General features: G+C 63.0%; 97 protein-coding genes, 3 tRNA genes and 1 riboswitch (2 of these 101 only partly in view). Of the genes, 59 read left to right on the forward strand and 41 right to left on the reverse strand.

What is annotated here, in order from left to right; genetic code table 11:
- Window positions 1-300, reverse strand: partial view of an MFS transporter gene (locus J0W34_RS09260; RefSeq protein WP_230971472.1) — the start only. The gene continues 918 nt to the left of window position 1, outside the view; only the first 300 of its 1,218 coding nucleotides appear in the window; it begins with the start codon at window positions 298-300; the stop codon falls past the left edge of the window.
- Window positions 301-399: 99 nt separating this feature from the next.
- Here J0W34_RS09260 and J0W34_RS09265 point away from each other — a divergent pair, with 99 nt between their 5' ends.
- On the forward strand, window positions 400-1,290 hold the full coding sequence (locus tag J0W34_RS09265) for a LysR family transcriptional regulator (protein ID WP_230971473.1): 891 nt from the start codon (window positions 400-402) through the stop codon (window positions 1,288-1,290).
- Window positions 1,291-1,512: 222 nt separating this feature from the next.
- On the opposite strand, the gene J0W34_RS09270 is transcribed toward J0W34_RS09265, so the two are convergent.
- Both J0W34_RS09270 and J0W34_RS09275 read right to left on the reverse strand, forming a co-directional pair.
- Window positions 1,513-2,067: a cache domain-containing protein gene (locus J0W34_RS09270; protein ID WP_230971474.1), complete on the reverse strand. Its 555-nt coding sequence runs from the start codon at window positions 2,065-2,067 to the stop codon at window positions 1,513-1,515.
- Between the two features lie 21 nt (window positions 2,068-2,088).
- Window positions 2,089-2,805 carry an acetate uptake transporter gene (locus J0W34_RS09275; protein WP_407941157.1) on the reverse strand — a complete coding sequence of 239 codons (717 nt, stop codon included), beginning with the start codon at window positions 2,803-2,805 and terminating at the stop codon, window positions 2,089-2,091.
- A gap of 450 nt (window positions 2,806-3,255) precedes the next feature.
- Between J0W34_RS09275 and J0W34_RS09280 the strand changes: the two genes are divergently transcribed.
- Window positions 3,256-5,268, forward strand: coding sequence for a PEP-CTERM sorting domain-containing protein (locus J0W34_RS09280; RefSeq protein WP_227814799.1), 2,013 nt, complete (start codon window positions 3,256-3,258; stop codon window positions 5,266-5,268).
- Window positions 5,269-5,377: 109 nt separating this feature from the next.
- On the opposite strand, the gene gcvP is transcribed toward J0W34_RS09280, so the two are convergent.
- The 3 genes from gcvP to gcvT form a co-directional block, all read right to left on the reverse strand.
- Window positions 5,378-8,266, reverse strand: coding sequence for an aminomethyl-transferring glycine dehydrogenase (gene gcvP / locus J0W34_RS09285; RefSeq protein WP_230971475.1), 2,889 nt, complete (start codon window positions 8,264-8,266; stop codon window positions 5,378-5,380).
- A 229-nt stretch (window positions 8,267-8,495) separates the two neighbouring features.
- On the reverse strand, window positions 8,496-8,879 hold the full coding sequence (gene gcvH / locus J0W34_RS09290) for a glycine cleavage system protein GcvH (RefSeq protein WP_227814797.1): 384 nt from the start codon (window positions 8,877-8,879) through the stop codon (window positions 8,496-8,498).
- 48 nt (window positions 8,880-8,927) lie between these two features.
- On the reverse strand, window positions 8,928-10,010 hold the full coding sequence (gene gcvT, locus J0W34_RS09295) for a glycine cleavage system aminomethyltransferase GcvT (protein ID WP_230971476.1): 1,083 nt from the start codon (window positions 10,008-10,010) through the stop codon (window positions 8,928-8,930).
- A gap of 193 nt (window positions 10,011-10,203) precedes the next feature.
- Window positions 10,204-10,288: riboswitch (glycine riboswitch) on the reverse strand.
- 96 nt (window positions 10,289-10,384) lie between these two features.
- Between gcvT and J0W34_RS09300 the strand changes: the two genes are divergently transcribed.
- The 15 genes from J0W34_RS09300 to pnp all read left to right on the forward strand — a co-directional run bounded on the left by J0W34_RS09300 (window position 10,385) and on the right by pnp (window position 26,325).
- Complete coding sequence (locus J0W34_RS09300; RefSeq protein WP_230971477.1) at window positions 10,385-11,275, forward strand: alpha/beta fold hydrolase; 891 nt, start codon at window positions 10,385-10,387, stop codon at window positions 11,273-11,275.
- Complete coding sequence (locus tag J0W34_RS09305) at window positions 11,262-12,110, forward strand: 3',5'-nucleoside bisphosphate phosphatase (RefSeq protein ID WP_230971478.1); 849 nt, start codon at window positions 11,262-11,264, stop codon at window positions 12,108-12,110. Before J0W34_RS09300 ends, J0W34_RS09305 begins: the two co-directional genes overlap by 14 nt.
- 18 nt (window positions 12,111-12,128) lie before the next feature.
- Complete coding sequence (locus J0W34_RS09310; protein WP_227814793.1) at window positions 12,129-12,758, forward strand: L-threonylcarbamoyladenylate synthase; 630 nt, start codon at window positions 12,129-12,131, stop codon at window positions 12,756-12,758.
- 55 nt (window positions 12,759-12,813) lie between these two features.
- Window positions 12,814-13,461, forward strand: a complete 648-nt coding sequence (locus J0W34_RS09315; RefSeq protein WP_230971479.1) for a site-2 protease family protein — start codon at window positions 12,814-12,816, stop codon at window positions 13,459-13,461.
- A gap of 9 nt (window positions 13,462-13,470) precedes the next feature.
- Window positions 13,471-14,673 carry a tryptophan--tRNA ligase gene (locus J0W34_RS09320; protein WP_230971480.1) on the forward strand — a complete coding sequence of 401 codons (1,203 nt, stop codon included), beginning with the start codon at window positions 13,471-13,473 and terminating at the stop codon, window positions 14,671-14,673.
- A 22-nt stretch (window positions 14,674-14,695) separates the two neighbouring features.
- The gene (locus J0W34_RS09325) at window positions 14,696-15,550 is read left to right on the forward strand and encodes a segregation and condensation protein A (RefSeq protein ID WP_227814790.1); all 855 of its coding nucleotides are present in this window, start codon (window positions 14,696-14,698) and stop codon (window positions 15,548-15,550) included.
- Window positions 15,528-16,151 (forward strand): SMC-Scp complex subunit ScpB, encoded by a 624-nt coding sequence (scpB, locus tag J0W34_RS09330; protein ID WP_230971481.1) that lies wholly within the window; start codon window positions 15,528-15,530, stop codon window positions 16,149-16,151. Before J0W34_RS09325 ends, scpB begins: the two co-directional genes overlap by 23 nt.
- The gene (locus J0W34_RS09335; protein ID WP_407941158.1) at window positions 16,066-17,448 is read left to right on the forward strand and encodes a pseudouridine synthase; all 1,383 of its coding nucleotides are present in this window, start codon (window positions 16,066-16,068) and stop codon (window positions 17,446-17,448) included. Before scpB ends, J0W34_RS09335 begins: the two co-directional genes overlap by 86 nt.
- Before the next feature lie 139 nt (window positions 17,449-17,587).
- Window positions 17,588-18,022, forward strand: coding sequence for a ribosome maturation factor RimP (rimP, locus tag J0W34_RS09340; protein ID WP_227814787.1), 435 nt, complete (start codon window positions 17,588-17,590; stop codon window positions 18,020-18,022).
- A gap of 25 nt (window positions 18,023-18,047) precedes the next feature.
- Window positions 18,048-19,520 carry a transcription termination factor NusA gene (gene nusA / locus J0W34_RS09345; RefSeq protein ID WP_227814786.1) on the forward strand — a complete coding sequence of 491 codons (1,473 nt, stop codon included), beginning with the start codon at window positions 18,048-18,050 and terminating at the stop codon, window positions 19,518-19,520.
- 13 nt (window positions 19,521-19,533) lie between these two features.
- Window positions 19,534-22,359: a translation initiation factor IF-2 gene (gene infB / locus J0W34_RS09350; protein WP_227814785.1), complete on the forward strand. Its 2,826-nt coding sequence runs from the start codon at window positions 19,534-19,536 to the stop codon at window positions 22,357-22,359.
- Between the two features lie 9 nt (window positions 22,360-22,368).
- Window positions 22,369-22,758: a 30S ribosome-binding factor RbfA gene (rbfA, locus tag J0W34_RS09355; protein ID WP_227814784.1), complete on the forward strand. Its 390-nt coding sequence runs from the start codon at window positions 22,369-22,371 to the stop codon at window positions 22,756-22,758.
- Window positions 22,742-23,659: a tRNA pseudouridine(55) synthase TruB gene (gene truB, locus J0W34_RS09360; RefSeq protein ID WP_227814783.1), complete on the forward strand. Its 918-nt coding sequence runs from the start codon at window positions 22,742-22,744 to the stop codon at window positions 23,657-23,659. The genes rbfA and truB overlap by 17 nt, the downstream gene beginning before the upstream one ends.
- A 100-nt stretch (window positions 23,660-23,759) precedes the next feature.
- Window positions 23,760-24,029 (forward strand): 30S ribosomal protein S15, encoded by a 270-nt coding sequence (gene rpsO / locus J0W34_RS09365; protein WP_227814782.1) that lies wholly within the window; start codon window positions 23,760-23,762, stop codon window positions 24,027-24,029.
- A gap of 190 nt (window positions 24,030-24,219) precedes the next feature.
- Window positions 24,220-26,325: a polyribonucleotide nucleotidyltransferase gene (pnp, locus tag J0W34_RS09370; protein WP_230971482.1), complete on the forward strand. Its 2,106-nt coding sequence runs from the start codon at window positions 24,220-24,222 to the stop codon at window positions 26,323-26,325.
- A gap of 91 nt (window positions 26,326-26,416) precedes the next feature.
- Here pnp and dksA read toward each other — a convergent pair whose 3' ends face one another.
- Entirely contained in the window at window positions 26,417-26,842 is a 426-nt protein-coding gene (gene dksA / locus J0W34_RS09375) for an RNA polymerase-binding protein DksA (protein WP_227814780.1), read from the reverse strand.
- 141 nt (window positions 26,843-26,983) lie between these two features.
- Between dksA and J0W34_RS09380 the strand changes: the two genes are divergently transcribed.
- The 3 genes from J0W34_RS09380 to J0W34_RS09390 all read left to right on the forward strand — a co-directional run bounded on the left by J0W34_RS09380 (window position 26,984) and on the right by J0W34_RS09390 (window position 27,280).
- A tRNA-Pro gene (locus J0W34_RS09380) sits at window positions 26,984-27,060 on the forward strand.
- A 26-nt stretch (window positions 27,061-27,086) separates the two neighbouring features.
- Window positions 27,087-27,163 (forward strand) — tRNA-Arg (locus J0W34_RS09385).
- A 41-nt stretch (window positions 27,164-27,204) separates the two neighbouring features.
- A tRNA-His gene (locus tag J0W34_RS09390) sits at window positions 27,205-27,280 on the forward strand.
- A 61-nt stretch (window positions 27,281-27,341) separates the two neighbouring features.
- On the opposite strand, the gene J0W34_RS09395 is transcribed toward J0W34_RS09390, so the two are convergent.
- From J0W34_RS09395 to J0W34_RS09500, 22 genes are all read right to left on the reverse strand, one after another.
- On the reverse strand, window positions 27,342-27,941 hold the full coding sequence (locus J0W34_RS09395; protein WP_230971483.1) for a 2-hydroxychromene-2-carboxylate isomerase: 600 nt from the start codon (window positions 27,939-27,941) through the stop codon (window positions 27,342-27,344).
- Between the two features lie 69 nt (window positions 27,942-28,010).
- On the reverse strand, window positions 28,011-28,514 hold the full coding sequence (locus tag J0W34_RS09400; protein WP_230971484.1) for a hypothetical protein: 504 nt from the start codon (window positions 28,512-28,514) through the stop codon (window positions 28,011-28,013).
- Window positions 28,515-28,525: 11 nt separating this feature from the next.
- The gene (locus J0W34_RS09405; protein WP_230971485.1) at window positions 28,526-31,684 is read right to left on the reverse strand and encodes a DUF6519 domain-containing protein; all 3,159 of its coding nucleotides are present in this window, start codon (window positions 31,682-31,684) and stop codon (window positions 28,526-28,528) included.
- A gap of 12 nt (window positions 31,685-31,696) precedes the next feature.
- A complete protein-coding gene (locus J0W34_RS09410; RefSeq protein WP_230971486.1) occupies window positions 31,697-33,802 on the reverse strand; it encodes a hypothetical protein in 2,106 nt (701 codons plus the stop codon).
- Window positions 33,799-38,256 (reverse strand): putative baseplate assembly protein, encoded by a 4,458-nt coding sequence (locus J0W34_RS09415; protein WP_230971487.1) that lies wholly within the window; start codon window positions 38,254-38,256, stop codon window positions 33,799-33,801. The genes J0W34_RS09410 and J0W34_RS09415 overlap by 4 nt, the downstream gene beginning before the upstream one ends.
- Window position 38,257: 1 nt before the next feature.
- On the reverse strand, window positions 38,258-40,873 hold the full coding sequence (locus J0W34_RS09420; protein ID WP_230971488.1) for a putative baseplate assembly protein: 2,616 nt from the start codon (window positions 40,871-40,873) through the stop codon (window positions 38,258-38,260).
- Window positions 40,870-41,238: a GPW/gp25 family protein gene (locus J0W34_RS09425; protein ID WP_227814773.1), complete on the reverse strand. Its 369-nt coding sequence runs from the start codon at window positions 41,236-41,238 to the stop codon at window positions 40,870-40,872. Before J0W34_RS09425 ends, J0W34_RS09420 begins: the two co-directional genes overlap by 4 nt.
- 2 nt (window positions 41,239-41,240) lie before the next feature.
- On the reverse strand, window positions 41,241-41,561 hold the full coding sequence (locus J0W34_RS09430; RefSeq protein WP_227814772.1) for a hypothetical protein: 321 nt from the start codon (window positions 41,559-41,561) through the stop codon (window positions 41,241-41,243).
- 10 nt (window positions 41,562-41,571) lie between these two features.
- Window positions 41,572-42,084, reverse strand: a complete 513-nt coding sequence (locus tag J0W34_RS09435; RefSeq protein WP_227814771.1) for a phage baseplate assembly protein V — start codon at window positions 42,082-42,084, stop codon at window positions 41,572-41,574.
- Entirely contained in the window at window positions 42,081-43,217 is a 1,137-nt protein-coding gene (locus tag J0W34_RS09440) for a hypothetical protein (RefSeq protein WP_230971489.1), read from the reverse strand. The genes J0W34_RS09435 and J0W34_RS09440 overlap by 4 nt, the downstream gene beginning before the upstream one ends.
- Entirely contained in the window at window positions 43,210-43,572 is a 363-nt protein-coding gene (locus J0W34_RS09445; protein ID WP_230971490.1) for a LysM domain-containing protein, read from the reverse strand. Before J0W34_RS09445 ends, J0W34_RS09440 begins: the two co-directional genes overlap by 8 nt.
- Before the next feature lie 3 nt (window positions 43,573-43,575).
- Window positions 43,576-43,968: a hypothetical protein gene (locus J0W34_RS09450; RefSeq protein ID WP_230971491.1), complete on the reverse strand. Its 393-nt coding sequence runs from the start codon at window positions 43,966-43,968 to the stop codon at window positions 43,576-43,578.
- Window positions 43,969-44,014: 46 nt separating this feature from the next.
- Complete coding sequence (locus J0W34_RS09455; RefSeq protein WP_230971492.1) at window positions 44,015-44,662, reverse strand: hypothetical protein; 648 nt, start codon at window positions 44,660-44,662, stop codon at window positions 44,015-44,017.
- A gap of 96 nt (window positions 44,663-44,758) precedes the next feature.
- A complete protein-coding gene (locus J0W34_RS09460) occupies window positions 44,759-46,717 on the reverse strand; it encodes an eCIS core domain-containing protein (RefSeq protein ID WP_230971493.1) in 1,959 nt (652 codons plus the stop codon).
- Window positions 46,710-46,958, reverse strand: a complete 249-nt coding sequence (locus J0W34_RS09465; RefSeq protein WP_230971494.1) for a hypothetical protein — start codon at window positions 46,956-46,958, stop codon at window positions 46,710-46,712. The genes J0W34_RS09460 and J0W34_RS09465 overlap by 8 nt, the downstream gene beginning before the upstream one ends.
- A complete protein-coding gene (locus J0W34_RS09470) occupies window positions 46,955-48,859 on the reverse strand; it encodes an ATP-binding protein (RefSeq protein ID WP_230971495.1) in 1,905 nt (634 codons plus the stop codon). The genes J0W34_RS09465 and J0W34_RS09470 overlap by 4 nt, the downstream gene beginning before the upstream one ends.
- Entirely contained in the window at window positions 48,856-50,166 is a 1,311-nt protein-coding gene (locus tag J0W34_RS09475) for a DUF4255 domain-containing protein (RefSeq protein WP_230971496.1), read from the reverse strand. Before J0W34_RS09475 ends, J0W34_RS09470 begins: the two co-directional genes overlap by 4 nt.
- The gene (locus tag J0W34_RS09480; protein ID WP_230971497.1) at window positions 50,163-50,930 is read right to left on the reverse strand and encodes a hypothetical protein; all 768 of its coding nucleotides are present in this window, start codon (window positions 50,928-50,930) and stop codon (window positions 50,163-50,165) included. Before J0W34_RS09480 ends, J0W34_RS09475 begins: the two co-directional genes overlap by 4 nt.
- Window positions 50,927-51,637: a hypothetical protein gene (locus J0W34_RS09485; protein WP_230971498.1), complete on the reverse strand. Its 711-nt coding sequence runs from the start codon at window positions 51,635-51,637 to the stop codon at window positions 50,927-50,929. The genes J0W34_RS09480 and J0W34_RS09485 overlap by 4 nt, the downstream gene beginning before the upstream one ends.
- A 5-nt stretch (window positions 51,638-51,642) precedes the next feature.
- Window positions 51,643-52,167 carry a phage tail protein gene (locus J0W34_RS09490; protein WP_230971499.1) on the reverse strand — a complete coding sequence of 175 codons (525 nt, stop codon included), beginning with the start codon at window positions 52,165-52,167 and terminating at the stop codon, window positions 51,643-51,645.
- A gap of 115 nt (window positions 52,168-52,282) precedes the next feature.
- Window positions 52,283-53,842 (reverse strand): phage tail sheath family protein, encoded by a 1,560-nt coding sequence (locus tag J0W34_RS09495; protein WP_230971500.1) that lies wholly within the window; start codon window positions 53,840-53,842, stop codon window positions 52,283-52,285.
- Between the two features lie 574 nt (window positions 53,843-54,416).
- Window positions 54,417-56,090, reverse strand: coding sequence for a sigma-54-dependent Fis family transcriptional regulator (locus tag J0W34_RS09500; RefSeq protein ID WP_230971501.1), 1,674 nt, complete (start codon window positions 56,088-56,090; stop codon window positions 54,417-54,419).
- A gap of 199 nt (window positions 56,091-56,289) precedes the next feature.
- On the opposite strand from J0W34_RS09500, the gene J0W34_RS09505 reads away from it, so the two are divergent.
- From J0W34_RS09505 to J0W34_RS09545, 9 genes are all read left to right on the forward strand, one after another.
- Window positions 56,290-56,673, forward strand: a complete 384-nt coding sequence (locus tag J0W34_RS09505) for a 2Fe-2S iron-sulfur cluster binding domain-containing protein (RefSeq protein WP_227814757.1) — start codon at window positions 56,290-56,292, stop codon at window positions 56,671-56,673.
- 301 nt (window positions 56,674-56,974) lie between these two features.
- A complete protein-coding gene (locus tag J0W34_RS09510) occupies window positions 56,975-57,244 on the forward strand; it encodes a phenol hydroxylase subunit (RefSeq protein ID WP_227814756.1) in 270 nt (89 codons plus the stop codon).
- Between the two features lie 47 nt (window positions 57,245-57,291).
- Entirely contained in the window at window positions 57,292-58,284 is a 993-nt protein-coding gene (locus J0W34_RS09515) for a ferritin family protein (RefSeq protein WP_227814755.1), read from the forward strand.
- Between the two features lie 13 nt (window positions 58,285-58,297).
- Window positions 58,298-58,567: an MmoB/DmpM family protein gene (locus J0W34_RS09520; protein ID WP_227814754.1), complete on the forward strand. Its 270-nt coding sequence runs from the start codon at window positions 58,298-58,300 to the stop codon at window positions 58,565-58,567.
- Window positions 58,568-58,592: 25 nt separating this feature from the next.
- The gene (locus J0W34_RS09525) at window positions 58,593-60,149 is read left to right on the forward strand and encodes an aromatic/alkene/methane monooxygenase hydroxylase/oxygenase subunit alpha (protein ID WP_227814753.1); all 1,557 of its coding nucleotides are present in this window, start codon (window positions 58,593-58,595) and stop codon (window positions 60,147-60,149) included.
- 57 nt (window positions 60,150-60,206) lie between these two features.
- Window positions 60,207-60,566, forward strand: a complete 360-nt coding sequence (locus J0W34_RS09530) for a phenol hydroxylase subunit P4 (protein ID WP_230971502.1) — start codon at window positions 60,207-60,209, stop codon at window positions 60,564-60,566.
- 72 nt (window positions 60,567-60,638) lie between these two features.
- Window positions 60,639-61,694 (forward strand): NADH:ubiquinone reductase (Na(+)-transporting) subunit F, encoded by a 1,056-nt coding sequence (locus J0W34_RS09535; protein WP_230971503.1) that lies wholly within the window; start codon window positions 60,639-60,641, stop codon window positions 61,692-61,694.
- A 118-nt stretch (window positions 61,695-61,812) separates the two neighbouring features.
- The gene (locus J0W34_RS09540) at window positions 61,813-62,739 is read left to right on the forward strand and encodes a catechol 2,3-dioxygenase (protein ID WP_230971504.1); all 927 of its coding nucleotides are present in this window, start codon (window positions 61,813-61,815) and stop codon (window positions 62,737-62,739) included.
- 181 nt (window positions 62,740-62,920) lie between these two features.
- Window positions 62,921-63,847 (forward strand): catechol 2,3-dioxygenase, encoded by a 927-nt coding sequence (locus tag J0W34_RS09545; RefSeq protein WP_230971505.1) that lies wholly within the window; start codon window positions 62,921-62,923, stop codon window positions 63,845-63,847.
- Between the two features lie 1,553 nt (window positions 63,848-65,400).
- Here J0W34_RS09545 and J0W34_RS09550 read toward each other — a convergent pair.
- The 3 genes from J0W34_RS09550 to J0W34_RS09560 all read right to left on the reverse strand — a co-directional run bounded on the left by J0W34_RS09550 (window position 65,401) and on the right by J0W34_RS09560 (window position 67,339).
- Window positions 65,401-65,817 (reverse strand): ester cyclase, encoded by a 417-nt coding sequence (locus tag J0W34_RS09550; protein ID WP_230971506.1) that lies wholly within the window; start codon window positions 65,815-65,817, stop codon window positions 65,401-65,403.
- A gap of 209 nt (window positions 65,818-66,026) precedes the next feature.
- The gene (locus J0W34_RS09555) at window positions 66,027-66,572 is read right to left on the reverse strand and encodes an antibiotic biosynthesis monooxygenase (RefSeq protein WP_230971507.1); all 546 of its coding nucleotides are present in this window, start codon (window positions 66,570-66,572) and stop codon (window positions 66,027-66,029) included.
- The gene (locus J0W34_RS09560) at window positions 66,569-67,339 is read right to left on the reverse strand and encodes a GntR family transcriptional regulator (protein WP_227814746.1); all 771 of its coding nucleotides are present in this window, start codon (window positions 67,337-67,339) and stop codon (window positions 66,569-66,571) included. Before J0W34_RS09560 ends, J0W34_RS09555 begins: the two co-directional genes overlap by 4 nt.
- Window positions 67,340-67,498: 159 nt before the next feature.
- Here J0W34_RS09560 and J0W34_RS09565 point away from each other — a divergent pair, with 159 nt between their 5' ends.
- From J0W34_RS09565 to J0W34_RS09640, 16 genes are all read left to right on the forward strand, one after another.
- The gene (locus J0W34_RS09565) at window positions 67,499-67,951 is read left to right on the forward strand and encodes a GlcG/HbpS family heme-binding protein (protein WP_227814745.1); all 453 of its coding nucleotides are present in this window, start codon (window positions 67,499-67,501) and stop codon (window positions 67,949-67,951) included.
- Between the two features lie 23 nt (window positions 67,952-67,974).
- Complete coding sequence (locus J0W34_RS09570) at window positions 67,975-69,429, forward strand: 2-hydroxymuconic semialdehyde dehydrogenase (protein ID WP_227814744.1); 1,455 nt, start codon at window positions 67,975-67,977, stop codon at window positions 69,427-69,429.
- 8 nt (window positions 69,430-69,437) lie between these two features.
- Window positions 69,438-70,271, forward strand: a complete 834-nt coding sequence (locus J0W34_RS09575) for an alpha/beta fold hydrolase (protein WP_230971508.1) — start codon at window positions 69,438-69,440, stop codon at window positions 70,269-70,271.
- Between the two features lie 9 nt (window positions 70,272-70,280).
- Complete coding sequence (dmpE, locus tag J0W34_RS09580; RefSeq protein ID WP_230971509.1) at window positions 70,281-71,063, forward strand: 2-oxopent-4-enoate hydratase; 783 nt, start codon at window positions 70,281-70,283, stop codon at window positions 71,061-71,063.
- Window positions 71,064-71,074: 11 nt separating this feature from the next.
- On the forward strand, window positions 71,075-71,674 hold the full coding sequence (locus J0W34_RS09585) for a carboxymuconolactone decarboxylase family protein (RefSeq protein ID WP_230971510.1): 600 nt from the start codon (window positions 71,075-71,077) through the stop codon (window positions 71,672-71,674).
- A 114-nt stretch (window positions 71,675-71,788) separates the two neighbouring features.
- Window positions 71,789-72,697, forward strand: coding sequence for an acetaldehyde dehydrogenase (acetylating) (locus J0W34_RS09590; protein ID WP_227814740.1), 909 nt, complete (start codon window positions 71,789-71,791; stop codon window positions 72,695-72,697).
- Window positions 72,698-72,708: 11 nt separating this feature from the next.
- Window positions 72,709-73,743, forward strand: a complete 1,035-nt coding sequence (dmpG, locus tag J0W34_RS09595; RefSeq protein ID WP_230971511.1) for a 4-hydroxy-2-oxovalerate aldolase — start codon at window positions 72,709-72,711, stop codon at window positions 73,741-73,743.
- On the forward strand, window positions 73,740-74,531 hold the full coding sequence (dmpH, locus tag J0W34_RS09600) for a 2-oxo-3-hexenedioate decarboxylase (RefSeq protein WP_227814738.1): 792 nt from the start codon (window positions 73,740-73,742) through the stop codon (window positions 74,529-74,531). Before dmpG ends, dmpH begins: the two co-directional genes overlap by 4 nt.
- Before the next feature lie 16 nt (window positions 74,532-74,547).
- Window positions 74,548-74,739 carry a 4-oxalocrotonate tautomerase gene (locus tag J0W34_RS09605; protein ID WP_230971512.1) on the forward strand — a complete coding sequence of 64 codons (192 nt, stop codon included), beginning with the start codon at window positions 74,548-74,550 and terminating at the stop codon, window positions 74,737-74,739.
- A gap of 114 nt (window positions 74,740-74,853) precedes the next feature.
- Window positions 74,854-75,816 (forward strand): WD40/YVTN/BNR-like repeat-containing protein, encoded by a 963-nt coding sequence (locus J0W34_RS09610; protein ID WP_230971513.1) that lies wholly within the window; start codon window positions 74,854-74,856, stop codon window positions 75,814-75,816.
- A 10-nt stretch (window positions 75,817-75,826) separates the two neighbouring features.
- On the forward strand, window positions 75,827-78,214 hold the full coding sequence (locus tag J0W34_RS09615; protein ID WP_230971514.1) for an efflux RND transporter permease subunit: 2,388 nt from the start codon (window positions 75,827-75,829) through the stop codon (window positions 78,212-78,214).
- A 67-nt stretch (window positions 78,215-78,281) separates the two neighbouring features.
- Window positions 78,282-80,276 (forward strand): DUF1302 family protein, encoded by a 1,995-nt coding sequence (locus J0W34_RS09620; protein ID WP_230971515.1) that lies wholly within the window; start codon window positions 78,282-78,284, stop codon window positions 80,274-80,276.
- Window positions 80,277-80,358: 82 nt separating this feature from the next.
- The gene (locus J0W34_RS09625; protein ID WP_230971516.1) at window positions 80,359-81,669 is read left to right on the forward strand and encodes a DUF1329 domain-containing protein; all 1,311 of its coding nucleotides are present in this window, start codon (window positions 80,359-80,361) and stop codon (window positions 81,667-81,669) included.
- 492 nt (window positions 81,670-82,161) lie between these two features.
- Complete coding sequence (locus J0W34_RS09630) at window positions 82,162-84,150, forward strand: DUF1302 family protein (RefSeq protein ID WP_230971517.1); 1,989 nt, start codon at window positions 82,162-82,164, stop codon at window positions 84,148-84,150.
- A 275-nt stretch (window positions 84,151-84,425) separates the two neighbouring features.
- Entirely contained in the window at window positions 84,426-85,505 is a 1,080-nt protein-coding gene (locus J0W34_RS09635; protein WP_230971518.1) for an aromatic ring-hydroxylating dioxygenase subunit alpha, read from the forward strand.
- A 75-nt stretch (window positions 85,506-85,580) separates the two neighbouring features.
- On the forward strand, window positions 85,581-86,549 hold the full coding sequence (locus tag J0W34_RS09640) for a PDR/VanB family oxidoreductase (RefSeq protein ID WP_230971519.1): 969 nt from the start codon (window positions 85,581-85,583) through the stop codon (window positions 86,547-86,549).
- Here the strand turns inward: J0W34_RS09640 and J0W34_RS09645 are convergent, their stop codons facing one another.
- The 3 genes from J0W34_RS09645 to J0W34_RS09655 form a co-directional block, all read right to left on the reverse strand.
- Entirely contained in the window at window positions 86,550-89,384 is a 2,835-nt protein-coding gene (locus tag J0W34_RS09645) for a LuxR C-terminal-related transcriptional regulator (RefSeq protein ID WP_230971520.1), read from the reverse strand.
- Window positions 89,385-89,564: 180 nt separating this feature from the next.
- The gene (locus J0W34_RS09650; protein ID WP_230971521.1) at window positions 89,565-90,899 is read right to left on the reverse strand and encodes a DUF1329 domain-containing protein; all 1,335 of its coding nucleotides are present in this window, start codon (window positions 90,897-90,899) and stop codon (window positions 89,565-89,567) included.
- Window positions 90,900-91,238: 339 nt separating this feature from the next.
- A complete protein-coding gene (locus J0W34_RS09655; protein WP_230971522.1) occupies window positions 91,239-92,945 on the reverse strand; it encodes a sigma-54-dependent Fis family transcriptional regulator in 1,707 nt (568 codons plus the stop codon).
- Window positions 92,946-93,166: 221 nt separating this feature from the next.
- Here J0W34_RS09655 and J0W34_RS09660 point away from each other — a divergent pair, with 221 nt between their 5' ends.
- The 3 genes from J0W34_RS09660 (at window position 93,167) to J0W34_RS09670 (ending at window position 98,105) form a co-directional block, all read left to right on the forward strand.
- On the forward strand, window positions 93,167-94,156 hold the full coding sequence (locus J0W34_RS09660; protein WP_230971523.1) for a PDR/VanB family oxidoreductase: 990 nt from the start codon (window positions 93,167-93,169) through the stop codon (window positions 94,154-94,156).
- A gap of 50 nt (window positions 94,157-94,206) precedes the next feature.
- Window positions 94,207-95,277: an aromatic ring-hydroxylating dioxygenase subunit alpha gene (locus J0W34_RS09665; protein ID WP_230971524.1), complete on the forward strand. Its 1,071-nt coding sequence runs from the start codon at window positions 94,207-94,209 to the stop codon at window positions 95,275-95,277.
- 1,694 nt (window positions 95,278-96,971) lie between these two features.
- Window positions 96,972-98,105 carry a methyltransferase gene (locus J0W34_RS09670; RefSeq protein ID WP_230971525.1) on the forward strand — a complete coding sequence of 378 codons (1,134 nt, stop codon included), beginning with the start codon at window positions 96,972-96,974 and terminating at the stop codon, window positions 98,103-98,105.
- 16 nt (window positions 98,106-98,121) lie between these two features.
- On the opposite strand, the gene J0W34_RS09675 is transcribed toward J0W34_RS09670, so the two are convergent.
- Together J0W34_RS09675 and J0W34_RS09680 are read right to left on the reverse strand one after the other, a co-directional pair.
- Entirely contained in the window at window positions 98,122-98,835 is a 714-nt protein-coding gene (locus J0W34_RS09675) for a response regulator (protein ID WP_230971526.1), read from the reverse strand.
- A complete protein-coding gene (locus tag J0W34_RS09680) occupies window positions 98,832-100,910 on the reverse strand; it encodes a PAS-domain containing protein (RefSeq protein WP_230971527.1) in 2,079 nt (692 codons plus the stop codon). Before J0W34_RS09680 ends, J0W34_RS09675 begins: the two co-directional genes overlap by 4 nt.
- Before the next feature lie 215 nt (window positions 100,911-101,125).
- Here J0W34_RS09680 and J0W34_RS09685 point away from each other — a divergent pair, with 215 nt between their 5' ends.
- The 7 genes from J0W34_RS09685 (at window position 101,126) to moaE (ending at window position 107,002) form a co-directional block, all read left to right on the forward strand.
- Window positions 101,126-102,766, forward strand: coding sequence for an acyl-CoA synthetase (locus J0W34_RS09685; RefSeq protein WP_230971528.1), 1,641 nt, complete (start codon window positions 101,126-101,128; stop codon window positions 102,764-102,766).
- A gap of 58 nt (window positions 102,767-102,824) precedes the next feature.
- Window positions 102,825-102,959 carry a hypothetical protein gene (locus J0W34_RS22220; RefSeq protein ID WP_265332577.1) on the forward strand — a complete coding sequence of 45 codons (135 nt, stop codon included), beginning with the start codon at window positions 102,825-102,827 and terminating at the stop codon, window positions 102,957-102,959.
- A gap of 43 nt (window positions 102,960-103,002) precedes the next feature.
- Window positions 103,003-104,436, forward strand: coding sequence for a solute carrier family 23 protein (locus tag J0W34_RS09690; protein WP_227814727.1), 1,434 nt, complete (start codon window positions 103,003-103,005; stop codon window positions 104,434-104,436).
- 135 nt (window positions 104,437-104,571) lie between these two features.
- The gene (gene mobB / locus J0W34_RS09695) at window positions 104,572-105,075 is read left to right on the forward strand and encodes a molybdopterin-guanine dinucleotide biosynthesis protein B (RefSeq protein ID WP_227814726.1); all 504 of its coding nucleotides are present in this window, start codon (window positions 104,572-104,574) and stop codon (window positions 105,073-105,075) included.
- Window positions 105,072-106,271: a molybdopterin molybdotransferase MoeA gene (locus J0W34_RS09700; protein WP_230971529.1), complete on the forward strand. Its 1,200-nt coding sequence runs from the start codon at window positions 105,072-105,074 to the stop codon at window positions 106,269-106,271. Before mobB ends, J0W34_RS09700 begins: the two co-directional genes overlap by 4 nt.
- Window positions 106,272-106,280: 9 nt before the next feature.
- Window positions 106,281-106,535, forward strand: coding sequence for a molybdopterin converting factor subunit 1 (moaD, locus tag J0W34_RS09705; RefSeq protein WP_227814724.1), 255 nt, complete (start codon window positions 106,281-106,283; stop codon window positions 106,533-106,535).
- Window positions 106,536-106,537: 2 nt separating this feature from the next.
- Entirely contained in the window at window positions 106,538-107,002 is a 465-nt protein-coding gene (gene moaE / locus J0W34_RS09710; protein WP_230971530.1) for a molybdopterin synthase catalytic subunit MoaE, read from the forward strand.
- 78 nt (window positions 107,003-107,080) lie between these two features.
- On the opposite strand, the gene J0W34_RS09715 is transcribed toward moaE, so the two are convergent.
- A complete protein-coding gene (locus tag J0W34_RS09715) occupies window positions 107,081-107,608 on the reverse strand; it encodes a phasin family protein (protein WP_227814722.1) in 528 nt (175 codons plus the stop codon).
- 276 nt (window positions 107,609-107,884) lie between these two features.
- On the opposite strand from J0W34_RS09715, the gene clpB reads away from it, so the two are divergent.
- Complete coding sequence (gene clpB / locus J0W34_RS09720; protein WP_227814721.1) at window positions 107,885-110,479, forward strand: ATP-dependent chaperone ClpB; 2,595 nt, start codon at window positions 107,885-107,887, stop codon at window positions 110,477-110,479.
- 59 nt (window positions 110,480-110,538) lie between these two features.
- Here the strand turns inward: clpB and J0W34_RS09725 are convergent, their stop codons facing one another.
- Both J0W34_RS09725 and J0W34_RS09730 read right to left on the reverse strand, forming a co-directional pair.
- Window positions 110,539-111,834 carry an N-acyl amino acid synthase FeeM domain-containing protein gene (locus tag J0W34_RS09725; protein WP_227814720.1) on the reverse strand — a complete coding sequence of 432 codons (1,296 nt, stop codon included), beginning with the start codon at window positions 111,832-111,834 and terminating at the stop codon, window positions 110,539-110,541.
- Between the two features lie 236 nt (window positions 111,835-112,070).
- Window positions 112,071-112,886 (reverse strand): substrate-binding periplasmic protein, encoded by an 816-nt coding sequence (locus tag J0W34_RS09730; protein WP_230971531.1) that lies wholly within the window; start codon window positions 112,884-112,886, stop codon window positions 112,071-112,073.
- A 308-nt stretch (window positions 112,887-113,194) separates the two neighbouring features.
- Here J0W34_RS09730 and J0W34_RS09735 point away from each other — a divergent pair, with 308 nt between their 5' ends.
- From J0W34_RS09735 to J0W34_RS09745, 3 genes are all read left to right on the forward strand, one after another.
- Entirely contained in the window at window positions 113,195-113,632 is a 438-nt protein-coding gene (locus J0W34_RS09735) for a GFA family protein (protein WP_230971532.1), read from the forward strand.
- 138 nt (window positions 113,633-113,770) lie between these two features.
- Window positions 113,771-114,247, forward strand: a complete 477-nt coding sequence (locus J0W34_RS09740; RefSeq protein WP_230971533.1) for a GNAT family N-acetyltransferase — start codon at window positions 113,771-113,773, stop codon at window positions 114,245-114,247.
- Window positions 114,248-114,251: 4 nt separating this feature from the next.
- Window positions 114,252-114,884 (forward strand): MarC family protein, encoded by a 633-nt coding sequence (locus tag J0W34_RS09745; protein ID WP_230971534.1) that lies wholly within the window; start codon window positions 114,252-114,254, stop codon window positions 114,882-114,884.
- A gap of 19 nt (window positions 114,885-114,903) precedes the next feature.
- Here J0W34_RS09745 and J0W34_RS09750 read toward each other — a convergent pair whose 3' ends face one another.
- A protein-coding gene (locus J0W34_RS09750; protein ID WP_227814715.1) for an EAL domain-containing protein crosses the window boundary here: on the reverse strand, window positions 114,904-115,343 show its end. The gene runs 2,887 nt beyond the window's last position; the window shows 440 of its 3,327 coding nt (coding positions 2,888-3,327); its start codon lies beyond the right edge, outside the window; its stop codon occupies window positions 114,904-114,906.

Genomic DNA, 115,343 nt, shown 5'->3' on the forward strand with positions numbered 1-115,343 from the left:
GGTCGCACTCAAGAGCAATCCTGCGCTGGCCAGCAGCATGAGACCGACGATCAGGCTTCGTCTTTCACGCAGATCCGCCAGCGGGACCAGCAACAGCAAGCCGGCGCCGTAGCTCAGTTGTGCGGTGGTCACGATGCCCGCTACGGCCGTATCGGCGGCTTCGAAGCTTGTTGCGATGGTGGGTAGCAGCGGCTGGGCGTAGTAGTTGCTCGCGACGGACAGGCCGGTGGCCACGGCCATGAGCCATAGCAGGCCTCTGGGGAGCGCGGTGGCCGAGTCAGATGGACGATTGGTGTTCATGGGTTGGGCGTTGGGGTGAAGAGCTCGCAGTCTTGCGCAATCCGATCAATGACTCCAATGTATTGTTGTCATCAAATACATCGCGATATGAGATTGATCATGAATCTGAGGCAGATCGAGTTCGCGCTGGCCGTGGCGGAAGAATCCAGCTTTACGCGCGCCGCGCGCCGGTGCCACACGGTGCAGTCTGCTTTGAGTCATCAGGTGGCGCGCCTTGAGGAAGAGCTGGGGGCTGCCTTGTTCGAGCGCACGTCGCGTCGTGTCCGCCTGACGCCGGCAGGCGAGGCCTTTGTACGACAGGCCTACACCACGCTCGAAGCGGCCCGCCGCATTACGGAGGAGGTCGCAGCCGCGACCGGGCAGGTGCGCGGGCACCTGTCGATCGGTGCGATCAGTGCGCTCGGTCACCTCGACATCGTGGCGTTGATCGCGGCTTTCCATGCCCGTTACCCCGAGGTGGAGATTCGCTTGGTTCAGCGCGGGAGCGAAGAGCTTCTGGAGCAGTTGCACCTGGAGCGTCTGGACCTTGCCTTTGTCGGCTTGTGGCAGGGCGAGCGGCTCGATGGCGTGACGCACCTGCGACTTGCTCAGGAGAGCTTGCTTGCGCTGCTGCCGCCGGGGCACCCGCTGAGCGAACGCAAGCGACTGACCCTTGAGAGTCTGTCCAACATGTCATTGGTGGATTTTCCGCGCGACAGCAGCGCCCGGCGTCAGACGGACAAGGCGTTTGCGGCCGTGGGCGTGGCGCGCCAAGTCCGCTTCGAGGTCAATCACCTGGAGCTGATCGCCCAGTTTGTGGCACGTGGATTGGCGGCCGCACTGGTGCCCGAATCCGTGGCAGCGAATCTGCGTGGTGTTGTCCCGGTGCCCGTGCGGGACGCACCCAAGCGCGTCCTGTATGCCGCGTGGCCGAAGGCGCCTTCTCCGGCGGCAAAGGCGTTCATTGCGCTGTTGCGGGAACACCTCCCGCTGGGCGCCGACGACACTTGAGGCCGGTGGCGTCTTTGCCGCGGGGCGAGCATGGCGACCCGGCGCAATCGTCCAGAGGCACACAGGCACAAGACAGGTTCCGATTCCCGTCCGCGTTGCCAATGCGGTTTGCGCCCGGGGCGCGTTGTGTGCCCAGGCAGGGGCAGAGTCCTGCCGTCCGCCTTTGACGTGAAAGGCGGCCTCTGACCCCCTGGGTTTGCGTATCGATGGGCCCGGCGGCGCTCAGGGCGTGTAGTTACCCGGGTCGGCCATCTTCGCCGTCATCTTGTCGAGGGCCTCGACCGTCAGCGCGTCGTCATACACCCCGGCGGCGATCTGGATGCCGGTGGAGAAGGCCAGATCAGCCGTTGCGGCGTAGCTGATCTTGCGCGACACCTTGCCGGCCCCGGGTTTGGTCCACATGTAGTCGACCCAGCCGCCGTGCTTGTTCTCGGCGGCCTCGCACAGTGCCTTGAACAGGTATTTGCCGTTGTTGTCGGTGATCTGCAGGATCGGCCGGCCGACCAGGTCCGGGCGCATGGGGTGGGCCACCATCCGGTCCAGCCGGCAGTCGAAGGCGAACACATAGCTGTCCTTCCAAACCCACGGGCCGTCGGCGTTGTTCAGCGCCGCGATGCCCGACACGCCCTTGGTCTGCAGGAACTTCGCCGCCCCCCAGACCTTGGTGATCACTTCTTCGGGGGTGGCGGTGCCGTCGTCCGCCAGTGCCACTGTGTGGGTGACGGTGGCGGTAAGCGCTGCCAGCGGCAGCATTGAAACCTTGCGAATCGTATTCATGATGATCTCCTCTTTCGACCCTCAGGCCTTGATCCAGGGGCGCCCCACGGGCAGCACGTCGCGGCCGAACACGTCGGCGAAAATCAGGTGGGCCATGATGTACCAGGCCGCCAGCGCGGTCACCATCAGCTCGTAGCCGGCCACCACGGTCAGCTCCGGGTAGCCGAAGTGCGCCAGGTCGAGCAGAACGAAACCGATCAGCAGCAGGGTGAAGGTGGTTGCCAGCGCGCCGTGGATGCGCATCGAGCCAATCCACAGAATCGCCGTGAACAGCGTCCACGCCACCAGGAACCAGCCGATGTCGGTCTTGCTGGAGACATAGATGTTGAAATGGTTGCCCATCAGCAGCAGCGCGAGCGAGATCCAGAACGCGCCGTAGGCCGTGAAGGCGCAATAGCCGAAGTTGTTGCCGGTGGATTTCTCCTGAAGGCCGGCGATCATCTGCGCCAGACCGCCGAAGATCAGGCCCAGCCAGATCACCGGGCCGATGCCCATCCAGCCCACGTTGTGGAACTGCAGGACCAGAGTCGTGAGACCGAAACCGGCCAGGCCGACGACGGCCGGGTTGCCCTGTTTCTGTTCTTGCATGCTGCTCTCCCTCGAATTGTGTGTGACATATGACGTTGTTGTGTTCGAGGGCGCAGCGCCGGTGTCTGTGACGCGGGTTTTTGCCTCCCGGCGCCCGGGAACGCGGGGATCATAGGGGCTCCGGATAAATGCGTTTCGAATATAGATCAATCAATCGCGTGCGAAATGTGCTTGTGCAATGACTGGATCGAGGTGCGGATTCGACCTGAACGCGACACGCCTGAACCCGGTCGACATACGCTACCGATGCTCAGGGCGAACTCGCGTGTTTCTGTGTTCCATGATCCAAGCGTTGTCGGCAACCGCGGAGATGCTCGATCTCCCTGAACTGGGCCGAGCCGCGCTGGAATGAGTGATTCTGTCGGGTTGGCTGTCAGTCGCGTTCCGATCTTGTGCCCGCTGCTTGTTCAAGCGCTTAAAAGTTCGCTGCGCTCGTTGCAAGCGGGGCAGATGCGTGGGCTTGGTGACGAAATTTTTTACATCTTTGAAGGACGTGGAATATCTTAATGGGGTAAGTCGTTGTCTTTGCTGATGAATTGTATTGGCATAATTAATGCTTGTTGGCTCCGGATTCTGATCGATTCCATTTGGGAGAAATGAATGCCATCGCGCATAAAGGTGATTTGCCTACTGGTCTGCACTATTGAGGTTTTCGGTGGTGTCAGTCTGTCGCAGCCTGTACAAGCGGCGACGCTCGAGGTGACTGGTGTCGATGGTGTCGATGGCGTCAATGGATCGGGCGGTACGGCGGGCGGCGATGCGAATGCGGACATGCCCCTGAACAACGACAACACTAATTTCGTGAAAGCTACTGGAGGCAGTGGCGGTTGGGCGGGGGATCGAAATGGCGGTATCAGCTACAGCAACGGCGTGACCAACGTGGTGGGCGATAGCGGAAGGGGAGGTTCCGCCTACGTGTCAGCCGATTCGGTTGTGCTGTCGGGTACCGCCACATCGTCCGCTCTGGCTAACGGTGGTTCCGGTGGCGTTGCCGCCGGTACCGGACATGTCGCTGGTAGCGGTGGTGACGCTACGGCGCTGATTAAAGGTGCCGCGGGTGGTAATGGCCAATTCTTTGGAATCGGTGCTCGTGCCAAGGGAGGCTACGGTGGTACTTCCATGTTGGGCATTGCCGGCGATGGCGGAAATGCAACTGCGTCGGCCGTAGGTAACTTCATTGGGTTCAATGTTGGTACCGTCACGAGTGAGGCTATCGGTGGAATTGGAGGCTCTGCTTACGGGGCGGGGCAACGTGGCGCCAACGGTGGCGTTGCAAGCCTCGGAGTGACCCGGGGAGTGATCGGCAATGGCGAACTGAGGGTTAGTGCATCGATTGTCGGCGGGACTGGGGGGAGCGGGTACTACGGTGCCGGCGGCGGTCGAGGCGCAGATGCCGAACTTGTGAATGCGGCGACCGGAGCATCTGGAAGGACATTAAGTCTTTCTCAGTTCGCCATGGCCGGCCATGGTGGTTATTCCGAAAGCGGTGTAGCGGGGAATGGTGGAAACGCCGTTTCGAGTCTCTCCATTGTGGGAGCCTCATACGGAGAGACGCAGGTTTCTGGCACTGGTACAGCATTCGCTGGCGGTGGAGGGACGACCGACTCCGGGGTGGCGGGGCGCGCTGGCGGCGCTTTCGCGACCGTCCATGCCGAGAGTCAGGCGAACGGCTCGAGCGCAAATGCGATCGCTGACGCAATTTCTCCCCGATTGCGCACGGCGGATGCCGGCGTGGCCGAATCGAACGCGTATGCAAGGTCGCGGGGTATCGGGTCTGCCCAGGCCTCTGCATACGCCGGCGGTGCGAGTGGCTATGCGCGTGCTACCAGCACGGCGTCGCACTCCGTCGCACTCTTGCCGTCGCAACGGGTTGATACTGTGGTCACCGCGAATGCCACGTCCGTTCTCGGCAAGAACACGGCCGACGCACAAGTACGGACCCAGCGAGTCGGCAGTGAAACAATCGCGGCGTTCTCTAATGTGAGTTATAAGGGACTGCCCGATCTGGCGGGTGGTAGCAACGGAATCGAATCATTTTCGTATGCCTACGGCTCGCTGGGCGCCAGTGCGACAGACGATCTGATCCGGGGCCATAGTGCGGTTGAAAGCGCGTTTGAAGCAAACTCAGCCGTCAGCCTGATGGGATTCGGGATTTTGGGTGCGAATTACAGCGAATTTGCTATTGGCGGCCGCCGATATAGTCAGGACGCGCAGTTTCACTATTCATTTATTCAGCCGACAGATATCGTCATAGGCCTACTGGATTTCACGGGCTATGACGACACAAGTGCGATGGCGCTGGACTTTCAGGTGACCAGCGGGAATGGCACTTTATATTCGGCAAGCTTTGCCTCGTTTGCCGAGGCCCAGATGTTTTTTTCGAACAACGCGTTGAATCTCGGAATGTTCCAGAACGACGTGGATCTGACGGTGTCCTTCGATTTGACCGCGGACCGCCAGCAGGGTGCCGCGTTCAGCTATATGCTTGCATTCGGCGACTCTGTGTTGGCGCCGGTACCGGAGCCCAGCATGGTTCTCATGTTTCTTTCCGGGCTCGGCCTGATCGGGCTGCATTTTCGTGCTCGGAAAAACGGGAAGTTCGCAGGTGGATAGGGCGTAGCGGTTTGCAGAAAAAGAGGGCTTCGCAGCCTGTCATACAGCGCCAGAAGAATAAATCACGCCCCGTACCCGGGGCGTGTTTGCTTCTGAGACGAAGTTATGATCAGTCCTCGTAAGCCTCCATCGGCACACAAGCGCAGAACAGATTCCGGTCGCCATACACGTCGTCAATGCGATTGACGCTCGGCCAGAATTTGTTGTCCGCCACCCAGGGCAGGGGGAAGACGCCTTCCTGGCGGGTGTAGGGGCGGTCCCAGTCGCCGATGATGTCGGCCTGGCTGTGCGGGGCGTGTTTGAGGGGGTTGTTTTCGGCGTCCCAGTCGCCGGATTCGATTCGGGCGATTTCCTGGCGGATGCTGATGAGGGCGTCCACAAAGCGGTCCAGCTCGCCGCGTGGCTCACTCTCGGTGGGCTCGATCATGATGGTGCCGGCCACGGGGAAGCTCATGGTGGGGGCGTGGAAGCCGTAGTCCATCAGGCGCTTGGCGATGTCGACCTCGGTGATGCCGCAGGCGGCCTTGATGGGGCGGATGTCGATGATGCACTCGTGGGCCACGCGGCCGTGCTCGCCGGTGTAGAGCACCGGGTAGTGGCCTTCGAGGCGCTTGGCGATGTAGTTGGCGTTGAGGATGGCCACTTCGGTGGCGGTCTTGAGGCCGCGGGCGCCCATCATGGTGATGTACATCCAGCTGATGGGCAGGATGCTGGCCGAACCCCAAGGGGCGGCGGAGACGGCGCCCTGGCCGGCGTGGGGGCCTTGCATGGGTTGCACCACGTGGTTGGCCATGAACGGGGCCAGGTGGGCAGCCAGACCGATGGGGCCCATGCCCGGGCCGCCGCCGCCGTGCGGGATGCAGAAGGTCTTGTGCAGGTTCATGTGGCTCACGTCGGCGCCGATGGCGGCCGGTGAGGTGAGGCCCACCTGAGCGTTGAGGTTGGCGCCGTCCATGTACACCTGGCCGCCGTGGGCGTGGATGGTGTCGCAGATCTCGCGGATGGCGGATTCGAACACGCCGTGGGTGCTCGGGTAGGTGATCATCAGGCAGGCGAGGCTGGCGGCGTGCTGCTCGGCCTTGGCTTTCAGATCGGCCACGTCCACGTTGCCGTTCTCGTCGCAATCGACCACCACCACCTTCATGTTGCACATCTGCGCGGTGGCGGGGTTGGTGCCGTGGGCACTCTTGGGGATGAGGCAGATGTTGCGCGCCTGATCGCCGCGGCTGTCGTGGTAGCGGCGGATGGCCAGCAGGCCGGCGTATTCGCCCTGAGCGCCCGAGTTGGGCTGCATGCTGATGGCCGGGAAGCCGGTAACCGCGCGCAGGTAGTCTTCCAGCCCTTCGATCATCTCCACATAGCCTTGCGCCTGGTCGATGGGGCAGAAGGGGTGCATGTTGCCGAACTGCGCCCAGGTGACCGGAATCATCTCGGCGGTGGCGTTGAGCTTCATGGTGCACGAGCCGAGCGAGATCATCGAGTGGTCGAGCGCCAGGTCCTTGTTCTGCAGGCGCTTGAGGTAGCGCAGCATCTCGTGTTCGGTGTGATGCTGGTTGAACACTGGGTGGGTGAGGATGGCGTCGGTGCGTTGCAGGGCGGCCGGCAGCATCTCGTTGCGGGCGGCCGCGTCGGCGTCCAGCGCGTCGATGTCCGGCAACTGGCCGGTGAGAATGCCGAGCAGGGCGAGCACATCGTCGCGGGTGTGGGTCTCGTCAAAGGCGATACCGATGCCGGTGTTGCCGCAGCGGCGCAGGTTGTAGCCCGCGGCCAGCGCGCCGGCCATGAGGTCGTCGGTCTGGTCGCCGGTGTCGAGCACCAGGGTGTCGAAGGCGGTGGCATTGACCACCGACATGCCGGCGGCTTCCAGCCCGGCGGCGGTGATGGCCGTGAGCCGGTGGATGCGCCCGGCAATGGTCTTGAGCCCTTCGGGGCCGTGATACACCGCGTACATGCCTGCCATGTTGGCCAGCAGCACCTGCGAGGTGCAGATGTTGGAGTTGGCCTTCTCGCGGCGGATGTGCTGTTCGCGGGTCTGCAGGGCCATGCGCAGGGCGGTCTTGCCACGGGCGTCGATGGACACGCCGATGATGCGGCCCGGCACGGCGCGCTTGTGGGCGTCTTTCGTGGCGAAGAAGGCGGCATGCGGTCCGCCGAAGCCCATGGGCACGCCAAAGCGCTGGGCCGAGCCGAGGGCGATGTCTGCGCCCATGGCGCCGGGGCTCTTGACCAGCACCTGGGCCATCAGGTCGCAGGCCACGGCGACGACCGCGCCGGTGTTCTTCAGCGCGGTGATGGCGTCGGTGAGGTCGCGCACGGTGCCGTCCTGCGTCGGGTTCTGCAGCAGGGCGCCGAACACCTCATGCTGGGCAGCCTCTTCGGCGGCGCCGAACACCAGCTCGAAACCGAACAGGGCGGCACGGGTGCGCACCACGTCGATGGTCTGCGGCCAGCAGCCTTCATCCATGAAGAAGGTGTTGCTCTTGGCCTTGCTTACCCGGCGGGCCATGGTCATGGCCTCGGCGGCGGCGGTGGCTTCGTCCAGCAAAGAGGCGTTGGCCAGCTCCATGCCGGTGAGATCGATGACCATCTGCTGGTAGTTGAGCAGCGCCTCCAGACGTCCCTGGGCGATCTCCGCCTGGTAGGGCGTGTAGGCGGTGTACCAGCCCGGGTTTTCCAGCACGTTGCGCAGGATGACGCTGGGCACGTGGGTGCCGTAGTAGCCCATGCCGATCATGGACGACTTGATCACGTTCTTGTCCGCAATGGCCTTGAGCCTGGCCAGGGCTTCGTGCTCGGGCATGGGCTCGTCCAGCGGCAGCGGTTCGCTCAGACGGATGGCCGGCGGCACGGTCTGCTCGATGAGCACATCGAGGCTGCTGACGCCGAGCGCGCTCAGCATGGCGGCCATGTCATCGGCGTCGGGGCCGATGTGGCGGCCGATGAAGGCGTCGCGTTGTTCGAGATCTGAAAGCGGAGCTGAGAACGGGGTGCTGGACATGGGCTTCTCTGGGTGTGTTCGTAGCGTGTTGGGCGTCGTGCGTTGGTCGGGCTTCCGGGGGATGAATCCGTCCTGCGTCAGGCCGGTGCTGCAGGTCCCTCCCCCTTCAAGGGGGAGGTCAGGAGGGGGATGGGTTTTGGGTGCTCGTGTGGCGGCATCTGTTCAACCCCATCCCCACCCCAGCCCTCCCCTTGAAGGGGAGGGTGCTATGCCGCCGGGGCGTTCCGGATCAGTCGGCAGCCGCAACCGCTTCGTAGCCGGCGGCGTCGAGCAGGCCGTCCACGTCGCCGATGTCGTTCGGCTTGATCTTGAAGAGCCAGTTGCCGTAGGCGTCTTCGTTGACCGATTCGGGGGCGTCACTGGCCGCTTCGTTGTTGGCAATGATCTCGCCGGCCACCGGGGCGTAGATGTCGGAGGCGGCTTTCACCGACTCGACCACGGCGCACTCTTCACCGGCATTCACGGCACGGCCTGCTTCGGGCAGCTCCAGGAAGACGATGTCGCCCAGCGCTTCCTGTGCGTGGTCGGTAATGCCGATGGTCAGGGTGCCGTCGCTCTCGACGCGGACCCATTCGTGAGACTTGGTGTACTTGAGATCTGCGGGGGTGGTCATGCCGGTTTCTCCAGAAGGGATTTGGGTGTGGATGATCGAATCAGTGAATCAGACAAGCGCCTGGCCGTTGCGGGCGAAAGGCAGTTTGACGGCCACCGCCTTGAGGCGCTTGCCGCGGATGTCCACTTCCACCGCGTCGCCGGGGGCCACGTCGAGGGGCACGCGGGCAAAGGCAATGGATTTTTGCAGGGTGGGGGAAAAGGTGCCGCTGGTGGTCTCGCCTTCGCCGTGTTCGGTGAACACCTGCTGGTGAGCGCGCAGCACGCCTTTGTCCTGCAGGATGAGGCCGATGAGGCGGGCAGTGGGCGGATTGGCTTCCAGCGCGTCGCGGCCGACGAAGTTGCGGGTCTCGTCCTTCATGTCCACCGTCCAGCTCAGGCCGGCATTGAGCGGCGAGACGTTGTCGTCCATGTCCTGGCCGTAGAGGTTCATGCCGGCTTCCAGGCGAAGGGTGTCGCGGGCGCCAAGGCCACAGGGGCGCACACCGGCGGCCATGAGGTCGGTCCACAGGGCGGCGGCGTCCTGGGCGGGCAGGGTGATCTCGAAGCCGTCTTCGCCGGTATAGCCGGTACGGGCGATCATCATCGGCCCGATTTCGATCGCATTGAAGGGCTTGAGCGTGGCGCTGGCGGACTCGCTGCCCGGAATGGCGGCCCAAGTGCGGGCGCGGGCGTTGGGGCCCTGCACGGCAATCATGGCCATGTCGCGGCGCGGCTCGAGGGTGACGTTGGCGCCCTGGGCTGCGATCTGCTTGCGCATCCAGGCCACGTCCTTGTCGGCCGTACCGGCATTGACCACGATGCGGTACTTGTCGTCGGCAAAGTAATAGACGATGAGATCGTCGATCACGCCGCCTTTTTCGTTGAGCATGCAGCTGTACAACGCCTTGCCCGGGGTCTTGATCTTGGCCACGTCGTTGGCCAGCAGTTTGCGCAGGTAGTCGGTGGCGCCGGCGCCGGTGAGGTCGAGCGCAAGCATGTGCGAGACGTCGAACATGCCGGCATCGGTGCGCACGGCGTGGTGCTCTTCAATCTGGGAGCCGTAGTTGACCGGCATGTCCCAGCCGGCGAAATCGACCATGCGGGCGCCGGCTTCGACGTGGGCGGCGTGCAAGGGGGTCTGATGGGGCATGAGGAGTCCTCTCGACGACTGAAATTCAGTTTAGGCAAAGGTTGTGACAACAAAAAAGGGACGACGCTCAACCTGACCGGTCAAAGCTCGTCCCCATCTGTCCCTTGTACCTGAGAGATTCCATGCATGGCACGGGTGCCCCTTCGGTGGACGCCAGTGCGCTCCCGCGCCTGCATCGCTCTCCAGATTTGCACTTCGTCGGCGGTCCTTTTGCCTGAGCGGTTCCGGGGGTTACGCCTTCGGCGACTCACGAGTGCGTTCTCTCCCGCGCGACGGCGCAACCCTACCACCGGCCCGCAGGCGAGGCAAGCGCAAGTGAAACCCTTTTGCTGCGACGCACACTAACTGGTAGTTGCCCTTGCTATGATCGAGCCATGAAGACACCCCACACCCAGACCCTAGACGTTCGTGGCCTGCGTTACCACTGCACCTGCTGGGGCCGTGAAGACGCCCCCTTGCTGTTGCTTCTGCATGGCTGGGGCGACGCGGGCGGCAGCTTCCAGTGGGTGGCCGAGCACCTGAGGCGTGACTGGTATGTGGTGGCACCCGACTGGCGCGGCTTCGGCAAGACCGAGCGGGCGCCCGGGGGGTACTGGTTTCCCGACTATTTCGCCGATCTTGAGTGGATCATCGATCAGCTCGCGCCGGGGCGGAGCGTGCCGCTGGTGGGGCACAGCCTGGGCGGCAACATCGCGCTCATGTACGCGGGCATTCGGCCGGGGCGCATCACCTCGGTCGTGGGGATCGACAGTTTCGGGCTGGCCGATCGCGCGCCGGAAGAAGCCCCGGGGCGCTACCAGAAGTGGCTGCAGGAGCTGGAGCATCCGCAATACGTGCGCGACTACGAGAGTTTCGACGCACTGGCGCTGCGCCTGCAAAAGCAGAACCCGCGCCTGAGCGACGAGAAGGCGGCTTACCTGGCGACCGTGCTGGGGCGCGAGAATGAAGACGGCCGCGTGGAACTGGCCGCCGACCCGCGCCATCGCCGGGTCAATCCGGTGCTGTATCGCCGTGCCGAGGCGGAGGCCTGCTGGCGGCGCATCAAGGCGCCGGTGCTGTGGATCGAACCGGAGGACTTGCGGCTTCGCGAGCAACTGGGGCTGACCCCCGAAGTGATCGAGCGCAACAAGGCATGTTTCGCCCATCTGCGCGAGGTCTTTGTGCCCAATACCGGGCACAACATGCATCACGACGCGCCGGCGGAAGTGGCCAGGGCCATTGACGATTTCGCCATTGCAGGGGAGGCGCTCAATGGGGCCGCGTAACCCCGATCTGCATGCCCACTCCACCTGTTCGGACGGTTTGCTTTCGCCCGCCGAAGTGGTTGAACGCGCGGCGCGCAACGGGGTGGATCTGCTCGCGCTGACTGACCACGACGAAATCAAGGGTCTGGCCGAAGCGGCCGCGGCCTCGCAGGCGGCAGGCATCGGCTTCGTGCCGGGGGTGGAAGTGTCGGTCACCTGGCAGGGCGAGACCTTGCATATTGTCGGTCTTGGCGTGGATGCCGGCAGCGATGCGCTCAAGGCAGGGCTTGCAAAGGTGCGCAGTGGCCGCGATGCGCGGGCGCAGAAGATGAGCGATGCGCTGGCCGACATCGGCATTCATGGCGTGCTCGACGGGGCGCTCAAGTACGTGGGCAATCCGGCGCTGGTGAGCCGGTCGCACTTTGCGCGCTATCTGGTCGAGATCGGCATTGCGCCGCATACGGATGCGGTGTTCAAGCACTATCTGGCCAAGGGCAAGCCCGGTTACATCGAGACGCAGTGGGCGCATCTGGCCGAGGCGATCGAGTGGATTCGTGCCTCGGGCGGGCTGCCGGTGGTGGCGCATCCGGGGCGCTACAAGATCTCCGATGCGCAATACGACACGCTGTTTTCGAGCTTCAGGGATCTGGGGGGCGTGGGCGTTGAAGTGGTTTCGGGTTCCCAATCACCCTCCAAAACGGGTAAATTCGCCCGCTATGCACGGCGGTACGGCCTGCTGGCCTCGCGCGCGTCTGATTTTCATGGCGACGCGGGCAAGCGGGTAGACCTTGGAGGCTGCGAGCCGCTGCCCGATGGGCTGACCCCGATCTGGTCCCGCCTGACCGATTACTACTGAGACGATCCACACACTGCCATGGCCCAGTTTTTCTCCGTCCACCCCGAGCATCCGCAGCCGCGCCTCATGCGCCAGGCGGCGGAAATCATGCGTGACGGGGGGCTTGTGGCGTTTCCAACCGATTCGGCGTACGCGTTGGGTGGGCATCTGGGTGACGCCAAGTTGCTTGAGCGCATCCGTCGCATTCGCGGCGTGGGTGATCGTCACCACTTCACGCTGATGGTGCGCGATCTGTCCGAGATTTCCGCCTACGCGCGAGTGGACAATACGCAGTTTCGATTGCTCAAGGCGGCCACGCCCGGTCCCTACACCTTCATTCTTGAAGGCACGCGCGAGCTGCCACGCCGATTGCTGCACCCCAAGCGCAAGACCATTGGCCTGCGCGTGCCGGAGCATCCGGTGGTGGCGCTGCTGCTCGAGGAGCTGAACGAGCCCATCCTGACCTCGACTCTGATCCTGCCTGATGAGGACTTGCCCATGATCGACGCCGAGGACATTCGCGATGTGTTGGGGAAGCAGTTGGATCTGGTCATTGAAGGGGGCGCCTGTCCGGGCGAGGCCACCACGGTGATCGACCTGACCGGGGGCTCGCCGGAACTGGTGCGTGCGGGGAAGGGCGATCTGGCGTTGTTCGGGCTGGAGGAATGACCCGGGGCGCCAGCGCCTGCTCTGCTAGAATGCCGGCTTCTCAAGCCGAGGTTTCATGGAAGATCTGATCTCCAAGGTGGCAATCTGGGTGCTGCCCGTGCTGTTAGCCATTACGCTGCATGAGGCGGCGCACGGCTATGTGGCCCGCATGTTTGGCGATCGAACTGCAGAGCGCTTGGGGCGGATCAGTCTAAATCCCATCAAGCACATCGACCCGATCGGCACCTTGCTGGTGCCGGCGGTTTTGTGGGTGGGCTCCTCGGGCAGTTTCACCTTCGGGTGGGCCAAGCCGGTTCCGGTGGCTTTCGGCAATCTACGCGATCCGAAGCGGGACATGCTATGGGTGGCTGCTGCTGGCCCGATGGCCAATCTCGTCATGGCCGTGGGCTGGGCGGCGCTTACGAAGGTCGTGTTCATGATGCCGCCCAATGGGTACAGCGAAGCGCTGACCGCAATGGCGTTTGCGGGAATCACGATCAACTTGCTGTTGCTGGTGCTTAATCTGCTGCCAGTGCCGCCTCTCGATGGCGGGCGCATGCTGGTGAGCGTGCTGCCCGATCCGCTGGCGGGGCGGTTTGCAAAAATCGAACGGTACGGGTTGCTGATCCTCGTAGCATTGCTGGTCACGCATGTGCTCGACCACATTCTTGTCCCGCTGATCAGCAATTTAAGTTACTTTCTTGCACTTATTTTTGGATTCTGAGTCGTCAAAATGTACGCAGAACGCGTTCTCTCCGGCATGCGACCCACCGGTCGCCTCCATCTGGGCCACTACCATGGCGTATTGAAAAACTGGGTCAAGCTGCAGGCGGAATATCCCTGTCTGTTCTTTGTGGCCGACTGGCACGCCCTGACCACCAATTACGACAGCCCGCTGGTGATCGAAGAGAGTGTGTGGGACATGGTGATCGACTGGCTCGCCGCCGGCGTCGATCCCACACAGGCGACCATTTTCATTCAGTCGCGTGTGCCCGAGCATGCAGAGCTGCACCTGCTGTTGTCGATGATGTGCCCGCTGGGCTGGCTGGAGCGTGTGCCCACCTACAAGGATCAACAGGAAAAGCTCACCGACAAGGATCTGTCGACCTACGGCTTCCTGGGCTATCCGCTGCTGCAGTCGGCCGACATTCTCATCTACCGTGCCGACAAGGTGCCGGTGGGTGAAGACCAGGTGCCGCACGTGGAACTGACCCGTGAAGTGGCGCGGCGCTTCAATCACCTTTATGGGCGCGAAGTTGGCTTCGAGGAAAAGGCCGTCGACGCTGTCAAGAAGCTCGGCCGCAAGCGCGCCAAGTTGTATGAAGAGCTGCGCACCCGCTACCAGCAGAACGGTGAAGAGGCCGCGCTGGAGCAGGGCAAGGCCCTGATTGACGACTCGCAGAGCCTGTCGCATGGCGATCGCGAGCGCCTGTTCGGCTTCTTGGAAGGCAGTGGCAAGGTGATTCTGGCCGAGCCGGGTGCATTGCTGACCGAGGCATCGCGTATGCCCGGGCTCGATGGGCAGAAGATGTCCAAGAGTTATGGCAACACCATCTTCCTGCGCGAGGACAGCGAGTCGGTCGCCAAGAAGATTCGCACGATGCAGACCGATCCTGCGCGCGTCCGCCTGACCGATCCGGGTGATCCGGACAAGTGCCCGGTATGGCAATTCCACGCCATCTACTCGACCGAAGAGACCCGCCAGTGGGCCGACAAGGGCTGCCGTAGCGCGGGCATCGGGTGTCTGGAGTGCAAACAGCCGGTGCTGGACGCGATCCAGAAAGAACAGGATCGCATGCGCGAGCGTGCTCAGCCCTACCTGGACGACCCGAGCCTCGTGCGCAGCATCGTGGCCGATGGCTGCGAGCGGGCGCGCAAACTGGCGCAGGAAACCATGCGCGACGTTCGCGACGCCATGGGTCTGGACTACACCTGACCCTGCTCGACCTCTGACCCGGATGAGCGAGACGGCAGCCGAGTCGCCCAATCAGGATTTGCCGCTCGCCCCGGTGGAAACACCGGAGCAACTGGCGGCGGTGGCGCGCCTGTATGGCGAGCCCATGCTCGCTTTTCCGACCGACCTGTATATTCCGCCCGACGCGCTCGAGGTGATCCTCGACGCGTTCGAGGGGCCACTGGATCTGTTGCTGTACCTGATCCGCAAGGCCAACGTGAATATCCTCGACATCCCCATGGGGCCGCTCACGGCGCAGTACCTGGAATATGTCGAAGCGATGCGCGAGCACAATCTCGAGCTGGCGGCAGAATATCTGCTCATGGCCGCCATGCTCATCGAGATCAAGTCGCGCATGCTGCTGCCCCGTCCGCCGCGGGAAATCGAGATCGAGGAAGATCCGCGTGCAGAACTGGTGCGCCGCCTGTTAGACTACGAGCAAATGAAGCTGGCTGCGGCCAAGCTTGACGCCATCCCCCGCGTCGATCGTGATTTCGAATGGGTCGGGGTGTTTGTGGCAGAGAAGGTCATTGAGCGACAGCCCGAGGTGAGTCTGCATGACCTTCAGTTGGCCTGGTTGAGGCTTGTTCGCCAGGCAAGATTGACTCAGCATCATCAGATCAAGAAAGAAGCACTCTCGGTGCGCGAGCACATGAGCCGCATTCTGCGCAGTCTGCAGGGCGGCTCTTATGTGGTGTTCGACACCCTGTTCGACGCCTCTGAAGGGGCGCCGCATCTTGTGGTCAGTTTTCTGGCCGTGCTTGAACTGGTGAAGGAAAAGCTGGTGCACGTGACCCAGAACACGGCATTTGCGCCCATTTACGTCAAGCTGAACGATGCAGGAACCGAGCACGCCTGAGGCGTACAAGCAGATACTGGAGGCCGCCTTGCTCAGCGCAAGCGTCCCGCGTCCCGTGTCTGTCCTGAGGCGCCTCTTTATCGAGGATCCCGGACCGGATATGGTTCGCAAGCTGCTCGACGAACTGCGTGAGGCCTGGCAGGGGCGAAGTGTTGAACTGGTGCAGACGGCCGGTGGCTGGCGGTTTCAGACCCGTCCGGACATGCAGGTATTTCTCGACCGCCTGAAGGACGAGAAACCCCCGAAATATTCACGTGCCGTATTGGAAACGCTGGCGATCATTGCGTATCGCCAGCCCGTAACGCGTGGTGACATTGAAGAGATCCGTGGGGTCACGGTCTCGACCAATGTCATCAAGACGCTGGAGAGTCGTGGCTGGGTCGATGTTGTCGGCCACCGCGACACGCCGGGAAGACCGGCTTTGTTGGCGACGACCCGGGGTTTTCTCGAAGACCTGGGGTTGCGCAGTCTCACCGAGCTGCCGCCACTGACCGAAATTGAAAGGATCATGGACCTTGTCGAACTCCCAGAATCCGACCGAGACGACGGAAGCGACGCCGAAGCCGCGTCGACCGAGACGAACCAAGCCGAAAGCGACTGAAGGCGCCTCCGCGCCGGAGGCCGCTGCATCTGCGAAATCCGAAAGCCCGGCGGCGACGGAGGGTGAGGCGCCCAAGCGGCGTCGCAGCAGCCCGCGCCGAAAGAACGGCAAAGCCGCCGAGCCGGGTGCCGGCCCGAGTGGAGAGCAGGAGGCAGCCCCGGCGCCGGCTCAGGGCGGTGAATCTGCCGGTGAGGGCAAGGGGCGTCGTGGCCGCAACCAGCGCAAGGCCAAAGGCCGGGGGCAGGATCAGTCCCAAGGGCAGGGGCGTCAGCGCGGTGACCGACAGCCGAGGGACAATGGAAATGCCATGCCGGGCGACGGCCGTGGCGGGCAGAAGGGGCGCCGTGGCCAGCGCAACGGTGCGCCGAATGGCGGTCAGGACGCCCAGTCCGGCAATGGCAAGCCGAGAGGTGCCCGTAAAGAGGGCGGGCGCAAGGATGGCGCGACACGCAATGGCAGCCAGAAAGGTGGTGGTCAGCGTAATGTGCCGGATGCATTCGCCGTGCCCGAGCGCCTTAACAAGGCACTGTCGGCCATCGGTGTGGCATCGCGCCGCGATATCGAAGACATGATTATCGCCGGGCGTATCTCGGTCAACGAGATGCCGGCCGGTATTGGACAGAAAGTGACGCCGAATGACCGGGTTCGGGTCAACGGCAAGCTGGTTCAGTTGCGCTTCGAAAAGAAAGTGCCGCGCGTGATCATTTATCACAAGCCCGAGGGCGAAATCGTCTCACGTGACGACCCCGAAGGGCGGGACTCGGTCTTTGACGGTTTGCCCAAGTTGCGTCATGGTCGCTGGATTTCAGTGGGTCGCCTTGACTACAACACCTCGGGGCTGCTGCTCTTTACCGATGATGGCGCGCTGGCCAACCGTTTGATGCATCCACGCTACGAAATGGAGCGTGAGTATGCGGTGCGTATCCTGGGTGAGCTGACCGACGAGCAGATCAAGCTGCTGACAAGCGGTGTCGAACTCTCGGATGGTGTCGCCAAGTTCATGAGCCTTGAAGATCGTGGTGGCGAGGGTGCCAACCATTGGTATCACGTGGTTCTGGCCGAAGGGCGAAACCGGGAGGTGCGCCGTATGTTCGAGGCCATGGAGCTGACCGTGAGCCGGCTGATGCGGGTCCGCTACGGACCGGTGCTGATGCCCAGCCGCCTCAAGCGCGGACAATACGAAGACCTGGACGAGGTACTTGTATGTCAGCTGGCGGGTATTGAGCCAACGGCGAATGCCGCAACGCCGCAGCGCCGCAAGCAGCCGCGCACCAAAGTGAGGAAATCACGTCGATGAATTGATTGGCGTGGTCGAAATAGTTATAATTGAACGGTTTTTGGTGGCCCTGCCGAATGGGCGGGGTGCCAAACACCGATTTCCAGTCGAAATTATGGGGATGGGCTTATGCCCATTTTTTTATTTTTGGGCGTAAAAAATGGATCTTCACGGTCTGGTTGAGCAAGTGGTGAGTGGTCTCGGGTTTGAGTTGGTGGACTTCGAGACTTCTCCGAGAACGCGTCTGATGCGCGTGTTCATCGATATTGAACGCGGTATCACCGTTGACGACTGTGCCGCTGTCAGCAACCAGCTTACCCGTGTCTTCGAGGTCGAGAATGTCGATTACGACCGCCTCGAGGTCTCTTCGCCAGGGCTTGATCGTCCACTCAAGAAAGCGGCCGATTTTGAGCGATTTGCCGGCGAGATGATCCAGTTGCGCACCCATCTGCCCATGAACGAAGGAAATCAACGGAATTTTTCAGGGGTGCTGAAAGGCTTCGTGGATGGAAAGGTGGTGCTGTCGCAGTCCGACGGTGACATTGAGATTCCGCTCGAGGAAGTTGAAAAAGCACGTCTCGTCCCCCAATTTTGAGCTTCGGTCTGGAGGTCTGAAACACATGAGCCGCGAAATTCTGCTGCTTGTCGACGCGTTGGCGCGTGAGAAAAACGTTGAAAAGGATATCGTTTTTGCCGCGCTCGAATCCGCGCTCGCCTCGGCGACCAAGAAGCGTATCCACGACGATGCTGACGTCCGCGTGTCCATCGACCGCGAAACCGGCGACTACGAATCCTTCCGTCGCTGGGTGGTGATGGAAGATGCCGAGGTCGAAAACGATGAGGCCGAAATGGGCATCATCGACGCTCGCGAAGAAGTGCCCGACATCGAACTGGGCGAATACATTGAAGAGGCACTCGAGCCGATCGACTTTGGCCGTATCGGTGCTCAGGCCGCCAAGCAGGTGATCCTGCAGAAGATTCGTGATGCCGAGCGCGAGCAGGTCTTGAACGACTTCCTCGAACGTAAGGAATTCCTCGTTTCCGGCAGCATCAAACGCATGGAGCGTGGCAACGCGATCATCGAAGTGGGTCGTCTCGAAGCCGTGCTGCCGCGTGATCAGATGATCCAGAAGGAAAACCTGCGCGTGGGTGACCGCGTGAAGGCCTACCTGCTGCGCATCGATCGCAACGCGCGCGGTCCGCAGCTGATCCTGTCGCGCACGGCGCCCGAGTTTCTCACCAAGCTGTTCGAGCTTGAAGTGCCGGAGATCGAAGACGGTCTGCTGGAGATCAAGGCATGCGCCCGCGACCCTGGCCTGCGCGCCAAGATCGCCGTGCAGGCGCATGACCAGCGGATCGACCCGATCGGTACCTGCGTGGGCCTGCGCGGCTCTCGCGTCACCGCAGTGCGGAACGAGATCAGTGGTGAGCAGATCGACATCATCGTCTGGTCGCCGGATCCGGCGGAGTTTGTGGTCGCTGCGCTGCAGCCGGCCGAGGTGACCTCGATCGTCGTCGATGAAGAAACCCACGCCATGGATGTGGTGGTGGACGAAAACAATCTGGCCATCGCCATCGGGCGTAGTGGTCAGAACGTGAAGCTCGCATCGGAATTGACCGGCTGGTCGATCAACCTGATGAGCGAGCAGGAGTCGGCCGAACAGGCCGAGCAGGAGCGCGGTGAGCTGCGCAACCTGTTCATGGCGAGGCTGGACGTGGATGAGGAAGTCGCTGACATCCTGATCGACGAAGGTTTCACCTCAATGGAAGAAATTGCATACGTCCCGTTGTCTGAAATGCTTGAGATCGAAGCGTTCGACGAAGAGACGGTTGAAGAATTGCGTAATCGTGCGCGCAACGTGCTGCTGACCGAAGCCATCGTGACGGAAGAGCAGCTTGAGAAGGTGTCTGACGATCTGATCAACCTGGAAGGGATGGAGAAGGAACTGGCGGCTACGCTGGCGACCCACGGCATCCATACCCGGGACGATCTGGCTGACCTCGCCACCGACGAACTGGTCGAAATGACCGGTCTCGACGAAGCCAAGGCGGTCGAACTGATCACCGAGGCTCGCGCGCACTGGTTCGAGTAACAGGGGGGATTTAATGGAACAAATGAGCGTTACCCAATTTGCCGGCGAGCTGAAGATGCCGGCAGCCGCCCTGCTCGATCAGTTGAAGAAGGCCGGTGTGGATATCAGCGGTACGGATGACACGCTGACCGAACAGGACAAGGCCAAACTTCTCGAGTACCTGCGCCGCGCGCACGGTGATGAAAAGCCCAAGTCCAAGATCACGCTGACGCGCAAGCAAAACAGCGAAATCAAGGCGACGGACTCGTCCGGTCGTGCACGCACTGTGCAAGTTCAGGTCAAGAAAAAGCGTGTCTTCGTCAAGCGCGATGAACTGATCGCGGACGCGGAAGCTGCCAGGGAAAACGAACAGCTCGAAGAGTCTCAGGTCGAAGAACTCGCCGTGGTCGATGCGCCTGAAGTCGAGGCGCCGGCTGTGGTTGAGGCCGCGCCCGAGCCGGTCATGGAAGCAGCGGCCGAGCCTGAGCCGCAACCCGAGCCTGAAGTTGAAGCTGTTGTCGAGCCGGAGCCTGAACCCGTACCGGAGCCGGTCGTTGCCGAAGCGCCGCAGACCGAGGACGACGCAGCTGCCAGCGACGAAGGTGATTCGGCTGAGGCCGTCCAGCAGGAAGGCGATGCAACCGATGCGGCTGTTGCCGCGCCGACCAAGAAGCGTGTGCGTCGCGTTCAGATCAAGGAACTGCTGAACGAAGAAGAAATTCAGGCGCGCGAGAACGAATCTCGCCGTCATGCCGAGCTTGTGGCTCGACAGGCTGCTGACCGCAAGGCACGCGAAGAGCGCGAAGCGGCAGCGAAGGCTGCTGCAGAGCGGGCCAAGGCGGAAGCAGAGAAAGCCAAGGCTGAGGGTGCCGATGCCGGCAAGGCAGGCAAGGGCGCCGGAACGCTGCACAAGCCGAAGAAAGATGAGGTGCGCAAGGACGATCGTCGCACCGACGACGGCAGCAAGCGTCGCACCTTGAAGACGCGCGGTGGTGATACCGGCGACTGGCGCAGTGGTGGCGGCAAGCGTGGTGGCAAGAATCAGCGTCACCAGCGTGGCGGCGACCAGGGTCAGAGTAACTTCAAGGCGCCGGTTGATCCGATCGTCCATGAAGTTCACGTGCCCGAGACCATCACCGTGGCCGATCTGGCTCACAAGATGGCCATCAAGGCCACCGAGGTGATCAAGGCGCTCATGAAGATGGGCTCGATGGTGACCATCAACCAGGTGCTGGACCAGGAAACTGCGATGATCATCGTGGAAGAGATGGGGCACAAGGCACTGGCGGCCAAGCTGGATGATCCGGATGCTTTCCTGGAAGAACAGGAAGATACCTCGGATGTGCCGGAAACCCCGCGTGCGCCGGTGGTGACCGTGATGGGTCACGTCGATCACGGCAAGACCTCGCTGCTGGACTACATTCGGGCTGCCAAGGTGGCCTCGGGTGAAGCGGGCGGCATTACCCAGCACATCGGTGCGTACCACGTCGAAACCGAGAAAGGCATGGTGACCTTCCTCGACACCCCGGGTCACGAGGCCTTCACGGCCATGCGTGCACGTGGTGCGAAAGCGACCGATATCGTGATTCTGGTGGTGGCTGCCGACGATGGCGTGATGCCGCAGACGAAAGAAGCCATCCACCATGCGCAAGCCGCCGGCGTGCCGCTGGTGGTTGCGGTCAACAAGATCGACAAGGAAGCGGCCAACCCCGAGCGCGTCAAGCAGGAACTGGTCGCCGAGGGCGTGGTGCCCGAAGAGTATGGTGGTGACGCCATGTTCGTGCCCGTGTCTGCCAAGACCGGTCAGGGCATTGACGATCTGCTCGACGGTATCCTGCTGCAGGCCGAAGTGCTCGAACTCAAGGCTCAGCACGACACACCGGCCAAGGGCCTGATCGTGGAAGCGCGTCTCGACAAGGGGCGGGGTGCCGTGGCAACCCTGCTGGTTCAGTCCGGCACCCTGCGCAAGGGCGACGTGCTGCTGGTCGGTGCGACCTACGGTCGTGTTCGTGCCATGCTCGATGAAAACGGCAAGCCGATCGACGAAGCCGGCCCCTCGATTCCGGTCGAGATTCTCGGTCTGTCCGACGTGCCGGCTGCCGGTGACGAAGCCATTGTGCTGGCTGACGAACGCAAGGCGCGCGAGATCGCGCTGTTCCGTCAGGGCAAGTTCCGCGACGTCAAGCTGGCCAAACAGCAGGCCGCCAAGCTCGAGAATATGTTCGAGCAGATGGCCGAAGGCGAAACCAAGACTCTGCCGCTCATCATCAAGGCAGACGTTCAGGGTTCGCAGGAAGCGCTGGTGCATGCACTGCAGAAGTTGTCGACCGACGAAGTGCGCGTCAATGTCATTCACGCTGCCGTCGGTGGTATCACCGAATCGGATATCAACCTGGCGCAGGCGTCGGGTGCTGTCGTGATCGGCTTCAACACCCGTGCCGACGCGGGCGCCCGCCGACTGTCCGACACCTTCGGGATCGACATTCGCTACTACAACATCATCTACGACGCTGTGGATGAGGTGAAGAACGCGCTGTCCGGCATGCTGGCGCCCGAGAAGCGTGAAGAGATCATTGGTCTGGTGGAAATCCGTCAGGTCTTCACGGTTTCCAAGGTGGGCTCGATTGCCGGGTGTTATGTCCTCGAAGGTATCGTCAAGCGGGACTCCAAGATTCGCCTGTTGCGCGACAATGTCGTGCTCCATACGGGCGATCTCGATTCGCTCAAGCGCTACAAGGATGACGTGAAAGAGGTGAAGGCCGGATTTGAATGTGGCTTGATGCTCAAGAATTACAACGACATCCAGGAAGGCGATCAGCTCGAGATCTTCGAAGTGCGAGAAGTCGCACGATCGCTCTAAGGACGGCGCATGGCCCGCGACTTTTCACGCGCGCAGCGTGTCGGTGAGCAGATTCGGCGAGAACTCGCCGAACTGCTCCGTCTTGAAGTCAAAGACCCGCGGGTCGGCTTCATCACCTTGACCGACGTCGAGGTCAGTGCCGATTTTGCGCACGCCAAGGTGTTTTTCACCTCGATGACTGGCGACGAGAACCTCGACGAGATTCTCACAGGACTGCGTCGTGCCTCCGGATTTCTGCGCCGCGAACTCGGGCGCAGGGTCCGGATTCACCAGACGCCGGAACTGCACTGGCATTATGATCCGTCGGTGGAGCGGGGCGCTGCGCTGTCGGCCTTGATCGACAAGGCGGTGGGAGAGGATCGAGCCCGTCACGGCGACGAGGATGAATCAGAGAGCTGATCGACCCAAGCCGCTGAAAGAACGGGTCGATGGCGTGCTCTTGCTGGACAAGCCCTCAGGGCTGAGCTCAAACACGGCGCTTCAGCGTGCCCGTCGAACGCTCGGAGCAGCAAAGGCCGGCCATACCGGCACGCTGGATCCCCTTGCGACCGGGCTGTTGCCGCTCGCATTTGGTGAGTCGACCAAGTTTTCCCAGAGTCTGCTTGATGCGGACAAAGCGTACGAGGCCGTTGTGCGTCTAGGGGTCATGACGACCACGGGCGACAGTGAGGGGGACGTCCTCCAGCAACGAGCGGTCACTTGCACCGCAGCAGACATCGTCGCCATGGCCGAGCACTTTGTGGGTGACATCGAACAGATGCCGCCCATGTTCTCTGCGCTCAAGCACAAGGGGCGGCCGCTCTACGAGTACGCTCGTGAAGGCAAGGACATCGAACGCAAGCGACGCGTCATCACCATCCGCGAACTGACGTGTGTGCCGATCGATCGTGAGTCGTTTCGCATGATAGTCCGGTGCAGTAAAGGAACCTATGTGCGTACCCTGGCGGAAGATATTGGCGAGGCGCTGGGCTGTGGTGCCCATCTGACCGCCCTCAGGCGCACACAGATCGGTCGGTTTTGCATTGCAGATGCCGTCTCGCTTGAGTCAGTGGAGGCCCAGGGCCTGTCGGCTCGGCGCCTGTTGTTACCGGTCGATAGCCTGATCGGCGATCTGCCTGTGTTGTTGCTTGAGGACGATGCGGCTGCTCGAATCGAACACGGACAGGCTGCAATGCTCACCGGCGTCGCACCCGGCGACTATCGCCTGTATCATGTGGAACGTTTTGTGGGCCTTGGCGAGCTCTCTGAAGATGGTACGCTCCGCTCTCGTCGCCTGATCGCCGGCACTCAAGGTGCTTGATTCGACACTGAAAAAACAGCTCACAAGCTTGAGTTTGAAACTTGACGCGAGTATACTTTCGCGTTTTCCGAAATACCGAACAACGAAAGAGTAAACCTACATGGCTCTCGATAACGCACAAAAAGCGCAGATCGTTGGTGATTACCAGCGTGCGCAGGGCGATACCGGCTCCCCTGAAGTTCAGGTAGCCCTGCTGACCGCCCGCATCAACGGTCTGACCGACCACTTCAAGGCCAACGCCAAAGATCACCATTCCCGTCGTGGTCTGCTGAAGATGGTTAGCCAGCGTCGCAAGCTGCTTGACTACCTCAAGCGCAAGAATGCCGACAGCTACCGCGCTCTGATCGAACGCCTCGGTCTGCGTAAGTAATACGGATGGCTGTCTCGACGACTGCACCTGCAGCGTCTGCCAACCATCTCGCGGAAGCCGGCGTGTGCCCTTTGGCCACGCCGGCTTTTCGTATGTCCGCGCTTTCTCATGCGCGGTTTTCCGATTTCTTTCTCGACGACTGAAAATTCCGGCGGTTTTGTGACCCGCCATAGATAGAAAGGATATTCCCTTGCCTACCGCATTTAAGAAGACATTCGCGTACGGTGCTCATACCGTGACGCTCGAGACGGGCGAAGTCGCTCGTCAAGCCAGTGGTGCCGTCATCGTCAATATGGACGATACCGTTGTGTTGGTGACCGTCGTGGCCGCCAAGGAAGCCCGTGCCGGCCAGGACTTTTTCCCGCTGACGGTCGACTACCAGGAAAAAACCTACTCTGCCGGCAAGATCCCCGGCGGTTTCTTCAAGCGTGAAGGTCGTCCCTCTGAAAAAGAGATCCTGACCTGCCGCCTGATTGATCGTCCGATCCGTCCGCTGTTCCCGGAAGGTTTCTACAACGAAGTCCAGGTCATCGCGACGGTGTTGTCCCTGAACCCGGAAATCGATCCGGACATTCCCGCCATGATCGGTGCCTCTGCCGCACTGGCCGTGGCCGGCGTTCCGTTTGATGGTCCGATCGGCGCGTGCCGCGTTGGTTACATCAATGGTGAGTACGTGCTCAACCCGACCTTGACCCAGCTCGAAGAGAGCCAGCTGAATCTGGTGGTTGCGGGTACCCAGTCTGCCGTGCTGATGGTCGAATCCGAAGCCCACGAACTGTCTGAAGACGTGATGCTCGGTTCCGTGGTGTTCGGTCACGAGCAGATGCAGGCTGCGATCGACGCCATCAATGATCTGGTCGAGCAGGCCGGCAAGCCGGCGTGGGATTGGCAAGCGCCGCCCGCCAACGATGCGCTCATCGCCCGTCTGAACGAAGCCGTTGCCGCCGATATCGAGGCCGCCTTCAACGTGACCAGCAAGCAGGAACGCACGGCAAAGCTGAGCGAGATCCGCAAGAAGGCCATCGAGCTGGTGTGTGATGGTGCCGAAGGCGCGCCTTCGGAAAACGAAGTCAAAGACCTGCTGCACGAGATGGAAGCTGCCGTGGTTCGCGGCCGCATCCTGAGCGGCGCGCCGCGTATCGACGGTCGTGACACCCGCACTGTCCGCCCGATCGAGATCCGCACTGGCGTGCTCCCGCGTACCCACGGTTCGGCCCTGTTCACCCGTGGTGAGACCCAGGCGCTGGTGGTGGCGACCCTCGGCACCGGCCGTGATGAGCAGATCATCGACGCGCTCGCCGGCGAGTACCGTGACCGTTTCCTGCTGCACTACAACTTTCCGCCGTTCTCCACCGGTGAAACCGGCCGTGTGGGTTCGCCTAAGCGTCGCGAGATCGGTCACGGCCGTCTGGCCAAGCGAGCGCTGGTCAACATGCTGCCCAACGCCGAGGATTTCGCCTACACCGTGCGTGTGGTGTCCGAAATCACCGAATCCAACGGCTCAAGCTCGATGGCTTCCGTCTGCGGCGGTTCGCTGGCCATGATGGATGCCGGTGTGCCGATGAAGAATCACGTCGCCGGTATCGCCATGGGCCTGATCAAGGATGGCAACCGTTTCGCCGTGCTGACCGACATCCTCGGTGATGAAGATCACCTGGGTGATATGGATTTCAAGGTGGCCGGTACCGACAGCGGTGTTACCGCGCTGCAGATGGACATCAAGATCCAGGGCATCACGAAGGAAATCATGCAGGTCGCGCTGGCCCAGGCCAAGGAAGGCCGCATGCACATTCTGGGTCTGATGAAGAGCGCGCTCGACTCCCATCGCGGTGAAGTCTCCGAATTCGCGCCGCGCATGATTCAGTTGAAGATCAATCCCGAGAAGATCCGCGACGTGATCGGCAAGGGTGGTGCAGTGATCCGTGCCCTGCAGGAAGAGACGGGTACCGTGATCGAAATCGAAGACGACGGTTCCGTGACCATCTCGTCCGTGTCCACAGAAGGTGCCAAGGCCGCTCAAGCCAAGATCGAAGAGATCACCGCTGAAGTGGAAGTGGGCAAGGTGTATCCGGGCAAGGTCGTCAAGATTCTCGACTTCGGTGCGATCGTGAACATCATGCCGGGCCGCGACGGTCTGCTGCATGTGTCCCAGATTGCCAAGGAGCGTGTCGAGAAAGTGACCGACTATGTGAACGAAGGTGACGAGTTCCCCGTCAAGGTGCTCGAGACCGACGACCGTGGTCGCATCAAGCTCAGCCGCAAGGCCCTGCTGACCGAGGAAAGCACCGAAGGCTGATCCCCGACCGGCAAGCAACAAAAAAGGCACCTACGGGTGCCTTTTTTGTTGCCCCGTGTCGGTCACACCGTGGCAGGGGCCTGCAGCCTGATTATTTGGCGACCTGACGCTCGCGCATTTCCTCAAGGGTCTTGCAGTCGATGCACAGGGTGGCGGTCGGGCGCGCCTCAAGGCGCTTGAGGCCGATCTCGACGCCGCAGCTGTCGCAGTAGCCATATTCGCCCGAGGAGATGCGGCCGAGGGCTTCATCGATCTTTTTGATCAGCTTGCGCTCGCGGTCGCGGTTGCGAAGTTCCAGTGCAATGTCGGACTCCTGGCTGGCGCGATCGTTGGGATCGGCGAAGTTGGTTGCCTCGTCCTGCATGGTATGCACCGTGCGCTCGATATCTTCCATCAGCTCGACTTTCACCGAGGAGAGGATCTCACGGAAGTGCTCGAGTTGTTTCTCGCTCATATACTCCTCGCCCTTGGCGGGCTCATACGGCGGAAACTGCTTGTGCAGAGTATCGTCAGGCATGCTTTGATTCCGATGAGGTGAAGGCGATTTAATAGCAGAAAGTGTCATAACCCGCAAGTCAATCGGGTTTTTGAAGGAAATTGTGCGGTACGAAAAACAGGTTTGACGCCCCCGGGACGGATGTGTATTATCTCGCCTTCTCGGGGTGTAGCGCAGTCCGGTAGCGCGCTTGCTTTGGGAGCAAGATGTCGGAGGTTCGAATCCTCTCACCCCGACCAGCTCACCCCGGATGCCCGCGCGGAATCTGCCCGTAGCTCAATTGGATAGAGCACCGGCCTTCTAAGCCGGGGGTTGCAGGTTCGATCCCTGCCGGGCAGGCCAAGATTGATGAACGGCGCAATGGCGCCGTTCCAAGAACGGCGGCGGCATTAGCTCAGTTGGTAGAGCATTGGATTGTGATTCCAAGGGTCACCGGTTCGAAACCGGTATGTCGCCCCAAAACAGAAAGCCTCGAAGCGAAATGCTTCGGGGCTTTTTTATTTTGTCAGGTGCAGCCGGTTCAGCTTGCCTGGCGGATCGCTTCCTCGAGAAAGTCGATTCGGTCCTGTCCCCAGAAAATGTGCTCCGCGACAATGAAAGTCGGTACGCCGAAGACCCCCGCGGCAATGGCTTCTTCGGTGTTCTTGTCCAGTGCTTTGTCGATGGCCTGAGCCCGGCTTTCATTGATCAGCAGGGAAGGCAGTCCCTCACTGGCCAGGATCTCCCCGATCACGGCTTCGTCGGACAGATCGTGATTCTGAACCCAGATGGCGGCACCAAAGGCTTCCGCCAGTTCGAGGCCGTCGTGCCCATCTTCCATTGCCGCGATGACCACACCTGCGGCCAGACGCTCGTCGACCGGAAAGTGGGCGGGTTCCAGATTGAGTGGAATGTTGAGTCGTCGGGCCCAGCGTCCAAGCTCCTGGAGACGGTAGGCCTGTCGCTGCGCCGAGCGTTTCGCCAATGGCAGACCGCCCGTGGCTTCCAGGAGAGGCCCCATGCGGACTGGTTTGAGCTTCAGTTCAGCGTTGTACCGATGGAGCAGATCGGGCAACTGCACGTTGGCCATGTAGCTCCATGGCGAGTTGAGGGCAAAGTAATAGTCGACAGATACGCTCATGCTGACCTCCGTTGGACAGACAGACTGATTCAGCTTAGCAGGGTAAGACGCGGTATGCGTGGGTCTGCCTTACTTCCGCGGTTTGCCTTCCAGACGCGCAATGGCCTGCCCGAGCGCGGCCTTGAGATCGGACTGGCGCGCTTCGAGGCCCTTGGTGCGAGCAGTCAGTGATTTCGACATCACCTCCACTTGCTTGCGGACGGTCGGCTCGGCGTCGAGAACGCGTTTGACCGGCGCTTTCTTGAGTTCGGCCTGCTGTGTCTTGACCGCCCCGAGTGCGTTGGTGACATGGCTGTCGATCCGATCGGCAAACGACGAGACGGCCTCGGCCAGGCTGTTGGCCAGCTGGACATCGGGGTTTTCAAGGTTTCGGGTGGTTTTCGGGCGGATGTCCTTCAAGGTGGGAATACGCAACACGGCGCCCGGTGCGACGGCTTTAAGATCCTTGAGTTGCGGATTGGCCCTGAGCAGTTCCGCCGTGGCCTTTTCACGCTGATTGGGTGTCAGTCGGGAATACATCTTGTCCGCAATGTCGGCGACCGATTTCTCGCCCCGGAAAGTGGCAATTGGCATGTTACTGCTCCTCAGATTCCGATGATGTTGGTCAGGCTCAGATCGTTCGGTACGGCCCCGGCGCCCGGTGTGGCGATCATGCCGGTGCTGGTGTTGCCCATGACAATGGCTTGCTTGCCGCCCGGGATGGCGTGCAGGGTGTGCTGGTCGCCCACGCCGAGCAGTAGGTTGTGATTGGCGGTCACGGTGCGGGCGGCGAGCAGGGCGACATTGGGTGTGGCGCCCGGGGAGTCTGTCTCGCAGGTGTTCTCCGAGAACTGGATGTTGAACAACCCGCGGCATTCGGCAACTCGCTCTGCAAGCTGCTCGCCCCTCAGTTGGTTGCCACGGATGCTCACATCGGGACGCCAGCCCGGCAGGGCGCGCAATCGCGAAGCGGTCAGCACATAGTGCGTTTCGGCGGCGACAAAGGCGGTGACCGAGCCAATGGCGGGGCTGGGTGCGCGGACGCCGGCGTGAATGCGGATCGCTTGCCAGTCCGTCGTGTTCAGTTGCTGTGCCTCGTCGCCTCGACGCTCCACCTCGTTGGACACGATGCTGATGCGGTCGAACGGGGGCAGGATGCGGATGCCGGTGACCTCGCCAGCGCTTCGTACCGGCCCGATGCCGAACAGGCGATTACCATCGATGGCGATCTTTTCGCAGCCGAGAATCCGGATGCCATCCACGGCGGGTGCGGCGGTGCTGTTCAATGCCACATAGCCGAGGGCATTGTCTGTGATGTCGCCACGTGTGATGTGCACCAGCTGAATGGCTGCGTAGGCCAGATCGTCGCCGGTGACTGTCTGGCCGACGCGCGAGCACTGATTGGCTGAAAAGACCAGATGGGCCGCCTCGGCTGCGTCGGCCATCAGCAGCGCACTGAGGCCAATATCGTCGATCTGGTTGTGGGTGATCATGGCCGTGCCGATGGGCGCATTCAGGCTGATGGCGTTGCCCTGCAGATGGCGGATGCGGTTGTCGCTGATGCGCAAGGCGTCAATGGCGACCGGATCGAGGCCTTCTTCGATAACGATGCCGTGTTGGCCGTTGTCGTCCCAGCCGCTGATCTCATTATCCGAAATGCTCAGGGCATCGACGCCAGCGATGATGCCGTCGCCGTTGGTGAAGATGCTGTTGCGCGTGACTGCCAGGGTCGAGCCGGGCAGCACGGCGCCGGTGGCGAGCAGGGCGCTCCGGTTGCCATTGAAGATGAGGTTGTCGTCGATGCGGGTATTGCCTGCATGCAGGCTGGCGCCGGCCAGATGCACGGCATGCTGGCTGCAGAAGAACAGGTTGCGTTCGGCGCGCAGTTCGCCGGTGAGCGCGTAATTGGCGCCTTCCCGCGCAAGGGCCGAAATGCCGCGCTCGGCCACGATGGCGCAGTCGCTGATGCGCGCGCCCAGCACATTGCCGGTCAGGGCGATTCCCACGCTGGTGCCGTCTCCGACGGCAAAGCCCAACACATTGATGTGCTCGGCGCGAAAATCGATGCTGTCGCGTACGGCGATCATGGCCGTCGTGTCGGCGTTGCCCCCCGAGCCCATGAGGGTGAGGTTCTCAAGCGCGATGCCGCTGGTGTCATCGATGTCGATCAGACCCCCGGTTTGTCCGCCCTGAAGGATGGTGCCCCAGCCCTGACCACGCACGCGCAGTGAGCGGCCGTCATGGATGTTGATCGGCGCACTGATGGCATAGCTCCCGATGCCGAGGCACACCGTACCGCCGGTATCCTTGATGCTGTCGATGGCCTGCTGGAGGGTGTGGGTGCCGCTGTTGTGGTCTTCGGCGCTGACGCACACGGTGCAGTCGCAGCCACCGCCGTCGCTGATGGGCGGCCACAGCGTGCGACAGTCGGTTTCGTCCTCGGGCAGGTCGACAACGGCCAGCCGCGCATAGTGGTGATGGATGCCCAGTGGCGGTGCGCTGTCGAGCTCTTCGATGTCCCCGGTGCTGCTGCGCGCCACGAAGACCCAGTAATCACCGCTTCTGAATTCGCCGCCCGCCGGGTCGAGGTCGAACTCGACGACGATGCCGTGTTCCAGAAAGAGCTGTGTGCCGGCGGGCGGGATATCGATGTCGCCCACGGCACCGAGCGCATTGAGGTCGGTAAATACGCTGCCGTCGGCCGCATGCACTTCGCCGCCCTGATCCCACCGGGTGATGCGCGTATTGCGCAGCGGGTCGGTCTCGTCATCGCCGCCGGTGGGGAAGAGGCCATTGGTGAGGGCCGGCTCGAAACGCAAGGTCCGCGCATTGATATCCACGAGCGTCACGCGTCGCAACTCGCCGGGAAGCCCATGCAGCTCGCGCCAGTCATCGGTGATCTCGATCCAGTCGCCGTCATTGAAACCCAGGGTCTCGTCCCGGCCGGTGCTCTCGACCGTGATCGTCGTTCGGGCCGAGTCGATGTGCGTCACGCGCGTGCTGACGCTGGCGTTATCGCGCGACCACTTGAAGGTGGCCGTGCCCAGGGGGCCGCCGGTGTGGACCTGCACCCGGTAGGTCTGGTTTTCAAGGCCGCGGTAGCCTGCTGAGGGCGCGATCCGGCACGGATCCGGCTCGAAATCCGGCACGGCCGTCCCGGTGCTCAGACGCCCGGCGGAGGGGGCCGTCAGCGCAGCCCAGCCGGGGATGTCCTCGTCCGGGGTGGCGCAATTGATGTCGCCCACGTTTTCGAGCAGCTTGACCTGCCACACCGTCTGCAGCCGCCCCGTGGTGTCGATGCCCACGGCGGGTTCGATCAGGTCCGGCGCTTCCACGGCGGTGACGGCGCGCTGCCACACGTCGAGATAGACCAGATGCCGTCCGCTCTGCGGCAGCTCGGGTGGATTGGGGAGATAGGGCTGGGCCGCGTAGTCGACCGCTTCGGTGCCCTGCAGCCCGGCCAGGCGGGGCTCCCAGGCCAGTGGCGCAGCACCGTGGTTTTCGGCCAGCAGGCCATCCACGTACATGCGACCGACACCGATGCTCAGCGCGCCGCCGCTGGCGTCGATATGGAACGCGTCGGGTGTCGTCCGTGGCACGACGCTGCCATTGAAGGTGTCGAGGGTACCGGCCTGGATGCGACGCGCCAGTTGGGACACCCATTCGTTCCAGTCCGCGTCAAGCTGGACCCGGCCCTGCTGCATGACGACCCCGAGAAAGTCCCGGCGGGCGTCAAAGCGGATACGGCTCAGATCGAAACTCATGTGAGGACTCCCTTAAGATTCGTGAAAGAGGCCGGCACGCAGACCGACGCGGAGATATTCCGCCAGGCGAATGCCCAGATTGGTCTCGCGCTGCGGGCCGTAAAGGTGATGAAAAGCGCCCATTTCGCTCTCGTCGTCAGCACCCATGCGGATCGACGCCGGGGTGTTGCCGGTCAGCTGGCAATACGGCGGTGTGCCGAAGGCGGTTGAGGTGAAGCGGGGGCGAACGTCGGGGTCGGCGGCCGTGGGTTGGCACTGATGACGCGCCGGCACGATCGAGGCCAGCGGCAACCATGAAAAGCGCACGCAGCCGACCTGTTTGCGCTCGGTGCGCACGGGAGCGGCGTCCGGGCTCGTTTCCGGTGCCGCGGCAAAGAGGATGCTGTTGGACACGAGCTCGAACCGAGTGGCGTGGATGCGCCCGATCACGGTGCTGCCGATGGCGGAGAACATGCCACCGGGCGCCTCGTCTGCCGGCGCGCAGTACGCCATGGATTGGCTGCTGTTGGCATCGACGATGCTGTCGGTGAGCCGCACGCTGGCGTGCTCGTGCGCCCGGATGGCGCCGACGATGGAGGCCGAAATCTCCACCGCCACGCCGGGCGCCAGCACCTCCAGACTCGCTTCGTCCGGATGCAGCGCCGTGCCATCGGTGTCCAGTGCCCGTCCGGGCACCAGCGTGCAGTGTTGCAGCTCGAGTTTGGTCAGCAGCCGGCCCGCCGGCACGCTCAGCGGGCTGTCGATGATGAGCAGGCCATTGAGGCGGCAACTGCTGTTCTCGTCGCCGCCAATGGTCAGCGCGTCCGGCGCCAGAATGGGACGGTAGCCGTTGCGTGCGCGGATCTCCAGGCTGGCGTTGGCGGCAAGCTGAATGTCCAGAGGGCCGGTGTAGCGGCTGTTGTCCCTGATTTCGATGAGGGTGTCGCCGTCGATCAGCGCAATCGCCGAGGGCAGGTCGGTCACGTCGCCGTCGATCGGGTCGCTGGCATTGACGCGAATGACCGTGACGTCCTCCGACACGGCCGGCAGGCTTTCGCCACGCTCGTATTCACCGCCGCCGATGTCGGCACTGAAGCCCTCATGCCAGGTCACCCGCACCTCGGCCGGATCGTCGGCATTGTCGGGCAGGGCGATGCGGCCCGATACCGGGTCGATGGCATAGCTGTCGTCGGGCGGGGGGACATGCGCCCAGGCGCCGCCGTGTTCGCCAAGATGGCAGACATGGATGGCATGGCGTTCGATCTCGACGCCATCCACCCACAGGCGGATGGCCGGTGACGGGTTGTCGACAGGCGCGTCCGCCTGGGCGCGAATGCCCACATGCCGGTCCTTGTGCTCGGCGAGCCGGCGACGGCTCAGGGGCATGGGCACGTTGTCGGGCTCGGCCAGATGGGCGATGTCGGTTTCCGCCACCGGGTGATTGAACAGCGCGGTGTCGTGCCCCAGGGGGCTGAAGCGGTACAGCCGCGGTGCCTCGCGCGTGGCGGGCGCAAACCGCCGCGGATAACCCCGGAGGCGCCACAGGTGGAGGCCGACGTTGGGAATGTTGTGGCGGCCACGGCGGCTCTCGATGTGGCGCACGTCGATATTGCGGCTGACAGGCTCGAACGCGGTGCCGATCCATTCGAGCGCGGCGCCCTTGCGCAGGTCGGGGCTTTGCAGGTTGCCCGGCCTGACGTGGTTCATGTACTGGTGGGTACACAGGCGCTGGAAATATTCCACCGCCCGGGCGTCCCAGTGGGTGACGTCGCGCGCCAGCTGCTCCAGCACAAGCGCGGTGCCCTTGCGGCGGCGCAGGGCGATTTCATGGGCCACCTCGGCACGCGCATTGGCCATGTCGGCGCGGCTGCCGTCGGCCTCGGCCCGGGTGTTGAGCAGGGGCTGATACCCGATGAGATCGCCGATATAGGGAATGACCCAGGGGGCGCAGGTTTCGATGAACAGGTCGTCGTAGCACTGCGCCAGGCTCTCTTCGGCGATATCGAGCTGTTCGGAGAGCACGGCCATCAGCTCTTCAAGTGGCCCGCGCTCGAGTCCCTGCGTCTGGGCCAGCTGTGCGTCGCGGATGCGGTGGATGGCCGGGAGCAGCTCGAACAGCTCGCGTGCGTTGTCTTTCATTGCATCACCTCCACCACAATGCCGTCGTCCGCAGGTGTGAGCAGCTCGGCCGCCAGCGGCAAACCGTCGAGGGTGGCCACGGGCAACTGGGCGAAGAGACGTGCGTTGGCCTTGGCCGGCTGTCCGGTGCTGTGCAGGGTGACCACATGCACCGCCACGACACCGCTGACGCCTTGTGCTACCGCGGCGACCTCGTCGATGGACACGGTCTGTCCGAACTCGCGACGGGCGAAGGCGAAATGGGTACTCAGAGTCTCGGTCACCGAGTCGAGCACGCTTTGCTGTTCGAAAGCCGCGTCGACCAGCACGGCCACCCGGGTCTGAAAGCGCGCGTCGCGATAGTCGGCCAACCGGATCGGCATGAGCGGGTCGCCATAGGTCCCCAGCGCGTCGAGCAGGCTGCCATAGGTGGCACTGGTGCTCGGCACGCTGGCCCCTTCGATGCCCGCCACCGTGACGAACACGCCCCGCGCCGGGCCCGATGGAATCCACAGGGCGTGCGCCTTGTCGATGCCGGCGAAGGCGCGGGCGAAGTTGGTGTAGTCGACGATCGACACGGCACGGTCGAGGGTCAGCACGGTCAGTGGCGCGTTGTCGCGGGCCTGATCGAGGGTCTCGGGGTCTTCGCCGCCGGTGGCCGGGCTCGGGTTGACCACGTCGCTGACACCCGGTGGGCGGCTGAGCAGGGTGGTCAGCTTGCCGTCACCGACATTGCCGGCCACGCCGATACCTTTGCGGTAGCTGGCGCGCACGTTGCTGCTGCCGCCAGGCAGTCGGGCGCCCTCGATGCCATCGCCAAAACGGATGGTGGTCACGCCGCCGTCGTCCTGGGCCGTTTCGAACCGGTGGGCCTTGGCGTCGGCGTTGTAGAGGGTGTCCGCTTCTTCCCAGAGGATGTCGTTGACGCGCACTTCGAGCGTCGAGGCGCGCCCGCTCGGGGTGGCTGCGCTGACGTAGGTCAGCGGCGCCTGGTTGAGCATGAAGCGCTGGTTCGCCTGGGCGCCGTCGCCATCGCCCAGCAGCGCCTCCACACGCTCACCATGGGTGGCGGGTGCCACGTTGGCATTGACCGCGGTGCCAAGACGCACATACACGTGGGTGGTGGCCTCGGTCAGAGACAAGGTGGTGCGATCGCGGTCGTGCTCGACGCTGTCGACCGGCTCGCCGACAAAGACGATCTCGCGGACGAGCTCGTCATCCTTGCGGGCCGGGTCGAGCGCGATGTCGGCGGCGCGCAGGCTCACGGTGCCGATCGAGCCATCGCGGTCGAGCACCCGCAGGCGCAGGCGGATCGAGGTACTGCCGAGAAACGCGGCAAAGGTGTCGGGCGCGAGCGTGATCGGCGTGTAGAACGTAATTGCGGTTGGGGACGGAGTCTTGAGTCTGAAACGGTTCAGGGACATGCCCAGAGCCCTGGTCTTGAACTGCTTGCTCAGGGACGGCGACACGGCGAAATAGCTGAGTGTGAGCGTGGCGGGCACGAGCCGTACCGGCGCGGCCATGAGTTGCAGGCTGTCGCCTTCGGCCAGCGGACGTTCGTCGCCATCGTCGGGCTGGAACAGGATGTCCTTGTCCGTCGCCACGATGCGGATGCGCTGCCGGGTGCCGCTGAGGGCCAGCGGTTGTCCCGGCGACAGATCCGTCTCCCGGCGCTCCAGCGCCAGGGTCTGGCCATACACGGGGGCCGCCACCGGTGTGGCGGCCAGTGGCAATTCTTCGCTCTGGACGTGGACCGCCAGGGTGCGCGGGGCGTGTTCGAATTCAGCCGGCAGCCGGCCATCGGGCAGCTCACCGCTGAGTGTCAGGCGGGTGGTCTGGCCTGACAGCAGGTACTCGGCACGGCTGGCCACGCCTGCTTGCGTGATGCGGTACAACTCGACCGAGTGCGGTACGGATAGCAAGGCCCAGCCCTGGGTGACGACCTTGTCATCCACCGGCGTGATATCGATGGTGTCGGGCTGCCGAACGAGCGCGCCCCTCGGACCGTTGAGCGTGGTGAAACTGCCCACCAGGGCTTTTTCGACACCGGCGGCGATCTGCAGGTAGGCCGTTTGTGTGGCCTGCCGCGGCGCCGACAGCAGTTGATCCATGTCGGCCACGATGTCCTGCAGGGGTTGGGCCAGCAGATCGACCGGGGCGAGCATCTCGGCGGGCAAGGCCGCTTCGATGGCGGAAATGGTCTGACCGGCCACGGCGGGCAGATCCGGCACGGGCGCCTCGCCGCCGGCCCGGCGCACGCCCAGCGCGGCAAAGTGCAAGGCGATGGCGGCGGCCTGTTCAGGGGTTTGAATCGCGAGGGGTCCCGGCAGTTGTCGGGCAATGCTCATGGCGGCGGTGACCAGCGCAGCCACTTCGGCGCTGGCCGCCGCGCTCAGCGTGGCTGCGCCAGCGTCGGCGGCGTGTTCCCGCAGGCGCTGCGCATGGTCGCCCAGCATGTTGAGCGCGGCGGTGGGGTTGAGCAGGCCGGCGGCCTGACTCACCGCGCTGTGGGCATCCTGGGCAAATCCGCTGACCTGGCCACCCAGGGCGTTGAAAACGGCACTCACCGAGCCTGCCATGCGCTCGTGCAGCCGAATGATCTCCTGCGGAATGGCGGCACCATTGGCGAACTGGTTGGATGCCCAGCTTTCAAGATTGGTCAGTGTGCCGCCGAAATCGCCGCTGGCCAGGCGAGAGGCGAGTTCGGACAGATCCAGCTCGCCCATGCCATCCTTGAGGTTGTCGATGACGGCAGTGACCACGTCGCCGGGCAGGTCGGACGGCAATTGCGGGCTCAGCTCGCCGATCTTCTCCTGTACCCGATTCAGGGTCTGCTTGGCAGCCAGCAGTTGCGGGGACACCGCATTGAGCACGGCGTCGAGCGCCAGCCCGAAGGCGTCCGCCCATTCGGCCGGATTGGTGAAGTCGATCTGGTCGAGCCATTCATCCGTGGATTCAACCACGTCGCCGACCGCATTCACGCCAGCCTGCCAGGCCTCGCTCAGGTCGGGCGGGATGCTGGCAGGCATCTGCACCGACAGGGCGTTGGCCAGTGTGTCGAGCACGGCGCGGCAGACGGCCTCGACATCGGTGACCCCCTGCTGGGCGAAGGACTCGATCTGGTTGGGCAGGGAGAGCACATGCTGTCGAACGGTCTGGATCGCGTTGCCGAACACCGATTGTTCGAGCACGAAGTTGGCGGAGTTGAACAGCCCGGAAAATGCCTGTGCCTGGGTTTGCATCAGTTGCATGGCCCGCTCGGCCACGTCGTTGGCGGCCAGTCCGGCGATTTCGGTCATGCCTTCGGCCATCTGGCGGCTCATGCCCAGGGCGCTGTCGGCAATCTGCGAGCCTGCGCTGAGGACGCCGATGCCGGAGGTGGCGGCGCGATGCATGGCGCTCACGGCCGTGGTATGCGCCGCACTGGTGGCCGCGGCCATGACCGCTTCGATGGTGGCCGGTGCGTGTTGCGTGATGCTGCCACCGGTGCTGCGTCGCTCCGGGTATTCAGGGGCCAGGGCGCTGAAATCGGGCCACTCGGCGGCATCGAAGGCGGCCTGTGCATCACTGGGCTGACCGATGCCCAGATAGCCGAGCTTGGCCTCTTCGCCCAGCACCTTCCAGTCCGGCGCGTTGGCACCGAACACGTTGGTGCGCTTGCGGAAGGTGTAGATACGCACCGCCTGTTCCGCCGGCAGGACGAAGGGTTTGGTGTGGCCCAGGCCCACCTGCCAGTCCACCCGGGTGAGCTGGCGGGTCTGATCGACGGTGATGCGCTGAATCGTGCGCACATCCCAGCGCTCGGCCTGCGGGTCCTTGTTCTGCTCCGCGCCGACGATGAGGAGGGTGTCGCCCACCGAAAGCCCCGTGTCCGTTCCCCGCAGCCACAGGCTGCGATCGCCGAAGGCCGGCTTGAGAGCGCGAGTCTGTTGCACCGGGATGGCGTTCCACTCGGCGCGTGCCGGGACCGCTTCGACGGTCTCGAAGGTCTGTGCCGTTTCATCCTGGCCCGGCACGCTCTGCACCCGGGTGCCCACCGGGATGGTGATCGGGTCGAGGGCGACGCCCGGTACGCTGGTGAGCGTGAAGGCCAGGTGGGTGCTGGCGGCGACACCCGGGGCCGGGCGGTAGCCGATGAGCCGGGCCATGTCGACCACCGACCGGCGCTCGGTGGCGGTGCGCAGGAAATGTTCCTGCGCATAGCGCTCGGTGTAGAAGCTCAGGCCGTCGAGCATGCTGGCCATGGCGTCGGCGATGGCGAGGGTGAAGTCGCTGCCGTCGCGCGTGCCCAGCGCGGCCAGCGCCGGGTAGTCGGTGCTCGACAGGCGCGCCTTCATGCTCTCGAGAAATTCGCCATGGCGACCCACGCGATAGCGGATCTCGCTCAGCCCGGGCGGATTGCTCACCCGTGCCGGCGTGCTGGCGTCGGTGCCGGCGCAGCATTGGCAATCTTGCGTGTCCTCGGGGCGGGTCATCTCATTTGCCTCCGTGCAGGTTCAGGCGCAGGACGCCGTGCTCGGGGAAGTTCGGATCGTTGTCCAGACGGGCGATTTCGAGTCGATCCAGGGTGAGGATGCCTTGCGAGAGCGGCATCGGGTCCTCGTCGCCCTGTCGCGTGAAACGCGTGACCTGCAGCGAGCCGACGCCGGCCACCGAGCGGGCCGCCGCGTAGATCGTGCTCAGATAGACGGTCTGCCCGAAGCTGAAGTTGTCCGGGTGGAACAGGCCGAGCGTGCCGTCGCTGCGGGTGCGGTTGCTCAGCACGTCGAGCAGGCCCTGACGCACATGACTGCGGAAGTAGCTGGGTTCGACACAGATCTCCAGCTCGATCTCGAGCGACACATGTCTGGGCTCGTCCACCCGGACATCGTGGCCGGCCATGCGATAGCGTTCGAGGTGGGCCACCACGGTGTCGGCATAGTCGGGCGTCACGGGGGCGCCGTCGTCGCGATCCACGGTGGTGAACACGGTATGCCAGCTGCCCGTCCAGCGCAGGGTGGCGGCGGCACGCTGGATGCCGGGCAGGCGCTCGGTGACTTCGGCGTAGTCGGCCGGGGTGACTGCGCGTTCCTGCGTGCGGAAGGCGTGCGGCGCGCGGCGACGGATCTGCGCCTTGGTTTCGGGCGCGGTCCCGCCCATGGCGGGCAGCGGGTTGCGCAGCTGTTCGAAGCGGTTGTCGGTGGCCACCACGTGACGAATGCTGTCGGCCCCCACGTTGCCCTCCGGGCCGTTGCCGATACGATAACGGGCCGTGAAGGCAAGACCGCTGTCAGGCCGGCGACCGTGCACATCGTCGCCGAAGCGCAAGCTCGGCAAGGCGTTGTCTTCGGTCTCGACGACAAAGTGCTGATCGGTGGCGTGGCTGGCCAGCAGATCATGCGCGGGCGTCCACGGGGTGCCGTCGCCGCTGTCGTCGTCGAGCTGGATTTGCGGCAGCGCGTCGGCGGTGCGCCAGGTCATCGCGGCACCGGCACTGGCCTGCGGGTCGAAGGGGGCGCGTGAGGTGATGGCGATGCCGTCCTCGTCAAGCTGGCGCAGGATGGTGCCCTGCCAGGTCAGTGGGCCGTCGGGCAGCGCGGGGCTGAAGCGCGGCGGCAGGGCGATCGGCGCGCTGCGGTCGCAACTGTCGGTGCCGGTGGCGGGGTAATGCAGCAGTGCGTCGGGTACCGCGCCCAGCGCGACATCGCTGAGCGATTCACCGTGATCGACCAGCAGGTTGTTGCCCATGGCAATGGAGACGTTTTCGATCAATGTGCTGCCATGCGCGTCGTCGGTGATGGCCGAGATGCACAGGGGGAAGGGCAAGGCGTCGTCGGCATGCCATTCGATCTCGGTGATCCGGGTGTGTTCCCCCGATGCCGGATTGGGCAGCGGGTCGACCAGCGGCAGCGCATTGCCATCGCCATCGGTGTCCGACCCGAAGACGCGCACGTTCGTGAGGCGCACTGCATGACGCCGGGCCGGGTCGGCATCCGCTGCGTCGCCCGTGACCGGGCCGATCACCTCTTCGAAGATGAGCACGTCGCCGACGGCCAGATCGGGCCAGTGGCCCACCAGCGTCGCCCGCGTGGCGCCCTTGGGCAGGCAGCAGCGCTGGTCGCCCCAGGTGTAGAAGTCGAAGCGGTTGTGGTCCGCGTACAGGGTGATGGGCACCATGGGCTCGAACACCTTCACTCCGGCCTGGCGTGCCGCGCGTTCATCGCGTGAGTCGGGGGTGATGACGGTGGGCAGGCCCGGGACACGGGTATAGAAGCGCACGCCGGCCGGCAGATCGAAGCCGTTGTCGGTCACATCCGCATGCAGCCAGGTGCGCGCATTGCAGCCCTCGTGCACCCGGTAGTCGACCAGCAAGGCATGGCGGCGCAGGCTGGTGCGCTTGCGGGCGGTGTGCAGGTAGGCCTCGGTGGTGATGGCGTCGAGCTGGTAATGCTTGAGGTCGCCCACGTAGGCGATGAGTTCGGCCAGTGTCGTGGCCAGATCGGCGGGGCTGCGGTCCTGCCAGCCGGGCATCTGCTGCGTCATGCGGTCGATGAGCAGGCGCCGCAGGCTGCCGAAGTCCCGCGCCAGATAGTTCAAATCGGGGTCGGGCGGTGGGGTCGGTGGGCAGTCATGGACGGGTTTGCAATCGAATTCGCTCGGGCATTCCACCTTGAACGAGAAGGCGACCGAGGACAGGCGCGGGTCGAAATCCTGCAGTGGCGTTGCCGGATGTCCGCTTTGCGCGAGGCTGAGCGTGTAGGTGGAAAAATCGCCACTGACGTTCGTGCGCACCAGCAGCACATGATCGGCCTCGGGCAGGCCGGTGAAGAAGGCCGTTTCAGCCGGTGTGGCCGAGGGGGGCGGCGCGTCGGCCGTGGCCACCCAGTCCACCTCGATCTGACGGATACGTTCGCCGCCGCCGATGGTGACGTTCGAGGCATTGATGGGGATGGCCGGTGCCTTGAGCAAGCGCACCATCAGGGTTTGCTGACGCGGGCTGCCCGGCGGGGCGTCCACATCGAGCACTTCGAGCCAGTCGATGCCGTTGAGTGTGGCATGGGCATCGACGGCAGCGCGGCGGTGTTCTTCACAGCAGGTGTAGCGGGTGATCATGCGCCGGCTCCCTGGGTGAAGGTGTCGGTGTGCAACTCGTCGGTGCGCCGCAGGCGGTAGCTCACTTCCACCGTGAGGGTCGATTCAACCGCCGAGACCGCCACACGCTCGACGGTGATGAGGTCGGCCAGCCATTGTTGCAGGGCGCCCTGAATGAGAAATTGCGTGGTCGCGGCCAGCTCGGGGCTGTTGGGGGCGAACACCAGCTCGTTGAGTCCGCTGCCGAAGGTCGGGCGCATCACGCGCTCGCCGGGCGCCGTGAACAGCACCTGTTCGATGAGGCCCCGCACCCAGGTGGCCTGGTCGGCCTCGCGGGTGCGGCCGCGTCCGTCGATCTGGTAAGGGAAGTGCATTCGTCTGTTCATGCTCAGCTCCCGATCGCGCGCATCTGTGCCTGCACCGGCATCATCGGCGTCCCGTTGGGCGTGCATACCGACTGGCTGTCCATCAGGACCAGCGGCTGGCCGTTGGAAAAGACCCGTGTGGCGGCCACCACCCATTGCCCGGTCACGCAGGGCACCGGCGCGCCACCGACATTCAGGGGGCAACCGGCAATCACGTAGGGGGCGGTCATGGTCACCGTGGGCTGACCGCTGACCAGTACGCGTGGATTGGGCGTGGTCGGTGTGGCGGTGCCGCCATGGCTGCACAGCACGGTGGCGCCAACATGGAGGAGAGGTCCGGGCATCTGCGCGCTCCTAGATCACCGTGAAGGCGCCGTTGTTGATGTCAACGGCCGGGCCGACCAGGGTGATCATGGCCCCCTTGCCGTTCTGCATGTAGATGCCGGTGTCGTTCACGATGATCGAGGCGCCCGTGGCGCTCTTGATCATGATGCCCCCGGTCGGGCCGGGCAGGTCGGAGATGGTGACGCCGTTCTGCAGAATGGTCTGGAAGGTCATGGCCTGGACGCCCGGCGGCGTGGCACGGGCCAGAGCCGGCACATCGCCCGCGCTGCCGTAGAAGCAGCCGACCCAGATGGGTTTGTCCGGGTCGCCCTGTTCGAACTCCACCCACACACCGGAGCCGATCTCGGGCAGGGCGAACATGCCGTTCTGAAGACCCGCCACCGGCACGCAGGGCATGGCCCAGTTCACGGCGCCAATGCCGGCCACATCAAGGACCTGAACCTGCAGGCGGCCTTGCTGCAGCGGATCGAGATTGCTCAGCACCGTGCCCCGGTACTTGCCGAAGAACTGTTGTTGGCTCATACCGGCACCCTCGGGGTGATCGACACCAGCCCGTTGCGGGTGAGGTCGAATTGCTGCTCGAACTTGCCCCGCTCGATGGTGCTGGTGACCTTGCTCACGTAGTACAGCCCGTCGTAGGCGATGCCCGCGCCGCGCACGCCCACCAGCCGCCGCGCCTTGAGCATGCGGCCGTAGCGCATCACGCTGAGAGAACCGCTGGCGGTGACGGCGTCCTGGGACTTCTTCGACTCGTTGAGGCCGGCGGAGATGGCCTGCATGGGGTTCATGCTGGCGGTGTCTTTCATCATCTTGATGTTGGCCAGGGGGGTGGAGATCACGCCCAGCGGCGGCTGCAGGGGGTTCAGATCCGGGATGGGGATGGGGATCGGCACCCGGGTGATCTGGTTCTGGATGAAGACGATGGGCAGCACGCCCTTGGTGGGGTCGAAGCTGAAGTTGAGCGACTCCACGTTGGTGAAGCTGTCCATGTCGATGTTGAGCGCCGGCTGCGGCGGGCCGACCTTGATCTCGGGCCCGAAGTAGGCGACGTTGGTCAGCGGCTCGGGCCCCGGTTCGATGTAGAACACGTAGCCCACCTGTTCGGCCAGGCGACGGATGTAGGCCAGGTCGGACCCCTGTTGCGAGGGGATGCGTTCGACCGGGATCGGGGCGTCCGGAAACAGCTCGGGGATCGCCAGGGGCAGCAGGCCGAAGGCGGCGTACTTGCTGCACAGCAGGGCCACTCGGGCGGGAATGGGCATGGGCAGCGGGGTGCCCGAGTAGTCGATGAGATCCATCACCCGGGTCAGGTCTTCGCCGGTGATGGTGATCGAACCGGGCTGGCCCTGCTGGCCGGCCTGCACCTCGATGTTGGTCATGACGCCGTCGAACAGCGGCTCGGGACGACCGCCCAGGGTGACGATGAGCACCACCCGCAAGGGCGGTGTGTAGGGCCCCGAGTTCTGGGCGCCGGCGATCAGGAAGATGGTGTTCAGTTCCGACTTGCTGGTGACCTTGAAGCGCAGCTGGAACCCACTGACCTGACCGGCCGCCGAGGTGACCTCCACATGATCGAGGGCGTCGATCATGAAGGCGGGGGCCGCCACGGGGATGACCGGGCCGATCAGCAGGCTCAGGTGCAGGGCACTACTCATCGATGCCTCCGGGCACGCCGGCCGGCAGGGTCACTCGCACGGTGGTGCCCACCGTGTCGGTGAGGTCTTCCGGCCGCATGGCCGCATTGGCGTCGCACAGGCGCCAGTACTGTTGCGGGTCGTCCAGATAGCGGGCCGCGAGATTGTCGATGCGGTCCCCGGCGGCTACCACATGCTCGCGCAGCAGCGCGTGGGCTTCGGGCGGGGGCACGAAACGGCGGCGCACGAAGCTCACCGGGGTGCCGTCGGGTCGCGTCCACTGCGCGGTGTCGAGACCGTGATAGCGGCTGTCCGGCGCGAACGCCGGGGTGGTGAGCGCATGGGCCTGCATGAACGCCTTGATGGGATCGGTCATTTGTCAGCCTCCGGAGGTGCGCACGGGCGTGTCGGGATTGCGCTGGAACCACAGGATCACGTCCGAGATGCGCATGCGGCCGCCCTCGGACGTGAACACGAAGATGTTCTTGAGCAGGGTGCTGGTCAGGGAGACCGGAAAGGTCTCCCACAATCCGTGCACGCTGCCGTCGTTGAGTTCGATGGTCTCGATGTTGCCGGGCATGTGTCCCGGGCGGATCGACAACGTCGTGCCCGGTCCCAGCGGCGGACTCGACAACGCCCGGGCCTTGTATGCGATGATCAGCTTCGCGTTGGCGATGTCGTCGGGTAGAAAGCAGGACAGTTCCTTGCTTTCGCCCGGTTCGAGCGTGAAGGGCGAATCCCGCAGAACGATATAGTCCGCCATGCTGGTCATGAGTCCGCCTCCTCGCCACACGGGGCTTGGGTGAGTGCACATGGGTTCATGGCAGGCCCCCGATGCCGAGCGAGTCGAACCCGAAGGTGGCCGCCTTGCCGGCCAGTTTTTCGCGCGACTGCAGATACGCCATGAACAGGCTACCGCCCTTGTGATCGAAGCCCAGGTCGTCGATGGTGAGGCTGCGCAGCCCCAGATTGACCTTGGCGTTGATCGGATTGAGATTGGTGTCGAAGGCTTCTTCGGTGATCGAAAACTCGGTGACCTTGACCGGGACGATGCGGTTGGGACCCCACACGAAAATCGGCAATGCGGCCTCGACCGGCGCGATTTCAAGCACCCCCGATGAGGCCAGTTCGTTGCGCGCGCGCAGCTCGCTTGAACTCGGATTGACCAGCGATTCGAGCAGGGCCAGTTGCGGGCCGATGCCGGCTTCGACCACCGTGGCGTGCTGGCCCGGAAACTCCAGCTGGTCGGCAGCGTCGATGTCGGCCTCGAGCTTGAAGGTTTCGATGGCCGGACCTTTCAGGCGCAGGGCTTCGGACTTGTCCGAGCCATCGTCCATGCCCTGCATCTGCAGCGAGCGGGTGAGTTTTTCCGGGTTGTACTGCAAGGCAATGACGCGCAGCGTCTTGCCCGTGTCCGGTTCGATGAGCACGATGCCGGCCTTGATGATGCGGGGGGAGGAGCTCATGCCCACGATGCGTCTCCGGTGCGCCAGACGATGGCCTGTACTTCACGGCCTGCGATTCCTGAGCTCATCTTCATCTCCTGGGGTGGCCGGGTCATGTCATCGGCTCGCCGCGAGTTTGTCGACCACGGTGTCGAAGTACAGCTTGGTGTTCGGGTCTTTCTCCTGCAGAAGCTCGCCCTTGGTCTTGTTGTCGGGGTCGTAATAGGCGCGGTAGCACACGGCAAACCATTCGCCGGCGTCGCGGAACTGATAGCGCCGGATCATGCGGTCGCGCGCGGCATGCATGTAGCGCACCCAGGTCTTGCCGTAGCTTTGCTGGTAGATGTGGTCGCCCAGGTGCTCCCCGCCGTTGGTCGTTTCGAACCACGGCGTGTCCAGACCTACCGGAATGGCTTCGAGCGCCGGATCGTCGAGCACCTCGCCACGGTCGGCACGCGGCAGGGCGGAGAACCAGGGATGCGCCTTGACGTCGCGCTTGAGATGTTCGGCTGACTGCGCGCCCATGGCGGCAGTCATGTCATTGATGACGTTGCCGCGCTGGGTCGGTTTGAGCACGTTCTTGATGCCGCCATCGGCGTCCTGAACCATGTCGACGGCGCAGTCGCGGTGGCTGGCGTATTCCTTCCAGCCACCCCGTTCGGGCTTGGCCGGTTCGGGGCCGTTGCTCCAGCCAAGCTGTTCATCGACCGCGTGTCCGGTCTCATGGATCATGGTGTTGATGACATCGTCCGCCCGCGTGTTCGAGGCCAGTTCCCGTTGGGTCGCGCTGAAGCGTCCACGGGTGATCGAACCGTTGTCTTTCTCCGCCTCTTCGAACTGACCGATGCGCTGGATGAACTGGTTGCCCGCCACATGGGCATCGGGCAGGTTGTCGAGTGCCATGTAGGTCTGGCGCAGCTTGTCGGCGTCCGGGGCGACCGGGGTGCCTTTGGTCATTGTGGATGGCCCGACGGTGACGTCGTACCGAATTTCGGCTGCACGCGTGAGGATGTCGATCGGTGCGTCCGGCGCTCTTTTGGCCACGGTGCGCATCACGCGGCGCTGGTCGTCATCGAGCGCGCCGGCGGTCAGGCCGTTCATCCACGGGAGCATGTACATCTGGAACTGCCCGTAGGAGGCGTTGCGCAGGAGGCGGTCCAGATTTTTCGATGCCGCCAGATCCGTCAGGAAAGCCTCACGCTCGCCGTCGGGGAGGTTGGCCATCACGTTGAACACACGGGCCACCTCGTCATTGGAGATGCCCCAGTCGAACAGGCCGAAACTCAGTTGCTCGTCCACATAGTCGCCGGTGCCGGCGACGCCAAGGCTCTTGACGATGCGGTTGTAGACCTCGCCGCTCTTGGCAGCATCGGGCAGATTGTCGACCAATCGGGTGACGTACTTGGTGCCCAGCAACGCCAGTTGCGCCGGCAGGTCGGCCTCGGGAATCGTCCCCAGCAGGGCCAGCGCGTCATTGGCTTCCTCGTCGGTGATGGCCCAGTCGAGGAAGCCATACGAGAGCTTGTCCCGCACATCGTCCACCACCGCGCGCTGGATGATGCTCACCCCCCCGGTACGTTGCTGAACCACATGAGCCAGCTCATGGGCGATCAATTCACGCCCGCGGGATGAGCCGGGCGCGAAGTGGCCCTGGCGGAATACCACATGCTCACCGACGGTGTATGCCTGCGCATTGACGGCGCGGGCCGACCGGTCAGCCTGGGCGTCGTGGTGAATCCGCACCTGATGAAAGTCATGCCCGAACCTGTCCTCGTAGAACGCGCGCTCAGCACCCGGCAGGGTGGCCCCCGCGCTGTTGAGCGCGTGCGTCACGATGGCAGGGGCGTGGTCGATGGACGCCGATGTGTTGCCACGGACACGACCAAGCGGCGGCGCTTCCATGCAGGTCGCATCCGTGCCCCCCATGACCTGTGTGGCCGTCCGGTCGGCTTCGCGCTCCAGGGCATCATGTCGGTGGCGGGCGGGCCGGCGACGTGTCGCCTGACTCGGGCGTTGGCGGACGTCGCTGGCGACGGCCTTGCCGGATCGCTGAGGGGCGTGCATGAATTCACTCATGACCCGCTCCCGTGACCAGCACCCGGGTCACCGCATCCGCCGTGGCGCGTGCATCCCGAGCGGGTGTGGCCGGGGCGCTCAGGCGCGCGCGACGGGGCTGTTCGCTCAGGGCAGATGTAACGCCTGGCTGATTCAATTGCTCCACCAGGGCGTGCTCGAGCGCCGCCCGGAAGGCGTCACCGAAGTCGGCATCCAGCCCCGTGAGGACAATGCGGTCGATGTGGACAACGATGCGGGTCATGTCCACCCCCGCGTTTCCGCCTCGGAGAAGGGCACGTCACGCTTGCCGGCCTCAGCGCGGGCGGCCTGCTGGAGCAATGCCATGGTGACCGGAGAGCCCGCTTCTGCCGCCAGGAAGGCCGCACCCAGCGCGATATTGCGTATGGTGCCGCCCGCCGCGTTCAGACGGGCGAGCCTGGCGTAATTGAGCCCCTGGGTGGGCGTTTCCTTCGGGAAGATGCCGCGCCAGATCGCTTCACGCTGACTGGCGTCCGGGAAGGGAAACTGAACCACGAAACGCAGGCGTCGGCTGAAGGCGGCGTCGAGGGCTGCGCGGTGATTCGTCGTGAGCACGGCCAGACCGCGATAGCACTCCATGCGCTGGAGCAGGTAGCTGACCTCGATATTGGCGTAGCGATCGTGACTGTCCTTGACCTCGCTCCGCTTGCCGAACAGGGCGTCCGCCTCGTCGAACAGCAGGATGGCGCCCACGTCTTCGGCAGCGTCGAAGACCTTGCGCAGGTTCTTTTCCGTCTCGCCGATGTATTTGCTGATGACCGATGAGAGGTCGATGCGATAGAGCGGCAGCCGCAGTTCATGGGCGAGCACCTCGGCGGCCAGGGTTTTTCCGGTGCCCGATTCGCCGGCGAACAGGGTGGCAAGCCCGAGCCCGCGTTCGCTGCTGCGCGCGAAGCCCCAGTCGTGAAGCACGCGGATGCGCTGCCGATAGTGCACGACGATCTGTTCAAGCGTCCGCCGCTGGCTGGGCGGCAGCACCAGATCCGCCCAGCCGGCGCGCGGCGTGATGCGTTGGGCAAGCTCGAGCAGGGCGGCATCGTCACCGCCGCAGTGCCGGTCGAGTGCTTCGGGCAGTTGTTCGTGCGGCAGCGTGCGCGTCAGTGCCGCAATCTGGTCGATGCGACGTGCACCCAGCCTGTATCGCCCGGACAGGGCCTCGATGGTTTCGTTCAGCGCGGGCGCGGCGTCTGCCAGCGCACGACGCCACAGCGCACGCTCGCTGGCGAAATCCGGTTTGTCGATGCGTTCGACATGAGCGGGCATGTCGAGATTGAGCGGATCACGGGTTGATATGAAGACCAGCCCCTGCATCTGCCGAAGCAGGCCCGCAAGTGCGCTGGCATGGTCTTCCGCCTCGGTGACGAGCAGGGCCGAACCCAGGAGCATGGCCTCGCGCTGCCAGAGCGTGGCCAGTGCTGCACAATCCCCGGGCTCGGCGGGAATGTGGGCTGCGTCCAGGCAGAGCAGGCGGATCGCCAGCGCATCGGTGACGCTGCGGGCCACATCCCGCTGGGCAGCCCGGTCGCTGCCGCATAGCTGCACGATGGTGCGGGGGGCGCCTTGCCGTTCCAGGTGCCCGACGATGGAATGGACATGCTCGCGGTGCTCGTCGGCCAGCAAGCCGACCGGGGTTGCGGGTTGCATCAGCGCCTGAAGCCCGGCATCGAGCGTATTGATCCCGGCCAGAAAATGCAGCACGCGTTCCGCGAGACGAATGCGCCCGTTTGTCAGCCCGTGGCTGTCGTCCACTTCGATCAGGCGCCAGCGTCGCAATGGCGCGGTCGGCACGATGGCACTCCAGTGCGGCTCGATCAGCGTGGACAGGGCCAGACTGAAGGTGACGAAGGCCTCGCCAGTGCGCTGCTGGCAGACCTTGGCGATGCCCGCGTCCATCTCGATCCCGGCGGCAAGCAGGACGATATCCCGTTCGAAAGGGGAGAGCGAAAAACTCGTGGCCAGCGCGTCAATGGCGGCCGGCGCCGGAAGGTGGTCGCGGCATGCCGCCAGCGCGTAGTTGGCTTCATCGAGATCGCCATCACCCAGCAGCGCGCGCAAGCGCGCGAACTCGGCGGCCAGGTACTGCTGGTTCGCGTTCGTCCAGTCCAGTTCAAGCGGCGCGTTCATGTGATCGTCACCCGCAGGTCGAAGAAGGTGGGCGGCGTGGTGCTGCGATCGACAATGGGGCTGTCGACGCCGTCGATGCGCAGGCGGGCGAGGTAGGCGCCCGGCGTGGCGTCCCGGGCAATGAAGTCCAGGCTGGCGGTGGGCGCGACGAAGCTCTCCGGATACAACTCCTGCTGACCGAGCAACAGGGAGACGGTCTGGCCGGGGCGCAATTGCGGGGTGAAGTCGATGGTGATCTGCGCGTCGCCGCTGCCGTCGCGTGCAACCGATGTGGGCAGATTGGTGATGTTCGGGGCGATCACCGCGCCCAGGCGGTTGCTGGTGCGGGGGCTGGTTTCATCGGGCATCACGAGTTGTGCGGAGACGTCGTACACCCCCACTGGAAAATCGGCGGCCGCGCTGGCGGGAATGGTGAAATCCATATGCCCGCCGGTACTGGTGCCGCTGGCGGCCACGTTCTGCGTGATGGAAAAGCGCTCATTGCTCAGCCGCACCTCACGGGCCGTGCCGTCGAGGTGGTGCCCGGTGAGTCGAACCCCGGCATCGAGCTGGATGACCGTCTGCGCGCCGTCGGGCATCACGGCCTCGATGGTCGGCAAGGGCGGCACCATCGACGGCGACACGACGACGCCGCGCTCGCGGCCGGAGACAGGATCGACTTCGCCGCGACTGAGCACGGGCAGGCTCGGTCGGGTGCTTTGCTGTGCCTCGATGAGCACGACCGAGATCTGGTAGGCCGCACTGGGGCGGAAATGCGACTGGGTAGCCGTCCACAATCGCGACATTTCTTCGGTGTCGAGAAAGTGCGGCGTGATCTTCAGACTCTCGACCTGATCAGCCAGTCCGCATTCGGCCAGCGCCCTCAGACTCGAGGGCAACTCGGTGCCCAGATCGGGCGAGGGGGCGAGCGAGCGCCGGATCATGTCACGGGTGATGACCGGGAACTCGTGCATGAGCTGCATGGCGTAGCCGAGCAGGATCTCGCGGTGCAGCGGTTCGCTGCCGTAGGCGCTGATGAGATAGTGCAGATCGAGCGCCAGGGGCGCGTTGGTGAGCCGGTGACGTCCGCTACCGTCGCGCGAGGGCAGATCGCTGTTGCGCCAGCCGGTGTTCGGGGTCACCTGATAGAGAAACACGTTGAGCTGCGACGACTCGCTGCCCTCGCCGCCGAGCACCCGGTCCGGTGCCAGTGTGGTCACCGAGACGGTACTGCCGGTGACCGCGGCCACGTCATGGTCAACGACGCCGTCGTTGAGCCGGTCGCGCAGCACCTGGGTGACGCCCGCAATCGCCAGTGCCGAACTCATGCGCCACCTCCGCGTTTGCGTGCGAGATAGTCTTCAAGCGACATGGGGGTTTTGCCCATGTTGCGCCTCTGTTTGGCGGGCGGCGTCGAGGGCGCGGCGGCCGTGACCTCGATCCGGCCGATGTGCACGTGCACCTCGGTGGGCTCATGAACATTTGATCCCGCATCGCTCAATGGTGCCGCGGCCAGTGAGAACGCCTGTTGTTGCGTGGGCGTATGTTCGTCGGGGCGGACCAGTGGGGCGGGCATCGGCATGGGCGTGCCGGCGTGCGTTGCGCGGGGCTGTGGGCGCAATGTCTCGCGGGTGCGTGTCTGCTCGCGAGAGGGATCGGCGTCCAGGTGCGGCGACAGATCCGGCGCATGGACCTGTTGAGCGTCTTCCAGTTCGGTGCGGAGCCGAGAAGCGGCGTCGGTCGCGATGGGCGCGGGGGCTGCCACCGTCCTGATGTCTTCCTGAACTCGGAGATCGCTTGGCGCTGGCGCCTGGACTCGTGACGGCGTCGCTCCGCGCCGGGCGGGAAGCTGCGGATCGACCAGGCGGGTTTCCGGCGTGCTCAATCCTGATCGCGATGCCGCTTCGACGGTAGCGTCCGCCGGGTGAGCATGGGGGATGCCGTCCGTCTCCGCAAACGGCTCGGCCGGCGGGGGCGACTGGGCGGGATTTTCCGAGAACGCCGGCGGCGCCTGGTAGGGCAACGCGGCCGCCGCTCTCACGCGAGGGCGCTCTGATGCTGTGCTTGCGAGACGTCTGAGCAAGGTGTTCATGGATTGATCCTCGCCAGATAGGCCGCGCGGCGGGTGTGGCTGAGGTCAAGAATGGCCGCTTCCGACCAGCCATAGGCGCTGGCAAGTCGATGGATGTCGTCGAGCAATCTGCCCGCGTGTCGATCCAGTTCGTCCCAGAAGTAGGCAGCGACGTCCAGACTGGCGGTGACGCCCGTGCCGCAGGCCGGGCAGGGCATCGTCAAGGAGAGATCGGCCCACGGGTCGATGGCATCCATGGCGTCGCCCACCGGATCGATGAGCGCGGCGAGTTCGGTTGCCTCACCCTCAGCACCGCCGTCCGGGTCGAGGCAGGCGCGCAGCAGCGCGATGGCGGCCTGTTCCGGATCGGACGTGTGCAGTGTGCCGAGCAGGTCCCGGCTTGAGGGAACCCGAAAGCGCAAGCCCGCGACGTCGAAGGGCGCCGGCCGGGTGGTGGGGGCGGGGGGCAGCATCGCCGGGTCGAGTTCGAACTCCATGCGCTCGCCACATTCGGGGCAATCGAGCCAGGCCGGCAGGGCGTCGCCGAAGCACTGCTGGCGCAAGCGCATGATGGCCGCGTTGCGCATGCCGAGGGGCTCGTCGGCGAGGGCGTCGGGCGCCGCCTCGGGGCGGGCCAGGGCGAACAGCAGCAAGGCCCGGTCGATCGGGTGCCGGCGAGCGCCGGTCTCCCAGACCGCGAGCAAGCGCGCCGGGTCGATGATGCTCATGACGATTACGCCGGCTCGGTGTAGCTCGGTTCGGACGGCTCTGTTACGTCGTAGTCACGTTCCCAGCCCTCGTTCTCGAGCTTGATGGTCTGGATGGCCACCGCATTGGCATTGGCATCGAGTTCGGGCAGGGCCTGGTATTCGGACACCCAGCAGCGGAACACCTTGTAGGCGATCGCCAGCTGGCCGGCCTCGTTATAGACCTCGATGATCAGGTCCTTGCGGAAGTCCTTGAGCGAGGTCTCCGAACCCAGACCGGCGCCGAAATTCCACACCTTGTTGGCCCACTGCTCGAATTCCACATCGTGCGTGACCCCGCGCTCCAGAGTGATGGCCTCGAACTTGGTCCGGCCGGGCGACTTGCGCGTCATCGACGGGTCGCCGCCTTCGCGGTGTTCGACCAGTTCGGTGCTGCGCTTGAGTGCGCCCACCTTGCTGATGCCGGCCACGTAGCGGCCGTCCCATTTGACGCGGAATTTGAAGTTCTTGTACGGGTCGAAGCGCTGTGCGTTGACGCTGAACTGTGCCATTGGTGTTTCTCCTAGAACTCACTGCGGTCTTCGAAGGGACGCTCATCCGCCGGGCCGCCCCAAAGATGGGCGCAGCCCCCTCGGGGGGCAGAGAGCGAAGCGAACGTAGGGGTGGTCATACGTCGATCTGACCAGCCATCTGCTGGATCTTGAGCACCACGAATTCCGCGGGCTTGAGCGGGGCGAAACCGACCACGATGTTTACGACGCCGCGGTCGATGTCGTTCTGGGTGGTCGTTTCCGAATCGCATTTGACGAAGTAGGCATCCTTGGGGCTGCTGCCCTGGAAGGCGCCCTGACGGAACAGGGTCTGCATGAAGGCCCCGATGTTGAGCCGGATCTGTGCCCACAGGGGGGCATCGTTGGGCTCGAACACCACCCACTGGGTGCCACGGAAGAGGCTCTCTTCGATGTACAGGGCCAGTCGGCGCACGGGGATGTATTTCCATTCCGAAGCGAGTACATCAGCGCCGGCAAGCGTGCGTGCGCCCCACACCAGATGACCGGTGACCGGGAAGGTACGCAGGCAGTTGAGACCCAGGGGATTGAAGATGCCGTTCTGGGCATCGGTCAGGGTGTAGGTGAGGCCACGGGTGCCGGAGAGTGAAGCCTCCTGTCCGGCGGGGGCCTTCCACACCCCGCGCTGGACATCCGTGCGGGCGATGATGCCGGCGATGGCCCCGGACGGGGCGAAGGTCGCGAGCCGGTTTTCGGCCAGCGGGTCCGGCATGCGCAGGCGTGGGAAGTAGGCCATGGCATTGATGGCCTGGGCGTTGCCGATGATGCCGCGCAAGGTGTCCAGGTCGCCGGTGATGTTCGCGGCGTTCAAGGCGCCCTCCGACCAGCTGGCAGGCGAGTCGACGATGAGCATGGCGCGCCGATCCTGGCAATAACCGGCGGCAATGCCCCAGGTGGAGTCCGGCACATCGGTGTTGCGATCGAGCGGCGGAATGACCATGAGGTTGAACAGGTTGGCATCTTCCAGCGCGTAGATGCCCTCACGGGCGTTCTGGTCGCCTTCGACTTCAGCGTTTGTGATGGCGCTGCCGTCGTCCGTGGCATTGCCGGCAGCGGCCACGTCGGCCGCGTCGGTCGGATGTGCGCCATCGCCGGTGCTGGTGCGCACATTCACGAGTGCCGATTGGGCGTTGACGACCGTATCGACATGGCGCGGATGCGTGACGTTGGTCGAGACGTTGCGAAACAGCTCGCTGGCAATGGCAGTGCCACCGGGCACGTCGAGTTCTTCCACCAGCAGATTGAATAGCGTCAGGTCCGACGAGTCGGCCGTGTCGTGGTCCACCGTGGCGCGCAGGTTGCTGCCCCACAGACCAGGGCTGGCCGCTTCGAGCACGAGCGCCGTGCCGTCGGTGGCCAGGGTGATGGTTGCAGTACTGCCGGCAATGTCGCCATTGAAGACGCGCACGATCAGGGCGTCGCTGCCGCCGTGCTGGAAAAACTGGTTGACCGAATAGCTCATCGGGGCCGGTTGCCAGAGACCGCCGAAGATGCGCGTGAATTCGGCAAAACTCTGGACGCGTACCGGCTCGTTCACCGGCCCGCGCAGGGCGCGTCCGATAAACGCGGTGATTGAGGTTGCAACCCCGGTGATGGTGCGCACCCCGCTGGGCACTTCCTCGATATAGACGCCGGGATAAGTCAGGGCTGACGGCATGGCATAGGCTCCTCGTTCCAACAGACCGTGGATGTCCCGAGTCCGAATCGTGCCGGTGCTCTGGATCGGCCACTAGATATGGGTACGACAGGCTGCAGGGCAGCGGAAGGCCAGACAAGGCAGAGGTGCGACAGCGGCTTTCATGCGCCATTGTGGCGGTCAGCACTTGCAGGGCTTTTTCAGCCTAGGAACAATGCCATCTGGATGCAACCGTGAAACGGGGTAAATAGTGCGCGACAGGCTTGTGCGCTAGTTCGCTGAAAACCTGTACGGGTGACTTGCGCTCGCAGCGCAGCGAGGCAGGAACGCGGACGCTTCGCGGGCTTGGGCGGGATGAAATCGCGAAATATCGCACCTGCAGCGACAGGCGATTGGTGCGCTTGTCATGGCGCCTTGCGCCCCCTCCGTTTTGCAACAAAATATTTACCGCGTGTGCTCGCCGTGGTTTGGCGTGCCGCCGCTGGCCCGCTGCGGGGCGAGGGGCGGATTTGATTGATCGAGCAAACGGAAGGGCGTATTCGTCCGACGCGCTGTCAGAAGCGGCGCACGCGACCGTGTCGATGGTCGCGCGTGCTCACGCGTTATTGACCTTCTTCAGCCGGTACGACAGTTGGGGGCGGGTAATGCCGAGCGCGCGCGCCGCGGCCGACAGATTGCCATCGGCCTGCTCGACGGCGTGACGGATCAGGGTGGCTTCGACTTCATCCAGCGAGCCGGCGCTTTCGAGCAGACGCTCCGCAAGCTGCGTCGGGTTCGTAGTGCTGGTCTTTTCCAGTTCACCGTCGCGGCTGATGCACTCCTGACCGGCATCGTCTCCCGCCTGCCCGAAGAAGAGGTGTTGTGACTCGATCCAGTCGTGCTGCGTGGCGAGAATCACGCCGCGTTCGATGGTGTTTTCCAGCTCACGGATGTTGCCCGGCCAGGGATGCTGTTTCAGGCTGCGCATGGCCTTGTCGGTGATGCCCAGGAGCTTTTTCTCGTGCACGGCGCAAAAGCGCTTGATCATGGCATCGACGAGCAAGGGCAGATCCGAGATGCGCTCGCGCAGCGGCGGGATGGTGACCGGATAGACATTGAGCCGGTAGAACAGGTCGCTGCGGAAGCGGCCTTCGCGCACCGCTTTTTGCAGATCCACATTGGTGGCCGCCACCAGACGTACATTGACCTTGCGGACCTTCTCGTCGCCCAGTCGCTCGACTTCGCCTTCCTGCAGGACGCGCAGCAGCTTGGCTTGCGCCGGCAGGGGCAGTTCGCCCACCTCGTCAAGGAACAGGGTGCCGTTGTCGGCGCGTTCGAACTTGCCGCTGCGCGAGGTGGTGGCACCGGTGAAGGCGCCTTTCTCGACACCGAACAACTCCGACTCGATCAGGTCGTGGGGCAGGGCGGCGCAGTTGACCGCCACGAAGGGGCCGTCCCGGCGCGAGCCCGATTCATGCAGCGTGCGCGCAAAGCGCTCCTTGCCGACGCCGGTTTCGCCCAGCAGCAGCACGGTCACGTGCGTGGCGGCCGCCTTCTGGATCAGGTCGTAGGCGTTGCGAAAGCCGGTCGATTCACCGATCAGATTCTGGGCACGATGGCGCTGGACGAAACTCGACCGCATCTGGTCGATCTCTTCGCGCAGTTCGAGCAGCCGGCCGACGATCGAGTCTTCCTGGAAGTAGGGGAGGTATTCTTCGGCGTCCGGCCAGTCCTCGACCGGGCGGGCGATGATGCGACACTGGTTGTCGCCATGGGCCGCGCATTCCACTTCCTTCACCAGAACGAACTTGCCCATGAACGCGGTCGTATAACCGGAGGCGTAGCCCACCAGCATCCAGCAGATGGATTCGTCCGCATGACCGAATTCGTGCAGATGGGCCTCGGCCTCCCAGGAGTTGTGCCAGACGAACTCGCCGTCGAGATGGCCCTTTTCCATGTCGACATCCACACGCACCGTCTCGACCTTCACGCTGCCTTCGAGCATGTGGAGCTGGGGGCCGACAGAGAAGGCGTCGAACACGCTGCTGTCCGGGCGGATCTTGCGTGCGACCTCGGCGTCACTGGCACCGGCGGCGTAGCCCATGCGCGTGAGAATGCGGCGCGCCTGCTCCTTGCCGACCGAGGTGATGAGTTCCTTGCGTAGCTCGCTCAGCGCCGTTGCATGCATCAGCACCATGCGATTCTGCCCGAGCAGAATCAGCCCGTCTTCCGATGCAAACCGGACCAGCGAACGCAGGTCATTGTTCTCCGGGTATTGAAGTCCCGCCACCTTGTCTCCTCCGGGCTGCGGCCTGTCTTTATGAACGCTTTGCGGACCGCTTCCGCTCTTATATCACCCTTTGCGACACCGGCCGCAGACGGGTTTCGTGAGCCCGGGCGTGTCCTTGCTTGTGTGCAGTGCAAGATGTTTCACGACCGGTTTCTCGCTATGGTACGAAATCTCGAGATTAATGTCAGGTCGCCGGATCATGTCAAGCACAGGCGCGCAATACCGAATCGAACTGGTTAACACGAAAGACAGTTTCACCTGTCGTGACGACGTGGACGTCCTGCGTGGCATGGAGCGGCTGAACTACAGGGGCATTCCCGTCGGCTGCCGTGGTGGGGGTTGCGGCGTGTGCAAGGTGACTGTGTTGAGCGGCGACTACGAGACGAAGAAGATGAGCCGCGCCTACGTCAGTGAAGAAGAGGAGCAGGCCGGGACCGTGCTGGCCTGCCGACTGTACGCGCGAAGCGACCTGAAACTGGAGGTGGTGGGTGGCCTGAAGAAGTGTCTCGACAAGAAAATGGCCAAATCGCCTTTTCTGGCACAAGCCACCGCCGCAGCAGGCTCGGCGCCGCCACTGACCTGAGGTGCGACACAACGACCCCGACAACCCGGCGCTGGCCGGGTTTTTTCATGGGGATTGAGCTGGCGTGAGACGGGGGAAGCGTTGCAAGTCATTGTTGCAGCGCGAAAAATCGGCTTGATCAAATGATCAACGAAATGACGCTATTTGATCATTTGATCAAGCCATAAGATAAATCTTCAATTTCGAAATTCTCGAGAATTCGCTTGCAGCGGGCGTGGCGGCTGGGTTTTCCGAAAGTGGCACGGCAATTGAGACATAGGGTGTATCGAGCCCGGAGAGGCTCACGAAATGGAGACACCCAATGGCGAGCCAAACACCGCACGTCGATGTGAATCGCAAGTTCGTCCGCCTGGTCGAGCGTCGCGATGATGGTCTGGTGGAGTTCGAGTTCTCCATCGGCCTGCCGGAACTCTACGTCGAGATGCTGCTGCCCGCAGACGCCTTCGACGCGTTCTGCGAAACCAACGCCGTCGAGTTCATCGAAGGCGAACGCCCCATCGAGGACACCGGTGCCGATTGGCAATGGCGCTTGCGTGACGCGACCACCGAACGATTCAAACACAACGACTGAGCCGGATCGAACCCGGCGAGACAAGCACACACGAGGAGGAGACACCCATGCAGATGGACCTGCGAACGGTATCAATCACACCGTTGCGTCATACCTACAGCAACGTGGCACGTCGTTTCGGCGACAAGCCGGCGTCCCGCTACCAGGAAGGCTCGTACGACCTGCAGTCGACGGCCAACTTCCAGTACCGCCCGACCTGGGACCCGGATCACGAGATCTTCGATACCGCACGGACGAAGATCGTGATGAAGGACTGGTACGACTTCAAGGACCCGCGCCAGTTCTACTACGGCGCCTACACCCTGGCCCGTGCCAAGCAGCAGGACGCCGCCGAGGCCAACCTGAACTTTGTCGAGTCGCACAACCTGGTCGGCACCATGAGCGAAGACCTGTTGCTGCGTGCACGCCGATTGCTCATCCCGCTGCGTCATGTGGCCTGGGGCGGCAACCTGAACAACGCCTCGGTCTGCGCCTACGGCTACGGCACGTCCTTCACCCAGCCCTTCATCTTCCAGTCGATGGACCAGCTGGCCATCGCCCAGTATCTGACGCGCGTCGGACTGCTGCTGGGCGACGAGGCTGCGCTGGACGAGGCGAAAGACGCCTGGCTGAACGCCGACGAGTGGCAGGGCCTGCGCCGTTACGTGGAAGACACCTTCGTGGTGACGGACCCGTACGAGCTGTTCGTGGCCCAGACCGTCGCCCTCGATGGCCTGCTGTTCCCGATGGTGTATGAGGCAATCGTCAATGGCGTGTTCGCCAGCCAGGGCGGCACGCCGGTGGCGCTGGCAACCCAGTTCATGAGCGAGTGGTTTGCCGAAAACAAGCGCTGGGCCGATGCCACGCTCAAGACGGCGCTCAAGGAATCGGAGGCCAACAAGGCGCAGATCGAAGCCTGGGTGACCCACTGGCGTGATCGCGCGGCGGCTGCCCTGCGCCCGCTGGCCCAGATTGCCGTGGCCGAAGGGGCCGATGAACTGCTCGCCGAGCAAGTCGAGCAGTTCAACACACGCATGACCAAAACCGGCCTGTCGGTCTGAGGAGAGACAACCCATGTCCACCGTTTTCATCGCCTTGCAGGCGAACGAAGAAACCCGGCCGATCATCGAGGCCATCGAGCAGGACAACCCGAATGCGGTGGTCAATCACCAGCCCGCCATGGTGAAGATCGACTGCGAGGACCGCATCGTCGTGCGCCGCGAAACCATCGAGGAACTCATCGGCCGCGACTTCGACCTTCAGGAAATCCAGGTGAACCTGATTTCGCTCTCGGGCCATCTGGACGAGACCGACGACGAAATGACGCTCTACTGGAACGCCTGAGCGAACCCAACAGGAGACAAATGCAATGGATATGAAAGCAGGCTCCGGCAAGAAGCTCGGACTGAAAGAAAAATACCGCCACATGACCCGCGAGCTGGATTGGGAAACCACCTACCAGACGCGCCAGGACGTCCACCCGCTCGTGGAATACGAGGGCATCAAGATCCATGACTGGGACAAGTGGGAAGACCCGTTCCGCCTGACCATGGACGCTTACTGGAAATACCAGTCGGAAAAGGAGCGCAAGCTCTACGCCATCATCGAGGCCTATGCGCAGAACAACGGTCACCTGAACGTGACCGACGCGCGCTACCTCAATGCCATCAAGCTGTTCCTGACCGGCATCAGCCCGCTCGAGTACATGGCCCACCGTGGCTTTGCCATGGCCGGCCGGGCCTTCCCCGGCGCAGGTCCGCGTGTGGCCTGCCTGATGCAGTCGCTCGATGAGTTGCGTCACGCCCAGACGCAGATTCACTCACTGTCGAATTACAACAAGTACTACAACGGTTTCCACGACCCGGCGCACATGCTGCAGCGCGTGTGGTACCTGTCGGTGCCGCGTTCCTTCTTTGACGATGCGGTCACGGCCGGCCCGTTCGAGTTCATGGTCGCCATCGGCTTCTCGTTCGAATACGTGCTCACCAACCTGCTGTTCGTGCCGTTTGTGTCCGGTGCGGCCTACAACGGCGACATGGGCACCATGACCTTCGGCTTCTCCGCCCAGTCGGACGAAGCGCGCCACATGACCCTGGGTCTGGAGATCATCAAGTTCATTCTTGAGCAGGACCCGGACAACATCCCCATCGTCCAGCGCTGGATCGACAAGTGGACCTGGCGGGGTTACCGCGTGCTGACCCTGGTCGGCATGATGATGGATTACATGCTGCCCAAGCGGATCATGAGCTGGAAGGAGGCCTGGGAGGTCTACTTCGAGCAGAACGGCGGTGCGCTGTTCAAGGATCTGGCCCGCTACGGCATCCGCCCGCCGAAGTGGCTCGACCAGATCAGCTTCGACAAGGACCACATCTCCCACCAGGCCTGGTCGACCTTCTACCAGTACGGCGCGGCGGCCGACTTCCATACCTGGTCGCCCACCGACGACGAACTGGACTGGCTGTCCAAGAAGTACCCGAACAGCTTCGACAAGTACTACCGGCCCCGGCTGGAGTTCTGGCGCGAGCAGGCTGAAAAGGGCAACCGCTTCTACAACACCACGCTGCCCCAGCTGTGCCAGGTGTGCCAGATCCCGATGGTGTTCACCGAACCAGGCGACCCGACCAAGACCTGCTATCGCGAGGTCGATTATCAGGGCGAGAAGTTCCATTTCTGCTCGGATGGCTGCAAGGACATCTTCGAGCACGAGCCCGAGAAGTACAAGCAGTCCTGGCTGCCGGTGCATCAGATCTATCAGGGCAACTGCTTCCCCGAGGGGACCGATCCCACAGTGGAGGGCTTCGAGCCGCTGGCCAAGGTGCTCGAGTACTACCACGTGAATTTCGGGCGCGACAACCTGGACTTCGAAGGCTCCGAAGACCAGAAGAATTTTGCCGCCTGGCGCGGCATGGCAACCACCAACGAATAAAAGGCGCGAGGGGGTGCGCGCGCATCCCCCCGGCCTTGAACTGACACGGAGACTTTCATGGACGTTGCTGCCATCAAGGAATACAAGTTCGAATCCGCTGACCGGCTCGAGAACTTTCACGGCAACCAGTTGCTGTACGTGGGCTGGGAAGACCACCTCATGTTTTGCGCGCCGTTCTGCTTCATGTTGCCGCCCGATACGCCTTTCCAGGCGGTGGTCGACAACATGCTGCCCGGTGCCTTCGGTTACCACCCGGACTTTGCCCAGATCGACTGGAGCAAGACCGAGTGGTTCAAGTCCGGTGAGCCCTGGACACCGCAGCCGGACAAGTCGCTCGCCGAGAACGGTCTCGGTCACAAGGCGGTGATCCGCTTCCGTACGCCCGGCCTCACCGGCATCAAGGGCTCCTGCAGCTAACACGCGTCACCGGCGTCCGGGCCACAGAAGTCCGGACGCCGGCTGGCGTGCATCACCCCACGGAGACACTGCATGAGTTATGAACTGACCATCGAGCCGCTGGGCACGACGATCGAGGTCGAAGAGGATCAGACCATTCTGGATGCCGCCTTGCGTGCCGGCATCTGGCTGCCGCACGCCTGTTGCCACGGTCTGTGCGCCACCTGCAAGATCGATGTGATCGACGGCGAGGTGGATCACGGCGAGGCATCCAGTTTTGCGCTGATGGACTTCGAACGTGACGAGGGCAAGACCCTGGCCTGTTGCGCGCGGCTCGAGTCCGACGTGACCATCGAGGCCGATATCGACGAAGAGCCGGATGCCGAGTCGATTCCGGTGAAGGATTTTCCGGGTACGGTCTCGCGCATCGAGCAGCTCACGCCCACCATCAAGGGCATCTTCATCGAACTCGACGAGCCCATTCATTTCCAGGCCGGCCAGTACGTGAACCTGGAGCTGCCTTCACACATCGGCTCGCGTGCCTTTTCGCTGGCGAATGCGCCGGGGCAGGGCAACGAGGTGGAGCTGAACATCCGCATCGTGCCCGGGGGCGCAGGCACCACCTGGATTCACGAAGACCTCAAGGTGGGGGAGCGTATCAGCCTGTCCGGTCCCTACGGCCGATTCTTCGTGCGCAAGTCGGCCGAGTCGCCCCTGATCTTCATGGCGGGTGGCTCGGGGCTGTCGAGCCCGCGCAGCATGATTCTCGATCTGCTGGGGGAGGGCTGTAGCCAACCGATCACGCTGGTCTACGGCCAGCGCACCCGCGAAGAACTCTATTACCACGACGAGTTCCTTGCGCTTGCCGAGCAGCACGGCAACTTCACCTACGTGCCGGCGCTTTCCGACGAGCCGGAGGGCACCGACTGGGCGGGCTTCCGTGGTTTCGTCCATGACGCGGCGGTGGCGCATTTCGACAACGACTTCCGCGGGCACAAGGCGTACCTGTGTGGCCCGCCGTTGATGATCGACGCCTGCATCGGTGCGCTCATGCAGGGCCGCCTGTTCGAGAACGACATCTTCACCGAGCGCTTCATTTCCGCCGCCGACGCCCAGCAGGTGAGAAGTCCCTTGTTCAAGCGGATTTAAAATCTCGAGAAAAAACGTTGACGTCGAGAAAAGACGCCAATATCTTTAATCTCACGACACATAAACCGCTGGCGCATGTCATGAATCCGAGACGGTGACCGGCTGGAGGAGACTCAACATGGCAGTAAACGGAATTCTGCGCCCGGGCCACGTGCGCCTGCGCGTGCTCGACCTCGACGAGGCCGTCAAACACTACCGCGACGTGCTGGGCCTGATGGAAATGGGCCGCGACGCTCAGGGCCGCGTGTATTTCAAGACCGTCGACGAACACGATCACAACTCCCTGGTGCTGCGCGAGGCCGACGAGGCCGGCATGGACGCCATGGCATTCAAGGTGGCGGACAAGGCCACGCTCGACAGGCTCGAAGCCGACATCCGCGCATTCGGCATCACCACCGAGCGCATTCCCGCCGGCGAAATGCTGGAGACCGGCGAGCGCGTGATCTTCCAGGCGCCCACCGGGCACCACTTCGAGCTGTATGCCGAGAAGACCGACGTGGGCAACGGCATGCCCTACACCAATCCGGAAGTCTTCGTGCCGAACCAGCCGGGCATCAATCCGGTGCGCTTCGACCACTGCCTGCTGTACGGCCCGAACATCACCGAGGTGGAAAAGCTGTTCACCGAAGTGCTGGGTTTCTACACCACCGAAAACGTGTTGATGGAAGACGGCAACAGCAATCTGGCGGTGTTCATGTCCTGCTCCAACAAGGCGCACGACATCGCCTTCGTGATGCATGGCGAGCCCGACAAGCTGCACCACGTGTCCTTCCTGCTCGAGAGCTGGGAAGGGGTGCTCAAGGCGGCCGACATCATGTCCATGAACCGGGTGTCCATCGACATCGGCCCGACGCGCCACGGCATCACCCGCGGCACCACGATCTACGCCTTCGATCCGAGCGGCAACCGCTTCGAGACCTTCTCGGGCGGCTATCACGCCTACCCCGATCAGCACCCGATCACCTGGACCTTCGATCAGGTCGGTCCGGCGATCTTCTATCACGACCGCCAGCTCAATGAGCGCTTCCTGTCGGTGGTGAGCTAAGCAGGACACGGGGCCTTCGCAAGGAGGCCCCGTCGGGTTTTTCTTCCAGCAGAGAGAGACGTCCGCACCGGCTGTTCGGCGCGGAAAACCATCCCGGATACAGGTGCCGCAACCGGGCGGCGCCCACATAACGAACCCGGGGGTGCCCCTGACCGGAGGGGTGTTGAGGAAGGAGAACACCATGGCAGTCAACGGCGTATTGCGCCCTGGCCATTTTCAGATGCGCGTGCTCAATCTGGACGAGAGCGTCAAGTTCTACACCGAGGTCATGGGCCTCAAGGAGACCGGTCGCGACACGCAGGGCCGCGTCTATTTCAAGACCCAGGACGAGCGCGACCACAACAGTTTCATCATCCGCGAGGCCGTCGAGGCGGGCGTGGATTTCTTCGGCTTCAAGGTGCTCGACAAGGCCACCCTGGCCAGGCTCGACGCCGACCTGCGCGCCTACGGCCTGCACACCGAGCGTATCGCCGCCGGTGAAATGCTGGAGACGGGTGAGCGCATCCGCTTCACCTTGCCGACCGGTCACGATATCGAGCTGTACGCCGAGAAGACGGACGTGGGCAACGGCATGCCCTATACCAACCCGGAAGTCTGGGTGCCCGACGTGCCAGGCATCAACCCGGTGCGCATGGACCATTGCCTGCTCTACGGCCCGAATATCGAAGAGGCGCAGAAGATCTTCGAAGAGGTGCTGGGTTTCTATCTGGTCGAGCGGGTGCTCATGGAAGACGGCCAGTCCGACCTGGCCATCTGGCTGTCGTGTTCCAACAAGGCCCATGACATCGCCTTCGTGCGCCACTCCGAGCCGGGTAAGCTGCACCACATTGCTTTCTTCCTGGAGAGTTGGGAAGGGGTGCTCAAGGCGGCCGACATCATGTCCATGAACCGGGTGTCCATCGACATCGGCCCGACGCGTCACGGCATCACCCGTGGCACCACCATCTATGCGTTCGATCCGTCAGGCAATCGCTTCGAAACCTTCTGCGGCGGGTATCAGACCTACCCGGATCATCATCCGATTACCTGGACGTTTGATAACGTGGGGGCGGGGATTTTCTATCATGATCGGAAGCTCAATGAGCGGTTCCTGTCGGTTGTGAGCTGAAGGGGGGTGCCGTGTCGCCCGGCTGAGCGTAGCGATGCCGGGTGCGGCGGTGACGGGCTTTCAGGTCCTGCCGGGAAGGCTGGTCGTGATTCGTCAGGTCTGGCTTCCGTCTGGTGGCGTCACTGGCCGGGTCTCGCCCCGGCGGGCGAAACCATCGGCGAAACAGAAATGGAATGGTGCTTCGACTCAGCACTGAACTGATGGCTGAGGTCGTTCAGTCACGAACCGCCATCGGCCGGGTTTCGCCCCGGCGGGCGCCTCACTTTCTTGCTTGTGCAAGAAAGTAAGCAAAGAAGCACAGCCCACGCTCGCGTCGCCTTCGGCGATGCCCAATCGTCAACCACCGTGGGCGGCGTGCTTCGCCAACTCGCCCTATGGGCTCAGACAGCGAAGCCCGTTGATCCGCCCCCGGCGCTTGTCGATTGGCGCGATCGAGGGCACTACAGACGTGCAATTCCGGTGAGATCCGTAGCCCGGCCGAGCGCAGCGGCGCCGGGATCATCTGTCGAAATCAGAAAGGGGTGCCAGATAGGAACGCCCTCAATCCCTCTGTCGTGCCGAGTCGCCCGAATGATCAGCAGAAAAAGTGACTTCGCTGTTTGAGCCCGCAGGGCGAGTTGGCGAAGTCACCTGCTGAGCGTTCGGGCAGCGAGGGGAGCCCGGAGGGCCACGAAAAGCGGGATGCGTCTCTTTGCCTACTTTCTTGCGCGTCAAGAAAGTAGGTCGCCCCTCAGGGCGAAACCAGCAGCGAAACAAGAATGGAATGGTGTCCCGACTCAACACTGAACTCATGCGTGAGGTCGTTCAGGCACGAACCGCCATTGGCCGGGTTTCGCCCCGGCGGGCGCCTCACTTTCTTGCTTGTGCAAGAAAGTAAGCAAAGAAGCACATCCCACGGTCGCGTCGCCTGCGGCGATGCCCAACCGCCAAACCCCGGCGGCGGCGTGCTTCGCCAACTCGCCCTTCGGGCTCAGACAGCGAAGGCCGTTGATCCGCCCCCGGCGCTTGTCGATTGGCGCGATCGAGGGCGAAGCGGGCGTGCCACTCTGGTGGAGTCCGTAGCCCGGCCGAGCGCAGCGACGCCGGGAACAACGTCTTGTCATGAGAAAAAGGTTTCAGCCCGGCACGCCCCCAATCCCTCTGTCGTGCCGAGTCGCCCGAATGACCGGCAGTAAAAGCGGTTTCGCTGTCTGAGCCCCGCAGGGGCGAGTTGGCGAAACCGCCTGCCGGACATTCGGGCAGCGAGGGAAGCCCGAAGGGCCACGAAAAGCGGGACGCGTTTCTTTGCCTACTTTCTTGCGCGTCAAGAAAGTAGGTCGCCCTTCAGGGCGAAACCAGCAGCGTTTCGATACCTGTATAGGGTTTTGCTACCGACAAATGAAGTCCGTAATTTTGATATCCGCTACGTCGCTTGTTTGCGCACGGTCCCAGGTCGGCGAAGTCGGTAGGCGGACTCAATAGACTTCGGACCAGGCGATTCAAATCGCAGAGAAACGAAGCTCGCAAGAAATAGGTGATCGTCTGCAGCCGACGCGAAGTGGTACTTCGCGGGACTACTCGCTACTGCGATCTAGCAGTTGTAATAGTCCATGCACGTCGCCGAGGACCCACAGGTCAGCGACCAGCCCGTCCCTGAACGTGAAGAGTGCGGTGCCAGCCCACTCGACTGTTTTCCCTGTTGGCTTGAAACCAAAAAATTCGCCACGGTGGATTCCTGAAAAGCGCATTCGGGCGAAACACTGGTTACCCTCCGCGACCAGGTCGAGAATGTCGCATTGGTAAGCACCAAGGGCCTGATGAACGAAATCGACGTAGTCAGCAAACTCGGAATGCCCGGTTTTATGCTGCCCGAGAGAGCCTCTGAACGTGAAGTCCGACCGAAGCAGCGAAGGAATTGCCGATTTGTCGTGCTTGTTCCATATGTCAGCATAGAACTTATGAACAACAGTCTTGAGCGCGGAAAGCTCCATGATGGATGCTCGCGACGTTAATGAGGGACATCCATTTTGCCCCAGGCCCCGGAGCGATTGGGAGGTCCGATATTGGCCGTCGGTCACCACTGGTCTGGTGCACCATCCTCAGACTGGCCAAGAGCAACATCTCGCAGCTTCGTGCGGACTTTCTTTTTCTTTACGGGCTCGATGTATCCGGAACAGGTCTTACCTGACCCCGAGGGACTTCAATCCCTCGCCGGATGCAAAAACGGCTTCAGCCATTTCACCAGTCGCGGCATCACCACCCACGTCATGGTCACCACGATCAGTGCCGTGAGCACTGCCGTACGTGGCAGAAACGGCAGGTCTGCCAGGTAGGGCGCGACGAACCACAGAAAGACCGACACGGTCGGGAAGATGCCCAGCCAGGTGACCAGCGCCATGCGTGCCCGCGAGGGCGGGTGGGCAACCGGGGTTCTGGGGGGGATGAACCAGGCATCCAGGCCCGAGAGCAGGTGGTATTCGGGCGGGCCTTCAGTGAGCGGGGCCATGGCCTCGTGCCAGCGCTGGCGTTCGTCCGAGGCATCCCAGGTGGCCAGGTTGTCATCGGTCTCGAACTTGATGGTGACCCGGTATTCGTCCGTGGGGGAAAGCGGCGGAGTGATCTCGGCGCCGAGAAAACCGGGGAACTGGCTGACCGCCTGGCACATGCCTCTGAGCACGGCCTCGTACGCTTCTTCGCTGCCCGGCAGGGCGCGACGATGGGCCACTCGGACGACGGGTGGGCTCATTTCCCTGAAGCAGAGCGTCTGGGTTTGGTGACCTGTTCGACGGACTTGGCCGGCTCGATGATGTTCGAGGGCAACTGACGAATGCCGTCGAGCGTGCGGATGATGTGTTCGGTGAGCACGGCACAGGCGCGATCCACATCGCGGGCCACGGCCGCGTCACACAGCTTCTGGTGTTCGGCGTGTACGTCGCGCGGGATCGGGTTGTTGTGCATGGACAGCCGCCGGTAACGCTCGGACTGCCGATACAACAGCAACTGGAAGTGTCGGATCCAGCGCGACGGGCATGCGGAGATGAGCGCTTCGTGGAAGGACTGGTTGCGTACTTCCCAGTCTTCGCGCGAGGCGGTCTGTTGCCAGTCGAGCCGTTCCTCTGCGCGGGAAAGGCGGTGGAAGGCGCCCAGCACGTTGGCTTCCCACTCGTCGGTGCCGCGGGTGATGGACTGTCGTAGTGCTTCGGTCTCGATCAGCACGCGGGTGCGCGTGATGTCTTCGAAATCCGACAAGGAGATCGGGGCGACATTGAAACCGCGTTGTCCCTGCGCCACGACCAGCGCGTCGGTCATCAGCAGCTGCAGGGCTTCACGCAGCGTGCCGGCACCGACGTCGTAATGAGTCTTCAGGTGCTCGACGCGCAGCTTCTCACCCGGCTTGAGCTTGCCGTCGATGATGTCTCTGCGCAGTCGGTGATACGCCCCTTCGACCAGGGTCTTGGGCGCATCGGCGCTCTCCTCAGACGCCGTGGTTCTCCGTGTGGCCGCTTCGCTCATGGCGATCCTTTCTTATGGCGACGCATTTTGCGTACGGGTAGTGCGTGATTCTAAACAAAGGTGAAGCTTTGAGGAAAGTAAAAAATCTCGAGAAAAAGTGTTGACGTCGAGAAAAAGCGAAATTATTGTGTTTTCCCATGGAGACATGAGAACACCACCATGAACGAAAACAGGTCAGAACCTGATGTGGTGACGCAAGCCGTGATCGGCTGCGATGCCGCTGCCCGAGCCACCCGGGCTGCCGTTGCGAAAGCGCGGGAACTGGGCGTCAAGATCAATGTGGCTGTCTGCGACAGCGGCGGCAATCTGGCGGCGTTCCTGCGCATGCCCGGCGCATTCAATCAGTCCATCGATATCGCCATCGACAAGGCCCACACGGCGGCCGGCTTCGGATTTTCGACCGGAGACTGGACCAAAGTCTTCGATGGCAACGAGGGCATGAAGCTCGGTTTCCCTGTACGTCCCCGCCTGGTGGTCTTTGGCGGCGGGCTCCCCATTCGAATCGACGATCAGCTGGTTGGCGGTATCGGCGTGTCCGGTGCCTCCGAGGCGCAGGACGAGGCATGCGCCCGTGCCGGCCTGGCTGCGATCGGCGCTCAAGACAACAACTGACGCGGGAACACAAAGGTTACGGAATGAAGGACATCCTCAATTTCATCAATGGCGAGTTCGTCGCCACGAACAAACAGTTCGACAACCGCACGCCGATCGACAACAGCGTCATCGGCCGTGTTCACGAAGCCGGCAAGTCGGAAGTGGACTCGGCGGTTGCCGCGGCCAAGGCTGCACTCACCGGCCCGTGGGGGCAGATGAGCATCGCCGAGCGCGTCGAGATCCTCTACAAGGTGGCCGACGGCATCAACGCCCGTTTCGACGAGTTTCTGGCCGCCGAGTGCGCCGATACCGGCAAGCCGATGAGCCTGGCTCGCCATATCGATATCCCGCGTGGTGCGGCCAACTTCAAGATCTTCGCGGACGTGATCAAGAACGTGCCGACCGAGTTCTTCGAAATGGCGACGCCGGACGGCCGTGGTGCCCTGAACTACGCCGTGCGTCGCCCGGTGGGTGTGGTCGGTGTGATCTGCCCGTGGAACCTGCCGCTGCTGCTCATGACCTGGAAGGTCGGCCCGGCGCTGGCCTGCGGTAACACCGTGGTGGTCAAGCCCTCTGAAGAAACGCCGATGACCGCTGCGCTGCTCGGCGAGGTGATGAACGCGGCCGGGGTGCCCAAGGGCGTCTATAACGTGGTGCACGGTTTCGGCCCGGGTTCGGCCGGCGAATTCGTCACCACCCATCCGGATGTGAATGCCATCACCTTCACCGGTGAAACCCGCACCGGCGAAGCCATCATGAAAGCAGCGTCCACCGGCGCGCGTCCGGTGTCGCTGGAGATGGGCGGCAAGAACCCGGCGGTGGTGTTCGCCGATGCCGACTTCGACGCGGCCATCGAGGGCACCATGCGCTCCGTGTTCGCCAACTGTGGCCAGGTCTGCCTGGGCACCGAACGCGTCTATGTCGAGCGCCCGATCTTCGACAAGTTCGTCGACGCCCTCAAGAAGGGGGCGGAGGGCCTGAAGCTGGGCCGTCCGGAAGATGCCGACACCAACCTTGGCCCGCTGATCTCCAAGGAACACCAGCAGAAGGTGCTGGGTTACTACGAGAAGGCCAAGGCGCTGGGCGCCACGGTCGTGACCGGTGGTGGCAAGCCCGACATGGGCGGCAGCATGAACGATGGTGCCTGGGTTCAGCCGACCATCTGGACCGGGCTGGACGACAACTCCGCCATCGCCCGCGAAGAAATCTTCGGCCCCTGCACGCTGATCCAGCCCTTCGATTCTGAAGAAGAGATCGTGCGTCGTGCCAACGACACCAAATACGGCCTGGCCGCCTCCGTGTGGACCCGGGATCTGGCCAAGGCGCACCGGGTTGCCGGTCAGCTCGAAGTCGGTCTGGTGTGGGTGAACAGCTGGTTCCTTCGCGACCTGCGCACACCGTTTGGCGGTGCCAAGCAGTCCGGCATCGGCCGCGAAGGCGGTGTGCATTCGCTTGAGTTCTACACCGAGCTCAAGAACATCTGCGTGAAGCTGTAAGCACGGTCATGACGAACGCCAGCCCCGAGATCGCCAACACCATCGCCGCCGCCGGCATCGAGACGAATTATCACGATGTCGGCGCCGGGGATCCGGTGATGCTGATTCACGGCTCCGGTCCGGGCGTGTCGGCCTGGGCCAACTGGCGTCTGGTGATGCCGTCCCTGGCCGAGCAGGCGCGGGTGATTGCGCCGGACATGGCCGGATTCGGTTTTTCGGCACGGCCGGACAACTACAGCTACTCGATGGACAACTGGGTCGATCAGGCCGTGGGTCTGCTCGATGCGCTGGATATCCAGAAAACCGATCTGGTCGGCAACTCGTTCGGTGGTGCGCTGGCACTGGCGCTGACCATTCGCCATCCGGAGCGCGTGCGCCGCCTGGTGCTGATGGGCAGCGTGGGTGTGCCTTTCGAGATCACTGAGGGCCTCGACGCGGTGTGGGGCTATACCCCCAGCTTCGAGAACATGCGCCGGATCATGGACTACTTCGCCTGGGACCGCTCGCTGGTCAATGACGAGCTGGCGCAACTGCGCTACGAGGCCAGCATCCGCCCGGGCTTTCAGGAGAGCTTCTCGGCCATGTTCCCGGCACCGCGCCAGCGCTGGGTCGATGCCATGGCCAGCCCGGAGGCCGACATCCGCGCCATCGAGCACGAGACGCTGATCATCCACGGTCGCGACGACCAAGTGATTCCGCTGCAGACCTCGCTCGCACTGCATCAACTGATTTCCCGTTCGCAACTGCATGTGTTCGGCCGCTGTGGTCACTGGACCCAGATCGAGCATGCCGCACGTTTTGCCCGGCTGGTGGGGGATTTCCTCGCCGAAGCCCGGAACTGAGAGAGAACCATGGAACAGAACCTCATCAATCAACTCGGCGACGAGCTCTACAACGCCCTGGTCAAGGGCGAAGTGCTGGAGCCGCTGACCAACCGTCACGCCGACATCGCCATCGAAGACGCCTACCAGATCCAGCAGCGCATGCTGTCGCGCCGCATCGAGGCGGGTGAAGCGGTGATCGGCAAGAAGATCGGCGTCACCTCCAAGGCCGTTCAGAACATGCTCGGCGTGCATCAGCCGGACTTCGGCTGGCTCACCGACGGCATGGTGTACAACGAGGGCGAAGCCATCCCCATGAGCACCCTGATCCAGCCGAAGGCGGAAGGCGAGATCGCCTTCGTGCTCAAGGAGGACATCCAGGGGCCGGGGGTGACGGCGGCCGACGTGCTGCGCGCCACCGAAGGCGTGATGGCCTGCTTCGAGATTGTCGATTCGCGCATCCGCGACTGGAAGATCAAGATTCAGGACACCGTAGCCGACAACGCCTCCTGCGGCGTGTTCGTGCTCGGCTCCGCGCTGGTCGATCCGCGTGAAGTCGATCTGGTCACCTGCGGCATGGTGCTGGAGAAGAACGGCGAGATCGCGGTGACCGGCGCTGGCGCCGCTACCCTGAGCTCTCCGGTCAATGCCGTGGTGTGGCTCATCAACATGCTCGGCAGCCTCGGAATCGGTCTCAAGGCGGGCGAAGTTGTGCTCTCCGGCGCGCTGGGCGCCATGGTGCCGGTGACCGCGGGCGACAGCCTGCGCGTGACCATCGGTGGCGTGGGCGGCTGCTCGGTGCGCTTCGTCTGAGGGCAACGATCATGGCCAGACTCGATCCCCTCCCGAAAGACGCGGCGCCCGAACTGGCCGACGAGTTCGCTTTCTTCGAGCGGACGCTGGGCTTCGTGCCCAACAGTCTGCTGACGATGGCGCGCCGGCCGGCGCTGACGCGCGGGTTGATTGCCCTGAGCAAGGGTGTCTACGACCCGAGTGGGGAAGTGGATCTGGGCCTCAAGCGGCTGATCGGTCACGTGGCGAGCATGGCAGCCGGTTGCATGTACTGCCGCGCGCACACCGCCACCAGCGCCATGCGTCATGGCGTCGAAGGCGACAAGCTGGCGGCCATTCACGAATACCGCGCCAGCCCCCTGTTTTCAGAGGCCGAGCGTATCGCCCTGGACTTCGCACTGGCCGCAGCCAGTCAGCCCAACGACGTCACCGACGCGCAGATGGACCAGCTGCGTGCGCATTGGAGCGAAGGGCAGATCGTCGAGATGCTCGGCGTGATCGGGCTCTTCGGCTTCTTCAATCGCTGGAACGATTCGCTGGCCACCGCCCTGGAGGCTGAGCCTCAGGAGACCGCGGAAGCGACGTTGAGCGCAACCGGGTGGTCTGTGGGCAAGCACGGGGGCGGGCACTGACATGAACACTTTCGATTTCACTTTTTCAGGCAGCGCGCGGCTCACCCCGGTCTCCCTCTCCGACCTGCGCGCGCAGCTTTTTTTCTATTCAAGCCATTTGACAGGACGTAACGGATGAACAAGATCAAATGTGCGCTGATCGGTCCCGGCAACATCGGCACCGATCTGCTCTACAAGTTGCAAAGAAGCCCGGTGCTCGAGCCGGTGTGGATGGTCGGGATCGACCCCGAATCCGAAGGCCTCAAGCGCGCCGCCGAGATGGGGCTGAAGACCACTGCCGACGGCGTGGATGGCCTGCTGGCGCATGTGAAGGCCGACGGCGTGCAGATCGCCTTCGATGCCACCAGCGCCTATGTGCACGCCGAGAACAGCCGCAAGCTCAACGAGCTGGGCGTGATGATGATCGATCTCACCCCGGCGGCCATCGGTCCGTACTGCGTGCCCCCGGTGAATCTCAAGGAGCACGTGGGCAAGAAAGAGATGAACGTGAACATGGTCACCTGCGGTGGCCAGGCCACGATTCCCATGGTCGCTGCCGTCTCCCGCGTGCAGCCGGTGAAGTACGGCGAGATCGTCGCCACCGTCGGCTCCAAGTCGGTCGGCCCGGGCACGCGCAAGAACATCGATGAATTCACCCGCACCACTGCGGGCGCGGTGGAGAAGGTGGGCGGCGCCAGGCAGGGCAAGGCCATCATCATCATCAACCCGGCTGAGCCGCCGCTGATCATGCGCGACACGGTGCACTGTCTGACCGAAACCGAACCCGATCAGCAGAAGATCACCGAGTCCATCCACGCCATGATCGCCGAGGTGCAGAAGTACGTGCCCGGCTACAAGCTGGTCAATGGCCCGGTCTTCGACGGCAACCGTGTCTCCGTGTTCATGGAGGTCGAAGGCCTGGGTGACTTCCTGCCGAAATACGCCGGCAATCTGGACATCATGACCGCCGCCGCTGCGCGCACCGCCGAGATGTTCGCCGAAGAAATCCTCAAGGGCGAGCTGACGCTCGCGCCCACTGCCTAAAGGAGCGAATCATGGATCTGAAAGGCAAGAAAATCACCGTGCATGACATGACGCTCCGCGACGGCATGCACCCCAAGCGCCACCTGATGACGCTGGACGACATGAAGTCCATCGCCACCGGGCTGGACGAGGCGGGCATCCCGCTCATCGAAGTGACCCACGGCGACGGCCTGGGCGGCAGCTCGGTGAACTACGGCTTCCCGGCGCACACGGATGAGGAATACCTCTCCACCGTCATCCCGCTCATGAAGCAGGCCAAGGTCTCGGCGCTGCTGCTGCCGGGCATCGGCACCGTCGATCACCTGAAGATGGCCCATGAGCTGGGAGTGAACACCATCCGCGTGGCCACTCACTGCACCGAGGCCGATGTCTCAGAGCAGCATATCGGCATGGCCCGCAAGCTCGAGATGGACACCGTCGGTTTCCTGATGATGGCCCACATGAACAGCCCCGAAGGCCTGGTCAGCCAGGCCAAGCTCATGGAGAGCTACGGCGCCAACTGCATCTACGTGACCGACTCCGCCGGCCACCTGCTGCCCGAGACGGTCAAGGCCCGCGTGGCCGCCGTGCGTGAGGCGCTCAAACCCGAGACCGAACTGGGTTTCCACGGCCATCACAACCTGGCCATGGGCGTGGCCAACTCCATCGCCGCCATCGAAGCCGGCGCCAACCGCATCGACGCAGCCGCCGCCGGCCTGGGGGCAGGAGCCGGCAACACCCCCATGGAAGTGCTCATCGCCGTGTGCGACATGATGGGCATCGAGACCGGGGTGGACGTGTTCAAGATCCAGGACGTGGCCGAAGACCTGGTGGTGCCGATCATGGACTTCCCGATCCGCATCGACCGTGATGCCCTCACGCTCGGTTACGCCGGGGTGTATGGCTCCTTCCTGCTGTTCGCCAAGCGGGCCGGGGAGAAGTACGGCATTCCCGCACGGGAAATTCTGGTGGAGATGGGGCGTCGCGGCATGGTCGGCGGACAGGAAGACATGATTGAAGACACGGCCCTTTCCCTGGCCAAGCAACGCAAGCAGGAGGCCGCATGAAACTCGACCAAGCCATCATCAAGAAGCTCGCCGAGCACCTTGAGAACTGTGAACTCGAAGCGCAGGACACCCTCAAGATCACCGAAGACTATCCGGACATGGATTTCGAGGACGCCTATGCGATCCAGGACGAAATCCGCGCCCGCAAGATCGCCCGGGGCCACAGCATTGCCGGCCTGAAGGCCGGCCTGACCTCGCACGCCAAGATGAAGCAGATGGGCGTGACCGAGCCGGTGTTCGGGTTCATGGCCGACTACTACAGCGTGCCCGAGGGCGGCGAGGTGAAGGTCTCCGAGCTCATCCACCCCAAGGTGGAGCCGGAGATCGCCTTCGTGACCAAGCGTGCGCTCAAGGGCCCGGGGTGCCACATCGGCGCCGTGCTGGCCGCCACCGATTTCCTGATGCCGGGCATCGAGGTGATCGACAGCCGCTACCGCGACTTCAAGTTCGATCTCAAGAGCGTGGTGGCCGACAACACCTCCGCCGCGCGCTTCGTGGTCGGTGGTCAGCCGGCGCGCCCGTCTGATGTGGATCTGCGCACCGTCGGTGTGGTGCTCGAGAAGAACGGTGAGCCGGTCGCCCTGGGCGCCGGTGCCGCGGTGCTGGGTCACCCGGCGGCGGCCATCGCGGCGCTGGCCAACAACCTGGGCCGACGCGGCATGGAGATTCCCGCCGGCACCTTGATCCTCTCGGGTGGCGTGACCGAAGCCGTGGCGGTGGCGCCGGGCGATCACATCACGCTGCGCGTGCAGGGCATGGGCAGCACCTCGCTGCGCTTCGTCGAGTAAGGCCCGGGAGGTACCCATGCCACTGGCACATATCCACATCCTGGAGGGACGGACCGAGGACCAGAAGCGAGCCGTGATCGAGAAGGTCACGGCCGCGTTGGTGGAGGCACTGGATGCTCCCCAGCAGAGTGTTCGGGTCCTCATCCAGGAGGTTCCAAAAACGAACTGGGGTATCGCCGGGCAGTCGGCGAAAGATCTCGGCCGCTGAATAAACACAGAATCGAGCGGCCGGGAAGCCGCCCCAGAACCATCGCAAACAAAAAAGACAGCCGCGTTGCCTGACGTGCGGCGAGAGGTCCAGAGACCTCACCAAGGAGGAGCTGTGAGCAAGATTTCGGGTCGCACAGCGCGACTGATGACAACTGCGGCGAGCATGGTGCTGCTCGCTGCCTGCAGCGGAAGTGCCGACCTGTCGGCAGTCCGCGAGACGGCGCAAAAGCCGGTCAAGCGTTACGACGTGGTGCAGTCGCTGACGTCGAACAAGGACGTGATCGTGGCCGGTTTGCAGAACGGCGCCGTGGCGGTGTCCGACGACAAGGGCAAGACCTGGCGGCGCGAAGCCACTGATGGCGCGTCGATGATCGGCCTCGCCACGTGTCCGGACGGCACGGTGCTCGGCATCGATTTCCACGGCAAGGTCTGGCATGCCGATGCCAAGGGGCAGCAGTGGACGAGCGTTTCGGTGGACAAGCCGAAGATCCCGCTGGCCGTCAGTTGCGATCTGGTCGGTCGCTGGTGGGTGGCCGGAACGCGTTCCGGAATTGCCTACAGCGCGGACAAGGGGGCGAACTGGCACAGCATCGACCTGGGTGAAGATGCCCAGATCACCGCCATTCAGTTCCTGGACCGGGATTACGGGGTGGCCACCGCCGAGTTCGGCATGGTCTATGTGACCGAGGACGGTGGCGCCAGCTGGAACCGCCGCACCGACATGCCCAACGAGTTCTATCCGTATGACGCCATGTATGTGTCGCGGGAGGTGGGCTACGTGAGCGGTCTGGCCGGCCAGATGCTCAAGACCGAAGACGGTGGCCAGAGCTGGTTGCCCATGGACAACGCTACCGGTGCCCCGATGTACCGCCTGTTCATGCTCGGCGGTGTGCCGCACGGGGTGGGCGCGAGCGGGGTTGTCGCACGGCTCGAAGGGGATACCTGGCGCGCCGTCGCCTATCCCGACCCCTTGCCTGTCTTCTTTGCCGCCGGTGCGCCCGCGGCGACTGAAGCGGCTGTCATTGCCGGTGGTCCCGGCGGTCTGCTGCGCGTGATCGCAGCGGCTGGCAACTGAGGGGAACATCATGGTCAGTCAATTCAAGCATTCCATTACGCACAAGCTGCACAAGGGTGAAGAGTGGCTCTTTGCCAATCCGAAGATCGTGCTCGCGCTGATTCTCGCCATGACGGTCGTGTTCGGCCTGGCACTGCCCAAGCTGCGTGTGTATTCCGACTTTGCCGACCTGCTGCCGCAGAACCATCCGTACATCCAGGTCTACAACCGTCTGAAGGAGAACTTCGGCGGCGCCAACATGATCGTCATGTCCATCGAGGTGGAGCAGGGCACGATCTTCAACAACGAAACCCTCAAGCTGGTCCATGAAGCGACCCAAGGGGTCGATGGTCTGCCCAGCGTCAACCACAACCTGGTCAACAGCCTGACCCACCGGACCTCGCGCAAGATCTACGTGGACCAGTACGGGGGGTTCCAGTCCGACTCCTACTACGATCCGCTCAAGGGGGATCTGTCGGTCGCTCAGCTCGAGCAACTCAAGAAGGACGTGATCGCCAACCCGACGATCTTCGGCCTGCTGGTCTCGCCCGATCTGAAAGCCGCACTGATCAAGGCGCAGCTGAATGAATCGGATCTGGATTACGAGAAGACCTTTGCCGCCCTGCAGAAGGTCCGAGCGGATCTGGAGGCCCCGGGGCACAAGATCTACGTGACCGGTAACCCGGTGCTCACGGGCTGGGTCTACACCTACCTGAACCAGATCATCGAGATTCTGGCCTGGACGCTGGCCTTGCTGGCCACGCTGCTGATTGTCTATTTCCGCCGGTTCTACGGTATCGCCTTGCCGCTGCTCGGCATTGCGCTATCGACGATCTGGGGTCTGGGCTTCATGGCCATGGTGGGGATCAACCTCGAGCCGCTGTCCTTGCCGATTCCGTTCCTGATCGCGGCCCGGGCGACTTCACACGGCGTGCAGCTTGTGGCGCGGTATTACGAAGAGCTGGATGTCGTCAAGGATGGCAAGAAGGCAGCACGCAATGCGCTCGATGCGTTGTTCCGCCCGGGATCGCTGGCGATCATCGTGGATGCGGTGGGCATTGCGGTGCTCATGCTCGGTGCGGCGCCGTTCAACCACAAACTGGGTCTGGCGGCCGGCTTCTGGGGTTTCTCGGTGATCTTCACGGTGCACTTCATGGTGCCGCTGGCCCTGACCGTGCTGCCGCAGCCGAAGAAGACCGAAAACGCCAACCAGGGCGTGCGCGACTTCCTCGGCAAGGCCATGGCCCTGACCGGCGGTACCGATGGCGGCGCGCGTTCGATCCTCGTGTTGACCCTGATCGGTGCCATTGGCGCGACCTATTTCGTGTCCATGGTGAAGCTGGGTGAATCCGAGCCGGGCTCGCCGTTGCTGCACCACGACCACGACTACAACATCTCGACAGCTGCGATCAACGAGCGCTTCCCGGGCTCCGAAGAACTGCACGTGTCGGTGCGTACCAAGGAGAAGGGCGGCATCAAGCAGCCGGAAGTGATGCGCGCCATCGAGCAGTTCCAGGCGCACATGCTCAACGACCCGACCGTGGGTGGCACCAAGGCCATTCCGGGGGTGGTACGTGTGGTGAACAAGCTCACCCACAACGATGATCCACGCTGGATGCAGATTCCGGATACCTCCCGCGAAGTGGGCGGCCTGATGTTTGCCTACATGGCCTCCAGCCCGATCCCGGGTGCCCTGAAAGAGTTCGTGACGCCGGACGAGAGCGAGGCGGACATCGTCTTCTACTACAAGGACCACCAGGCCGATACCATCAACCGTGTGGTGGCGCTGGCCGAGGAAGGCATCGCCCAGCTACGCAAGCAGTTGCCCGATGTGGAGATCGCCCTGGGCGGCGGCATCATCGGCGTCAATGCGGCGGTCAATCAGTCGCTGCACACCGACCACATGATCATCATCCCGGCGGTCATGATCCTCGCCTTCGTGCTGGTGATGGTCTATTACAGCTCGCTGCACGCCGGCTGGCTGATGGTGCTGCCGATGCTGTTCGCCACGCTCATGACCTACGCCTACATGGGCGCCATGGGCATCGGCATCAACGTGAACACCGTGCCGGTGATCGCGGTGGGGGTCGGGGTTGGCATCGATTACGCGGTGTATTTCATGGACCGCATCCGTGAAGAGTTTGCCGACCTGCACGACATCAAGCAGGCCGTGATCCGCGCGGTGGCCACTACCGGCTACGCCGTGTCTTTCACCGCCATCACGCTGATCGCCGGGGTGGTGATGTGGATCTTCATGTCCGACCTGCGCTTCCAGTCCGACGCCGCAATCCTGCTCTCTTTCATGCTCATCGTGAATGCCATTGCCGCCGTGCTCATCGTGCCGGCCTGGTGCGTGGTGTTCAAACCCAAATTCGTGACGGCGGCCCACTACGACGAGGACGGCGTCCTGGAGGCATAAAAAAACAGAAGTCTTGCAAGCGCCGGTCCTGGGAGGTCCGGTGAAATTCACAGGAGGAGACAATCCTATGAAGTGGTACCAGAAAAAGAAACCACCCCAGAAGCTGTGCGCCCTGATGGTCGCTGCAGCATTCTCGGCCCCAGCGATGGCGGTCGGAGATCTGCCGCTGTTCGGCGAGGGGAGTGAGCCGTGGAACGTCGACGTGCTCTATGACAACCATCTTGCCGTTCGTGGCAAGGACGCAACGGGTCATAACGTGGGGCTATCCAAGTTCCGCAATACCCTGACCATCGAGGCCGACAAGAAGCTCTCGAACGGGTGGCGCTTCGATACCACCCTGCGGGGGACGTTCGATGCGGTGTACCGCATGAACAAGAGTGAGTTCGGTGACGAGGCGGGGGGGGCGGTTGAGTTGGAGAGTACGACGTTTGGGAATACTCAGCCGCACGGCGGCGGTATCGTGAACAACGCATCCGGGCCTCCGGGGAACGCGTTCGGTTTCGATATCACGCGCAATCCGAACGATGGCATGCGTCTGCTGGGCGATCGCTGGCACGACCATGTCAGCGGCGATGTCACCTTTGGCGTTCCGGTGCGTCCGTGTGACAAGGACAGCCGCGGTTGTAAAGACTTCGGCGGCTACGGCGATCTGGACCAAAACGAGCTCGAAATGCCCGAGTTCAACGACCGTCTGGACTTCATCCGCGAGATGCACGTTCGCAAGAATATCTACCTGGACAACGGCAACTCCGTGTTCGTGAAGGTGGGCAAGCAGCAGGTGGTGTGGGGTCGTACCGACCTGTTCCGCGTGCTCGACGTGATCAACCCGGTCGATTACTCGCGAAACAACATCTACGACGAGCTCGAAGACATCCGCATTCCGATGTGGATTGCCACGGCCGAGTACCGCATGGGCCCGTCCGAGTCCATGCAGGATCGCAACGTGCAGGTCGTGTGGAACTTCGACAAGTTCCGCCCGAACAATCTGGGTCAGTGCGGGCAGCCAAACGTGATCCTGGACGCCAGCTGCTTCTTCCGCGGCATGGTGAATCTGTGGGACAACGGCGGGACAGTGGCCAACTTTGCACCTAATCCGGTGCTTGGTGGTCTTATGTCCACCGATTTCGGACCCAACCAGATCGGTATTCGCGATGTGCATCTGCCTGACTGGAAGCTGTCCAACACCCAGCTGGGGGTGAAGTTCGAGGGCGTGACCCAGGGCGGGGTTTCCTTCTCGCTGAACGCCTTGACCTACCGGTCTCAGCTGCCGTCCCTGCGGGCATTGCGCACCGGGGCGACCAATCCCTTCACCAGCGCCCCCCAGAACGACACCAACAACAACCTGATTGCGTTTGATGTGTACTACCCGCGCATCAACATGATCGGTGGTTCCATGGACCTGGAGGCCGAATCGATCGGTGCCGCCATCCGACTGGAAGGCGCATTGACCGATGGTGAAGAGTTCGCCAACAGCGCGCGTGAGCAGCTGTACTCCAAGCACAAGGTGTGGCGTTCGGTGATCGGTGTGGATCGTCCGACCTTCATCCCGTGGATCAACGAGCGTCGCACTACGCTGATCTCGGGCCAGTTGTTCTGGCAGCACATCTTCGACCACGAGTACTACAAGACCGGCGAGCGTGTTGCCCCGAGTGGCGCCACCAACAGCCTGGGCCCGGTGGGTATGGTCGACTATGAGGACAACTTCATCGGCACCTTGCTGATCAAGGCCTTCCTGATGGGCGACCGCCTGAGCCCCGAGTTGATCCTGGCGCGTGACTTCCGTGCCCGTGCGCATGTCATCGCGCCGAAGGTCGAATGGAGCGTGACCGACAACCTGAAGCTGACCGTCGGTGGCAACTTCAAGGGCGGTTCCAACTCCCGCAGCCGATTCGACGATTGCCGTACCTGCAATCCGTACCCGGCCTTTACCGGTCCGGTCGTTGACGGTGGCTACTCCCTCGGTCTGGCCAGTGCCGAGCCGCTCGGTCGCTTCCGCGCCGGCCCGATCGGCACTGCAATGTACGAAGACGAAGTCTTCTTCCAGATGCGCTACAAGTTCTGATCCAGCGAACCGGCCCGGGCTGACCGGGCCGGTGTCAGGACTTGTCGCACAAGAACCACCCAAGTTTCATTAGGAGACACCCATGCTGAAGAAAATGAGCCTCGCGCTCGTCATGGCTGGCCTGGTCGGAGGCGCGTATGCGGCCACCGAGGCTGATGTTGATAACACCTTCTTCCCCTACAAGAAGGGCTTTCCGTCCTTCCCGGGGCTGAGCGTTGGCACGGTGATCAACAAGGACAATGTGGACCAGTTCAAGGACGCCCTGGCCGACGGCACCTACATGATGATCAAGAATGGCAACACCACCGTCACGGTCGGTGAATCCATCGATTTCGAACTGCCCAAGGAATACATCAAGGCCACGCGCGACAACCTGAACAAGACCAAGCTGGGCGCCAATCCGGGCGACAACATTTCCGGTTTCGTGGCTGGCCGTCCGTTCCCGGAAGAGCCGGACATCAACGATCCGCGCGCCGGCGAGAAGCTGGCCTGGAACTATAAGTACGGTCTGAACTGGGGTGACAACGCCGTCATCCGACCGCTGATCTTCAAGTATCGCAACATGGAGTCCGGCGAAGTCGAGCGGACGCTGACCAATCACTTCAGCTTCCTGAACTTCAAGCACCGAATCAAGGATGATCCGGTCCCCGAAGTGACCCCGAACCCGTCGGACCTCTTCCGTGCCATCTACCTGGAAGTGGTCGGCCCCGAGGATCTGAAGGACACCAAACTGCTGATCCAGCGCTACGACGACGACTCAAAACTGGATGACGCCTACCTGTACCTGGGCTTCCAGCGACGTGTGCGCCGTCTGGCCGCCGGTCAGGTGACCGATGCCTTCCTCGGTTCCGATCTCATGATCGAGGATTTCGAGGGCTACAACGGTCGCGTGTCCGACATGAAGTGGACCTACAAGGGCACCAAGAACGTGCTGCTGCCCATGTGGAAGCACAATGAAGCGCCCCTGAGCGACGAGATCCCGGCGGACGACGATGGCTACAAGTACATCAAGTTCGGCGGCAAGGGCGGCTGCTTCCTGCAGGCCCCGTGGCAGCTGCGCAAGGCCTATGTGCTTGAGGCCACGCCGGTCAATCCGAACCACCCGATCAGCAAGCGCGTGTTCTACATGGACGCTCAGCTGCAGAACCTGAACGGCGCGATCGAGATCTATGACCGCAACGGCAAGTTGTGGAAAGTGTGGTCCGTGGGCAAGAGCCATCCGGATTACCACCTGCCGATCAACAAGGGCACCGGCATCGGTATCGATGACGGCTTCCAGATGGTCGACGTGCAGTCCAACCATTGCACGACCGGTCACTTCCGCGGCGAGATCGACAAGGCCCAGACTCCGCCGCAGAAGTTCCAGGTGCAGTACATGCGCGGTTCAGACTGACATCGGACAGTCCTCCTACTCACGCCCTTCTGCGGAAGGGCGTTTTTTTTGTCTGTTTACATTGTGCTTGTCTGCAACGATGGGCACACCCGCCGGAAAGGCGGGATTGTTGCCTGGTCGAATCCGGGGCCGACCCGGAGCGACCCATCAAATCGACGAGCCGTATCTCTTGAGCTGTCTCGGGGGAGTTTTCGCGGGCCCGGCGTTTGCCCAGTCGGCCCCGGCCCTGTGCGTCCGGCCCCGCCTGGGGCATCCCAAACGACCGATCAGCGTCCGACTTCGTCGGCTGGCTCCTGCGCAGTTTTCCCGTCTTTTCGGTCGGCGTTGCACAAAACACGTGCACCGATCATTGAACCGTCCCTGTCCGGAGCGTGACCGCGAGGTGCAAAGCGTCTGCGAGGTGACTTGGCCGGATTGCGGGCGGCGTGAAGCATGCGCTCCAGGGGCCCGCCCGCAGAGGCGAGCCCACCCCCAAGACAGAGGAGACATCAAATGACGTGGTTCGACTGCGAGCGGCAACTGACACCGTTGGCTCTTGCCGCTGTGCTGGCAACGGCTTCATTCCCATCCGCGGCCCAGCTTCCATTGCTGGGCAGTGGCTCGGATCCCTGGGATATCGATGTGCTTTATGACAACCATACGGCGTATCGGGGCAAGGACGCGACCGGGCATGTCGTCGGGCTGTCCAAATTCCGCAATACCCTGACCATCGAATCCAGAAAGCGGCTGGCCGGCGGTTGGCAGTTCGGCAGCATTCTGCGCGGCACCTTCGACGGCGTCTATCGCATGAACAAAGGGCAATACGGCGATGATGCCGGCGGCCCGATCATGCTGGAGGATACCTCGTTGGGGGCCATGGTGCCGCACGGCGGGGGCGTGCTCAACTACACCACGGGCACCGGGTTGTTCGGTCCGAACAACAAGTTCGGTTTTGACCTGGCGTCCAATCCGAATGATGGTCTGCGTGTACTTGGCGACCGCTGGCACGGTTATCCGCATGGCGATGTGGCGTTCGGGGTTCCGGTACGCCCCTGCGACAAGGACAGTCGTGGTTGCAAGGACTTCGGTGGATACGGCGATCTGGATCAGAGCGAACTCGAAATGCCCGAGTTCAACGACCGCCTGGACTTCATCCGGGAGGCTCACATCCGGCGCAGCTTCTATCTGGACAACGGTAACGCGATCTACGTGAAGGTGGGCAAGCAGCAGGTGGTGTGGGGTCGAACCGACCTGTTCCGCGTGCTGGACGTGATCAATCCGGTGGATTACTCACGCAACAACATCTACGACGAACTCGAGGATATCCGTATTCCAATGTGGATCGCCCAGGCGGAATATCGCATGGGGCCGTCCGAGTCCATGCAGGACCGGAATATCCAGCTCGTGTGGAACTTCGACAAGTTCAGGCCGCACAACCTTGGGCAGTGCGGTCAGCCAAACGTGATTCTCGATGCCGGCTGTCTGTTCAGGGGGATGGCCAATTTGTGGGATAACGGTGGCACGGTCGCCAATTTCGGTGCGGGGGGCGTCATTTCGACGGATTTCGGCCCCCATCAGGTGGGCATCCGCAATGTGGATCGGCCTGACTGGTCGCTCTCCAATACGCAGTTCGGTGCGAAGTTCGAAGGCGTGACGCAGGGTGGTATCTCGTTCTCGCTGAACGCATTGACCTTTCGCTCTCAACTGCCCTCGCTGCGGGCCATGCGAACCGGCGCGGTCAATCCGTTCACCGGCGATCCGCAGAGCACGGCGAACACGCACTTGATCGCCTTTGATGTGGTGTATCCGCGGGTGAATCTGATCGGCGGTTCGATGGACTTCGAGCTGGAGTCGCTGGGGGCAGCGGTGAGGCTGGAAGGGGCGCTCACCAAAGGTGAGGAATTTGCCAACACGGCACGCGACCGTCTTTACTCGGAGAACAAGGTGTGGCGTTCAGTGATCGGGATCGATCGGCCCACCTTCATCCCCTGGATCAACCCGCGTCGCACCACACTCATCTCGGCCCAGTTGTTCTGGCAGCACATCTTCGATCACGAGTACTACAAGAAGGGCGACTATGTCGCACCCAGTGGCGCCCGGAACACCCTCGGACCAGTAGGCATGCCGGACTGGGAGGACAACTTCATCGGCACCTTGCTGATCAAGGGATTTCTCATGAACGATCGCTTGAGTCCCGAACTGGTCATCGCGCGCGACTTCCGTTCGAGAACGCATGCCATCGCGCCGAAGGTGGACTGGAGCGTGACCGACAAACTCAAACTCACGATCGGGGCAAATTTCAAGGGCGGTTCGAACCGGCGTAACCGCTTCGATGACTGCCGTTCATGTAACCCGTACGCTCCGTTCACCGGTTCGGTGGCCGATATGGGCTACTCGATGGGCATGGCCAGTGCCGAGCCGCTGGGTCGCTTCCGCGCCGGTCCCATCGGGACGGCGCTGTATGAAGACGAAGTGTATTTCCAGATGCGCTACAAGTTCTGAGCTTGCGCCCACCGCGTCGTCCGGCCCTCCGTGCCGGGCTCTGACACCCCGGACAGACCCCGTCAATTAGGCGGGGTCTGTCCGTTTCGGGCTGCATCGCGCGTGCGCTCGGGGATTCCCACCTTTTTGACCAGTGCCGAGGGCGTTTCCAGAACGCACTATGACAACACGCCTTCGCATCGTAACGGGCCGCTGTCCAGACGAAACCTGTCGAGGCGATACCCAAGACCGAGAAGGGCTGATCAGCCCATTCAATGGACCCAAGGAGACACACAATGTTTTTGAAGAACGCATGGTACTGCGCTGGCTGGGGCAAAGACCTGACGCTGGCTCGCGATGAGCTTCAGACGCGACGGATCGCTGGTGAAGCACTTCTGCTCTATCGGGATGCCGACGGGCGTGCCGTGGTCATGGAAGACCGCTGCTGCCATCGCCAGGCGGCCCTGTCGTGTGGCCGGCGTGAAAACGGCGGTATTCGATGCATGTATCACGGCTGGCTGTTCGAGCCGAGCGGCAAGTGCATCGAAATCCCGGGCATGGATACCATTCCCGAGCGTGCCCGCGTGCGTTCGTACCCGGTCGTGGAGCGTGACGGCTGGATCTGGGTCTGGATGGGAGAGGCGGACAAGGCGGATCCGTCGTTGATCTGTTTTGCCGTCGGGCCTGACGAGCCGGGCTGGCGCATCAACACCGGCCAGATGGACATGAAGAGCAATTATCGACTGGAGATTGCCAACCTCGCGGATCTGACCCACATCGCCTGGACGCACGACAAGACCTTTGGCGGAACGCGTGCGTACGCCAATGCGCGTATCAACTACAAGCTGACCGAGCGTGGGCTCGACTACGACTTCTGGCTGCGCAACTCACCGGCCTTCAACGTGTTTGCACACCTGTTTCCCCCAGAGGCCCGTTTCGATTTCCACTTTGATGTGCAGATGTCGCTTCCCTGCAATTTCGTCATGCGCTTCCGTACCTTCATTGCCGGCGAGGCGACTGAAGGCGCGTCGGATGGCCAGTTGCTCTTCGATACCTGGACATGTCAGGCGGTGACGCCGCGCGACGAGGACGAGATGGATTACTACTTCTCGTGGGGGCCGAGCGTGGACACCGATATCCCGGGTCTGACCCAATCGCTGATGGCATGGATTCACGAAGCCTTCCTTGAAGACAAGGTCACGCTCGAAGCGCAATGGGAGCGAGTCAAGGAGAAGCCCGACCATCCCGTGGTCGACTACATCCATGATGCCGGGCCGGGGAAACTGCTCTGGTTGCTCGACAAACTCATTTCAGAAGAACAGGCCGCCGAGGCCATGAGCGGCGCTGCCATGACCCGGAGGGGCGCGTTGGTGTAAGCCATGACCCCGCTGCCACGATCAGACAGGCAGCGGGGCATGACCGACCGATCTATATCCTCAATGGAATTGAATATGCAAAATCAAATGTCCAGGGATCAGTTGCGGCTGGTGGTGACCGAGGTGACCTGCGAGGCGTACGACATTCTGCGGATCGAACTGCGCGCCCGTGATCAGGGCGCCTTGCCTGCCTTTGAGGCGGGTGCGCATCTCGAGCTGCAGTTACCCGGCGCAATGGCGCGGCATTACTCACTATGCAACGACCCCGCCGACCGGGATCGCTACTGTATTGCGGTGGGCCGGATGCGCGAGGGCCGGGGTGGGTCAACCCATATCCATCAGCACGTACGGGTGGGCATGGAACTCGTCACCTCGTCCCCACGCAACAACTTTCCGCTCGACCAGAGCAATGCGCCATGTGTCTTCATCGCCGGTGGTATCGGCATCACGCCGATCCTGTCGATGATTCAGGCGTGCGAGGGCCGTGGTCGCCCGTGGACGTTGCACTACGCCGTGCGCAGTCGTCAGCGTGCCGCATTCTATGAAGTGCTCAGCAACAACTTTGCGGATCGATGTCACTTCCATTTCGACGACGAAGCCGGTGGGGCGCCAATGGCAGCAGCCGGCATCGTGGCGCAAACGCCGCAGGAGGCCCACATCTACTGCTGCGGCCCGACGCCGTTGATGGAGGCAGTCAAGGAGGCTGCTGTCGACCGGACGCCGGAGAGTGTGCATTTCGAATGGTTTTCAGCCCCGGATCTGCCGTCGGCACCCGAGAAGGCCTTCGATGTTGTCGTGGCCAGCACGGGCGCGTGCTATCCGGTGCCGCCGGGCAAGTCGATTCTCCAGGTGCTGGAGGCACATGGCGCGCTGGTGCCCGCGGCGTGTCGGGAGGGGCTGTGCGCGACCTGCCGTACCGGGGTGCTGGAGGGCACGCCGGAACACCGAGATTGCGTGCTCACCCAAGCGGAGCGGGACGCCAACGATCAGATGCTCATCTGCGTATCGCGGGCGCTGTCCGACCGGATCGTGCTCGACCTTTGATTATTGAATCCATCCCAGACCACGTGCCCGCTTGATGGCATCGGATCGGCGCCGAACCTCGAATCGGTCGAAGATCCGTTGCCAGTACCACTTGACCGTACTTTCGGCCAGAAACAGCGTTTCAGCGATATCCCGGTTCGCCATGCCACGCGAACCAAGACTGAGAATCTGAATTTCCCGGTTGCCGATATTGGCCACGTCGATCCGTTCCAGTGTTGTTTCGGGGGTCACCGGGATGTCCGACGGGGCCTTCGATCCGGTACCCGCTTCGATCAGGCGCTGAAGATAGGATTGGGAGAAGGGCTGCACGGAAGGGTCCATGCTCGCGATGCTGCGCAGCAGTTCCATGATGGCCAGCCCTTCGTCCACGAAGCTGCGAACAAAGCCGCCACGCTCGCCCGCCTGCAGCGCGTCGACGGCCAGCCGCTGTGCGGCCAGTTTGTCGTTGAGCGCCAGCCGTGCCTTTGCAAGCAGGAGCGATACGCGAATGAGGGGCCGACCGCATCGCCGCGAGCTGATGAAGGCGTGCCATTGCTTGAGCAGATTGGCCGCTTCGGTCTCACGGCCCGTCTCCAGATACAGGCGTGCCATCGCCAGGGCCAGCAACTCGTGCTTGGTTGTCGTGCGATCACCCGGTGTCAGTCGTTCTTCGAGCAAAGCCCGATAACGTGGCTCACGTGATACGTCGATGGCTTCGCGAATATGCCCCAGCGTGAGCAACTGCCGAATGCGTTCGTTGAGCAAATGGGCGTGAAGTCGATCGAACCCGTACTTGTCGGCAATGTAGGTCCCGTCCTCAAGTAAACGCGCAGCATCGTGAAAATCGCCACCCAGCACCGCGAGGCGGGAGCGGGTGACGAAGCCCGCCACCAGCTTGTCGATGAATCCCAGTTCCGAGGCAATGTCCTGGCCCTCGATCAGTTGGCGGGCTTCATCGCATCGGTTCTGTTCGTACCTGACCTCGGCGAGCAACATGGTCGGCATCGAGAACAGGGGGGAGCCCTCACCGTGGAGTTTTCGCGCTGTGTCCCGGCCGCTCGCGAAGGCCGCGGCGGCGTCATCCAGATCGCCGCGCAAGAAGAATGTGCTACCGACCACCGACTCGTGAAAGGTGATGCCGAAGAGCGCACCGCTGTCCCGGAAGACATCCGACAGCGTCTTTGCCGCGGCCGCCGTACCCTCGCATTTGTATTGCTCCCGATTGGCGAACAACATGGCGGTACCAGTCGAACCGCGCATGAACGGTTCCTTGGTCTGGTCCGTTTCAAGCCATTCGCGTGCCTTCACTCGAGTGGTCAGCATGTCGTCCGAGAACAGGGCTAGCATCATCTCGCGGTGGGCCAGCTCGGATTGCAGATATCTGTGTTCGCTCGCGTCGTGTTCCGATTCTTCGGCGTAGCGGCGTTCCAGCTCGGTGCGCACGAGGTTGAGCGCTTCCTGCGCTTCGGGAAAGCGCCAGCACAGTTCGAAATACCAGGCCAGATCGAGCTGCAGTCGGGGCAGGCGGGCCAGAACGTCACGCGAAAGGCGCGAGGTGAAGCCGGTCAGCGCTGCGGTCTGGCCACGGGCAAACAGTCGCGCGCTGAAACGATCGAGCAGGCTGGCCGCCCGGTCCGCGTCGCCACCGGCAAACGCGTGCTCGACCGCTTCGAAACCGAGATCATGGAGCGCGGCCCATTCGCTGGCGCGAAGATGCAGAATGCTGACCAGGTTCGGGTCCTGCTCCTGGAGGCGTTTGCGCAACAGTTGCGCAAAAAGGTGGTGGTATCGGTACCAGTGTTGATCTGCGTCCAGCGCAAAGACGAACAGGTTCACCCGCTCGAGTTCATCGAGCATGGCGCGACTGTCTTCGCGCTCGGTGACGGCGTTGCACAGTGAGACGTTGAAGCGGTTCAGGATCGATGTCTGCAGCAGGAAATCCTGAATTTCCGGCCGCTGGGAGGCAAAAACCTCATCGATCAGAAAGTCGGCAATGTTGCGATGCTTACCGGAGAAATCATTCAGAAACTCTTCGAGGTTGGCTTTGCCGCGCATGGCGATCGCGGCCATCTGCAATCCGGTGGCCCAGCCTTCGGTGCGTTCGCACAGCCGGCGGGCCTGATCCTCCGAGAGCCCCGAGATGCTGAGCTGGGCGATGAAATCGCGGGCTTCGGCCACCGAAAAACTCAGGTCGGTGGCTTCGATGACCTCGACAGCATCGGTTGTCCGCAGACGACTCACCGGCAGGTTGTCCATGTGCCGAGATGAGACCAGCAGGTGCAGATGCTCAAGCGGTGCGGTCAGTGCCGCATTGATCGCGTCGAGCACCTCGGGCGCGGTGACCAGATGATAGTCATCGAGAAACAGATAGATGTCCTGCCGATACGCGTGCAGATCGTTGATGAACGTGTTGCGCAACACATGCGGTGGGACATACACGCCGGAATTGAGCAAGGCGTTGCAGCCGTGCCCGAAGTCGGGATGCTGGCGTCGAATGGTAAAAACGACGTAGGCAAGAAAATGGGTGAAATCGTTGTCTTCCTGGTCCAGGCTGAGCCAGGCCGGCTTCAGGCCCTGATCACCAAGGCATTCGTGTACTTGCACCAGCGTGCTGGTCTTGCCGTATCCGGCGGGGGCGCTGACCAGTAACAATTGGCGTGTGAGTGCGCCGGCGATGCGTGCCTGCAGCTGGGCGCGAGGCAGTAGCTTGCGCGTGTTGCTCGGCGGCGAGAGTTTGGTCTGGAGTAAAGGCGGGCGCTGGGCATCGGGCGCGTCTGCCGCATGCCGCAGGGGGCGGTCCGCCGCGCTCCGGGTGGGGGGTTCTGCCGTCTGTGTGAAGCCCTCTGTACGGTTCATCCCAGGTGTCTCCCTTGTCTGCTCGGCTCATGGGCCACGCTTTATGTCTTTGGATATATTCCAAGTCGTGTGCTGATTGGTCAATAGCTAGTGCTCGGGGGGTGTGAGGTTTTCTTTCGTTTGCACGCACAAAAAACGCCACGCACCCGAGTGGATCGGGCGCGCGGCGGCGGGGGAGAATCAGTCGTTTCCGCGCAGGTTCTGAACACTGAACAGTTGTTCGGGTGCCAGATCCGGGCCAACCCGACCGCGGAACGAGCCCGTGGTGCAATGTCGGGACTGCAGATCGATCATCGAGAACGAATCACCGATGTCAGAGCCGGTGCCCGCAGCGCCGGGGTGAGCGCCCCGATCGGGATGGACCCAGCCGATCACCCACAGCTTCCACAAGTTGCCTTTCCGATCATAGATCTCGGTGATCGGGATCTCGTTGGTCTGCGCGTCGATGTACATGACGCGTTTGCCGATCGGGTGGTTGGGGTCTTTGGGAGTGGCCTCAACGATGTAGGTGGTGCGAAGCTGGAATGGCGCATCGACATGACAGCTGCCACGGCCTGCAAAGGAGGTGTATTCCCACGTGCTGCCGTCCGGTTCCCGGAACTTATGCTCCTTGCCCTTGTTGGCAACCTCGTTCCGGTCCCAGAAAGGCTGGAGCATGGCGGTGGTGCCTTTGTAGGTCCAGTTGTAATCGGAAATGCGCCCGTTGTACCCCTCGAAGTCTTCGATCATCAGATCAGAGCCCAGGAATGAGTCCGTGGTCTGGCCCGTGGCAAGGCGCCGCACGCGACGCTGGAAACCCAGATAGAGGTAGGCGTCGGTCAGCTTTGCGTCGTCCTTGTACTTCTGGATCAGGAGCTGGGTGTCCTTGATGTCTTCCGGCTCGCTGACGCGAATGTAGGCGCCCCGGTACAACTGCGATGGATTGGGTTCGAAGTCCGGCGTGGGTTCATCTACCGTTCTGAAGGCGTAGCGCTTGAAACAGAACCGATCAAAGGTGATGGTGCGTTCCACGTTGCCGGAGTCGTAGTTGCGGAAGTCCCAGATGAACGGTTCCAGACAGCCCAGATCACCCCAGACGCGACCGTATTGAAAGTTCCACGCCAGCTTTTCGCCAGCGAGTGGGTCGTTGATGTCGGGGGCCTGGGGGAACGGTCGGCCGGAGATGTAGTTTTCAGGCATTTGCCCCTGTGTCAGGGTGACCTGTCCGGCGTTATTACGGGTCGCCGCGATGTACTTGTCGTGCAAGGTGAAGTCGAAGGTCTTGCCGACGGCGATTTCCAGATCGCCGGCCTTGACCAGGTCGAACATGGCCGGGTTGAGTGCCTGTTTGACCTGATCGACGTTCGAGCTCGAAATGGTCATGCCCGGTTTCACGTTGGGCGAGCTGGGTACGCTATCGCGGTAGGTATGGAAGGCTTGGTCGATAACGGCATCGCTGATCGGCTCCGCGAGCACGGCGCCGGAAATGCCGGTCATGAGCGAAAGCGTGAGCGCACGCTGAAGAGTCCCTTTCATCTGTCTCTCCACAAGGGTTTGGGTGGAAGGCGGTCTGCTGTCCGGAGGGGCGCCCGGACGTGGTTAGCGGGGCGTTGACTGCGCGGAGGCGGTCAAGTGGGAAGCGGACGGTGATGGGGGACGCGGTGGCGCTCTGGATAGCGGGATGCTGGAATGCGAGCGTTGTGATTCATGGGAGTCTCCTGTTGGTTTTATGTCGTGTCGCGAAGCTCTTTGTCTTCGCAGATTGACTATCGAGGAGACGCGCCGGGAGGGCGCCATCCGAAAAGATGGGTGTTGGACTGGCCCGGGGTTGGAGGCGCCGGTCGAACTGCGGGAATCTGCCCTTGATGATGGGCGTTAGCGTTGGGTCCGCCGCAAGCGGTATTCGACCTGCCCGCGCTTCAGATCGAGCAGACGTGCCGTGGCTGAGACGTTGCCACCGCTGCGCTGGAGCGCGCGTGACAGGACGAGGCTTTCGATCTGTTCGAACGAGACGCCCTCGTCGAGGAGCTGATCAACGATGGCTTCCTCGGCAGAACTCGGCTGATGTTCACTCTGTTCGGGCACGAGACGGCCGCCCGGGCCGAGGTTGAAGGCGCCGTCCTGCAGCTTCTCGCCGCCGGCAAACAGATGCTGGACATCGATCACGCCGTCGTCCTCGGCCAGAATGACGCCGCGCTCGATCATGTTCTCAAGCTCGCGGACGTTGCCCGGCCAGTCGTAGTTCCACAAGGCGTTGTAGGCGCTGGTCGATAGCCCGCGTACCTGTTTGCGGCATCGGGCCATGCTGCGTTCCAGGAAGAGGGCAGTGAGCAGGGGAATGTCTTCCCGGCGCTCCTTGAGCGGGGGGATTTCGATCGGAAACACATTGAGGCGGAAGAACAGATCGCGCCGGAAGCGGCCGGCTTCCACCTCCGCCCACAGGTCCTGGTTGGCCGCCGCGACAATGCGCACGTCGGCCTTTCGCACCTCCGTGCCGCCGACCCGTTCGAATTCCCGCTCCTGAATCGCTCTGAGCACCTTGCCCTGGGCGGACAGGGACAGGCTGGCGACTTCGTCGAGAAAGAGCGTGCCGCCAGCGGCGCGTTCGAAGCGGCCGGGCCGGGTGACATCCGCCCCGGTGAAGGCGCCGCGCTCGACGCCGAACAGTTCGGCCTCGACCAGCTCTTTGGGAATCGCTGCGCAGTTGATGGAGATCATCGGTCCGCCCGACCGCGGGCTGATGGAGTGCAGGGCGCGCGCGAAACACTCCTTGCCCACGCCGCTTTCGCCCTTGAACAGCACCGTCGAATCGGTCGGGGCAACCTTGCGCACCAGTCGGGCGACATTGTTGAAGCCGGCCGAAGCGCCCACGAAGCCTTCGAGGTCCTGAACCCGGTCGCCGTGCCGGTGTCGTGCGCCCGCCAGCGAATCGACGAAGGTGTCGATCTGCAGGAAGTGAGCATGACCGGCTTCCTCTCTGGGCCACTCGGCCAGGGGCTTGCCGATCACGCGGCACTGGGCATGGCCCATGGCAACGCACTCGGTTTCCTGCCAGTGGATGGGCATGCCGGTATAGGCGGTACAGAAGCCGTCGGCGTAGCCGACCATCATCCAGCACGCCGGGCTGCCACTGACGCCATGGTGACGAAGATGCGCTTCGGCCTCCCAGGAGGCGCGCCAATGGTAGTCGCCGAAGAACTCGCCCTGTTCGATGTCATAGCGCATGGTTTCGTTGGGCTGGTTGCGCACGAAGCCCTCGATTTCCCGCAGGCGTGGCCCCAGATTCAGCCCCTCGATGCCCTGGCCGATGCCGGCGTCGCGCACCCGGTGTCCGTCCTCGAAACCCTGTTGGTAGCCCAGCCGGGTGATGAGCTCGCGCGCCTTGTCGATGCCCAGGAGGGTGATGAGTTCGTGACGCAGGGCGGCGAAGGACTCCGCGTGCATGAGCAGCATGCGCTGCTCGAGCAGCCGGATGTGGCCGGTGTCGGGCGAAAAATGCAGTTGGTCGATCAGGCCCCGACTGTGGACATCTTCGCTCATGCCCAGCGGTTCGCCGGTGCGTCGTGGCCGTGCGCTCATCATCCTTCCCGTTCGTGTTTCGTGAAATGGAGGATGTGCTCTGGTGAAGGGTTTGTCAAATGAAGAAAGTTCCCGGGCGTTCCGGGTTTTTCGTTTCTTGGAGGAGGAAAAGTAACCGAAAAAACAGATGGTTATAAATGTCGAGATTTCTGGCACATCGGTTGCTATTTACTCAATACAAAAACCGGCACTGAGCGAAAAGCCCAGGCCCAACGGAGACAAACATGACGCAAGCCACCGATACGGTATTGGCGGACGACTGGATCGAGGTGACTGTTCACCGCAAGCATCCCGCCGCCCAGAACATTGCCTATCTCGAGTTGCGCCGGCCCGACGGGGGTGAGCTGCCCCCCTTCGAGGCGGGTGCCCATATCGACCTTGCCTTGCCCGGCGATATCGTCCGGCAATACTCCCTGTGCAACGATCCGGCGCAGCGCGATCGATACGCCCTGGGGGTGCTCCTGGAGGCCTCGGGCCGGGGGGGATCTCGCGCCGTGCACGAGCAGGTGTGCGAAGGCGATGTGCTGCGCATCGGCCGGCCGCGAAACCTGTTCCCGCTGGTCGAAGGGCGCCACGCCATCTTGCTGGCCGGCGGTATCGGCGTGACGCCGATCCTGGCCATGGCCGAAACCCTCAATCGTGAAGACCGCTCCTTCGAGTTGCACTACTGCGGGCGCAGTGCCGACCGGATGGCCTTCCGCGACCGCATTACCGATGCTCCTTATGCCGTCAGATCGCGTTTCTACACCGACGACGCGCCGCCGCTGGAGCGTTTCGACGCCGAGGGCGTACTGCCCACAGCCGACCCCGGGGTGCATGCCTATGTGTGTGGGCCGGCGGGCTTCATCGACCATGTGGTCGGCACGCTGCGCGCCAAGGGGTGGCGCGACGACAACATCCATTTCGAGAGCTTTTCCGCCCCGGCGCCCGTGGTCGATGGCGCCGCGTTCGAAATCCAGCTCGGTATTGACGGCCCGCTGGTTGCGGTCCAACCGGATCAGTCGGTTGCCCAGGCGCTGATCGCAGCGGGTGTCGATGTGCCGCTTTCGTGCGAGCAAGGTATCTGCGGGACTTGCGCTATGCGTGTGCTCGATGGCACGCCCGATCACCACGACATGTATTTCACCGAGGCCGAGAAGGCCGCCAACGATCAATTCACCCCGTGTTGCTCGCGATCACTCAGCCCCCGGCTGGTGGTCGATGTGCCGCGCTGACATGCCGCACACCCCATTGCATTCACAAATAAACCAAAGAGGAGACACCCATGGAAAACCCGCAACCCTTTCTGATGAACACCTGGTATGTGGCCGCGCTGTCGAGCGAGGTCGATGGCGAGGCCCTGTTCAAACGCAAGATCCTCAATACCTCGGTGCTCATCTATCGCACGGAAGACGGCACTGCCGTTGCGCTGCATGACCGGTGCCCGCACCGTTTTGTGCCCCTGTCGATGGGCCGGCGCGAAGGGGACACGGTGGTGTGTCCCTACCATGGTCTGAAGTTCGACTGTACCGGCAAGTGCACCCACAACCCGCACGGCAACCAGAAGATCCCCGAGGCCGCGCGCACCCGCAGTTTCCCGCTCGTCGAGCGCTATGGGTTCCTGTGGATCTGGATGGGCAACGAAGCGGCCGACCCGGCGACCATCCCCGACTACAGTCCGCTGGACGAGGGTCATGAAAACGGTGTGGCCTACACCTACATGTACCCCAAGGCCAACTACCAGCTCATTCTCGACAACGTGATGGACCTGTCCCACATCGACCATGTGCACGGCGAGATCATCACCACCCGCGGCAAACTCTCGCCGCTGGTGCCGCAACTGCGTGAAACGGCCGCGACGGTCGAGGCGCGCTGGGAGTGGGCGCAGCAACCGGCCATGCTCATCTTCAACCAGTTCCTGCCCGACCCGGACGCTGAGGCACGCCACTTCTTCGACATCACCTGGGCCGCGCCGGCCAACATCCAGCTCTCCGTCGGCGCCATCCAGGGGCCGGGCGCGCTTGATCTGGAACACTGTGTCGGCCAGTACGACCTGCACACCTGCACACCGGAAACCGCCGACACCACCCACTACTTCTTTGCGACACGCCGCAACCATATCGAGGAAGACGGCGAGTACAACACCATGAAGATCCAGGCCATGCACGATGCCTTCATGACCGAAGACGGCCCGATCCTGGATGCCGTGCATGAGGAAATGGGGACGGATGACCTGTTCGGTCTGAGCCCGGTGCTCATGAGCAACGATGTGGCGCCGGTGAAGGTGCGTCGGCATCTGAAGCGCCTGATCGAGGACGAGCAGGCTGCGCAGGCTGGCATCAAGAAGAGCGCCTGATTCGTTTCGGAGATTTTCCTCGCTCTCGTTTCAAGCCCGCTGCCCGCGGGCTTTTTTTTGCTCGCTCGCGAAGGCGTGGCCGGTACCGTTGCGGTGCTGGTCTCACCCCGGCCGATGGCGATTCATCTCTGCACTACGTCACGCATGAGTTCAGTGTTGAATCGGAACACCATTTCAATCTCGTTATGCCGCTGGTTTCGCCCTGAGGGGCGACCTACTTTCTTGGCGCGCAAGAAAGTAGGCAAAGAGACGCATCCCGCTTTTCGTGGCCCTTCGGGCTCCCCTCGCTGCCCGAACGCTCAGCAGGTGACTTCGCCAACTCGCCCTGCGGGCTCAGACAGCGAAGTCACTTTTTCTGCTGATCATTCGGACGACTCGGCACGACAGAGGGATTGGGGACGTGCCAACCTGAAACGCATTTCCGATCTGGAAGGATGATCCCGTCGTCGCTGCGCTCGGCCGGGCTACGCCCCCACCACAATGGCACGGTCCGCTGCGCCCTCGATCGCGCCAATCGTCAAGTGCCGGGGGCGGATCAACGGGCTTCGCTGTTTGAGCCCGAGAGGGCGAGTTGGCGAAGCACGCCGCCACCGGGGGTTGGCGGTTGGGCATCGCCGAAGGCGACGCGACCGTGGGCTGTGCTTCTTTGCGCACTTTCTTGCACAAGCAAGAAGGTGCGGCGCCCGCCGGGGCGAAACCCGGCCGATGGCGATTCATCTCTGCACTACGTCACGCATGAGTTCAGTGTTGAATCGGAACATCATTCCAATCTCGTTATGCCGCTGGTTTCGCCCTGAGGGGCGACCTACTTTCTTGGCGCGCAAGAAAGTAGGCAAAGAGACGCATCCCGCTTTTCGTGGCCCTTCGGGCTGCCCTCGCTGCCCGAACGCTCAGCAGGTGACTTCGCCAACTCGCCCTGCGGGCTCAGACAGCGAAGTCACTTTTTCTGCTGATCATTCGGACGACTCGGCACGACAGAGGGATTGGGGACGTGCCAACCTGAAACGCATTTCCGATCTGGAAGGATGATCCCGTCGTCGCTGCGCTCGGCCGGGCTACAGTCCCACCAGAATGGCACGCCCGCTCCGCCCTCGAGAGCGCCAATCGACAAGCCCCGGGGGCGGAAACACGGGCTTCGCTGTCTGAGCCCGAAGGGCGAGTTGGCGAAGCACGCCGCCACCGGGGTTTGGCGATTGGGCATCGCCGCCAGGCGACGCGATCATGGGCTGTGCTTCTTTGCTTACTTTCTTGCACAAGCAAGAAAGTACGGCGCCCGCCGGGGCGAAACCCGGCCAATGGCTGTTCATACCTGAACGACCTCACCCATCAGTTCAATGCTGAGTCGAAACACCATTTCATTCTTGTTTGGCTGCGGCTTTCGCCCTGAGGGGCGACCTACTTTCTTGGCGCGCAAGAAAGTAGGCAAAGAAGCGCGTCCCGCTGTCGTGGCCCTGCGGGCTCCCCTCGCTGCCCGAACGCCCGGCAGGCGGCTTCGCCAACTCGCCCCGTTGGGGCCCAGACAGCGAAACCGCTTTTTCTGCAGGACATCCGGACGACTCGGCACGACGGAGGGATTTGGGCTCGCCGCGCTGACACGATGCTGGTTCCCCGGCGTTCCCGGGTCGAGAGCGGTCTTGCGGCGCCTGGATGCCGGCCCTGTAGAATGCGCGTTTGCATTGTGCGGGGCATGGATCGTGAGCGAATTTTCCGAGTTGAACTGGACCGACGGGGCCGGCGAGCATCATGCCCGCTGGCAATCGGCGGCCGGCTTGCCTCCGCCCAAACGCGTGCAGGTGGTCGGCGACGAAATGCGCGCTGATGAGGCCTGGCGGCTGGCCTGCGAGGGCACGGCACTGCTCTGGCAGGGCGATTTTCAGAATGCCCGCCAGTTGCTCAGTGCGATGGGGCGGCGCGTGGATCGAAAGAAGCGCAAGCCGGCCGACGGCGAGGCCCCGCTCTTCCCGCATGCCTTCCATCTGTATCGGCAGGCCCAGGCCCAACGGGCACGCACACTGGGGCAACTGCTCGTGCCCATGACGGCGGACTACCGCATCGAGCTCAGGCGCGCGCCCGAGGTGGCCGATGCCTGTCTTGCCGCGTGGGGTGTGTCCGACCAACCGCTGGTGGTGTCGCTGCGTGAATTGCTGGGTGCGGTCGGCGCGCATCAGTGGCAGCTCAAGGGCGTTGAGGTGCCGGCGCTGGGCGCCCGGATCCACCCGGTGCACGGTGTGTTCTCACCCGTGCGCGGCGAGTATGTAACGTTGGTGGCCGAGGCGCCGCTGCCGGCCACGGACCTGGCGTTCGATGTCGGCACCGGGACCGGCGTGCTCGCGGCCGTGCTGGCGCGGCGCGGGGTCAGACAGGTGGTGGCCACCGATACGAGTGATCGCGCGCTCGCCTGTGCTGCCGATAATCTTTCCCGGCTGGGGCTGGCGGAGCAGGTGCGGCTGGAGCGGGCTGACCTGTTTCCCGAGGGGCAGGCCTCTCTCGTCGTGTGCAATCCGCCATGGGTGCCGGCCAAGCCCACCTCGGCCGTGGAGGCGGCGGTCTATGACCCCGACAGCCGGATGCTCAGGGGTTTTCTTGAAGGGCTGGGGATGCACCTTGCGCCGGGTGGGGAGGGCTGGTTGATTCTGTCCGACCTGGGCGAGCATCTGGGCCTGCGCACACGCGAGACCTTGATGGGCTGGATCGACGCGGCGGGCTTGCGCGTCATTGATCGGGTCGACACCCGACCCGGGCATGGCAAAGCGAGTGATGCGAACGACCCCTTGCATGCAGCGCGTGCGAAAGAGGTGACGAGCCTGTGGCGTCTCGCGGTGCGCTGAATACCGCCCGGCGTGCTCAGCTCCAGGTGACGTTGGCCGAGAACAGGTAGCCGGCGCCGTACACGGTCTTGATGATCTTTGCGTGCTGCGGGTCTTCTTCGAAGCGGCGCCGGAGGCGCGAGACGCGCAGGTCGATGCTGCGATCGAGCGCGGTGACGTTGCGCCCGTCGAGCAACTGGTCGCGCGACAGGATCTGGTTGGGGTGTTCGAGCATCACCCGCAACAATTGCGCCTCGGCCTGACTGAGGTTCGTTTCTTCGCCCGAGGGGCTCACCAACAGGTAGGTGGAGAGGTCGAAGCGCCAGCCGGCGAATTCGGCGCACTGTTCTGGCTTGAGTTCAGGGCTGGGGGCGCCCTGGTAGCGGCGGATCACGCTGCGCACACGGGCAATCAGTTCGCGCGGCTCGAAGGGTTTGGTCACATAGTCGTCCGCGCCCATCTCGAGACCCAGCACCCGGTCGTGCGAGTCGTCGCGACCGGTGACGATCATCAGGCCGAAGCGGTGCTCGGCGCGCAGGGGGCCGACGATCTGCAGGGCGTCCATGTCCGGCAATTGCAGATCGAGGATGACCAGATCCGGCGATTCGCTGCGCAGCTGCCGGAGAAAGGCGCCCCCGGTGTCGAAGCAGCGGCAGCGGAAATCGTACTTGTGCAGCGCGCGTTCAATGAGCTGAGAGACGCCGGGATCGTCGTCGACCACGAACACCAGCGGCATCGGGCACTGGCTCATTGGGTCTCCCGTTGCCAGGTGGGGGCGTCGGCGCCGAGCACCGCCTGCAAGGCATCGCGCAGCTGCAGACGGCTGAATGGTTTGGGCAGCACGCGGGTCAGGCGGTCGTCGTCTTCGGTGTGCTGGTGTTCAGCATAGCCGCTCATGAGCAACAGGGGCAGGCTGGGTCTCAGCCGCCGGGTGAATCGCACCAGATCAAGCCCGTTCATGCCGCCGGGCATGACCACGTCGCTCAGCACCAGGCCGATGGCCGGGACTCGTTCGATGATGTCGGCCGCTTCGTTGCCGTTCTCGGCTTCGAGAACGTGACAGCCCAGTACCGCCAGATGCTGGCGCACCACCTTGCGCACGTTGGCCTGGTCTTCGACCAGCAGGACCAGCAGGTTCTCGATGTCGGTTTGCGGCTGACTGGCCGATGAGGCCGGGGCGGCAGCCAGTGATGTCTCGACCTTGGGCAACAGCAGGGCCACGGTGGTGCCCACGGCCTGCCGGCTGCGGATGCGCACCCCGCCCGCGGACTGCTTGACGAAGCCATAGACCATCGACAGGCCCAGGCCGCTGCCCATGCCGAAACGCTTGGTGGTGAAGAAGGGTTCGAAAACACGATCGAGGATGCTGCCGTCGATACCGGTGCCGTTGTCGGTGACGGCGATCTGGACGTATTCGCCCGGTGCGATTTCCAGATCGTTGGCGGCCGGGCCGTCGAGGGTTTCCAGCGAGCACTCGATGTCGATCTGCCCGCCGTTGGGCATGGCGTCACGGGCGTTGAGGGCCAGGTTGAGGATGGCGCTCTGCAGCTGGTGCGGTTCGGCGCGGGTCATGAGGTCGTCGTCGAGCGAGCGGGTACTCACCTGAATCGACCTGGGCACCGAACGGCGGATCAGTCGGGCGATGTCGAGGACCAGTGCATTGACCTCGACTTCCATCGGCTCGCTGGCTTGCTGGCGCGAGAACGTCAGCAGGCGTTGGATGAGGGCAGCACCGCCCTCGGCCGCCGACATGGCAGGCACCACGTATTCCTCGATCTCCTCGGCCTCGGGCATGGCATCGCGCAGGCCGGTGAGATTGCCCATGACCACCGTGAGCATGTTGTTGAAGTCGTGTGCCAGGCCGCCGGTGAGCTGGCCGATGGCTTCCATCTTCTGTGCATGCGCGAGGGCGTTCTGCGTGCGGCGCTGGTCGGTGATGTCCACCGAATGAACGAAGCAGCCGAGCACCTTGCCGTCGGCGTCGAACTCCGGCAGCAGGGTGCTGCGGGCATAGAGCCGGGCGCCGTCGGGGCCGAGCTTGCTGTATTCGTAGGTGACTTCGGCGCCGGCGAGCGAGGCGCTGATGTGGGCTTCAAGCGCATCGGCCAGAGCCTGTCCAATGACCTCGGGGATCGGCGCATCCACCATGGCTTCGACCGTGCGGTCGAACCACTCGGCGTAGCGCTTGTTGGCGTATCGATAGACGCGCTTGTGATCGAAGTACGCGATGTGCGCCGGGATCGTATCGGTGATCTGGCGCAGGCGTGATTCGCTATGGCGCAGGGCGACGGACATTTCCTGCTTGTAGGCGAGTGCTTCGCGCAGCTCGCGGTTGCTGCGCGTCAGGGCCTCGGTGCGTTCGGCAATATGCGCTTCGAGCGTGGCCTGGTGCTGGGTGAATTCCGCTTGCTGTTGTTCCAGTTCGGTGATGTCCGAATACAGGGTGATGAAGCCGGCGTGGGGCAGCGGATAGCCGCGGATCAGCAGCACGGTGCCATCCGGCCGGCGACGCCGGGTCTCGTGAGCGCGAAAGGTTTCGGCGTCGGCGACCCGGCGGGCGACCAGTTCATCGATATCGCCCGGGCCGTATTCCCCGCGTTCGGCATTGTGGCGGATGAAGGCTTCGAAGGGCGTGCCCGGCACGGCCAGCGTGTCGGGAAAGGCGAGCAGGTCGAGAAAGGCCCGGTTGCAGGTGACCAGTCGCAGGTCGGCATCGAAGACCGTGATGCCTTCCGAGATGTGGTCGAGCGCTGCCGAGACCATCTCGCGATAGCGCGAGTCGGTCACCTGGGGGCGCGACATTGAATCGGGCAGGGCGTGGGCCATGAGTGATCTTGATTCGACTCGGTTGTCTTTTGGCGAATTCTAGCCGGTGTTTTTGCCCCTCTGGGCTGCCCGACAAGATTCAGTACATTTCGCGCAAATTCACGACAAGGTGTTTGGGCATCCTGCTCAGCGATTCGCCGAAAGAGCGGATGCGACCGACTCCAAGGCGCAACATCACGACAACCAGAACAGCCGAAAACAGGAGGGGGAATACGGTGTCAGGCAATCCCTATGCCCAAGGGCTGGAGAAAAACTCCGCCAATTTCGCGGCGCTCTCGCCGCTGAGTTTCATTGAACGATCCGCCAGCGTCTATCCGACGCGTCCGAGCGTGGTGCACGGCACCCGTCACTTCACCTGGGCGGAAACTTACGCCCGCTGTCGCCGTCTGGCCAGTGCCCTGTCGCAACGCGGCATCGGCAAAGGCGACACGGTGGCCGTGATGCTGCCCAACGTGCCGGCCATGTTCGAGGCCCACTTTGGCGTGCCCATGGTCGGCGCCGTGCTCAACACGCTCAATACCCGTCTGGACGCTGAAGCCATTGCCTTCATGCTTGCGCACGGCGAAGCCAGGGTGGTGCTGACCGACCCGGAATTTGCCGGCGTGATCGGTCAGGCGCTCGACATGCTCGAGGGCCCGAAGCCACTGGTGATCGACGTGCTCGACCCGGAATATCCGGGCACCGACCGTCTGGGCGAAATCGAATACGAAGAGTTCATTGCCGACGGCAAGGCCGACTTTGTCTGGCAGCCGCCCGAAGACGAGTGGGATGCCATCGCGCTCAACTACACCTCGGGCACCACCGGCAACCCGAAAGGCGTGGTCTATCACCATCGTGGCGCGTATCTCAATGCGGCCTCGAACATCATCAGCTGGGGCATGCCGGCGCACGCGGTCTATCTGTGGACGCTGCCGATGTTCCACTGTAACGGGTGGTGCTTCCCCTGGACCATGGCGGCCAACGCCGGTCTGAACGTCTGTCTGCGCAAGGTGGACCCGGCGCTCATCTTCGAGCAGATCCGCCGGTACAAGGTGAGTCACATGTGCGGCGCACCGATCGTGTACGGCATGCTCATCAACGCACCCGAGCAACTGCGCGAGGGGATCGAGCACACCGTGAGCGGTCTCATTGCGGGCGCTGCACCTCCCGCCGCCATCATCGAAGGCGCCGAGTGCATGGGCTTCGATATTACCCACGTGTATGGCCTGACCGAAACCTACGGCCCGGCTTCGGTGTGTGCCAAGCACCCGGAGTGGGACAGCCTGCCCATCGATCAGCGCGCTGAGCGCAATGGTCGCCAGGGCGTGCGCTACCACATGCAGGACGCCATCACCGTGATGGACCCGCTGACCATGACTGAAGTGCCGGCCGATGGCGAGACCATGGGCGAGATCATGTTCCGCGGCAACATCGTGATGAAGGGTTACCTCAAGAACGAGAAGGCCTCGAACGAAGCCTTTGCCGGGGGCTGGTTCCATACCGGCGATCTGGCCGTGCTGCATCCGGACGGCTACGTGAAGATCAAGGACCGCTCCAAGGACGTGATCATCTCCGGCGGCGAGAACATCTCCTCGCTCGAGGTGGAAGAGGCGCTCTACCGGCATCCGGCCGTGATGACGGCAGCCGTGGTCGCCAGGCCGGACGAGAAGTGGGGTGAAGTGCCTGCGGCCTACATCGAGGTGAAGGAGGGCGCCGACGTGACCGCTGCCGACATCATCGAACACTGCCGCGCGCATCTGGCGCGCTACAAGGTGCCCAAGCACATCGAATTCTGCGTCTTGCCCAAGACATCGACCGGCAAGATCCAGAAGTTCGTGCTGCGCGAACAGGCACGGAGCGCATCAGCGATCGATTGACCCCCGAGCGCGACGCCGGGTCGCCGTTTCGGCCCGGCCGCGCAACAGGAATCCAGACATGACGAACACGCAGTTGGCACCCCCCGGTGCCAGGGCATCGCTTGGCTTGCTGGCCGGCGCATTGCTCCGGGTGACCGGGTTCTGTGCGATCGCGCTGCTGCTCGCGGCGCCTGAGGTGTTCCGTTTTTCATAACGTCACCGGTGTGGCGGAGCGGTGTTAAAAAGAGGAGAGACTTGTGGCTATCACACGTAAGGAAGGGGCCGAACAGCCCTACTGGCCAGCCGGCCCGTTCAAGATTCGATTGCCCTTCATTCACTATCGCTGGGAGTACCCGGAGATGGTGCAGGGCCTGATCATGTTCGTGGTCGGTCTGGCCATGATCCCGTTGCTTCAGAAATATCTCGGCATGCCCTACGAAGCGGCACTGGCATTCTGCGTGATCGCCGGCATCGGCTACATGCTGCCGGCACTGCTGGGGGTGCCGCTGGTGCCGGGCTGGATCACGCCCGCCATCCCGGTGGTGATTCTGTTCCTGCAAGGTTTCGAGCCGGGGCCCGAAGCCATCAAGGCCATGTTCGCCCTGCAGATCGAGGTGACCATCATCTTCCTGTTCCTGGGCATTACCGGCCTGGGGAACAAGCTGGTCACGGTGATTCCGAACTCGCTCAAATCGGGCATCATCATCGGCGCCGGTATCGCCGCCATGATGGGTGAGCTCAAGGCGGGCGGCCGTATCGACAACACGCCGATCTCGCTGATCATCGGTTCGATCGTGTGTGCCTACGTGCTGTTCTCCATGTCCTTCAAGAGCATTCTGGAGAAGAACGTCTGGGCCAAGCGCATCTCCAATTTCGGCATGGTGCCGGGTATGGTGCTGGCAATGCTGGTGGGCTGGGCCGTGGGCGAGTATCCGCTGCCGGACATCCAGTGGGGAATCACCCAGCCGGATTTCGCGCTCATGTGGCAATACCTGGTGTTCAGCACCGGCATGCCCGATGCCAGCACTTTCATGCTGGCCATCCCGACCGCGCTCATCGCCTACGTGATTGCCTTTGGTGACATCGTGGTGGGTTTCACCCTGGTCAAGCGGGTGGATCATCTGCGCAAGGACGAGAAGATCGACGACAGTGTCACCCGGGTGCACCTGGTCACCGCCATCCGCAACGCGATCCACGCCTTCTTCGCGCCGTGGCCGGGGCTGGCCGGTCCGCTCTGGACCGCCGCGCATGCCACTGTTGCCGAGCGCTATGCCCTGGGCCGCAAGGCGATGGACTCCATCTACAGCGGTGGCGGCACGTTCTGGATCGTGGGCTTCTTCGCCCTGTTCCTGCTGCCGCTGGTGAGCATCTTCAAGCCGGTGCTGCCCATCGCCCTGTCGCTGACCCTCGTGCTGACTGCGTACATCTGCATCATGGTCGGCATGGAAGAGCTGAAGAACTCTACCGAGCGCGGCGTGGCCGGCATCGTGGCCGTGACCCTGGCCATGCCCGATCCGAAGTCCACCGTCTATGCGGTGGTGATCGGCGTGGTGCTGTACTTCCTCATCGAACGCGGCCATCACATCGGCAAGCGTGAGAAGGAAGACCTTTCCATTCTGGCGGATTCCACCGCAGATCTTGAAGCGGGGGACACCCATGGACGCAGTGCCGCCGGGGCGCGCGCCAACTGACAAATGATTACCTCCCCTCGCTAAAGAGGTTTAGCGGCGCCCCTGTGGCGCCGTTTTTTTGTCCGCGCTCAACGGAACCTCCCGTCGCTTCGCGGTATCCTAAGGCCCCTGCAAGCTTGGTTCTGGATATATCAGTTGAAGGTTTTCGGCATCGCCGGCTTTTCGGGCTCCGGCAAAACCACGCTTCTCGAGAAGCTCATTCCCGAATTCAATGCTCGGGGCCTGCGCGTCTCGGTCATCAAGCACACCCACCATCGCTTCGATCTCGACAAGCCGGGGAAGGACTCCTGGCGTCATCGCGAAGCCGGTGCCGAAGAAGTGCTCGTGCTCTCCGGCGACCGCTGGGTGCTGATGCATGAGTTGCGCGGCGCCCCCGAGCCGAGCCTGAACGAGCAGCTGGCGATCATGTCAGACGTGGACCTGGTACTCATCGAGGGCTTCAAGGCAGCGCCGGTGCCCAAGGTGGAGGTGCATCGCCCGTCAAACGGCAAGACACCGCTCTGGCCGGACAACCCGCATGTGGTGGCCGTGGCCACCGACGGCAACATTGAAGCGCCACTGCCTGTGCTCGACCTGAACGATCCGCAGGCCGTTGCGCAGTTCATTCTCGATTACGACATGAAGGCATTCACATCATGAGTCTTCTGAGCTTTACCGAAGCGCGTGAAGCGCTGCTCAATCATGCAAAGCCGGTGACCGGCACCGAACTGGTCAGTACCCTGACCGCGGCGGGCCGGGTGCTTGCCGAGGGCGTCAGCTCCGGCGTCAACGTGCCGCCGATGGACAACTCGTCCATGGATGGTTACGCGGTGCGCAGGGCCGACGTCACTGCCGTGGGTGCCCGGCTTCGGGTGGCACAGCGAATTCCGGCCGGCTCGGTCGGGCGCAGGCTGGAACCGGGCACGGCGGCGCGGATCTTCACCGGGGCCCCGGTGCCCGAAGGCTGCGACGCCATCGTGATGCAGGAACTGGTCGAGCGCGACGGTGACGACGCGATCATCAATCACGTGCCGCACGAGGGAGAATGGATCCGCCGGCTGGGTGAAGACATCATGGACGGCGCCGAGATCCTCTCGCCCGGAACGCGTCTTCGCGCGCAGGAGGTCGGCCTCGCTGCGTCGGTTGGCGTGCCGGCCGTATCGGTGCATCGCCGCCTCAGGGTGGCCATCTTTTTCACCGGTGACGAACTGGTGATGCCCGGTGAGCCGCTGCACGAAGGCGCCATCTACAACTCCAACCGCTTTGTGCTAAATGCCTTGCTCTCGCGCATGGGCTGCGAGGTGACTGACCTGGGGATCGTGCGCGACACCCTGGACGAAACCCGCGCCGCCTTGCGCACGGCCGCACAAGGCCACGATGTGATCATCACCTCGGGGGGCGTCTCGGTGGGTGAGGAAGATCACGTGAAGCCGGCGGTCGAGGCCGAAGGCTCGCTCGATCTGTGGAATATCGCCATCAAGCCGGGCAAGCCGCTGGCGTACGGCACGGTGGGCGAGGCGTCCTTCATCGGTCTGCCGGGGAACCCGGTATCAACCTTCGTGACCTTCCTGCTGCTGGTGCGCCCCTTCCTGCTGCGGTGTCAGGGGGTGGCCGACGTGCTGCCGCGGCCCATCGAGCTGCGTGCCGATTTCGACTGGCTCAAGCCGATTCGCCGGCGCGAGTTCTTGCGCGTCAAGGTCAATGGCGAAGGCGGGCTCGACCTGTTCCCCAACCAGGGCTCGGGCGTGCTCACGTCCACCAGCTGGGCGGACGGACTTGCCGAGGTGGCGCCGGAAGTACCGATCCGCCGTGGCGAGAGCGTCGGTTACTATCCTTTCTCCGAACTGATCGATTGAGTTGTGACGATGAGTATCAAGCTGCTTTATTTCGCGAGTCTGCGTGAATCCCTGGGTCTGGCCGATGAATCGCTGGATCTGCCCGAGGGTGTCGACACGGTGGGTGCATTGCGCGCGCACCTGTCGGGCCGCAGCGAAACCTGGGGGCGACTCGCGCCGGGTCACAATGTGCGCGCGGCCGTCAATCAGGCCATGGCGGGTGACGACGCGAGCATCAAGGCGGGTGATGAAGTGGCCTTCTTCCCGCCGGTGACCGGAGGTTGATCATGCGCATGGTCAAGGTTCAGGAAGAAGACTTCGATGTGGGCGTGCTGGCGCGCGAGCTGTCGGCAGGGCGGACGGACATTGGCGCAATCGCCACCTTCGTCGGTCTGGTGCGCGGGGCCAGTGACGGCGTCGAGGAAATGACGCTCGAACACTACCCGGGCATGACCGAGAAGTCGCTGCTCGACATTGTCGACGAGGCCCAAACGCGCTGGCAGCTCATGAGCACGATCGTCATTCACCGCGTCGGTGCGCTGCAACCGGGCGAGCAGATCGTCTATGTGGGCGTCGCCTCCGGGCATCGGGGTGAGGCATTTGCCGCCTGCGAGTTCATCATGGATTACCTGAAAACGCGCGCGCCTTTCTGGAAGAAGGAAAAGACGCCCGATGGGGCGCGTTGGGTCGATGCCCGTGATGCCGACGACTCGGCTGCCGAGCGCTGGAATGATGTCGAAGCGCGGCGCTGAGCACGCATGAAATGCCAGGCATGAAAAAGGCGCCCCGAGGGGCGCCTTGCCATTTGCGCGGGGTAGAGCGCGTCGGGCTTACTTGCGGCGCGTGGTGGTGCGCTTGGTCGCAGCGGCGCTCATGCCGGTGAAGGCTTGCATGGCGTCGGTGGAGGCCTTGGTCATCTGTTCGAATGCGCTGCGAGCGGTGTCCATGGCGGTCTGGATCGCGCCCATGGCGTTCTGGTCGGTGATCGGCATACCGGCGAACATCTTGTTGAAGGTCTCGAAGACGTCCTGACCACCCGAGGTCAGGGACTCGCTCACCATCTTGCCGACTTCGGACTGCGACTGCGCAGCGACTTCAGCGATTTCGCGGGCGCACGCGAGCATGCGCTCGGTGGTGTTCTGAGCATATTCGGTGCGGAGGCGGAGCATGTCCTGCGGGTCCTGCGTCGTGGTCATGGCCTTGGCATTGGCCACGCCGTCTTCGAACAGGGCCTTGGCCGTCGCAATCTGAAGCTCCATGATGCGCTGGGAGTTTTCGATGGACATTTCTGCCAGGCGCATTGCGGCTTCAATGTTCTTGCGTTGCAGCTCGTTGAATTGCTCGGTCTGTTTGCTCATAGTGATTCCTCCACTCGCTCAAGGTTGCTGGCTAATTCAAGTCGTTTTGTGCGGTGTAGCAGATGAAACGCTCGATTGCCAGAGTTTTGTGTTACGGCGACACAGTAACACATTGGAAAAACTCGAAATATTGAGACAGATCATATTCCCAGTGATTTAAACAACTGTTTGTTGCAATGCAGCAACACTTTGCCGGGCCGTCTGCTGCTGCGTGCTTGAAATGTGCTCCGACGACCTCATGTATGACGCAACCGGATTTCTTGAAGGATGCTCGACATGCGTTTCGACAAACTGACAACCAAGTTTCAACAAGCCCTGTCCGATGCGCAGAGCATCGCGGTGGGCAACGATCAACAATTCATCGAGCCGCAACATCTGCTCCTTGCCATGCTTGGACAGGATGACGGCAGTACCGTTTCATTGTTGCAGCGTGCCGGTGTCAATACAGGGCCACTGAAGGCGTCGCTGCAGCAGGCCATCGACCGATTGCCGAAAGTGGAAGGCCATGGTGGCGAAGTGCAGGTGGGGCGCGACCTGGGCAACCTGCTCAACCTCACCGACAAGGCTGCACAGAAGGCAGGCGACGCATTCATTGCCAGCGAGATGTTCCTGCTCGCTCTCGCGGATGACAAAGGTGAGAGTGGTCGCCTGCTCAAGGAGCATGGCCTGACCAAGGGCGCGCTTGAGCAAGCGATTGCCGCAGTGCGAGGCGGGCAGAACGTCGGCTCGCAGGACGCCGAAGGTCAGCGCGAGGCCTTGGGCAAGTACACGCTCGACCTGACCGACCGAGCCCGTCAGGGCAAGCTCGATCCGGTGATTGGTCGGGATGACGAGATCCGTCGCGCCATCCAGATCCTGCAGCGCCGCACCAAGAACAACCCGGTGCTCATCGGTGAGCCGGGCGTGGGCAAGACCGCGATTGTCGAAGGGCTGGCCCAGCGCATCGTCAATGGCGAGGTGCCCGAGACGCTCAAGGACAAGAAGGTGTTGTCGCTCGACATGGCCGCGCTGCTGGCCGGCGCGAAATACCGGGGTGAGTTCGAAGAGCGCCTGAAGGCGGTGCTCAAGGAAGTGGCTCAGGACGAGGGTCGGATCATTCTGTTCATCGACGAGATCCACACCATGGTCGGGGCCGGCAAGGCCGAAGGTGCGATGGACGCAGGCAACATGCTCAAGCCGGCACTGGCCCGCGGCGAGTTGCACTGCATCGGCGCGACCACGCTGGACGAGTACCGCAAGTACATCGAGAAGGATGCTGCGCTGGAGCGCCGCTTCCAGAAAGTGCTGGTCGACGAGCCGAGCGTGGAGAGCACCATCGCCATCCTGCGCGGTCTTCAGGAAAAGTACGAGATCCACCACGGCGTGGATATCACCGACCCGGCCATCGTGGCCGCGGCCGAGCTGAGCCATCGCTACATCACGGATCGGTTCCTGCCAGACAAGGCCATCGACCTGATCGACGAGGCGGCCTCGCGCATCAAGATGGAGATCGACTCTAAGCCGGAAGTGATGGACAAGCTCGACCGACGAATGATCCAGCTGAAGATCGAGCGCGAAGCCGTCAAGAAGGAAAAGGATGAGGCCTCGCAGAAGCGTCTCGGCCTGATCGAGGATGAACTCGACAAGCTGCAGCGCGAGTACAACGATCTGGAAGAGATCTGGAAAGCCGAGAAGGCGCGCGCCCATGGCTCGGCGCACATCAAGGAAGAGATCGATGCCATTCGTGCGCAGATGGCCGAGCTGCAACGTCAGGGCAAGTTCGAGCAACTGGCTGAACTGCAGTATGGCAAGTTGCCGCAGCTCGAAGCCCAGCTGAAGGATGCGGAGCAGGCCGCCGCGGGCGATGCCAACACGCCCAACAAGCTGTTGCGGACCCAGGTGGGCACCGAGGAGATCGCCGAGGTGGTCTCGCGGGCGACCGGCATCCCGGTCTCCAAGATGATGCAGGGCGAGCGCGACAAGCTGCTCAAGATGGAAGACAAGCTGCACGAGCGCGTGATCGGTCAGGACGAGGCGGTGCGCCTGGTGTCCGATGCCATCCGCCGCTCGCGGGCGGGTCTGTCGGACGAGAACCGCCCGTACGGCTCCTTCCTGTTCCTCGGCCCCACGGGCGTGGGCAAGACCGAACTGTGCAAGACCCTGGCGGAGTTCCTGTTCGACTCGGAAGAGCACCTCATCCGTATCGACATGAGCGAGTTCATGGAGAAGCACTCGGTGGCCCGCCTGATCGGTGCGCCCCCGGGGTATGTGGGGTATGAGGAGGGCGGTTACCTGACCGAGCAGGTGCGCCGCAAGCCCTACTCGGTGATCCTGCTCGACGAGGTCGAGAAGGCGCATCCGGACGTGTTCAACGTCTTGCTGCAGGTGCTCGACGATGGCCGCATGACCGACGGTCAGGGGCGCACGGTGGACTTCAAGAACACCGTGATCGTGATGACCTCCAACCTGGGTAGCCAGATGATCCAGCAGATGCAGGGCGACGACTATGGCGTGATCAAGCTGGCCGTGATGGCCGAGGTGAAGACCTACTTCCGCCCCGAGTTCATCAACCGGATCGACGAGGTGGTAGTGTTCCACAGCCTGGACGAGAAGAACATCGCCAACATCGCGCGTATCCAGCTCAAGTATCTGGAGAAACGTCTGGCCCGTCTGGAAATGGGGCTGGAGATGACCGACGCGGCGGTAGCCAACGTGGCGGAGGCGGGCTTCGACCCGGTGTTCGGTGCGCGCCCGCTCAAGCGAGCGATTCAGGAGCGCATTGAAAACCCGATGGCCAAGGCCATTCTGGAAGGCGAGTTCGCAGCCAAGGATGTGATCAAGGTCGATGTCGAAGGCGGGAAGATCGTCTTCGCCAAGGGCGAACCGGCCTGACCGGCATGTCAACGAAAACGGGACCCCGCGTGGGTCCCGTTTTTTATGGCCGCCGAAAATCAGACGAAGCGGGTGGCGTCGTCCATCTCACCGAAGGTTCTCGCCTTGCCCAGCGCGGCCACAAACTTGCGCCAACCCAGATCGTCTTCGTCGATACGCATCAGCACGATGTGCTTGTCCTGCGAGCCCAGTCGCAGCACGGTCACCATCATAACCGACCAGTCGTTGGCGCCCATTTCGATAATGACCGTGCCCGTTGCACCAACGGGTAGCGGCGTTTGGGCGCGTGCGCGAAAACCGGACGCTGATGCTTCGAAAACCGTAAACGGGAAAGTCCGTCGGATGCCGAACAGGCGGGTCGAGAACTCGCCGGGACAGACCACCGAGAAGCGGCGGTGTGTGCGGCGGCGCATTTCAGAGCGGGGCGCATCGTCCGGCACCGGAGGGAGCACGCTCTTGTATTCGGGCAGATCGTAAATCGAATGCAGCAGCATCAGTTCGCGCAGCTTCAGATTTGCGAACGCCTGGGTCTTCTGATTGAAGAAGTAGTCGATCAACGCGGGCACCATGACCGGATCGGTGGTGGTGTAGAAGCGCTTGGACGGCCAGATGATGTTCTTGAGGGTGATTTCGGTGAAATACCGGAACAGGTTTTTTTGCGGTGGCAGGCCGCTGTAGCGACGCTCGAAACGCGTCAGGGCAGCGTCCAGATCCAGATGAGCGCCAACGGCCGGTGCTCCATTGACGAAATCGTAGTGCGCCACCGGTTTCTGTTTAAGGCGCTTGAAGCAGAGAATGGCTTCGTAAAAGCCGATGTGACGCGGATTCACCGCAATGACCAGGTGTCGCGTATCGAACTGCTTGGTCGCATATTCGTACATGAACTTGAGCATCGGCATGAGAATGCGGCCGCTGGCCGAGCGAAACTTCCGGTCGATCGCCAGCGCCGAGACTTCGGCGATCTGGCCACCCGATTCACGGATGTCCGCCAGGTCGAAGACCCGCTGCATGGGAAAGCCCATGGCACTTTCACGCACCAGCGAAATCGTGCCGACAACGCGACCGCCATAGCGGCACAGCAAGGTCGAAGTGGTCGGCAATGCGTGGTAAACCGTCGCGCGCATCTCCGACGGATCCGGCTTCATGAATCCGGCATCGACATAGGCGTCGTGCAAGAGCCTGAAACACGCTTCGAGTTCCTCGCGGGTTTCGGCCAGCTTCAGAACGATTTTGGGGGAGGGGTTGTCATCGCAGCGGATCGCTCGGCTGTAGGCAGCAAAGCGCCATCGGGCCGGAAGTCTTTCGAACAGCGGTCGGAGCGCAACTCTGGCGAGGCGCTGCAAATGTTTTTTCATTGATTGGCGCAGTCAGACCGCGCATTATTTTGTCGAACGATTGTATGACTATAGGGCCTGCACAGCGCACCGATTGTACAAAACCTGAGCGATCGTCGTTGAAGTAATCGAGACGATTCGACACATTGTTGGCACTACGGACGAAGCTGCCTGCCGGATTTCTACTCACGCGGGATGTGCACGCTGCATGAAAAAAGGGGCGACGTGCGCCCCTTTGCCTTGATGTACGGCTTCGGTCAAGGCGCAAGGCGCTTGACGCCGTGCTCGGCAAAGATGCGATCGAGCGTTCCATCGGCAGCCATTTCGGCGATTGCCTTGTCGAGTGCGCCGGCCAGGTCTTCAAATTCGGATTTGACGGCCAGACCGAACTCCCAGCCCGCGGGCGGAACGCGCCCGGGTAAAGGCGCGATCTCGACGCGGAAGCCCTCGATCTTGCTCATGGCCGCCTGGGCCTGGCTGCCCAGTGAAAGCACCGCACTGATCTTGCCGGCCTTCAGATCGCTGAATGCTTCGTTCATGTCCTCGTAGTGGTGAATGTCGTTGGCGCGATGTCCGCCAAACGGCGTGGCCAGCAACGACGAGCCCATCGAGTCGATCTCGACGCCGACCGGTTCGTTGTCGAGCACGCCCATGTCTCGCAGCTCGGGGACGCGCTCGAGATTGCGGGCGATCTGCAGGGTATCGCGGAAGTAGGCGCCGAAAATCTTCACTTCCTTGTTGCGGTTGGCGAACATGGGTTCGGTCGGCACATGCAGCATCACATCGGCCGGGCCGTAGCCCAGGAGGGTGCCGCGCCACACCATGTTGCGCAGATCGTCGTCCATGCTCTCGTCGGCATCGAAGGGGAGAAACGAGACTTTCACACCGAGACGCTCGGCGAGCGCCTTGGCTATATCCACGTCAATGCCTTTCTGTTCGTCCGAGAACGGGGCGAAATCTTTATAGACGGCCACCGTGAGTGTGCCGGAACTCTGAACGTCTTCCAGTGAGCGGGCCTGGGCGGTGCCACTCAGGGTCAGGGCGGCCAGAAGGCTGGCGATCAGGTACTTCATTGTTTCTGTCTCCTCGCGTAACCGGGTTGGTCACTGGGTCAGATGGTCGCCCGCGCCAAAAGTGCCCGCAATGGTCGCGTGCCCGGCCACCAGCGGGCACTTTGCCCGGTTTGGTCTGGACGTTGAGTGATCAGGGCGTCTCACATCCCCCGGATAGGGCTGATTTGCGCTGCGGTGCAGCAGATAAAACAGTTGCTCTGAACATGCAGCTCTCCTATCTTGATAGGACTTGTTCAGTGACAGGACGCGCTTACGAAGCCGGCCGCGCTGGGCAGGACCAACCCCATTGACAATCAGGAGACAAAAGAATGTCGACCAACCAAACAGGTGGCTGCGACCACGTGCACACGCACCTCAAAGCTGGACCGATCGATAATCACACCTGCCACTGCTCCGTGTGCAAGGGCGTCACGGGTCAGGACACGACGCACGTGGTGTTCTTCCGGCACGCGGACGTCGAAGTCGACAACCCGTCGTTGCTCAAGCGCCAGCCCTTCAATGCGAACAACCCTGATGGTCCGCTGGAGCTGTGCACCTGCGGTACCTGCGGTGCGCCGATCATGCTCGACGACAAACAGCATCGTATTCGCGTCATCGTGCCGAACCTCATGGGTTACGATCCGGCCAGCATGCCGGCAACCTATCACGCCTTCTATGATCCGACGACAGGTGTGCCGAAGCCGTCGGACGGTCGTCCGGTCTATGAGGCACTGCGTCCGGATTTCGTCTGGCCGCAGCCGTCCTGATTCCGTCAGGAACGATCCATCGCGGACAAACGCCACTTCTCAGGAAGTGGCGTTTTTCTTTTCGATACCTCAACTTCGGTTGCCCCTGACCCCGCGCATGCTGGATGATGAGGGCTCTTCAGCCACCCATCCGCGCTTGTGACCTCACCCGTAATTCAGATTACCCAGGCCACCAAGGAACAACTTCCCGAACTGGCGGCCTTGCTTGGATGCCTGTTCGGGCAGGAGCGCGAGTTCGAGGCCGATAACGCACGTCAGCTGGCGGGACTGGAACACATTCAGGCGCATCCGGAGATGGGGGCCATCCTGGTGGCAACGCACGACAGTCGCGTTGTGGGTATGGTCGTCGTGCTGTTTTCGGTGTCGACCGCGCTTGGTGGGCAGGTGGCGACACTCGAGGATCTGATCGTTCAACCACAGGCCCGAGGGCGTGGCGTCGGTAGTGCCCTGATCGAAGCCGTTGTGGACACTGCGGTGGCACGCGGGTGCCTGCGCGTGACGCTGCTGACCGATGGCGACAACCGCAGAGCACAAGCGCTGTATGCCCGTTTCGGTTTCCGTGCCTCATCCATGCTGCCCATGCGTCTGCTGATGCCCCTGGGTCGAAAGGACTGATTCCATGGCAGATCTGGGGCACCAGCTGATTTCGGTTTTCTTCGGTTATTTCGCCATCATGAATCCACTGGCGAACACGGCCGTGTTTGTCGGTCTGACCGATGGACTCGGCAATACGGCACGTCGTCACATTGCGACCCGGGCACTGGCACTCACGTTCGGCATCGTGTTCGTGTTCGCAGCGCTCGGGAAGACGATTTTTCACTTCTTCGGGGTCGGGCTGCCCGCTTTGCGCCTGACCGGTGGCGTACTGGTTTTCATCATCGGCTACCAGATGCTGCATGGTGAAGGCTCCAAGATGCATTCAAGTGGTGATGTCGACAACGACGCGGACGATAACCTGGCCGTGTCTCCACTGGCCGTACCCTTGCTCGCGGGGCCGGGGACGATTGCCACGACCATGAGCTTTGCTGCGGAAGGTGGCTGGATGAATGTCAGTGTCACTGTCGCAGTCTTCGCTCTGATGTGTCTCCTGACCTGGGTGTGCTTCGTCTATGGCGAGCGTCTGCTGGAGCGGATCGGGACCAGCGCCTTGCAGATCGTCACCCGGCTGATGGGATTGATTCTCGCGGTCATCGGCGCCCAGATGCTGATCGATGGTGTGCGTGGCGCATTTGCCTTGGCAGGCGTCGATTGACGCCGCATTTGCATGCGGCTCAGGGGCTGGGCAGGGCCGCTCTTCCGCGATAGCGGGATCGGTCATCGATGAGCGCATGCAGGTGGTTGAGCATGTCTTCGCTGCGTTGGTTGATCCGCTCGAGCAACGCGTCCATGGTGTCGTCATCGTGTCGACCGACCTGATCCACGATGTCATGGCTCAATGCATGAATGTCTTCATGGAGCGACTGGATCCTGTCCAGATCAGGCACCGTGGTGGCATTCTCCTGCATGTGCGACAGCCACTGGCCAAAGCGGCATCCCTGAGCGTTGATCTCGGGGCGCTCGTTCGTTGCGCGCAGGGCGTAATGCTCAAGACGCTGAAGCCATGCACGGTGCTCGGCGGCCGCATAGAGCATTTCGATGTCCTCCCGGCGCAAGCGGCCGGTGTTCATCCAGGCCTCCGGCGCCCGCCACTGACGCGACCAGGCCATGAGCC

It is taken from the genome of Nitrogeniibacter aestuarii, assembly GCF_017309585.1.
In the GTDB taxonomy this organism is placed as follows: domain Bacteria; phylum Pseudomonadota; class Gammaproteobacteria; order Burkholderiales; family Rhodocyclaceae; genus Nitrogeniibacter; species Nitrogeniibacter aestuarii.

Excerpts from the sequence above, each read along its gene's own strand:
- J0W34_RS09265 (WP_230971473.1), top strand. The coding sequence starts at position 400 with ATGAATCTGAGGCAGATCGAGTTCGCGCTGGCCGTGGCGGAAGAATCC.
- J0W34_RS09270 (WP_230971474.1), bottom strand. The coding sequence starts at position 2,067 with ATGAATACGATTCGCAAGGTTTCAATGCTGCCGCTGGCAGCGCTTACC.
- J0W34_RS09280 (WP_227814799.1), top strand. The coding sequence starts at position 3,256 with ATGCCATCGCGCATAAAGGTGATTTGCCTACTGGTCTGCACTATTGAG.
- gcvP (WP_230971475.1), bottom strand. The coding sequence starts at position 8,266 with ATGTCCAGCACCCCGTTCTCAGCTCCGCTTTCAGATCTCGAACAACGC.
- gcvH (WP_227814797.1), bottom strand. The coding sequence starts at position 8,879 with ATGACCACCCCCGCAGATCTCAAGTACACCAAGTCTCACGAATGGGTC.
- gcvT (WP_230971476.1), bottom strand. The coding sequence starts at position 10,010 with ATGCCCCATCAGACCCCCTTGCACGCCGCCCACGTCGAAGCCGGCGCC.
- J0W34_RS09300 (WP_230971477.1), top strand. The coding sequence starts at position 10,385 with ATGAAGACACCCCACACCCAGACCCTAGACGTTCGTGGCCTGCGTTAC.
- J0W34_RS09305 (WP_230971478.1), top strand. The coding sequence starts at position 11,262 with ATGGGGCCGCGTAACCCCGATCTGCATGCCCACTCCACCTGTTCGGAC.
- J0W34_RS09310 (WP_227814793.1), top strand. The coding sequence starts at position 12,129 with ATGGCCCAGTTTTTCTCCGTCCACCCCGAGCATCCGCAGCCGCGCCTC.
- J0W34_RS09315 (WP_230971479.1), top strand. The coding sequence starts at position 12,814 with ATGGAAGATCTGATCTCCAAGGTGGCAATCTGGGTGCTGCCCGTGCTG.
- J0W34_RS09320 (WP_230971480.1), top strand. The coding sequence starts at position 13,471 with ATGTACGCAGAACGCGTTCTCTCCGGCATGCGACCCACCGGTCGCCTC.
- J0W34_RS09325 (WP_227814790.1), top strand. The coding sequence starts at position 14,696 with ATGAGCGAGACGGCAGCCGAGTCGCCCAATCAGGATTTGCCGCTCGCC.
- scpB (WP_230971481.1), top strand. The coding sequence starts at position 15,528 with ATGCAGGAACCGAGCACGCCTGAGGCGTACAAGCAGATACTGGAGGCC.
- rimP (WP_227814787.1), top strand. The coding sequence starts at position 17,588 with ATGGATCTTCACGGTCTGGTTGAGCAAGTGGTGAGTGGTCTCGGGTTT.
- nusA (WP_227814786.1), top strand. The coding sequence starts at position 18,048 with ATGAGCCGCGAAATTCTGCTGCTTGTCGACGCGTTGGCGCGTGAGAAA.
- infB (WP_227814785.1), top strand. The coding sequence starts at position 19,534 with ATGGAACAAATGAGCGTTACCCAATTTGCCGGCGAGCTGAAGATGCCG.
- rbfA (WP_227814784.1), top strand. The coding sequence starts at position 22,369 with ATGGCCCGCGACTTTTCACGCGCGCAGCGTGTCGGTGAGCAGATTCGG.
- truB (WP_227814783.1), top strand. The coding sequence starts at position 22,742 with ATGAATCAGAGAGCTGATCGACCCAAGCCGCTGAAAGAACGGGTCGAT.
- rpsO (WP_227814782.1), top strand. The coding sequence starts at position 23,760 with ATGGCTCTCGATAACGCACAAAAAGCGCAGATCGTTGGTGATTACCAG.
- dksA (WP_227814780.1), bottom strand. The coding sequence starts at position 26,842 with ATGCCTGACGATACTCTGCACAAGCAGTTTCCGCCGTATGAGCCCGCC.
- J0W34_RS09395 (WP_230971483.1), bottom strand. The coding sequence starts at position 27,941 with ATGAGCGTATCTGTCGACTATTACTTTGCCCTCAACTCGCCATGGAGC.
- J0W34_RS09400 (WP_230971484.1), bottom strand. The coding sequence starts at position 28,514 with ATGCCAATTGCCACTTTCCGGGGCGAGAAATCGGTCGCCGACATTGCG.
- J0W34_RS09405 (WP_230971485.1), bottom strand. The coding sequence starts at position 31,684 with ATGAGTTTCGATCTGAGCCGTATCCGCTTTGACGCCCGCCGGGACTTT.
- J0W34_RS09410 (WP_230971486.1), bottom strand. The coding sequence starts at position 33,802 with ATGAAAGACAACGCACGCGAGCTGTTCGAGCTGCTCCCGGCCATCCAC.
- J0W34_RS09415 (WP_230971487.1), bottom strand. The coding sequence starts at position 38,256 with ATGACCCGCCCCGAGGACACGCAAGATTGCCAATGCTGCGCCGGCACC.
- J0W34_RS09420 (WP_230971488.1), bottom strand. The coding sequence starts at position 40,873 with ATGATCACCCGCTACACCTGCTGTGAAGAACACCGCCGCGCTGCCGTC.
- J0W34_RS09425 (WP_227814773.1), bottom strand. The coding sequence starts at position 41,238 with ATGAACAGACGAATGCACTTCCCTTACCAGATCGACGGACGCGGCCGC.
- J0W34_RS09430 (WP_227814772.1), bottom strand. The coding sequence starts at position 41,561 with ATGCCCGGACCTCTCCTCCATGTTGGCGCCACCGTGCTGTGCAGCCAT.
- J0W34_RS09435 (WP_227814771.1), bottom strand. The coding sequence starts at position 42,084 with ATGAGCCAACAACAGTTCTTCGGCAAGTACCGGGGCACGGTGCTGAGC.
- J0W34_RS09440 (WP_230971489.1), bottom strand. The coding sequence starts at position 43,217 with ATGAGTAGTGCCCTGCACCTGAGCCTGCTGATCGGCCCGGTCATCCCC.
- J0W34_RS09445 (WP_230971490.1), bottom strand. The coding sequence starts at position 43,572 with ATGACCGATCCCATCAAGGCGTTCATGCAGGCCCATGCGCTCACCACC.
- J0W34_RS09450 (WP_230971491.1), bottom strand. The coding sequence starts at position 43,968 with ATGACCAGCATGGCGGACTATATCGTTCTGCGGGATTCGCCCTTCACG.
- J0W34_RS09455 (WP_230971492.1), bottom strand. The coding sequence starts at position 44,662 with ATGAGCTCCTCCCCCCGCATCATCAAGGCCGGCATCGTGCTCATCGAA.
- J0W34_RS09460 (WP_230971493.1), bottom strand. The coding sequence starts at position 46,717 with ATGAGTGAATTCATGCACGCCCCTCAGCGATCCGGCAAGGCCGTCGCC.
- J0W34_RS09465 (WP_230971494.1), bottom strand. The coding sequence starts at position 46,958 with ATGACCCGCATCGTTGTCCACATCGACCGCATTGTCCTCACGGGGCTG.
- J0W34_RS09470 (WP_230971495.1), bottom strand. The coding sequence starts at position 48,859 with ATGAACGCGCCGCTTGAACTGGACTGGACGAACGCGAACCAGCAGTAC.
- J0W34_RS09475 (WP_230971496.1), bottom strand. The coding sequence starts at position 50,166 with ATGAGTTCGGCACTGGCGATTGCGGGCGTCACCCAGGTGCTGCGCGAC.
- J0W34_RS09480 (WP_230971497.1), bottom strand. The coding sequence starts at position 50,930 with ATGAACACCTTGCTCAGACGTCTCGCAAGCACAGCATCAGAGCGCCCT.
- J0W34_RS09485 (WP_230971498.1), bottom strand. The coding sequence starts at position 51,637 with ATGAGCATCATCGACCCGGCGCGCTTGCTCGCGGTCTGGGAGACCGGC.
- J0W34_RS09490 (WP_230971499.1), bottom strand. The coding sequence starts at position 52,167 with ATGGCACAGTTCAGCGTCAACGCACAGCGCTTCGACCCGTACAAGAAC.
- J0W34_RS09495 (WP_230971500.1), bottom strand. The coding sequence starts at position 53,842 with ATGCCGTCAGCCCTGACTTATCCCGGCGTCTATATCGAGGAAGTGCCC.
- J0W34_RS09505 (WP_227814757.1), top strand. The coding sequence starts at position 56,290 with ATGTCAAGCACAGGCGCGCAATACCGAATCGAACTGGTTAACACGAAA.
- J0W34_RS09510 (WP_227814756.1), top strand. The coding sequence starts at position 56,975 with ATGGCGAGCCAAACACCGCACGTCGATGTGAATCGCAAGTTCGTCCGC.
- J0W34_RS09515 (WP_227814755.1), top strand. The coding sequence starts at position 57,292 with ATGCAGATGGACCTGCGAACGGTATCAATCACACCGTTGCGTCATACC.
- J0W34_RS09520 (WP_227814754.1), top strand. The coding sequence starts at position 58,298 with ATGTCCACCGTTTTCATCGCCTTGCAGGCGAACGAAGAAACCCGGCCG.
- J0W34_RS09525 (WP_227814753.1), top strand. The coding sequence starts at position 58,593 with ATGGATATGAAAGCAGGCTCCGGCAAGAAGCTCGGACTGAAAGAAAAA.
- J0W34_RS09530 (WP_230971502.1), top strand. The coding sequence starts at position 60,207 with ATGGACGTTGCTGCCATCAAGGAATACAAGTTCGAATCCGCTGACCGG.
- J0W34_RS09535 (WP_230971503.1), top strand. The coding sequence starts at position 60,639 with ATGAGTTATGAACTGACCATCGAGCCGCTGGGCACGACGATCGAGGTC.
- J0W34_RS09540 (WP_230971504.1), top strand. The coding sequence starts at position 61,813 with ATGGCAGTAAACGGAATTCTGCGCCCGGGCCACGTGCGCCTGCGCGTG.
- J0W34_RS09545 (WP_230971505.1), top strand. The coding sequence starts at position 62,921 with ATGGCAGTCAACGGCGTATTGCGCCCTGGCCATTTTCAGATGCGCGTG.
- J0W34_RS09550 (WP_230971506.1), bottom strand. The coding sequence starts at position 65,817 with ATGGAGCTTTCCGCGCTCAAGACTGTTGTTCATAAGTTCTATGCTGAC.
- J0W34_RS09555 (WP_230971507.1), bottom strand. The coding sequence starts at position 66,572 with ATGAGCCCACCCGTCGTCCGAGTGGCCCATCGTCGCGCCCTGCCGGGC.
- J0W34_RS09560 (WP_227814746.1), bottom strand. The coding sequence starts at position 67,339 with ATGAGCGAAGCGGCCACACGGAGAACCACGGCGTCTGAGGAGAGCGCC.
- J0W34_RS09565 (WP_227814745.1), top strand. The coding sequence starts at position 67,499 with ATGAACGAAAACAGGTCAGAACCTGATGTGGTGACGCAAGCCGTGATC.
- J0W34_RS09570 (WP_227814744.1), top strand. The coding sequence starts at position 67,975 with ATGAAGGACATCCTCAATTTCATCAATGGCGAGTTCGTCGCCACGAAC.
- J0W34_RS09575 (WP_230971508.1), top strand. The coding sequence starts at position 69,438 with ATGACGAACGCCAGCCCCGAGATCGCCAACACCATCGCCGCCGCCGGC.
- dmpE (WP_230971509.1), top strand. The coding sequence starts at position 70,281 with ATGGAACAGAACCTCATCAATCAACTCGGCGACGAGCTCTACAACGCC.
- J0W34_RS09585 (WP_230971510.1), top strand. The coding sequence starts at position 71,075 with ATGGCCAGACTCGATCCCCTCCCGAAAGACGCGGCGCCCGAACTGGCC.
- J0W34_RS09590 (WP_227814740.1), top strand. The coding sequence starts at position 71,789 with ATGAACAAGATCAAATGTGCGCTGATCGGTCCCGGCAACATCGGCACC.
- dmpG (WP_230971511.1), top strand. The coding sequence starts at position 72,709 with ATGGATCTGAAAGGCAAGAAAATCACCGTGCATGACATGACGCTCCGC.
- dmpH (WP_227814738.1), top strand. The coding sequence starts at position 73,740 with ATGAAACTCGACCAAGCCATCATCAAGAAGCTCGCCGAGCACCTTGAG.
- J0W34_RS09605 (WP_230971512.1), top strand. The coding sequence starts at position 74,548 with ATGCCACTGGCACATATCCACATCCTGGAGGGACGGACCGAGGACCAG.
- J0W34_RS09615 (WP_230971514.1), top strand. The coding sequence starts at position 75,827 with ATGGTCAGTCAATTCAAGCATTCCATTACGCACAAGCTGCACAAGGGT.
- J0W34_RS09620 (WP_230971515.1), top strand. The coding sequence starts at position 78,282 with ATGAAGTGGTACCAGAAAAAGAAACCACCCCAGAAGCTGTGCGCCCTG.
- J0W34_RS09625 (WP_230971516.1), top strand. The coding sequence starts at position 80,359 with ATGCTGAAGAAAATGAGCCTCGCGCTCGTCATGGCTGGCCTGGTCGGA.
- J0W34_RS09630 (WP_230971517.1), top strand. The coding sequence starts at position 82,162 with ATGACGTGGTTCGACTGCGAGCGGCAACTGACACCGTTGGCTCTTGCC.
- J0W34_RS09635 (WP_230971518.1), top strand. The coding sequence starts at position 84,426 with ATGTTTTTGAAGAACGCATGGTACTGCGCTGGCTGGGGCAAAGACCTG.
- J0W34_RS09640 (WP_230971519.1), top strand. The coding sequence starts at position 85,581 with ATGCAAAATCAAATGTCCAGGGATCAGTTGCGGCTGGTGGTGACCGAG.
- J0W34_RS09645 (WP_230971520.1), bottom strand. The coding sequence starts at position 89,384 with ATGAACCGTACAGAGGGCTTCACACAGACGGCAGAACCCCCCACCCGG.
- J0W34_RS09650 (WP_230971521.1), bottom strand. The coding sequence starts at position 90,899 with ATGAAAGGGACTCTTCAGCGTGCGCTCACGCTTTCGCTCATGACCGGC.
- J0W34_RS09655 (WP_230971522.1), bottom strand. The coding sequence starts at position 92,945 with ATGATGAGCGCACGGCCACGACGCACCGGCGAACCGCTGGGCATGAGC.
- J0W34_RS09660 (WP_230971523.1), top strand. The coding sequence starts at position 93,167 with ATGACGCAAGCCACCGATACGGTATTGGCGGACGACTGGATCGAGGTG.
- J0W34_RS09665 (WP_230971524.1), top strand. The coding sequence starts at position 94,207 with ATGGAAAACCCGCAACCCTTTCTGATGAACACCTGGTATGTGGCCGCG.
- J0W34_RS09675 (WP_230971526.1), bottom strand. The coding sequence starts at position 98,835 with ATGAGCCAGTGCCCGATGCCGCTGGTGTTCGTGGTCGACGACGATCCC.
- J0W34_RS09680 (WP_230971527.1), bottom strand. The coding sequence starts at position 100,910 with ATGGCCCACGCCCTGCCCGATTCAATGTCGCGCCCCCAGGTGACCGAC.
- J0W34_RS22220 (WP_265332577.1), top strand. The coding sequence starts at position 102,825 with ATGACGAACACGCAGTTGGCACCCCCCGGTGCCAGGGCATCGCTTGGC.
- J0W34_RS09700 (WP_230971529.1), top strand. The coding sequence starts at position 105,072 with ATGAGTCTTCTGAGCTTTACCGAAGCGCGTGAAGCGCTGCTCAATCAT.
- moaD (WP_227814724.1), top strand. The coding sequence starts at position 106,281 with ATGAGTATCAAGCTGCTTTATTTCGCGAGTCTGCGTGAATCCCTGGGT.
- moaE (WP_230971530.1), top strand. The coding sequence starts at position 106,538 with ATGCGCATGGTCAAGGTTCAGGAAGAAGACTTCGATGTGGGCGTGCTG.
- J0W34_RS09715 (WP_227814722.1), bottom strand. The coding sequence starts at position 107,608 with ATGAGCAAACAGACCGAGCAATTCAACGAGCTGCAACGCAAGAACATT.
- clpB (WP_227814721.1), top strand. The coding sequence starts at position 107,885 with ATGCGTTTCGACAAACTGACAACCAAGTTTCAACAAGCCCTGTCCGAT.
- J0W34_RS09725 (WP_227814720.1), bottom strand. The coding sequence starts at position 111,834 with ATGAAAAAACATTTGCAGCGCCTCGCCAGAGTTGCGCTCCGACCGCTG.
- J0W34_RS09730 (WP_230971531.1), bottom strand. The coding sequence starts at position 112,886 with ATGAAGTACCTGATCGCCAGCCTTCTGGCCGCCCTGACCCTGAGTGGC.
- J0W34_RS09735 (WP_230971532.1), top strand. The coding sequence starts at position 113,195 with ATGTCGACCAACCAAACAGGTGGCTGCGACCACGTGCACACGCACCTC.
- J0W34_RS09745 (WP_230971534.1), top strand. The coding sequence starts at position 114,252 with ATGGCAGATCTGGGGCACCAGCTGATTTCGGTTTTCTTCGGTTATTTC.